General features: G+C 37.4%; 86 protein-coding genes and 6 pseudogenes. 37 read left to right on the plus strand and 55 right to left on the minus strand.

Translation table 11 applies throughout. The annotated features are described in order from the left end of the window. The 3 genes from ACFILU_RS05330 to ACFILU_RS05340 form a co-directional block, all read right to left on the minus strand. Window positions 1–724: BA14K family protein (locus ACFILU_RS05330; RefSeq protein WP_375675055.1), on the minus strand; the 724-nt coding region annotated here is incomplete at its 3' end. A 627-nt stretch (window positions 725–1,351) separates the two neighbouring features. Then, window positions 1,352–3,661: an excinuclease ABC subunit UvrB gene (gene uvrB, locus ACFILU_RS05335; protein ID WP_375675056.1), complete on the minus strand. Its 2,310-nt coding sequence runs from the start codon at window positions 3,659–3,661 to the stop codon at window positions 1,352–1,354. Between the two features lie 258 nt (window positions 3,662–3,919). Next, on the minus strand, window positions 3,920–4,234 hold the full coding sequence (locus ACFILU_RS05340) for an SH3 domain-containing protein (RefSeq protein ID WP_375675057.1): 315 nt from the start codon (window positions 4,232–4,234) through the stop codon (window positions 3,920–3,922). Between the two features lie 339 nt (window positions 4,235–4,573). On the opposite strand from ACFILU_RS05340, the gene greA reads away from it, so the two are divergent. Both greA and ACFILU_RS05350 read left to right on the plus strand, forming a co-directional pair. Beyond that, the gene (gene greA / locus ACFILU_RS05345) at window positions 4,574–5,047 is read left to right on the plus strand and encodes a transcription elongation factor GreA (protein WP_007347010.1); all 474 of its coding nucleotides are present in this window, start codon (window positions 4,574–4,576) and stop codon (window positions 5,045–5,047) included. Window positions 5,048–5,064: 17 nt separating this feature from the next. After that, complete coding sequence (locus tag ACFILU_RS05350) at window positions 5,065–6,123, plus strand: glycosyltransferase family 4 protein (RefSeq protein WP_375675058.1); 1,059 nt, start codon at window positions 5,065–5,067, stop codon at window positions 6,121–6,123. 1,212 nt (window positions 6,124–7,335) lie between these two features. On the opposite strand, the gene ACFILU_RS05355 is transcribed toward ACFILU_RS05350, so the two are convergent. Beyond that, on the minus strand, window positions 7,336–8,730 hold the full coding sequence (locus ACFILU_RS05355; RefSeq protein WP_273791219.1) for a TrkH family potassium uptake protein: 1,395 nt from the start codon (window positions 8,728–8,730) through the stop codon (window positions 7,336–7,338). Window positions 8,731–9,040: 310 nt separating this feature from the next. Here ACFILU_RS05355 and trxB point away from each other — a divergent pair, with 310 nt between their 5' ends. Continuing rightward, the gene (gene trxB, locus ACFILU_RS05360) at window positions 9,041–9,997 is read left to right on the plus strand and encodes a thioredoxin-disulfide reductase (protein ID WP_375675059.1); all 957 of its coding nucleotides are present in this window, start codon (window positions 9,041–9,043) and stop codon (window positions 9,995–9,997) included. A gap of 42 nt (window positions 9,998–10,039) precedes the next feature. After that, on the plus strand, window positions 10,040–10,945 hold the full coding sequence (locus tag ACFILU_RS05365) for a LysR family transcriptional regulator (protein WP_273791217.1): 906 nt from the start codon (window positions 10,040–10,042) through the stop codon (window positions 10,943–10,945). A gap of 1,156 nt (window positions 10,946–12,101) precedes the next feature. Here the strand turns inward: ACFILU_RS05365 and ACFILU_RS05370 are convergent. The 3 genes from ACFILU_RS05370 to carB form a co-directional block, all read right to left on the minus strand. After that, the gene (locus ACFILU_RS05370) at window positions 12,102–13,304 is read right to left on the minus strand and encodes a pyridoxal phosphate-dependent aminotransferase (RefSeq protein ID WP_375675060.1); all 1,203 of its coding nucleotides are present in this window, start codon (window positions 13,302–13,304) and stop codon (window positions 12,102–12,104) included. 320 nt (window positions 13,305–13,624) lie between these two features. Further along, window positions 13,625–13,834, minus strand: coding sequence for a cold-shock protein (locus tag ACFILU_RS05375; protein ID WP_012754908.1), 210 nt, complete (start codon window positions 13,832–13,834; stop codon window positions 13,625–13,627). Between the two features lie 245 nt (window positions 13,835–14,079). Then, complete coding sequence (gene carB / locus ACFILU_RS05380; RefSeq protein WP_375675062.1) at window positions 14,080–17,565, minus strand: carbamoyl-phosphate synthase large subunit; 3,486 nt, start codon at window positions 17,563–17,565, stop codon at window positions 14,080–14,082. Window positions 17,566–18,382: 817 nt separating this feature from the next. Here carB and ACFILU_RS05385 point away from each other — a divergent pair. Continuing rightward, window positions 18,383–18,907 carry a methylated-DNA--[protein]-cysteine S-methyltransferase gene (locus tag ACFILU_RS05385; protein ID WP_273791214.1) on the plus strand — a complete coding sequence of 175 codons (525 nt, stop codon included), beginning with the start codon at window positions 18,383–18,385 and terminating at the stop codon, window positions 18,905–18,907. Here the strand turns inward: ACFILU_RS05385 and ACFILU_RS05390 are convergent. The 9 genes from ACFILU_RS05390 to thiC form a co-directional block, all read right to left on the minus strand. After that, window positions 18,904–21,225 carry an ATP-binding protein gene (locus tag ACFILU_RS05390; RefSeq protein ID WP_375630809.1) on the minus strand — a complete coding sequence of 774 codons (2,322 nt, stop codon included), beginning with the start codon at window positions 21,223–21,225 and terminating at the stop codon, window positions 18,904–18,906. The two genes, ACFILU_RS05385 and ACFILU_RS05390, sit on opposite strands and share 4 nt — an antisense overlap. 285 nt (window positions 21,226–21,510) lie before the next feature. Next, on the minus strand, window positions 21,511–24,138 hold the full coding sequence (gene pepN / locus ACFILU_RS05395) for an aminopeptidase N (RefSeq protein WP_375675063.1): 2,628 nt from the start codon (window positions 24,136–24,138) through the stop codon (window positions 21,511–21,513). Between the two features lie 73 nt (window positions 24,139–24,211). Beyond that, window positions 24,212–25,051, minus strand: a complete 840-nt coding sequence (locus tag ACFILU_RS05400; RefSeq protein WP_273791211.1) for a uracil-DNA glycosylase family protein — start codon at window positions 25,049–25,051, stop codon at window positions 24,212–24,214. Between the two features lie 445 nt (window positions 25,052–25,496). Further along, complete coding sequence (locus ACFILU_RS05405) at window positions 25,497–26,255, minus strand: hydroxymethylpyrimidine/phosphomethylpyrimidine kinase (RefSeq protein ID WP_375675129.1); 759 nt, start codon at window positions 26,253–26,255, stop codon at window positions 25,497–25,499. Further along, window positions 26,246–26,851 carry a thiamine phosphate synthase gene (locus ACFILU_RS05410; protein ID WP_375675065.1) on the minus strand — a complete coding sequence of 202 codons (606 nt, stop codon included), beginning with the start codon at window positions 26,849–26,851 and terminating at the stop codon, window positions 26,246–26,248. Before ACFILU_RS05410 ends, ACFILU_RS05405 begins: the two co-directional genes overlap by 10 nt. Continuing rightward, window positions 26,848–27,621 carry a thiazole synthase gene (locus tag ACFILU_RS05415; RefSeq protein WP_375675066.1) on the minus strand — a complete coding sequence of 258 codons (774 nt, stop codon included), beginning with the start codon at window positions 27,619–27,621 and terminating at the stop codon, window positions 26,848–26,850. Before ACFILU_RS05415 ends, ACFILU_RS05410 begins: the two co-directional genes overlap by 4 nt. A 4-nt stretch (window positions 27,622–27,625) precedes the next feature. Further along, a complete protein-coding gene (thiS, locus tag ACFILU_RS05420) occupies window positions 27,626–27,823 on the minus strand; it encodes a sulfur carrier protein ThiS (protein WP_375675068.1) in 198 nt (65 codons plus the stop codon). 3 nt (window positions 27,824–27,826) lie between these two features. Beyond that, window positions 27,827–28,777 carry a glycine oxidase ThiO gene (thiO, locus tag ACFILU_RS05425; protein ID WP_375675069.1) on the minus strand — a complete coding sequence of 317 codons (951 nt, stop codon included), beginning with the start codon at window positions 28,775–28,777 and terminating at the stop codon, window positions 27,827–27,829. After that, window positions 28,774–30,609, minus strand: a complete 1,836-nt coding sequence (thiC, locus tag ACFILU_RS05430) for a phosphomethylpyrimidine synthase ThiC (RefSeq protein ID WP_375675071.1) — start codon at window positions 30,607–30,609, stop codon at window positions 28,774–28,776. Before thiC ends, thiO begins: the two co-directional genes overlap by 4 nt. Before the next feature lie 3,339 nt (window positions 30,610–33,948). Here thiC and ACFILU_RS05435 point away from each other — a divergent pair. Further along, window positions 33,949–34,923, plus strand: a complete 975-nt coding sequence (locus ACFILU_RS05435) for a tail fiber protein (RefSeq protein WP_375675073.1) — start codon at window positions 33,949–33,951, stop codon at window positions 34,921–34,923. Window positions 34,924–36,050: 1,127 nt separating this feature from the next. Here the strand turns inward: ACFILU_RS05435 and ACFILU_RS05440 are convergent. The 5 genes from ACFILU_RS05440 to ACFILU_RS05460 all read right to left on the minus strand — a co-directional run bounded on the left by ACFILU_RS05440 (window position 36,051) and on the right by ACFILU_RS05460 (window position 42,396). Continuing rightward, window positions 36,051–36,884, minus strand: coding sequence for a heme ABC transporter ATP-binding protein (locus ACFILU_RS05440; RefSeq protein ID WP_375675074.1), 834 nt, complete (start codon window positions 36,882–36,884; stop codon window positions 36,051–36,053). Then, window positions 36,881–37,978 carry a FecCD family ABC transporter permease gene (locus ACFILU_RS05445; protein ID WP_375630798.1) on the minus strand — a complete coding sequence of 366 codons (1,098 nt, stop codon included), beginning with the start codon at window positions 37,976–37,978 and terminating at the stop codon, window positions 36,881–36,883. Before ACFILU_RS05445 ends, ACFILU_RS05440 begins: the two co-directional genes overlap by 4 nt. A 5-nt stretch (window positions 37,979–37,983) precedes the next feature. Further along, complete coding sequence (locus ACFILU_RS05450; RefSeq protein ID WP_273791109.1) at window positions 37,984–38,886, minus strand: hemin ABC transporter substrate-binding protein; 903 nt, start codon at window positions 38,884–38,886, stop codon at window positions 37,984–37,986. A gap of 18 nt (window positions 38,887–38,904) precedes the next feature. After that, a complete protein-coding gene (locus ACFILU_RS05455; protein ID WP_375675076.1) occupies window positions 38,905–39,948 on the minus strand; it encodes a hemin-degrading factor in 1,044 nt (347 codons plus the stop codon). Between the two features lie 270 nt (window positions 39,949–40,218). Beyond that, on the minus strand, window positions 40,219–42,396 hold the full coding sequence (locus ACFILU_RS05460) for a TonB-dependent hemoglobin/transferrin/lactoferrin family receptor (RefSeq protein ID WP_375675078.1): 2,178 nt from the start codon (window positions 42,394–42,396) through the stop codon (window positions 40,219–40,221). A gap of 245 nt (window positions 42,397–42,641) precedes the next feature. Here ACFILU_RS05460 and ACFILU_RS05465 point away from each other — a divergent pair, with 245 nt between their 5' ends. After that, a complete protein-coding gene (locus tag ACFILU_RS05465) occupies window positions 42,642–43,412 on the plus strand; it encodes an energy transducer TonB (RefSeq protein WP_375675080.1) in 771 nt (256 codons plus the stop codon). A gap of 1,039 nt (window positions 43,413–44,451) precedes the next feature. Here ACFILU_RS05465 and ACFILU_RS05470 read toward each other — a convergent pair. Next, window positions 44,452–46,542 (minus strand): lytic transglycosylase domain-containing protein, encoded by a 2,091-nt coding sequence (locus ACFILU_RS05470; protein WP_375675082.1) that lies wholly within the window; start codon window positions 46,540–46,542, stop codon window positions 44,452–44,454. A gap of 250 nt (window positions 46,543–46,792) precedes the next feature. Here ACFILU_RS05470 and dapA point away from each other — a divergent pair, with 250 nt between their 5' ends. Next, window positions 46,793–47,677 carry a 4-hydroxy-tetrahydrodipicolinate synthase gene (gene dapA, locus ACFILU_RS05475; RefSeq protein WP_375630790.1) on the plus strand — a complete coding sequence of 295 codons (885 nt, stop codon included), beginning with the start codon at window positions 46,793–46,795 and terminating at the stop codon, window positions 47,675–47,677. An 18-nt stretch (window positions 47,678–47,695) separates the two neighbouring features. Beyond that, window positions 47,696–48,172, plus strand: a complete 477-nt coding sequence (gene smpB, locus ACFILU_RS05480; RefSeq protein WP_012231306.1) for an SsrA-binding protein SmpB — start codon at window positions 47,696–47,698, stop codon at window positions 48,170–48,172. Window positions 48,173–48,220: 48 nt separating this feature from the next. Here the strand turns inward: smpB and ACFILU_RS05485 are convergent, their stop codons facing one another. Continuing rightward, a complete protein-coding gene (locus ACFILU_RS05485; RefSeq protein WP_375675131.1) occupies window positions 48,221–48,889 on the minus strand; it encodes a uracil-DNA glycosylase in 669 nt (222 codons plus the stop codon). 568 nt (window positions 48,890–49,457) lie between these two features. Between ACFILU_RS05485 and rpoZ the strand changes: the two genes are divergently transcribed. The 11 genes from rpoZ (at window position 49,458) to panB (ending at window position 58,883) form a co-directional block, all read left to right on the plus strand. Further along, window positions 49,458–49,856 carry a DNA-directed RNA polymerase subunit omega gene (gene rpoZ / locus ACFILU_RS05490; protein WP_375675084.1) on the plus strand — a complete coding sequence of 133 codons (399 nt, stop codon included), beginning with the start codon at window positions 49,458–49,460 and terminating at the stop codon, window positions 49,854–49,856. A 128-nt stretch (window positions 49,857–49,984) separates the two neighbouring features. Further along, on the plus strand, window positions 49,985–52,210 hold the full coding sequence (locus tag ACFILU_RS05495; RefSeq protein ID WP_273791103.1) for a bifunctional (p)ppGpp synthetase/guanosine-3',5'-bis(diphosphate) 3'-pyrophosphohydrolase: 2,226 nt from the start codon (window positions 49,985–49,987) through the stop codon (window positions 52,208–52,210). A 16-nt stretch (window positions 52,211–52,226) separates the two neighbouring features. Further along, entirely contained in the window at window positions 52,227–52,805 is a 579-nt protein-coding gene (pyrE, locus tag ACFILU_RS05500; protein WP_273791120.1) for an orotate phosphoribosyltransferase, read from the plus strand. 94 nt (window positions 52,806–52,899) lie between these two features. Further along, window positions 52,900–53,508, plus strand: a complete 609-nt coding sequence (locus ACFILU_RS05505) for a DUF2062 domain-containing protein (protein ID WP_375630786.1) — start codon at window positions 52,900–52,902, stop codon at window positions 53,506–53,508. A 27-nt stretch (window positions 53,509–53,535) separates the two neighbouring features. Further along, window positions 53,536–53,937, plus strand: a complete 402-nt coding sequence (gene acpS / locus ACFILU_RS05510; protein ID WP_273791101.1) for a holo-ACP synthase — start codon at window positions 53,536–53,538, stop codon at window positions 53,935–53,937. 79 nt (window positions 53,938–54,016) lie between these two features. Continuing rightward, entirely contained in the window at window positions 54,017–54,829 is an 813-nt protein-coding gene (lepB, locus tag ACFILU_RS05515) for a signal peptidase I (protein ID WP_273791100.1), read from the plus strand. Continuing rightward, the gene (gene rnc, locus ACFILU_RS05520) at window positions 54,810–55,517 is read left to right on the plus strand and encodes a ribonuclease III (protein WP_273791099.1); all 708 of its coding nucleotides are present in this window, start codon (window positions 54,810–54,812) and stop codon (window positions 55,515–55,517) included. Before lepB ends, rnc begins: the two co-directional genes overlap by 20 nt. Then, window positions 55,510–56,409, plus strand: a complete 900-nt coding sequence (era, locus tag ACFILU_RS05525) for a GTPase Era (RefSeq protein ID WP_375675086.1) — start codon at window positions 55,510–55,512, stop codon at window positions 56,407–56,409. The genes rnc and era overlap by 8 nt, the downstream gene beginning before the upstream one ends. A gap of 31 nt (window positions 56,410–56,440) precedes the next feature. Then, window positions 56,441–57,187, plus strand: a complete 747-nt coding sequence (recO, locus tag ACFILU_RS05530; RefSeq protein ID WP_273791097.1) for a DNA repair protein RecO — start codon at window positions 56,441–56,443, stop codon at window positions 57,185–57,187. Between the two features lie 23 nt (window positions 57,188–57,210). Then, the gene (gene panC / locus ACFILU_RS05535; RefSeq protein ID WP_375675088.1) at window positions 57,211–58,071 is read left to right on the plus strand and encodes a pantoate--beta-alanine ligase; all 861 of its coding nucleotides are present in this window, start codon (window positions 57,211–57,213) and stop codon (window positions 58,069–58,071) included. Further along, the gene (panB, locus tag ACFILU_RS05540) at window positions 58,068–58,883 is read left to right on the plus strand and encodes a 3-methyl-2-oxobutanoate hydroxymethyltransferase (protein ID WP_375670748.1); all 816 of its coding nucleotides are present in this window, start codon (window positions 58,068–58,070) and stop codon (window positions 58,881–58,883) included. Before panC ends, panB begins: the two co-directional genes overlap by 4 nt. Before the next feature lie 98 nt (window positions 58,884–58,981). Here the strand turns inward: panB and ACFILU_RS05545 are convergent. From ACFILU_RS05545 to ACFILU_RS05555, 3 genes and pseudogenes are all read right to left on the minus strand, one after another. Next, window positions 58,982–59,265: pseudogene (locus tag ACFILU_RS05545) on the minus strand (integrase arm-type DNA-binding domain-containing protein); the annotation flags it as partial. 210 nt (window positions 59,266–59,475) lie between these two features. Beyond that, entirely contained in the window at window positions 59,476–60,093 is a 618-nt protein-coding gene (locus tag ACFILU_RS05550) for a YfbR-like 5'-deoxynucleotidase (RefSeq protein WP_375675090.1), read from the minus strand. Further along, on the minus strand, window positions 60,086–60,958 hold the full coding sequence (locus ACFILU_RS05555) for a YgfZ/GcvT domain-containing protein (protein ID WP_375675092.1): 873 nt from the start codon (window positions 60,956–60,958) through the stop codon (window positions 60,086–60,088). The genes ACFILU_RS05550 and ACFILU_RS05555 overlap by 8 nt, the downstream gene beginning before the upstream one ends. A 64-nt stretch (window positions 60,959–61,022) precedes the next feature. Here ACFILU_RS05555 and ACFILU_RS05560 point away from each other — a divergent pair, with 64 nt between their 5' ends. Further along, window positions 61,023–62,351 carry a dihydroorotase gene (locus tag ACFILU_RS05560; RefSeq protein WP_375675094.1) on the plus strand — a complete coding sequence of 443 codons (1,329 nt, stop codon included), beginning with the start codon at window positions 61,023–61,025 and terminating at the stop codon, window positions 62,349–62,351. Window positions 62,352–62,768: 417 nt separating this feature from the next. Here the strand turns inward: ACFILU_RS05560 and ACFILU_RS05565 are convergent, their stop codons facing one another. Beyond that, window positions 62,769–63,137: a TIGR02301 family protein gene (locus tag ACFILU_RS05565; RefSeq protein ID WP_375675133.1), complete on the minus strand. Its 369-nt coding sequence runs from the start codon at window positions 63,135–63,137 to the stop codon at window positions 62,769–62,771. Window positions 63,138–63,634: 497 nt separating this feature from the next. Here ACFILU_RS05565 and cysS point away from each other — a divergent pair, with 497 nt between their 5' ends. From cysS to pssA, 5 genes are all read left to right on the plus strand, one after another. Further along, window positions 63,635–65,143, plus strand: coding sequence for a cysteine--tRNA ligase (cysS, locus tag ACFILU_RS05570; RefSeq protein ID WP_375675096.1), 1,509 nt, complete (start codon window positions 63,635–63,637; stop codon window positions 65,141–65,143). 39 nt (window positions 65,144–65,182) lie between these two features. Then, window positions 65,183–65,854 carry a DUF421 domain-containing protein gene (locus ACFILU_RS05575; protein ID WP_375675098.1) on the plus strand — a complete coding sequence of 224 codons (672 nt, stop codon included), beginning with the start codon at window positions 65,183–65,185 and terminating at the stop codon, window positions 65,852–65,854. Between the two features lie 114 nt (window positions 65,855–65,968). After that, complete coding sequence (locus ACFILU_RS05580) at window positions 65,969–67,852, plus strand: ABCB family ABC transporter ATP-binding protein/permease (protein WP_375675099.1); 1,884 nt, start codon at window positions 65,969–65,971, stop codon at window positions 67,850–67,852. A gap of 117 nt (window positions 67,853–67,969) precedes the next feature. After that, a complete protein-coding gene (locus ACFILU_RS05585; RefSeq protein ID WP_273791087.1) occupies window positions 67,970–68,668 on the plus strand; it encodes a phosphatidylserine decarboxylase in 699 nt (232 codons plus the stop codon). Between the two features lie 8 nt (window positions 68,669–68,676). After that, window positions 68,677–69,516, plus strand: coding sequence for a CDP-diacylglycerol--serine O-phosphatidyltransferase (gene pssA, locus ACFILU_RS05590; RefSeq protein ID WP_375657719.1), 840 nt, complete (start codon window positions 68,677–68,679; stop codon window positions 69,514–69,516). 70 nt (window positions 69,517–69,586) lie between these two features. Here the strand turns inward: pssA and ACFILU_RS05595 are convergent, their stop codons facing one another. The 11 genes and pseudogenes from ACFILU_RS05595 to rpsF all read right to left on the minus strand — a co-directional run bounded on the left by ACFILU_RS05595 (window position 69,587) and on the right by rpsF (window position 80,078). Then, complete coding sequence (locus tag ACFILU_RS05595; protein WP_273791085.1) at window positions 69,587–70,336, minus strand: SDR family NAD(P)-dependent oxidoreductase; 750 nt, start codon at window positions 70,334–70,336, stop codon at window positions 69,587–69,589. A 2-nt stretch (window positions 70,337–70,338) separates the two neighbouring features. After that, window positions 70,339–71,832 (minus strand): amidophosphoribosyltransferase, encoded by a 1,494-nt coding sequence (purF, locus tag ACFILU_RS05600; RefSeq protein WP_375630765.1) that lies wholly within the window; start codon window positions 71,830–71,832, stop codon window positions 70,339–70,341. Between the two features lie 75 nt (window positions 71,833–71,907). Then, window positions 71,908–72,489, minus strand: coding sequence for a CvpA family protein (locus tag ACFILU_RS05605; protein WP_273791083.1), 582 nt, complete (start codon window positions 72,487–72,489; stop codon window positions 71,908–71,910). A gap of 142 nt (window positions 72,490–72,631) precedes the next feature. Then, window positions 72,632–74,008: a DNA repair protein RadA gene (radA, locus tag ACFILU_RS05610; RefSeq protein WP_375630763.1), complete on the minus strand. Its 1,377-nt coding sequence runs from the start codon at window positions 74,006–74,008 to the stop codon at window positions 72,632–72,634. A gap of 6 nt (window positions 74,009–74,014) precedes the next feature. Beyond that, a pseudogene (locus ACFILU_RS05615) lies at window positions 74,015–74,959 on the minus strand (DnaB-like helicase C-terminal domain-containing protein); the annotation flags it as partial. 516 nt (window positions 74,960–75,475) lie between these two features. Beyond that, window positions 75,476–75,580 (minus strand): annotated as a pseudogene (locus tag ACFILU_RS05620) (hypothetical protein); the annotation flags it as partial. A gap of 6 nt (window positions 75,581–75,586) precedes the next feature. Then, the gene (locus ACFILU_RS05625) at window positions 75,587–77,077 is read right to left on the minus strand and encodes a replicative DNA helicase (RefSeq protein ID WP_273791081.1); all 1,491 of its coding nucleotides are present in this window, start codon (window positions 77,075–77,077) and stop codon (window positions 75,587–75,589) included. A 594-nt stretch (window positions 77,078–77,671) separates the two neighbouring features. Further along, on the minus strand, window positions 77,672–78,268 hold the full coding sequence (gene rplI / locus ACFILU_RS05630; protein WP_273791080.1) for a 50S ribosomal protein L9: 597 nt from the start codon (window positions 78,266–78,268) through the stop codon (window positions 77,672–77,674). A 25-nt stretch (window positions 78,269–78,293) separates the two neighbouring features. Continuing rightward, window positions 78,294–79,274, minus strand: a complete 981-nt coding sequence (locus tag ACFILU_RS05635; RefSeq protein ID WP_375675101.1) for a hypothetical protein — start codon at window positions 79,272–79,274, stop codon at window positions 78,294–78,296. 148 nt (window positions 79,275–79,422) lie between these two features. Continuing rightward, window positions 79,423–79,671 carry a 30S ribosomal protein S18 gene (gene rpsR / locus ACFILU_RS05640; protein ID WP_375675135.1) on the minus strand — a complete coding sequence of 83 codons (249 nt, stop codon included), beginning with the start codon at window positions 79,669–79,671 and terminating at the stop codon, window positions 79,423–79,425. Continuing rightward, window positions 79,671–80,078 (minus strand): 30S ribosomal protein S6, encoded by a 408-nt coding sequence (gene rpsF, locus ACFILU_RS05645; RefSeq protein WP_375675102.1) that lies wholly within the window; start codon window positions 80,076–80,078, stop codon window positions 79,671–79,673. The genes rpsR and rpsF overlap by 1 nt, the downstream gene beginning before the upstream one ends. A gap of 336 nt (window positions 80,079–80,414) precedes the next feature. Here rpsF and ACFILU_RS05650 point away from each other — a divergent pair, with 336 nt between their 5' ends. The 7 genes and pseudogenes from ACFILU_RS05650 (at window position 80,415) to gmk (ending at window position 86,824) form a co-directional block, all read left to right on the plus strand. Further along, window positions 80,415–81,002, plus strand: a complete 588-nt coding sequence (locus tag ACFILU_RS05650; RefSeq protein WP_273791077.1) for an undecaprenyl-diphosphatase — start codon at window positions 80,415–80,417, stop codon at window positions 81,000–81,002. A gap of 77 nt (window positions 81,003–81,079) precedes the next feature. Further along, window positions 81,080–82,024, plus strand: coding sequence for an ACP S-malonyltransferase (gene fabD / locus ACFILU_RS05655; RefSeq protein ID WP_273791076.1), 945 nt, complete (start codon window positions 81,080–81,082; stop codon window positions 82,022–82,024). 18 nt (window positions 82,025–82,042) lie between these two features. Then, on the plus strand, window positions 82,043–82,780 hold the full coding sequence (gene fabG, locus ACFILU_RS05660) for a 3-oxoacyl-[acyl-carrier-protein] reductase (protein WP_375675104.1): 738 nt from the start codon (window positions 82,043–82,045) through the stop codon (window positions 82,778–82,780). 261 nt (window positions 82,781–83,041) lie between these two features. Next, window positions 83,042–83,278: an acyl carrier protein gene (locus ACFILU_RS05665; protein ID WP_004860281.1), complete on the plus strand. Its 237-nt coding sequence runs from the start codon at window positions 83,042–83,044 to the stop codon at window positions 83,276–83,278. A gap of 101 nt (window positions 83,279–83,379) precedes the next feature. Next, entirely contained in the window at window positions 83,380–84,642 is a 1,263-nt protein-coding gene (fabF, locus tag ACFILU_RS05670) for a beta-ketoacyl-ACP synthase II (RefSeq protein ID WP_375622331.1), read from the plus strand. A gap of 96 nt (window positions 84,643–84,738) precedes the next feature. Then, window positions 84,739–85,847: pseudogene (gene mltG, locus ACFILU_RS05675) on the plus strand (endolytic transglycosylase MltG). A 299-nt stretch (window positions 85,848–86,146) separates the two neighbouring features. Then, complete coding sequence (gmk, locus tag ACFILU_RS05680) at window positions 86,147–86,824, plus strand: guanylate kinase (RefSeq protein WP_375657717.1); 678 nt, start codon at window positions 86,147–86,149, stop codon at window positions 86,822–86,824. Between the two features lie 28 nt (window positions 86,825–86,852). On the opposite strand, the gene rsmA is transcribed toward gmk, so the two are convergent. From rsmA to lptF, 6 genes are all read right to left on the minus strand, one after another. Further along, window positions 86,853–87,683, minus strand: coding sequence for a 16S rRNA (adenine(1518)-N(6)/adenine(1519)-N(6))-dimethyltransferase RsmA (gene rsmA, locus ACFILU_RS05685; protein WP_375675106.1), 831 nt, complete (start codon window positions 87,681–87,683; stop codon window positions 86,853–86,855). Continuing rightward, window positions 87,674–88,687, minus strand: a complete 1,014-nt coding sequence (pdxA, locus tag ACFILU_RS05690; protein WP_273791070.1) for a 4-hydroxythreonine-4-phosphate dehydrogenase PdxA — start codon at window positions 88,685–88,687, stop codon at window positions 87,674–87,676. Before pdxA ends, rsmA begins: the two co-directional genes overlap by 10 nt. Beyond that, window positions 88,687–89,643 (minus strand): SurA N-terminal domain-containing protein, encoded by a 957-nt coding sequence (locus tag ACFILU_RS05695; RefSeq protein WP_375675108.1) that lies wholly within the window; start codon window positions 89,641–89,643, stop codon window positions 88,687–88,689. Before ACFILU_RS05695 ends, pdxA begins: the two co-directional genes overlap by 1 nt. A 109-nt stretch (window positions 89,644–89,752) precedes the next feature. Beyond that, complete coding sequence (locus ACFILU_RS05700; RefSeq protein ID WP_375675110.1) at window positions 89,753–92,113, minus strand: LPS-assembly protein LptD; 2,361 nt, start codon at window positions 92,111–92,113, stop codon at window positions 89,753–89,755. Beyond that, window positions 92,114–93,205, minus strand: coding sequence for an LPS export ABC transporter permease LptG (lptG, locus tag ACFILU_RS05705; protein ID WP_375675111.1), 1,092 nt, complete (start codon window positions 93,203–93,205; stop codon window positions 92,114–92,116). Further along, window positions 93,202–94,392: an LPS export ABC transporter permease LptF gene (gene lptF, locus ACFILU_RS05710; protein WP_375675113.1), complete on the minus strand. Its 1,191-nt coding sequence runs from the start codon at window positions 94,390–94,392 to the stop codon at window positions 93,202–93,204. The genes lptG and lptF overlap by 4 nt, the downstream gene beginning before the upstream one ends. 397 nt (window positions 94,393–94,789) lie before the next feature. Here lptF and ACFILU_RS05715 point away from each other — a divergent pair, with 397 nt between their 5' ends. From ACFILU_RS05715 to ACFILU_RS05725, 3 genes are read left to right on the plus strand one after another with little or no spacing between them, the layout of a single operon-like run. After that, complete coding sequence (locus tag ACFILU_RS05715; protein WP_273791065.1) at window positions 94,790–95,236, plus strand: DNA polymerase III subunit chi; 447 nt, start codon at window positions 94,790–94,792, stop codon at window positions 95,234–95,236. Further along, entirely contained in the window at window positions 95,236–95,415 is a 180-nt protein-coding gene (locus ACFILU_RS05720) for a hypothetical protein (RefSeq protein WP_375675114.1), read from the plus strand. Before ACFILU_RS05715 ends, ACFILU_RS05720 begins: the two co-directional genes overlap by 1 nt. Then, complete coding sequence (locus tag ACFILU_RS05725) at window positions 95,405–95,668, plus strand: hypothetical protein (protein WP_273791119.1); 264 nt, start codon at window positions 95,405–95,407, stop codon at window positions 95,666–95,668. Before ACFILU_RS05720 ends, ACFILU_RS05725 begins: the two co-directional genes overlap by 11 nt. Here ACFILU_RS05725 and ACFILU_RS05730 read toward each other — a convergent pair. Next, window positions 95,665–96,954, minus strand: coding sequence for an MFS transporter (locus ACFILU_RS05730; protein ID WP_273791063.1), 1,290 nt, complete (start codon window positions 96,952–96,954; stop codon window positions 95,665–95,667). The genes ACFILU_RS05725 and ACFILU_RS05730 overlap by 4 nt on opposite strands. A gap of 572 nt (window positions 96,955–97,526) precedes the next feature. On the opposite strand from ACFILU_RS05730, the gene ACFILU_RS05735 reads away from it, so the two are divergent. Then, window positions 97,527–99,608, plus strand: coding sequence for a pertactin-like passenger domain-containing protein (locus ACFILU_RS05735; protein ID WP_375675116.1), 2,082 nt, complete (start codon window positions 97,527–97,529; stop codon window positions 99,606–99,608). A 135-nt stretch (window positions 99,609–99,743) separates the two neighbouring features. On the opposite strand, the gene ACFILU_RS05740 is transcribed toward ACFILU_RS05735, so the two are convergent. The 10 genes and pseudogenes from ACFILU_RS05740 to ACFILU_RS05785 form a co-directional block, all read right to left on the minus strand. Further along, complete coding sequence (locus tag ACFILU_RS05740) at window positions 99,744–100,067, minus strand: helix-turn-helix domain-containing protein (RefSeq protein WP_015856199.1); 324 nt, start codon at window positions 100,065–100,067, stop codon at window positions 99,744–99,746. Between the two features lies 1 nt (window position 100,068). Then, entirely contained in the window at window positions 100,069–100,419 is a 351-nt protein-coding gene (locus tag ACFILU_RS05745) for a type II toxin-antitoxin system RelE/ParE family toxin (RefSeq protein WP_375675118.1), read from the minus strand. A 538-nt stretch (window positions 100,420–100,957) separates the two neighbouring features. Next, window positions 100,958–101,737: a hypothetical protein gene (locus ACFILU_RS05750; protein ID WP_375675120.1), complete on the minus strand. Its 780-nt coding sequence runs from the start codon at window positions 101,735–101,737 to the stop codon at window positions 100,958–100,960. 91 nt (window positions 101,738–101,828) lie between these two features. Beyond that, window positions 101,829–102,431, minus strand: a complete 603-nt coding sequence (locus tag ACFILU_RS05755; RefSeq protein ID WP_375675122.1) for a hypothetical protein — start codon at window positions 102,429–102,431, stop codon at window positions 101,829–101,831. Window positions 102,432–102,513: 82 nt separating this feature from the next. Then, window positions 102,514–103,347, minus strand: a complete 834-nt coding sequence (locus ACFILU_RS05760; RefSeq protein WP_375675124.1) for a hypothetical protein — start codon at window positions 103,345–103,347, stop codon at window positions 102,514–102,516. A 1,276-nt stretch (window positions 103,348–104,623) separates the two neighbouring features. Beyond that, a pseudogene (locus ACFILU_RS05765) lies at window positions 104,624–109,589 on the minus strand (DEAD/DEAH box helicase). Between the two features lie 409 nt (window positions 109,590–109,998). Next, window positions 109,999–110,514: pseudogene (locus ACFILU_RS05770) on the minus strand (DUF3987 domain-containing protein); the annotation flags it as partial. Window positions 110,515–111,028: 514 nt separating this feature from the next. After that, complete coding sequence (locus ACFILU_RS05775) at window positions 111,029–111,166, minus strand: hypothetical protein (protein WP_375675126.1); 138 nt, start codon at window positions 111,164–111,166, stop codon at window positions 111,029–111,031. A 303-nt stretch (window positions 111,167–111,469) separates the two neighbouring features. Next, entirely contained in the window at window positions 111,470–111,973 is a 504-nt protein-coding gene (locus tag ACFILU_RS05780; protein ID WP_074380593.1) for a DUF6622 family protein, read from the minus strand. Between the two features lies 1 nt (window position 111,974). Then, on the minus strand, window positions 111,975–112,475 hold a 501-nt coding region (locus ACFILU_RS05785), incomplete at its 5' end, for a hypothetical protein (protein WP_375675127.1).

The raw sequence follows: 112,475 nt of genomic DNA on the forward strand, positions 1-112,475 counted from the left end.
TTTTAGGGTTGAAAGAACGGTATTTTTTCTTGCAATAGTTAAGCCAATCAGATTCCCATGATTGTTGTACTGGCTCATATTTCACCGTTTGCGGAGCTTCATAAATTATCTGTTCTTGTGGAACCTGTTGATATACAATTTGATTTTGTGGTACTATTTGATAAACAACTTGTGGCTGTTCTGGTTTTTTTAAAACTGTACCAAGAATCGTACCTGTTGCAAGACCAAGAATACCCATTACTACAGCATCTCCTGAGTTTTCTATATGAACATTACGGTGTTTTGTTTTTTTGCGCTCGACGTAATGATACGTTTTGTTTTCAATATAATGATAATGGTGGTGGTGGTGATGATGGTGTTGTTGTTCCGTCTTACTATGTTTGGCTACAAACCTTTCATGTTCGGCTTTAAATCTTCTTTTGCCGTCTTCAAAACTCTTGTGGAAATCATCAACAAACTTTTGGAAATCATCAGAAAAAAAGCCACGTTTTCTATCAGAACAATGGGAGCGAGAAAAACCGCAAGGCGGGATATCAGCTTTCTTCCTTATTTCCCTTATCGCATCATCTGTTTCTTTACGCATCTTCCTCATCATATCATCTATTTCTCTCGAGATAGAGTCACTACGATTCCATGCTATATTCGCAAGCGTTGCATTTAGCGGCATCAAAACGGTCACAGTTGACATTGCTGATAATACCGCTAACCTGATCACTTTTTTCATAATGATGCTCCTTGTGTAAATTCGTATTTTTCACATCCTACACGTTTCAAACTGAATAGAGCCTGAACAATTTTGGACTTTATTGTGACAAAAAAATAAAAATTCATTTAGTTAAATCTACCACGGAGACAGTACAATAAAATCATAACAGAATTTTGATTTCAATTAATGTACTCTGCTTGAGGTTAATTAATAAATTTGTATTGAGAGTACCCGATTTTTTACTATGGGATATAAAATCTTTATTTATTGGTACTTTTTTATTGTTTGGTACAATATGAATTGAACAATAGGTGTATGAATACAAAGTTATCATTTTTTATCATAGTCTTATGGTTCTATGAGAAAGTCTTATTTTACTTTATTTGTGTTATAGAACCGTGACCTATTTGAATATTTTTTTGTAAGGATCGATAATATTGAGTTAAATATCAGAGTATAACTGTATAAAATAATATATTTTGGAATTTTTTGTAAAATGTTCTTTCTTATGTTGTTTTAGACAAATTGGAGCACCCTTGATGTTGGAGGTTGTCTATTTTTCGGATAATGCTGTTTGCTTTTGAACCTTAGTCTTTTTTAGAAGAGCTGAAGATTATTTTATGCGGTTTGAAATTTCTTACTCCTTCATTGATTGCGTTTTTTTCGTTTTATTGTTGCTTGATTAGGGGTGTTTTTACGAGATTTTCCTTTTTGATTTTCCAAAATACCAGTGTCCATGGTTGGTCCCATGTGTGCAAGGTCTGGTTTGGAGAAAAGACTTTGTTGTAACACGGGCTCATGGGTGGATTGTTCGCTATGATGTGTTAAGGGATTTTCTGCGAGTTCTAGTTCTATCTTTTGTAATTGTTTGATTTCATCGCGAAGTCGCGCTGCTTCTTCAAAATTAAGATCAGCAGCTGCTTCATGCATTAATTTTTCAAGGTGTTTAATATGAGATGCTAAATTGTTGCCAACTATATTTTTTTTCTCGATAACATCAGGGATATTTGTACGAACATGGTTGTTTTCATCGCCTAAATTGAGAATATCTCCGATATTTTTTTTGATACTTTTCGGTGTGATATGGTGTTCTTCATTATAGGCTATTTGTTTTTGTCGACGTCTTTGTGTCTCCTGTAAGGCTCGTTCTATGGAACCAGTGATCGTATCTGCATAGAGGATAACACGGCCATCTACGTTACGTGCAGCACGTCCGATTGTTTGTATGAGGGAAGTTTCAGAGCGCAAAAAGCCCTCTTTATCGGCATCTAGAATGGCAACAAAACCACATTCTGGAATATCTAAGCCTTCTCGGAGCAAGTTGATACCGATGAGGACATCAAAGGTGCCAAGCCGAAGATCGCGTAGAATTTCAATGCGTTCTAATGTATCAATGTCAGAATGCATGTAGCGTACACGAATGTCTTGTTCGTGGAGATATTCAGTTAAGTCCTCAGCCATACGCTTTGTGAGAACTGTCACCAATGTACGGTAGCCTTTTTGAATTGTTTTACGAATTTCATTCACAACATCATCGACTTGATTTTTGGCTGGACGAACCTCTGTTGGTGGGTCAACAAGCCCTGTTGGGCGAATAACTTGTTCCGCAAAAGTGCCGTGAGATTGTTCTATTTCCCAGCGTCCAGGTGTTGCGGAGACAGCAATCGTTTGTGGGCGCATAGCATCCCATTCTTCAAAGCGCAAAGGACGGTTATCCATACAAGAAGGGAGGCGAAAACCATATTCTGCTAGTGTTGCTTTTCTACGAAAGTCACCTCGGTACATGCCCCCAATTTGGGGAATGGTTACGTGGCTTTCATCGATAAAAACAAGAGCATTATTTGGAATGTATTCGAACAAGGTTGGTGGTGGTTCTCCGGGTTTTCGTCCTGTTAAATAACGTGAATAATTTTCTATTCCGGCGCATGAACCGGTGGTTTCTAACATTTCTAAATCAAAAATTGTACGTTGTTCTAAACGTTGTGCTTCTAAAAGACGTCCAGCTGCGTTCAACTCATCGAGGCGTTGAACGAGTTCCATTTTGATGGCTTTCATTGCTTGATTGAGTGTTGGTCGCGGTATTACATAGTGTGAATTGGCATAAATTTTAATCGATTGAAGATCGCCTGTTTTTTGTCCGGTGAGAGGATCGAATTCCGTAATTGTTTCCACTTCATCGCCAAAGAGCGAAATACGCCAAGCACGATCTTCGAGGTGGGCAGGGAAAATTTCGATTGTATCCCCTCGTACACGAAAGGAACCACGAATGAAATTGATATCTTGTCGATAATACTGTTGAGAGACTAAATCAGCCAAGAGTGTTCGTTGATTGAGTTTGTCCCCTTTTGCTATTTGGAAGGTCATGGCCGTATAGGTTTCTACGGAACCAATTCCGTAGATGCAGGAGACAGAGGCGACGATAATAACGTCATCACGCTCTAAGACGGCGCGTGTTGCAGCATGACGCATCCGGTCGATTTGTTCATTAATTGAGGATTCTTTTTCAATATAGGTATCAGAGCGTGCAACGTAGGCTTCTGGTTGATAATAGTCATAATAAGAAACAAAATATTCGACAGCATTATGGGGAAAAAAACTTTTAAATTCCCCATAAAGCTGCGCTGCTAGAGTTTTATTTGGTGCTAAGATTAAAGCTGGACGCTGTGTTTTTTCAATGATATTGGCCATTGTATAGGTTTTTCCTGAGCCGGTAACACCCAAAAGCACTTGTGTACGTTCATCTTTTTGAATTCCCTCAACCAGAGTTTTTATGGCTTGAGGTTGATCTCCCGCGGGTTTAAAAGATGTTTCGAGTTGAAATGGAATACCACCTTCAGACTTTTCAGGACGAACAGGGCGGTGAGGTGTCCATAACGCGCCATTCTTAAAAAGAGGATTACCTGAAGCAATAAGAGCAGAAAGAGCTTCTACTGTTGCAGTAACACAATTTTTCATTGTTGTATCCTTTGATAGAAAAGTGTTGGTGATTTTAAAGAAAATACTAATTTTTACAAATTTATTACGACAACAGCAAAACGTTATTGAACAGATTTATTTTGGTTTATTAGAGCTTTCATTAGGATATTGATCAAGTTTTTTATGAGACGAGTTCTTTGAAGTATTTCTTTGGAGGGGGTATATTTGTGGTTGTTCGTGGACACTATTGCATTTTTGCCATGATGATATTCAAGAGGGCATAAGTTATTATGGCTGTTATGGAGAATAATCGGTATGTTTGGGCACTAAAGACATTGTATATGTGTGATAAAGATCGTTTCCATCTTTAAATGAAAGATAACGAGATGACACCCAACCTATTTGAGTGTTATATCGGATATGGCACCAATTTCCTTTACAGTTTTTAACAAAAACCAATTCTCCAGCAGAGATTAAGCCGCAAAGCGCATACTGAGTGCTGGGACCTGTTCTAAAATTAAGATTTCTCGTAACAAAAGCATCTGCTGCCTCTGATATTGTTGTGGCTAAAAAGAAAGAGCCAAACATAAAAAAAATGACGATTTTTTTCATTTTTCTGTAAAGAATTTCTTTAGAGATTTTCTATCCTTCTCTCTTCATATCCCATATGATTTCTTTTACTAGATTATGATAAAACAGAAAAAAACACAATTCTTTCTTCTTTAGGACACTTTTAAAGAGAAGAGTGAAGTTTAACGTTTTAAACACCAAAATGAGATGTTTTAATCACTATTTGTGCATGTTTTGTTTCCTTTATTTATTTTTGTATGGAAAACAGCGATACTGTACTATATAATAAAAAAGATCGTAGTTTTCGGATTCCAAAAGTAATTTTGGAAGCCGTTTTTTGTATTTTTATTAAACCTTCCGTGTAATAGAAAGGGACGGATTATGGAAAAAGTTCCGATGACTACAGCTGGTTTTGAGAGTCTTAAAGAAGAGTTGCGTTGGCGTCAACAACAGGAGCGTCCGCGAATTATTGAAGCAATTTCTGAAGCGCGTGCGCATGGTGATTTATCCGAAAATGCTGAGTATCACGCAGCTAAAGAAGCGCAAAGTCATAATGAGGGGCGTATAAATGAGCTTGAAGATTATATCGCGCGAGCAGAAGTTATAGATGTCTCGCGTCTTTCAGGTGACAAAATAAAATTTGGCGCAACCATTAAACTCTTGGATGAGGACACTGAAGAAAAAAAAGTGTATCAGATCGTAGGAGATCAAGAAGCTGATGTAAAGGTTGGTAAAATCTCTATTTCTTCGCCTATCGCACGTGCACTTATTGGCAAGCAAGAAGGTGATGTGATTGAGGTGAATGCACCAGGTGGTGCGCATAATTATGAGATCATTAAGGTTCAGTACATCTAAATAACATATGGATTATTATGCGTGTATCTTTGGACGAAACTGAGGTTATTGCGCCTCACTTTAAAAGGCGTTTGTCGGGAGTAACATCTACGATTATTCAGCTTATTCCAATGCAACGCGAACAGGGTATGCGTATATCCACTTTGGGGTTTGGTTTACCACAAACTTTACCGGCTCTTGCCTTTAGGGACCTTTTCGGACTTTGGAAAAGTCCGAAAGGGAAGCCATTTCGTATTTGGCATGCACGACGCAATATTGAGATGCTTTGTGGGATCTTTTTACGCGATGTTTTGCGAATGAAGCTTAAACTCATCTTTACTTCGGCTTCACAACGTCATCATAAGCCTTTTACCAAATGGTTGATTCGCTGTATGGATAGGGTTATAGCTACCAGTACACGTACGGGCGCTTATCTAGAAGTGCCTCATAAGGTTATTATGCATGGGGTGGATGTGAGGCGTTTTACTCCACCACAGACTGTTGATGATTGCTTTTCTTCGACAGGATTTCCAGGAAAATATGCGGTAGGATGTTTTGGGCGTCTGCGCTACTCAAAGGGAACAGATTTATTTGTTGATGCCATGATAGCATTATTGCCTGATTACCCCGAATGGACAGCACTTATCGCTGGTCGTACGACAGAGCAATATTATCATTTTGAAAAAGAGTTACGCCAAAAGATTGCTAAAGCTGGTCTGGATGATCGCATTATTTTTCTTGGTGAGATTCTGGACATCCCTTTGTGGTATCGTCGTTTAACACTTTATGTTGCACCTTCTCGTACAGAAGGTTTCGGTTTAACGCCATTAGAAGCAATGGCATCACAGGTTGCGGTTGTAACGAGTGATGCAGGAGCTTATAAAGAATTGGTTGTAGAAGCGACAGGAACAGTTGTAAAAGCAGGAGATGGTTCGGCTTTAACCGCAGCAATTGAACCTTATTTTTCTGATGTGGAAAAAACATTGGCAGCCGGAAAGAAAGCTTTAACCCATGTTCGTACTCACTTTCCTTTGGAAAAAGAGGCAAGCAAGATTGAAAGTGTTTACAAAGAACTGTTTGCGGAAAAAACACTTTGATATGATATCAAAAATCTTCTTGAGGGATGATAAAAAGTATTTTCCTTAAAGGTTTTTCATAGTCATCAAGAAAACAGCTCAATGATATAAATGTTATTTTACAAAATTTATATTGTCTTTAGTAGAACACTATAAAAAGTTCCCAAAATTTTGGATAAAAGATTAAAAATGTATACGCTTGAGAGCGATATGTAGTTTATGATAAAGCATACTAGGAGAGAGGAAAGCTACTTTTATTCATTGATATTTTAGAATAAGAAAATAATGCTTTAACTCAAGTCTGGGGATTTATGCACTATCTTATACGGTGTCGTACTGATATTGTTCGTTTTGTAAGACTTAAATAGATAGCAAAAAAACGTTTTCTTGTCTTAAAAAGATAATGATGCTATCTCCATGGATAAAATAGTCGTACATATTTTCAATAAATTCATGATAAGATGGATTTAAGATTGATATATATATATATGATTTTTATAGATAATTTACCTTTTCAATTTGAATAAGAGCTTTGAGTAGCGTAAGATTTTCTTATGTCAAATCGGTTGATATTAAATCAAGGAGAGCTATCCTCTAGCACATCACAATCGGAAGAAGGCATGTGGTGGATAAAAACTATTGAAGACAAGGTGTAAAGAGATTTCTTATAAATTGTCTGAAATGCAGGCTGTTACGACATTAACAGAAAAAAAATAATATGGTGGTACTAATTTATATCTTATTTTGTAGTACCGACTTGCACCTTATTATTATTTAAGTAAAAATGATGGTGCCCATTTTATATCTTTCATGAAGGCTGTCGTGGAATGGGGGTGATGAGTACTGTGAGATGTTTTTTTATAAGCTTGTGAGTTCGTAATATAATAGCATTTTTTTCTATAAGGAGGTAACTCTATTAAAGAGAAAAAACACTTTTATCAGCAAATATTCATATTTTTTGCATGAGAGATTATTCGTAAAAAAGAATGTTCTATGCGTCCACTTTATTTGATAAAGAAGATCAATAAAGTGAAGTTTTATATGTTATGGCTTTGAAAATATTGGTATTTGATTGTTTTTGTTGAATTATTTTTATATCATTGATATGATGATTTGTATGAAATTTTAGAAAATCTTCAGTGGATTGAGTAAGGGGTGAATATTATGATGCATACTGTTCACACCTTTTTATCTTGTAAATTTTTATCATGGTAGAATAAAATACTCTCTGCATTAGAATTGTTCACGCCAGAAAGCGGGAATAAAAAGGACGAATATTGTTATGATTTCAAGGCGTCCAGCTAACATTAGAAAACTTAAAATCCATAAAGCATGGTCGTTGATTGTAGAGAAATTACCAGTGGGGCCAATAATATCTCCAAAGCCTGGACCAACATTTGAAAGTGCGGTTAAGACCCCCGTAAAGGCAGAGGTAAAGTCAAGACCGGTTGTAAGCAAAAGTGCAGTGCCGATAACAAGGCAAAACATATAAAGACAGACAAAAAACAAAACGGCTTGAGCAACATCATTTGATATATTTGAGTGATCGTAGCGCGCTTTTACAACGACATTAGGAGAAAGAAGTTTTTCTATATTTGTTTGTGTAATACGCCAAAGAATAATGAGGCGATTGATTTTCATGCCACCAGAAGTAGAACCAGCACATCCGCCTGTAAAAGAAACAATGAAGAAAATTCCAAGCGCAAACGGTCCCCAAAGTTGATAATCTTCAGCGCTATAACCTGTGGTGCTAATAATGGATGAAAGGTGAAAAATGACATCAAGGAAAATCAAGTGGAACGCGCGATGATCATAAAACCGTAGCCATGCCGCTAAAGCAAAGCTGAAAAGGAGAACGATATGGAGAAAAACAATCACTTGTGGGTCAAGGAAGCGTTTGGAGTGTCCAGGAAGGACTAATTTAACATAAAGTACGAAGGGTAAAGCAGAAAGCAACATGAAGATTGTTGAAATAATTAAGATGGCTGGTTTATCAGAAAAATAGCCAAAAGAAGCATCATGCGTTGAAAAACCAGCTGTTGCTACTGTACTCATTGCATGGTTAATGGCATCAAATAAATTCATGCCTGCAGCAAAATAAGAAAGCATACAAGCCAATGTTAACCCAACATAAGCGATGATAATTCCGTTAGCAATTTGGTTGATGCGAGGCAATATTTTTTCAGATTTATCAGATGATTCCATATGAAAAAGTCGCACGCCACCCACACGCAGTGAAGGCAAAATTAAGAGGGCTAAACCGATAAAACCAATGCCCCCAATCCAGCATATAAGAGAACGCCATAATAAAATACTTCGCGATAAATTATCAAGATCAGAAAGGACTGTGGAGCCTGTTGTTGTAATTCCAGAAACAGATTCAAAAATGGCTCCTGCTAGAGAAATGGGAAGAGGAGAAAGATAAAGAGGTAAGGCACCTACGATGCTTCCTGTAAGCCAAAGACAAACAGTGAGCATAAAGCCAAGCCGTGCTGAAAAGCGACAAGTAGCTCCCTTAGTTGCTAAAAGAATCAGCGTTGCTAACATGGTGGTTATGGCACAAGAATAGAGAAAGCTTATCCAATTACGATTGTTGTCGTGCAAATCCACAAAAATTGGCAAAAGCATTGCTCCTCCCATGATTAAGGCAAAACGTGCACAGACATTGATAATAAATTGAAAAATGATCGTTCCCTATCTTTGTATCTCTTTTTATTATGGTTTTGTGCTCATAAGAAGTTACATTTTTCTCTTTATAGGATAAGGATTAATTCTTAACATTAGCGTGCCTTGATGAATTAGTAATCAGACCTTTTCATAAAACTTGAAAAGAAGTATACATAACATAATTAGGGCTCTTGAAAAATATTTTTTTAAAAGGCTGCATTCCGTTATCATTTATAGAATAATTAATTTATAATAAAGTGAAGGGGATTTAATGGTGCAATCGCATATTCGTCTGCTGATTATTGGCTCAGGTCCGGCTGGTTATACAGCGGCGATCTATGCAGCAAGAGCAATGCTTAAGCCGGTTTTGGTGACGGGCTTGCAGCAGGGTGGACAATTAACAATTACAACTGATGTTGAGAATTATCCAGGTTTTTCAGATCCCATTCAAGGACCATGGTTGATGGAACAAATGGCAAAACAAGCTGAGAATATGGGGACAAAAATTGTCTATGATACAATTATAAAGGCTGATTTGTTGAAGTATCCTTTTGTCTTATATGGGGATTCAGGAACACAATATTCTTGTGATGCACTGATTATTGCAACAGGAGCTCAAGCACGCTGGCTTGGTTTAGAAAGTGAACAGACCTTTATGGGCGGAGGTGTTTCCGCTTGTGCTACATGTGATGGCTTTTTTTATCGTGATAAGGACGTTATTGTCGTGGGAGGAGGAAATACGGCTGTTGAAGAAGCACTTTATTTATCGCATTTGGCTAAGAGTGTAAGCGTGGTTCACAGGCGGGGGCAGTTTCGGGCAGAAAAAATTTTGCAAGATAGGTTGCTGTCTTGTAATAATGTGCGTGTTTTTTGGGATCATGTGGTTGAAGAAATTCTGGGGCTGCCAGCTCAAGATTCAATGGGCGCTGTTGTAACAGGGGCACGTCTGAAAAATGTTAAGACAGGTCATGAGATGAAAGTGAATGCAGAGGGCATATTTATTGCCATTGGGCATGATCCTGCTGTTTCTCTGTTTGAAGGACAGCTGAAACAAAAACGAGGCGGCTATTTATGGACAGCACCGGACTCAACAGCAACAAGCATTGCTGGTGTTTTTGCTGCTGGGGATGTGACAGATGAAACATTCCGCCAAGCTGTAACAGCTGCGGGAAGAGGATGTATGGCAGCGTTGGAAGCAGAACGGTTTTTGGATATATCCAAGCGTTAGTAACTCATTGAGAAAATAGAGAATATAGAGGTAGAATTAATTGTGGCGCCACCGTTGGATTGGGATAAGTTAAGAGTTTTTCACGCTGCAGCAGAAGCGGGATCTTTTACGCATGCTGCTCAAAAACTTCATTTATCTCAATCAGCCGTTTCACGACAGGTTTCGGCTTTAGAACAAGAGGTTGGGGTATCCTTATTTCAACGTCATGCGCGTGGTTTGATTCTTACAGAACAGGGAGAAACTCTTTATCGTACAGCTCATGATGTTTTGATGAAGCTTGAAAGTGTGCGTTTGCAATTAAGTGAAAGCTATGCAAAACCAACGGGGCACTTGCGTGTGACCTCGACCTTTGGAATGGGGGCAGGGTGGATTGCAGAGCGTATGCCAGAATTTCTTAGTCTTTATCCTGATATGCAGGTTCAGCTTTTGCTTTCCGATGAAGAGCTTGATTTGACAATGTGTCATGCGGATTGTGCTGTTCGCTTACATCAACCCAAACAACCTGATCTTATACAAAGAAAACTCTTTACAATTCATATGCATGTTTATGCTTCGGAAAAGTATATTGCAAATTATGGAAAGCCGGAAAAATTATCTGATCTCGATGAGCATCGTATTATTTCGTTCGGTGAACCTGTTCCACCTTATTTGTCTGGTTTAAATTGGTTGGAAAAGGCTGGTAGAAGTGATGGATCATTGCGCGTTTCAGTTCTACAAATCAACAATATCATCTCAATAAAGAATGCGCTTATGCGTGATCTTGGGATTGCTGTGCTTCCTGATTATATCGTCAATAATGATGAGCATTTGGTGCGTCTTTTTCCTGATATGGTTGATATTCCTTCTTTTGATACTTTTTTTTGTTATCCTTATAATTTAAAGAATTTGGCAAGGTTAAATGCTTTTCGAGATTATATTTTTTTAAAAGCTCGTCAGTGGTCTTTTTAATATTAATGTCTTAATTTATAAGGAACAATTAGCTGTTTTGCAACTTGAGACTCCCGTAATATTCTTTCGTTTCAAATTTGCTCATATTGAATCAATTAAAATTATTCGTTGCACATTAAAAGTGGAGGGAGTCTGCGCGGGTAAATATTTTTGAAAAAAGGGATAAATGTTTTTTTACAAATGCTAGCAAACGTGAGAGCTATTATATAATGGACAATCGTGTGATGGTGTAGCTTACATTTTTATATTTAATTAAAGAGAGTGCTACATAATGGAGACAAATTTAAAGCTATGTGTTTATTGCATAGCAGATACGCTTAAGTCTTTATTGTGCTTTTTCTTATAAAATGACATAGAATGCTATCTCTTGATTATGTTGCCTCCCAGTGCGTTTTCTTGAGTGTTCCCTTACGAAGATCTATCAGATTGATTTTATCTCTGAAGATTTTCCAAATTTGCCGGACAATATGTCCGGCTTTTTTTTATTATTTTTGAAAGAGTCCTTAGAAATTGCAATATATGGGAAGATGATAAGGAAAAAATTTCGAAACTTGTGGATATCCAACAATTTTTTAAGAATACTAAAATTCAATGAGGAGTTTAAGAGAGATTTATCCTGTTATACCATAAAAGTCTGTCTTTTAGGGGTGTGATATAAAATATTTAAAACCTTATACATGAAGTGCTTTTTATTAGAGTGTGAGGTGAATATTTAAGGCAGGTCTTGTTCATAAAGCCTATGAAGTAAATCAAGTAGTTATTAGATAGAACTTAAAGGAAACTGGATTGCTTACACAACGATGTGAGGTGGCTTCTTCTTCATTTTAGGACGAAGAAGAAGCCGAGAAATAGAAGAGATTTTATTGTAAGGGCCTTTGATTATAAGGGCAATTGTGTTTAAAAGTGCTCGGTCTTTTTTAGAGTTATAAATTGAATGGAGAAAGCAGAATAGGTTTTTCATCTCTTATGATAATAGACCGATTCATTTATTTGATAGCTAGATTTTTTTGATCTTTATCTACAGCCTCTATTTTTGTGTTTATTCATAGATATTTTTGCTGAATCGATAGATTTAGACCATGACACAATTTCCGATATTTTCTCGGATATACTGACATTCGGTAAAAACAATCACAAGAGATGATATTTAAAAATTTTAAATTAGACTGTTGCAAAAGCGCTGTATACGTATACAAGCTTCTTCAAGTAATTCTTCTGATGTTGCATAAGAAATACGAAAAGCTGATCCAAGTCCAAAAGCAGATCCTTGGACGACAGCAACAGCTTCTGTTTCTAGAAGCGCTATGGCAAAGTCCTCATCATTGGTAATACATTGGCCGTTAGGTGTTTTCTTTCCAATAATTCCGGAGCAAGAAGGATAAACATAAAAAGCACCCTCAGGCGTTGGACAGTGAATGCCAGGAGCTTGATTTAGCATGGAGACAACGAGATCACGGCGTGTTTGAAAAATACTTTTATTTTTAGCAATAAAGTCTTGTGGCCCGTTGAGTGCTTCAACCGCAGCCCATTGTGAAATGACACTTGTTCCAGATGTTTGCTGGCCTTGAATGGTATCCATGGCTTTAATTAATTCTTGTGGTCCGCCTGCATAGCCGATTCTCCATCCCGTCATCGCATAGGCTTTAGAAACACCATTCATTGTGAGTGTACGCTCATAAAGCGCTGGTTCTACTTGAGCTGGAGTAACAAAGGTAAAACCCTCATATGTGAGATGTTCATATATATCATCGGAAAGGATATAAACATGAGGATATTTTACTAAAACATCTGTGAGTTTTTTCAATTCATTATGTGTATAAGCGGCACCTGATGGATTTGAAGGAGAGTTAAAGATGACCCATTTGGTTTTGGGGGTAATGGCAGCTTCTAGCTCTTGGGGTTGGAGTTTATAAGAAAATTCGGCTTTCGTTTCTAAAAAGACAGGCTTACCATCGTTGAGTGAGACCATTTCTGGATAACTAACCCAATAAGGGGATGGAATGATGACCTCATCTCCTTTATTCAAAGTTGCCATGAATGCATTAAAGAGAATTTGTTTTCCACCGGTACCAACAATAATTTGTTCTGGTTGGTAAAGAAGGTTATTTTCTCTTTTAAACTTTGCAGAAATTGCTTGGCGCAATTCTGGAATTCCAGATATGGGAGGGTATTTTGTTTCTCCTCTTCGAATAGCTTCAATAGCCGCGTTTTTGATGTTGTCTGGGGTATCAAAGTCTGGCTCTCCAGCACTTAAAGCAATAACATTGCGCCCTAATGCTTTTAAATGGCGGGCCTTTTGAGAAGCAGCTATTGTTGCAGAAGGTTTGATAAGAGACAGTTTGTCGGCAATAAAAGCCATAATTTTAAATCCTTATATTATATCAACAAATGGTTATTGCTTTAAGGATATTCTATAAGAGATTATATTGTATGCAATAAAAAACTTCCAAAATACTCTTACACGGGCTTTATATTCTTCTTTTTTGAGATTTCACAAGATAATCTCTTCGTAGATTTTATGAAAGTTTTGAGGAAGTATAAGGGGGGGGTGATAAATTGTGCAAAGGAGATAAGTAGTCTTTTATGTTAACAAGGTAAAATGATGCTTTATACAAAATAAAAAAAATCTTCGTCATTACAGACGAAGATTTTTAAATAAAATATTGCAAAATTTAAACTTTAAAGGGCTGCAAGGTTACCAGCGGCAAATTTTCCTGAACGACGATCTTGAAGAACATCATAAGAAATTTTTTGCCCTTCATTAAGACTGTTTAGACCAGAACGCTCGACAGCAGAAATGTGTACAAATACATCTGCACTACCATCACTAGGTTGAATGAATCCGAAACCTTTTGTTGTATTAAACCACTTAACTGTTCCTGTAGACATAGGAAACTCCTTAGAATATATAATTATATTGAGTATTGAAGCTTTCATTTCTTCAATACGGTTGTAGATCGAAATTAGGTGGGAGAAGTTTCGTCGAAAGTGCAGATTGCACAGGAAAGAAAGTCACGTAACCGAAAATTCGATGAAACCTCTATAAAAGTTTTTGGAACAAAAAGCAAGTCTTAATCAATTTTTATATAAAGAAAAAATAAGAAAACAGTGTACATTTTGTTAAGTAGAAAAATTCAACTGAAATAACTTTGTAGTGAACGTACTTCAAGGCGCCTTTTTTTGAGTGCTTTGATCGCTTCTACAACGGCTTCGGCTCCAGCTAGTGTTGTATAATAGGGAACATTTTGCATGAGGGCTGCATAACGTAATGATTTTGAATCTGAGATGGCACTGGCCGTGCTAGTTGTATTAAAAATCAATTGAATTTTGCGATTACGAATAGCGTCTTCAATATGGGGGTGTCCCTCTAGAACTTTGTTAATTTTTTTTGCTTCAACGTGGTGTTCGGTGAGAAATTTTTGTGTTCCACTTGTGGCGACAACAGAAAAGCCAAGCTCAGTTAAACGTTTTACAGGATTTAAGATGCGTTTTTTATCTTCATCTCTTACAGAAACGAACAAAGTTCCCTCTTTAGGGAGTTTTACACCAGCTCCAAGTTGGGCTTTAGCAAAAGCAAGCGAAAATTCATAGTCAAGTCCCATAACTTCACCGGTTGAGCGCATTTCTGGACCAAGAAGTGTATCAACACCTGAAAAACGAGCAAAAGGAAATACGGCTTCCTTGACGGCAATATGTTGTTTTTTTTGCAAAGAAGGTAATCCACCATAAGCTTGAAGAGCATCATGAAGCGTTTCTCCTGCCATAATACGTGCAGCCATTTTAGCAATAGGGCGACCAATCGTTTTTGCAACAAATGGGACAGTACGTGAAGCACGGGGATTGACTTCTAAGACATAAATGGTGTCATCTTTTATAGCATATTGTACATTCATTAAGCCGCGAACATGAAGTGCTTGTGCTAATGCTTTGGTTTGGCGCTCTAATTCAGTAACTATTTTATTTGAGAGCGTATGGACTGGTAGAGAACATGCTGAATCACCAGAGTGGATACCAGCTTCTTCAATATGTTCCATAATACCAACGATTAGTGTTTCGTTACCATCACATAGACAATCAACATCTACTTCAATTGCTTCTGTTAAATAGGTATCAAAGAGAAGCGGATTTTTACCAAGCAATATATTGATTTGTCCTGTTGTGTCGTTAGGATAACGGACTTTGATATCTTCTGAAATTAATTCAGGGACACTCTCAAGTAAATAATTTTGTAAGCTACGTTCATCACGAATAATTTGCATAGCACGTCCTCCTAAAACATAAGAGGGACGTACAACCAAAGGGAAGCCTAGTTCGTGGGCAATGAGGCGTGCTTGTTCAATGGAGTGGGCAATACCATTTTGAGGTTGTGTTAAATTAAGTTTAAATAACAGTTTTTGAAAGCGGTCTCTATCTTCTGCTAAGTCGATAGCGTCAGGTGAAGTACCTAGGATGGGGATATTGTGTTTTTCTAGAGCGCTTGCCAATTTTAAGGGTGTTTGTCCGCCAAATTGGACGATGACTCCAACCAAATCTCCTTTTTCCTGTTCTGCTTCTAAAATAGCGATAACGTCTTCTGTTGTTAAAGATTCAAAGTAAAGGCGATCAGAGGTATCATAGTCGGTTGAAACTGTTTCAGGATTACAGTTAATCATAATCGCTTCAAATCCTGCATCACGCAGTGCAAAAGCAGCGTGGCAGCAACAGTAATCAAATTCAATACCTTGCCCAATGCGGTTTGGTCCACCGCCTAAAATAGCAATTTTTTTGCGTTCAGAAACGTGTGCTTCCGAGTGCTCTACACCCGCAAAGGGAACTTCATATGTTGAATACATATAGGCTGTAGGAGAAGAAAATTCAGCGGCACAAGTATCAATCCGTTTGAAGACGTGTTTAACATTCAGTGATTTACGTAAAGCAGCGATATAATCGGGTTCTTTCCCTGTAAGGGAGGCTAATCGCGCATCTGAAAAGCCCATAGCTTTTAACATACGTAAATTATCTGCGTCTTGGGGTAATCCATGAATGCGGATACGCTGCTCCATTTCAATGATGGAGGCTATTTGTTCTAAAAACCACGGATCAATTTTGCTAATTTGGTGAATCTCATTTAAGGGTAAGCCTGTGCGCATGGCTTGAGCAATATAGCGTAGACGATCAGGGCTTGGTATGGCAATGGCTGAGCGTATAGAACTTTTTTCATCACCTTCAGCATGCTCTGGAATCACAATTTCATCAAGACCCGTAAGCCCTGTTTCAAGTCCACGGAGTGCTTTTTGTAACGATTCTTGAAAAGTGCGTCCAATTGCCATGACTTCTCCTACAGATTTCATCGCAGTTGTGAGGACAGGTGATGAACCGGGAAATTTTTCGAACGCAAAACGAGGAATTTTTGTCACAATATAGTCAATAGAAGGTTCAAATGATGCTGGTGTTGCACCATCCGTGATATCATTTTTTAATTCATCAAGTGTATAACCAACAGCCAGTTTAGCCGCTACTTTGGCAATGGGAAACCCCGTTGCTTTTGAGGCAAGCGCTGAAGAGCGAGAAACACGCGGATTCATTTCAATAACAATGAGGCGCCCATTTTCAGGATTGACAGCAAACTGTACATTGGATCCCCCCGTTTCAACACCAATTTCGCGCAAAACAGCAATCGAAGCATTACGCATACATTGATATTCTTTATCGGTTAAGGTGAGAGCAGGTGCTACAGTGATCGAATCACCGGTATGAATCCCCATTGGATCAATGTTTTCAATAGAACAAACGATGATACAGTTGTCGTTCTTATCACGAACAACTTCCATCTCATATTCTTTCCACCCTAAAACACTTTCTTCAATTAATACTTCTGTTGTTGGTGAAGCTTCAAGCCCACGTTCAATAATTTCATAGAATTCAGAGCGGTTATAAGCGATTCCACCACCAGTTCCACCAAGGGTGAATGAAGGACGAATAATAGCTGGAAGCCCAACAACATCAAGAGCTTGAACTGCTTTTGCTGTTGCATGAGCGATATAATGTTGTTTGCGATCAGCTTCGGTATGTCGCCAGTTGCGCTCAAGTTCTTCGAGTGCTTTGTCAAGCGCAGCACCAGAAAGCTTTGCTTTAAGTTCAGCACACGTTTTTGCGTGTTGTTGGCGATTTTCTTCTTTCAGTTCTGTTGCATTGGCTAACATAGAGCGTGGCGTTTCCAAACCGATTTTTGCCATCGCTTGGCGGAATAAAGCACGATCTTCAGCTTTATCAATAGCATCAGCATTGGCTCCTATCATTTCAACATGGTAGCGGTCTAAAATACCCATACGCTTTAATGATAAAGTAGTATTGAGGGCTGTTTGTCCTCCCATAGTGGGCAAAAGGGCATCGGGACGCTCGTGAGCAATAATTTTGGCAACTATTTCAGGAGTAATGGGCTCTATATAAGTTGCATCAGCTAGATCTGGATCTGTCATAATCGTGGCAGGATTAGAATTTACCAAAATAATTCGGTAACCTTCTTCTTTTAATGCTTTACAGGCTTGAGTGCCTGAATAATCAAATTCACATGCCTGACCAATGATAATAGGTCCTGCTCCGATGATAAGAATAGATTTTATATCTGTGCGTTTGGGCATGACTTTTTCCTATGACAAATATCTGTGTGCGATTGTTGTGGGCAAAATATTTTAGTTCTGAGGCTACCGTCATTTTATAAGTTAAGTGACAAAGAAAGTAAGCATTAAAATACCTTTTCCATGCTTTTTTTCATAAAATTGAAGATAAATTTCTTTTTTGAGTTGAGTCATCTCGTCAGTTTATCAAAAGTATGACCTTTGATAAAAAATAATAACAGTGCTCCAACAAATTAGAATATTCAAGCATACTGTGGAGCATAAAAAGCCGGAACATCTTTCCAATTCATTGCCGGCATACTTTCTTTGTGTTTTATGACGTTTTTTGCTTAAGAGAGCACGCGCTTTTTCTGTTGCTTGTAAAACATAAGCTATTATTTATGGTTCGATGGGATTTCGTAAAATAAAATGGGAAGCTTATCGTGTTGTTCCGTAAAATACTGCCGTTTAGAGTTGTGATATAAGGTATGAAAATTTACCACATTAAGGTGTTTTTGTTAGAGTGTATGATAGAATTCAGAGCAGGATTTGTCTGTAGAGAGCTTATGAAATAAACCATATCAAATGGGTTCAGTTGGAATCTGTTATATAAAAAGCAAGATTGTTGATAGATCAGCTCTGGTCGAAGTTTCCGTCTTAGGGTAGGAAGAAAGTCAATCTATGTATCTTTCCATTTCATAAAAAGGTGAGAGTGTATTTTAATACAATGGCTAAGGAGATAATTTCAGAATGATTTTGTTTGTTTTTAAAAGATAGTGAATACTCTCCCTTTACTTTATGGATGAAGTTCAAAACTTTTTAAAATATAAAGAAGGCTAAAATGCTGAACATTTCCCAAACGAGAGTATTCTGTCTGAAAGATGTATCAATAGGAAAGCTTTTGGTGGCTAGGTCTCAAAAAGGGATTTGTCATATAGCGTTAGGAGACACTATAGAGCAATTATTACAGGAGTTTACGATACGCTTTGGTGATGCACAACAAGTTGTAGGTGACAATACATTTAAGAGAGAAGTTGCTCATATTATAGCCATGATAGAAACACCTAAGCTGGTAAAAAAATATAATTTTCCCTTAGATATAAATGGTACAGTTTTTCAACGACAAGTATGGGCAGTATTATGTGATATACCATGTGGTGAAACAATTTCATATGAGATCTTAGCATGCCGTATTGGTATGCCGAAAGCTTTTCGTGCCGTTGCTCATGCCTGTGCACGTAACGAATTGGCTATTATCATTCCGTGTCATCGTGTTGTGCGTAAAAATGGTTTTATTTCAGGGTATCGTTGGGGGGAAAAACGGAAACAGATTTTACTACAACGGGAACAAAATGGAAAAATTTAACTTTGTGTGATGGGCATTATAATCGTTACAGTTGTTCCTTTCATTTCTTTTGAAGTAATTTCAAGTTTTCCTTTGTGGAGTTCTAGCAAGGAGCGTGAAATGGCTAATCCAAGACCTGAGCCCGTATGAGATTTAGTGAGCTGATTTTCGACTTGTTCAAAAGGTTGCCCAAGTTTTTTAATTGCTGATTGGGGAATACCAACGCCTGTATCTGTAATTTTAAAAATAAGGTTATTTTTTTTCTTGAAAGCGCAGACATCAATATTTCCGCCAGAAGGCGTAAATTTAACGGCATTAGAGATGAGATTAAGGAAAATCTGTTTCATTGCACGACCATCAACTTCAGCATGAAGTTCTGGGGTAATGTTTGTTGTAACAACAATATTTTTTTCTTGAGCTTGAGGTGTTAGTGTTCGTACTGCTTCACTAATGATGGGCTCAAGATCGGTATTTTTACAATCAAGGGTAAATCTTCCTGCTTCGATTTTTGACATATCAAGGATGTCATTGATAAGGGTTAGAAGATGGGTTCCTGAATTGTAAATATCATGCATATATTCCTTATAGCGTTGTGAACCAAGAGGACCAAAAGTCGATTGCAACATGATATCTGAAAAACCAAGAATAGCATTCAGAGGCGTGCGCAATTCATGAGACATATTGGCTAAAAATTCTGATTTAGCCTTATTAGCACTTTCGGCGCGTTCTTTTTCTGCTTTCAAACTTTTATTAAGTTTTTCAACTTCTGTTGCGCGTTGTTGAGCACTCCCTCGCGCGCGCTTGAGTTCTTGAATGAAAGAAAAAAGACGCCTTTCACTGTCTTCAAATTTTTCCTGTTGTTGTTTAAGCTCAGAAATGTCAGTACCAATACAAACCAATCCTCCATCTTGGGTTCGTCGTTCGTTAATTTTGAGCCAACAACCATCTGCCGTTTGGCGAATACTGGTTAAGTTACCAGTACCATCATCTTTAAGGGGATATTCACTGAGTGCAGGGCGTGCCATGGCTTCGACCGTTGCACGTTGGATACCTGATTGGAGAATTTGTTTAGGAATAGCGGCATATTCGCAAAATTTGCTGTTGGACATGACTAAACGTCCTTCAGCATCCCACAAGACGAAAGATTCTGAAATGTTTTCAATCGCATCACGGATACGAAGGTCGGCTTGCGCTGTTTGTTCAGCCAATTGTTGCTGTTCACTAATATCGAAGGAAATACCAACCAAATGGGGTTCTTCTTCTTCAGTAACTTCGGCACGAATGCGCATCCATACATAATGACCATCAGCATGACGCATAGGAACGTTAATATCGATATGCTTTTTTTTACCGCTCATTAATTCTTGAGCAAGATCAAAAAAATTCGCATCATTTGGATTGATAATGGCGCTAATTTGGGAAATTGAGAGCAGTGCATCTTGAGGGACATAGCCGAGCATTTCGTACATTGCTCGTGACCAGTAGACACGTCCACTTGCCATATTCCAATCCCATAGTCCACAGCGTCCACGCATCATTGCCATATCAATACGGTTTTGAATTTTTTCTGAAACAAGATCTGTTTTGCGTGCTCGTACAATTTGGTTGTAATAAGCATAAAGAAGAGCGAGGATAACGCCACTAGTTCCAATAAACATGGTTATATTTAACGAGAGAGCTTTCCGCCATTCCATGTAAATATGTTGCATTTTTTCACTGATGAATACCCCATATTGTCCATTTTCTGTTTGCTGAAAGGAAGCGAGAGCAGGAATATCTTTTCCTATTGTAATTTTCATGATTCCAGCATGTTTTCCTAGAGCTTGTAAAGCAATGCTTTCAGAGGTAAAATCCTGTAAGGGTTTTCCTAAGACAATCTCGGAACTTGATGAAGCTAGGACATTGCCTTTTTGATCGACAATAGCAATAACAGCGCTGGTTTTTATAAGACCTTTGTTACGAAAATTAGTCAGGATATTTTGTAAATGATTATGAGAAAGAACAGCAGTTTTTCCTTGTCGAGTGGCTGCAAGTAAGTCACGGTCAATCGTATTGGTAATATGAGAAGCTAAGAGAGTGATGGTAGAATGCGTGTTTTTATCAATTGTGTTGCGCCAATCATAGATTGATAGGAAACGGATCGCTGCTAGCGTAACAAGAAATGCAAGAATTACAAATGGGAGTGAACGTCGCAGCCAAGGTTCAATAAAAAGAAGTTTTTGATAGGCAGGACCAGAAAACAGATTGGTACGCTCTGTCCGCTCCTTGCGACTTTGAGCGCTTGATTTTGAATCAGCATACACCTCCCTTGGCGCATTATATGCGTCCAATTTAGCCATCTCGCGTTCCTTTAATTCTGGAATAATGTGATTTAAAAGCTGCTTCGATATTCATAGTAACCCCATCGAGTGCAATGAATCAAAACAGGAGTCTTCTGTCCAGTCTTTTTTTTAAAAAAATAATTTTACTTTTATAATTTTGGAATATGAAAAGAAAAAAGCACTTTAAACGTGACCTATAAACAGGCTTAGATTACCTGTTTATAGGTTTAATGATGATCGAATAGTTTATAGAATTTATTTTAAAAAATATTATAGCATATTGATTTAAAATAATTTTTTGTTTTAAGTGAGCAGACGATTAATGATATCAGCAACATCGCTTGATAATTTTGGCGCAACAGCAATCATTTTTAATTCAGTTTCAAGTTTTTGTTGTCGAATAGGTTCTAATTGTCGCCAAGAGCCCATCATTGTTAATAATCGTGAAGCAAGCTGTGGATTTTTTTTGTCAATTTCCAAAATGACTTGGCAAAGAAAATGATAAGACGCTCCATCCATCCTATTAAAGCCCGTGAGATTGTTAGAGGCAAAAACACCGATTAGGGAACGTACACGATTAGGATTATCTTGTGAAAAAAGCGGATGTTGCATGAGCTTTTGAACATTCTCGAGTGTTGATGTGCCAGCAACCATTGCTTGAATAGAAAACCATTTATCCATGACCAAAGGGTCATGCCGATAGCGGTTTTCAAAATCATTTAAGGCATTTTGTGCCTGCTCACTTTCATTAAAACGCTTCACGAGAACAGCGATACTAGCCATACGGTCAGTCATATTATCAGCTGTTGCATATTGTATAGCAGCTCGATTTGGATTGGCTTCAGCAATGGAAAGGTAATCCAGTATGATATTCTTTAATGCTCGTTTTCCAGCTTGTGCAGTGTTTGGTGAATAGGGCTCTTGGGTTTGCATTTGTCCATAGAATTTTGTTAAGAGCTCTTGATGAGTTTGTGCAAGTGAAGCTAAAAACTGATTGCGGACATAATGAATACGATCTGGGTCAATATTTTTACCGATTGTATGAGCAAGCTCAACTTCACTAGGTAAATTTAAACAGAAGGCACGAAATTCAGGCTCTAAGGTTTCATCTGTTATGATCGTTTCAATCAGCTTTAGCAAAGCAGAAGGGAGTGTTGCTTTTTCTTGTGTTTTATCTTGAATGCTTTGAATCAAAGCTTGCGTCATTAAATGATTAAGAGATTGCCAGCGATTGATGTGATTGTCATCATGTTGTGCAAGAAAAATAAGTTCTCTTTCATTGAATGGAGTGTGTAGAATGATTGGTGCTGAAAAGTCCCGCAGCAGTGATAAAACGGGTTTTTCACGCAGTCCCTTTAATGTAAACGTTTGGCTTTCCTTGGATAAAAGCATAACATCTGATTGAATATCTGTATCTGCTTCATAGGTGAGGTTTTCTCCGTTAGGTCCTAACAAGCCAAATACGATAGGGATAAGCATGGGCTTTTTTGTATTTTGTTGTGGGGTTGCGGGAATATGTTGCTTTGCATGAATTGTTAAAACACCATCGCTATAATGACTATCGATTTCTACATTGGGTGTTCCTGCCTGTTCATACCATAGCATGAATTGGGAGAAGTCTTGACCAGACACTTCAGCAAAACAGGTAATAAAATCTTCAATTGTACAAGCTTGTCCATCATGACGTTGAAAATAAAGATCAGTGCCTTTACGAAACAGAGTAGGACCTAAAATAGTTCGTATCATGCGAACAACTTCAGCACCTTTTTCATAAACAGTTGTGGTGTAAAAATTATTAATTTGGCTATATTGACGAGGACGTACAGGATGCGCAAGAGGTCCTGCGTCTTCTGCAAATTGCGTTGCTTTTAATGCTTTTACATTTTCAATTCTCTGTAGGCTGCGTACATTTTGATCTGATGAAAATTCCTGATCACGATAAACAGTGAATCCTTCTTTTAAACAGAGTTGAAACCAATCGCGACAGGTAACACGATTACCGCTCCAATTATGGAAATATTCATGTGCAATGACACGTTCAACATTTCTATAATCCTGATCGGTTGCTGTTTCAGGATCGACAAGAACATATTTATCATTAAAAACGTTAAGGCCTTTGTTTTCCATTGCTCCCATGTTAAAGTCGGACACAGCAACAATATTGAAAATATCAAGATCATATTCGCGTCCGAAACATTGTTCATCCCAACGCATGGAACGTTTAAGAGCATCCATTGCATAGGTGGCGCGTTCGGTTTTTCCTTTTTCTACATAGATACCAAGCTCGATACGTCGTCCAGATACAGTTGTAAAATGGTCTTCTAACTTATCAAGATCTCCACCTACTAAAGCAAAGAGATAAGATGGTTTGGGATAAGGATCTTCCCAAATGGCAAAATGGCGATTATTCTCTAAAGTTCCTGTTTCCACCAGATTACCATTGGAAAGCAAGATTGGGATTGTTTGGGAATCTGCTTCAATTTTCACTCTATAGGTAGAAAGAACATCTGGGCGGTCGTAAAAATAAGTAATACGACGAAAACCTTCCGATTCGCATTGTGAGCAATAAACACCATTTGAAAGGTAAAGCCCCATAAGTTGGCGGTTGCTTTCAGGATTCAGTTCTGTAACCAATTTCAATGTAAAAGGAGCCGTTGGTGGCGTTGTAATTTCTAAACGTGAAGGCGTCACTTTATAAGTGTTTGGGGCTAATATCTCATCATTAATAGAAACGGAAATTAAAGTAAGATCATCACCAGAAAGAACAAGAGGTGTTAATTCTTTTGTATCGTGACGGGATTCAATAGACAATATGGCTGTAACATAGGTTTTTGTCGGTGCCAATTGGAAAGAAAGTTGTGTTTTAGGGATAACGTAAGGGGTTGTTTGGTAGTCTTCCAAACGATAAATAGATGTTATTGGCTGTTTCATAGTTTTTTCCCATTTGTATTTTAAGAGTTAAAGAAGGGTGTGTTAATTTTAGAAGCAAGATAGGATTAAAGAATTACAAAAGGCTGTCGAGGCGATTTTTTACTTCTAAGAAGTCTATCCATGTAAGCTTCTTTTGACTAGGGGTTCTAAGAAGGTAAGCTGGGTGGAAAGTTGGCATAACAGGTATTTTTATATTATCCTCGCTTTCATAGATATGCCATTTCCCTCTTGTTCGGATAATCCCATTTTGAGATCCAGTAAGAAACTGTGCAGCAACACCTCCCAGTGCTATAAGAACACGAGGACGCGCTAAATAAATGTGCCGTTCAATAAAAGGGCGGCACAAGGCAACTTCTCTTGGTGTTGGTGTACGATTTCCTGGTGGACGCCAAGGAATAGTGTTGGCAATGTAAACATTATTTCTTGTTAAGCCAATTGATGCGAGGATTTTATTAAGCAACATCCCGGCTTTTCCCACAAAAGGAATTCCTTGTATATCCTCGTCTCGTCCTGGTGCTTCGCCTATAAGCATCAGGGGGCTTCCTGCTGTTCCATCTGAAAAACAGGTATTTTTTGCTGTCAATTTTAATGAACAGCCATTAAATGCAAGGAGAGCAGATTTTAATTCATCAAGTGTCTTGGCACTTTTTGCACTCTCTATAGCTGTGGATTCATTTTGTATAGTCCTAGAGTTATGCAGCTGATGATGATCTAATTTTACGGTTGGAGATGTTTTGGGAGATGCTTGTTGATTATGAGAAATGTTCACGACAGATATTAATTTTCTCTCTGAACAAGCAGACTGCTTAAAACGATCAATAGGGAAATCCGTCAGAACGGCATCCGCACCACTTTCTTTATAAAAGTTTAAGAGTTCTTCATAGGAAATTGAGCACGGCGTTTGATTTAACATTTTACTTTTTCTAATGATCTAGCGATTATAGATCAAACAAAATTATCCTTCAAGTTTTATTAAATGTATTCGCTAGCCATTAATGTATAAGAACGCTGATAGGATTCTCTCTTTTCACAAAAAAGGCAAATCGTAAAATGCGAGTGTTCGCGATTATATACATCTTTAAATGTACAATTTGTTTAAATTACGCTATTTCAACTTTTTAAACAGACTAAACTCATTCATAATAAAAGATTTTTTTATTGAATGCAAGTGGTGTTATAATATTTGTTATCATTGTATTATATATTTAATACTTAATTAAAGTTACTTTTGTAGTATTTTATTTATAAAATAAAGTATAAATTTTTTATTATTATATTTTTTAAATAATTTTTATTAAAAAATAAATATATTAATGAATATATAAATATTAATTTTATATGAGAAAAATACTAAGACGTTATAAACTATTTTTACAATGGGTTAAAAGCAATGTGTGGATATATTCTTTTGCTTTTTTTACCGCTGAAATGAGAGGTTCATTTAATGCTAAATGCGCTGCAATAGCGCTTGAGAGAATGCAACCTGTTCCTCGCATTGTTCCTTTTAAACGTGGAGTAGAGATATTTATGACTTCAGTTTTGTCAATGAAGCTATCAATTGCAAGAGGCCCCTCCGCATGTCCCCCTTTTACTAAAATAGAGCGAGCTCCCAATGACAAAAGTTTTTTTGCTTGTTGTATTGCTTGCTTATCATGAGATGCCAATGGACTTTGGCTAAGAAGAGCGAGTTCTTCTCTATTCGGTGTTAAAAGATCAACATGAGGAAGCAGTTTATCGATCATAGTGTCGATGATTGTTTCCGTTATTAGTTTTCCTCCTGATGAAGCGACAAGTACAGGGTCCAAAATAACTGGAACATGGGGATAGTCTTTGAGTACGTTACAGATTGCTGCTATAATTGCTTTTGTCCCCGTCATACCGATTTTTATTGCGCTTATTGGATTTGCTTCTAGGGCAGCACGCATTTGCGCAGCGACGAGGTCTCCGCGCATTGGGGTGATTTCGACAACGCGATTATCATCTTGTACGTTAACACAAGTGATTGCTAAATTTGCTTTTATTTGAAAATGTGCAGCGGTTTCTATATCACGAACAATACCGGCACCTCCTGTTGGATCAGTGCCCGCAACAATAAGAACGGAAGGTATCAACGCCATGTTTGTGTCACTTTTATCCACTGCTGTACACGCTCTTCAGGTTTTTTATGAAGGATAATATCAGTTACGACAGCAGCACTATTTGCTCCTGCTTTTAAAACACCAACTGCGCGTTCTGGTGTTAAACCTCCAATACCCACCAAAGGTAAAGCACCAATCCGCTTTCTCCATTGTTTGATTTTTTCTAGTCCTTGTGGCATCCATTTCATTTTTTTTAAGATTGTCGGATAAATAGGACCAAGTGCAATATACTCAGGATTAACAGAGAGTGCGATATCCAATTCATGTTCATCATGTGTACTAAGGCCAACTTTTATACCACTTTTACGAATTGCGTGAAGATCAGCATTTCTTAGGTCTTCTTGTCCCAGATGAATAAAATTACACTTTTCATCAATTGCTATTTCCCAATGATCATTAATAATTAATTGCGCTCCCAATTTATTGCATATGTTTTTCGCGCGCTTGATATGTTGACGGATTATTTGTTGATTTTCATGTTTCATACGTAATTGTACGAGCTTGATACCAAGAGGAAGCAAACGTTCAATCCAATCAGCGTTATCGACGATGAGGTAAAATGGATCCATTTTCATGAAAATACTGGTTTTCCAATGACTGGCGTTGAAGGAACTGCTACATTGCGTGCTTCGATCATGCCAGCTTTATATCCCATACGTCCTGCTTGAACAGCTTTAGAAAATGCTTCGGCCATTAAGACAGGATCATCTGCTTTAGCAACTGCGGTATTAAGCAGTACTGCATCATAACCGAGTTCCATCGCAATGGTAGCATGTGATGGGCGTCCAATGCCGGCATCAATAACAAGAGTAGCATCAGGAAGGTAAGCACGGATAGAACGCAATCCATCAGTATTATGAGGTCCTTTGGCAGAACCAATAGGAGCACACCAAGGCATAATAACACGGCAACCAATGTCAAAAAGTTTTTCAGCAACAATAAGATCATCCGTTGTATAGGCAAAAATTTTGAAATCTTCATTGTTTAAAATTTGCGCTGCTTCGATTAAAGAAAAAACATTTGGCTGTAAGGTGTCTGGATTTCCTATGACTTCGAGTTTAATCCAAGCTGTTTTAAAGAGATCTCTTGCTAATTGTGCTGTGGTTATGGCCTCTTTAACAGTATAACAACCAGCAGTATTAGGAAGCACTGTTACTCCAAGTTCTTGAAGAAATTGCCAAAATTGTCCACCTTGTTTTCCACCTGCAGTTTCACGGCGCAAGGAAACAGTCACAATTTCCGTATTCGATTTATGAATAGCATCACAAAGGATTGCTGGTGAAGGATATTGCGCTGTACCTAATAGAAGACGGGAAGAGAATTGTCGTCCATAAAGATTCAGCATAATTTTAGCCTCCTTGCATTGGGCTTAAAATTTCAATTTTATCTCCTTCATGCAAGACAAATTGGCTTCGTGCATCTATGGGAACAACTTCAGCGTTAACAGCAGTTGCAAGCCAATTTCCTTCATACCCCAATTCTTCAAGTAAGAGACCGAGAGTCATAATTTCTGTTTGGACTGTTTCACCATTAACAAATATTTGCATGCTTTATTCCAATGCCAATTTCATTGCTCGTTTTGCCATTTCTGGAGACAAAAGAAAACCATGTCTATAAAATCCATTAATAAAAATACAGTTACCATCTTTATGCACAGAAGGGAAGTTGTTAGGATAACATGGACGAACACCAACGCCAGATTCAATAATTTCTGCTTCAGCAAAAGCAGGATGTAAAGTATAAGCCGCGTTAAGCAGTTCCATCATTGATCTCACAGAGATTGCACCATCAAAGTCACTTTCAATCATTGTTGCGCCAATCATAAAAATATTATCTTGTCGAGGTACAATGTAGAGAGGAAACCGTGGATGAAGAAGACGAATTGGACGCGAAATTTTAATATCGGTGCAGCGCACAAGAAGCATTTCGCCGCGCACACCCCGTATATTTTTGTCTTTTCCTATACGTGCTATTCCTGTCGCATCAATAACAATATCAAAATTTGTTTCAGCTGTCTCTACATCAACAAAACACGCTCGATTGTTGAGAAGCTTTTCTTTTAAAGCCATAAGTGCTTTGCGAGGATCAATATGGGCTTCATTTTCATAAAAGAGCGCACAGTTAAAACGCTCCGCAAGATCTGGTTCAAGACGAGCTATTTCTGTATTATCTACGGTTTTGTGATTATGCGTACGCACAGAAAATCGTTCAAGCTCTCCTCTATCTCGTGTAGGTGCAACCACTAAAGTGCCTTTTTGTATGACAAGGTTTGGGAGCGTTTTACGCCACCATTGTATAGCTTGTACACCAAGATCTTCAACAATTTGTTCTGCACTTTCCCTTTCACAGTAAGGTGCAAGCATTCCTCCTGCATACCAACTAGCACTTCCTATAGGTGAATGAGGGGGGGCCGATACAGTAACAGAAGCACCTTTTTGCTGTAACATAAAGGCAACTGTTAAGCCGCCTACACCTGCACCTTTGATAAGAATGTTCTTCAACTGTTTACTTTCTTTTTTTGAGGAGGAACAGTTTCCATATAAAGGTCACCATTTTTCTGATATTTTTCGGCCATGGCGATCATACCTTCCCCTTTTGTTTTTCTTATTGCTGCTGCCTCACGAATATCATGGGAAATACGCATAGAACAGAATTTTGGTCCACACATGGAACAAAAATGCACTAATTTATGGGCTTCTTTAGGCATTGTCTCATCATGAAAGGCACAGGCTGTTTCTGGATCAAGAGAAAGGTTAAATTGATCGTGCCATCTAAAATCAAATCGTGCACGCGAAAGAGCATTGTCGCGCAATTGTGCTCTAGGCAAACCTTTAGCAAGGTCAGCGGCATGAGCAGCAATTTTATAAGTGATCACACCAGTTTTTACATCATTCCTATCGGGGAGTCCTAGGTGTTCTTTAGGTGTTACATAACACAACATAGCAGTTCCAAACCATCCAATCATAGCGGCACCAATTGCTGATGTAATATGGTCATAACCAGGAGCAATGTCCGTTGTAAGAGGTCCCAAAGTATAAAAAGGCGCCTCATGACAAAGATCTAATTGTTGCTCCATATTTTCTTTAATTTTGTGCATTGGGACATGCCCAGGACCTTCAATCATAACCTGTACATCTTTTTTCCAAGCAATTTTTGTCAATTCTCCCAAAGTTTTAAGCTCTGCAAATTGGGCTTCATCATTGGCATCGGCAATAGAGCCAGGGCGCAATCCATCCCCCAATGAAAGAGAGATATCATATGTTTTTGCAACATCACAAATTTCATCAAAATGTTCATAGAGAAAGCTTTCTTTGTGATGATGGAGACACCATTTTGCCATAATAGAACCGCCTCGTGAAACAATACCTGTTACACGATCAATGGTCATAGGAATAAATGGTAATCTTAATCCTGCATGAATGGTAAAATAATCAACACCTTGCTCTGCTTGCTCAATAAGGGTATCACGGAAAATATCCCATGTTAAGTTTTCGGCAATACCCTGTACTTTTTCGAGTGCTTGATAAAGAGGGACTGTTCCGATGGGCACAGGAGAATTTCGGATAATCCATTCACGAATATTGTGAATATTTCGTCCTGTAGAGAGATCCATAACTGTATCTGCTCCCCAGCGAATGGCCCAAACCATTTTATCAACTTCTTCTTCCATAGATGACGTTACTGCTGAATTGCCAATATTGGCATTAATTTTAACACGGAAATTACGCCCAATAATCATGGGTTCGCACTCTGGATGATTAATGTTTTGTGGAATAATGGCGCGTCCACAAGCAATTTCATTGCGAACAAATTCGGCAGTATAAATTTCTGGTATTGATCCAGAAAATGTTTCATTTGATGGTACATTCTGCCGTTCTTTTACTGCTAATCCTTCATTTTCTCGTATAGCCACATATTCCATTTCTTCGGTAATAATGCCTGCGCGTGCGTAAGCCATTTGTGTAATTGCTTTGCCATTTTTTGCTCGTAAAATAGGACGTTTTTGTTTAAAGGCTGGTGTAAGATTTTTATCAGAAGTCAATCCATTATCTTCAGGTTTAACTAATCGTGCAGGATAAGTTTCAGTATCATCCCGCTTAGAGAGCCAAGGTAAGCTAATTGCTGGCAAGCCTTTTGTAATATCAATGATCATATCTTTATCTGTATAGGGGCCAGAAGTATCGTAGACGTTTAAAGGTTTTTCACCACTGCCATCAGTCAGTGAAATTTCACGCAATGGTACGCGCACATCAGAAAAGAGAAGGCTCTGTTGATAAATTTTGCGTGAAGAGGGAAAGGGGCTACAACTGATTGATGGAGTATTTTTCTGCACAAACTTTTTCCTTATAGACACAGAGTTCAAAAATAGGTTGCGATGTTAATGGAGTTACGATGTTAATGGAGATGTATTCAAATTATCAATCACGAGCATTCGGGTGAATAGGAATAATATTGCTTTGTAGCAAAGAAAATCCAATACAGCTCAAGAAAAGTTATTTTGAAAATTGATACAATATCTATTCTAATATTTGCATGCCTCCTCCCACTTGAAGTATTTTTGTTAATACGAATATGGTTGGCTTAAATATCTATATTGTCAATCATAAAAATATATTTTAAACGATTTTGGTGTGTTTTTAAGAGTGTAAATAGATATTATGAAGTGATAAACTATGATATTGAAGCTTTTATAAACCAGAATAAAGTTAAAAACGGATTATCAGGGAAAAAGTAGATAGTTTATGGCTCTGATTGAGATTTTTTTCATATTAAAATAATAACTCAGAATACCATAAGATTCTCTCATCATACATCTTTTCATATAAAATCACTTCCTTGCACGTCATAAGTGGGGGCGTATGGGGCAAAACACTTGAAGAAAGGAAGCCAAATGTCATTTAATGAACATTCTAAGATGTGAGGACTGTCAAAACGTGGGGGACAGTAAAATGTATAATGGGTTCCAGCTTGTATCTTCAAAAGCTTAATGCTGATGATCTATAATGGCTTACTATTTTATTATTGACGTGCGCTGTCGTAAAATAAAAGGAGTATATTTTGAGCAATATTTCTTAAAAAAGTGCGTAATATGCAATATCATTATATTTTGTTTGGGGCATTATATTCTTCATGAGGGGGGATGTTCCCATTAAGAATGCGATAAACAAAAGCGTGAAACAATACCTAATCTTTATTATTAAAAATAATATTGTTTTGAATGTTTTGAAAATCGTAAGCTGAATTAAAAAATGATGATGAAAATGAACAAAGGCTTTTTATCTTGAAATTTCATCAACAATTTTAAATAGTTGGAAGAGAGAGGAAAGCAAAAGGATGTATCTCAGCACAAAAGTATACGTAAATTCATTTAAGAGCCATATGATATCGTGCAACAATATTTACATATAAAAAATAACTAATTATGTTTTATATGCAATAAAAAATACTACTTATAATGTAATTCTATTATAATTATTATAATGAAACAAGATAAAAATTGAATAAATTTACGGAAAAACAATTTTTAAACAATAAAGAGGAACTAAACAAAATAGAATATTTTTATAGACAATAAATTCCATATGAAACGCTACAGTATTTTTTTATAAATGGTTATTAATAATTAAAATAAACGCAAACAAATAATTATTATGATGATGATTAATAAAGCCGAAAACCAATTTTTGAATAAGTAGGGAATTATGAGGAAGAGTAACCAAATTCCCACCAATATTACTATTATTAACAGTATTATAAATGGTAGCCATATAAAAGCTGCAGCTATACAGCCAGTGATGATTGGTGCACCCCAAAGATAGACAAATGTGTTAACAAGAGATTCATAAATAAATTCGTTAGTGAATTCTTTATCTGCAGTATCATAGCATTCTATAATCGCTTTGCATTACCCCACTCACATCATAAAACTCGTTATGCACCTTATGAAGGATATAAAAACAGCTTATCTTTTAAATCTTGTTAAAAAGATCATATTTAAGTAGTGCAATTATACTAAATAGTGAGGTAAATGCTGGAAGGAATAGAAAAGGACACCTAAAATATTCTTTTTTTAATTCTACTGTAACGATTTTAAGCATCCCCCCCCCAATGAAAAGATTGTAAACAAAAATCCTAATATACTGCATACGATAAGATCTCCAAAACTCATATTCCCATCTTTCTTTTTGAGTGTTGGTTTTGTTGATTCATCAATACGTATTATATTTTTGTAGAATAGATCACATTTTATTCATGTATTGTAAGGTTATATATTAGCGTTATGTATGTAAAAAGTCTGGAATTTCTGAGTTTTTTATTACCTAAAGAAAATGTTTCTGACATTAGAAAATATAGCAATAACTTCAAAAACAGTAAAAATAACCCCATCGAGAGCTGGTAAAGGGTGTAGCTAATAAATGATGTATATTTTAAAGGGAAGATAGAAGTTCAAGGTGCAGAGAACACTGAAAATAAAGTCGGTAATGAGTGGAGGGGATATTTTATTTGGAAAAAACAAGCCATGGATAGTCCAATTGTCTGGCTACTTATGCAAGATTTTGTAAGGTGTTTTCTTTGATAGTTAAGGGTATAGCAAGTGTTAAATCGATGGAGCGTATTTTTTGTTTGGATTGATGAAGCAGATGAGTTAGAAAAACAGTTTAGAGAATGCTTTTTGATATTGCCATGAATTAAGAAGAACACCAATAATTGCAAGATGTTGTTTAGAATGATTTATTGTTCTTGCAAAAAAGATATACATATAATAATATATAGAGGTAGATGTGCTAAGTGTGGGAGGGGAAAAGTTGGTTATGGGGCGTTTAAAAAACAAGGATATTGTTCATAAAAATTGGGGGAGGGCGCTAGGTTATGCTTTTTAATTTTTTCCGGATCGGATACAACCTTCAAATTTTGTGAAGGTGTGTAGTGTTTCTTTAGTATTTCAAAGTATTTCATTTTCACTTCAATGAAAGCGTGAGGAAATAGCCATATTGAATATATTCTCTATGATGTATTTAGATTGAACAAAAGCTTGTTCAAAAAAACATTGGTGATAATCCTGTAACACAATTTCAGGAATAAATTGAATAAAATAGAACAAAGTATCTGCATGTGAATAAAAACATAATGAAGCATGCAAAAAATTTGAAGCTAATTTTAAAATTTTAATACAAATGATAGCTAAAAGATAGAATTTCTTTGTTTAAAATATATGGTATAAAATATCGACGAGATAGATTTAAACTATTGAAAAAATAAAAAAAGATAATGTTTAAGTCAGAAACTTTCTATGTGGGTGATAAGTTATTACATTCAGTAATGGTTATATGAAATCCATAATAAGAAAAATTTTGAACAGTATTATAAATTTTGCAACAAGATGCAAGATTTGAGAAATAATTATATAACAACAGCAAAGCAACAAAACAAGATACTGAGTAACCTCAAATGAGGTGGTTACATTACACATTAGAAGAGAAAGCATTAATACTAATGTTATGAAAAGCGTCTGGTGAATTTAGGTTATAAAATTGGAAGGAGTGAAGAGAGATAAAATGCGTAAATACGGATGGTGCAGTGGTTATGATGTACCAATCAACAGTGGCAGCACATTTTAGTGCACAGAACGAGAAATTGTTAGAAAAACTATGAAAATAATGGGGGATTTAAAATGTCTAATATTTACGATTGGTCTCTAAAGGCTGATGAAAATGCTTATTCAGATAGTATCATTAATTGGGCAGAAGGTCAGCCTCCTAGTTCTGTTAATGATAGTGCACGGGCGATGATGCAGCGCGTACGTGAATATCTTGCAGATAATGGAGGATCTATTAATTCAAGCTTTACAGTAAATGTGGATGATAAAACAACATTAATTACTTTAAAGACAGTTTCGCCTATAAAGAAATACAACAATGATATCGTCATACGTTTTAAAGCTTGTGGTGTAAATATTGGCGCGACAACCATAACTGTTAATAATATAGGAGAAAAGCTTATCTATAAAGCCACTGACGTGGGGGTTATACCATTAGAAGGTGGAGAATTTCAAACAGATGGCATTTATGAAATGGTATACAATAATGGTGTTTTAATAAAAGAGCATGAGGGTTGGTATTTATTAAATCCTACACCACCAAAGATAGAAAGTTTTCCCGCTGGATTCATTGCAACATTTGCTATGCAAAATGTGCCAAATGGTTGGCTTTTATGTGATGGTAAGGCCTATAAGCGTGAAGATTATCCGCTGTTATTCAAGGCAATAGGTGATAAATGGGGAAAAGACAGCAATAAAACTTTTAAAGTTCCTGATTTTAGAGGCATGTTTTTACGCGGCTTTGATAATGGTCGGGGTTTAGATGGTGGTAGAAAGTTTGCAGATGAACAACAAGATAGCATAAAATCGCATACGCATATTGGAAGCATTGAAAACGCAGGCGAGCATGCACACAATTTTGAGTATCAAGGGGTAGGCTGGCCCGTTGGTGATATTGGGAGACTCCCGAATCATTATACTTATAATACGACCCTGAAAGGGAGAACAGCTTCTGCTGGTGCACATACACACAAGGTAACTCTTTCCCATACGGGTGAGGCAGAAACGCGCCCTGTTAATACAACCGTTGTCTATGCTATAAAATCATGAGTATGGTCGGGTCCATAAATAATCTATAGACCTTGATAATTTTGTTAACGCGGAGCAATTCCGCGTTATTTTCTATGCATATGAAGAGGAAATCTATATTGTTAATAGGATACTTGAGAGAGTCAAAAAACAATTTAAAAATGATTGAAAGAAAGAGTTAAGGATATAATTTATTTTATAATTGTATGATAACATAGGGAAAATATGTAAAAATCATTTAAACTGTACCGTGAAGTGATCTAGAGATACATTTTTTCATAAGGTGTTTTGATAGGGGGTAAGGTGATAAAATTATTCAACCTGAGGCATAAATAAAGTACAATATTTTAACGTTTTTTTGTGCAAAAACAGCATACCCCCGTATGAGTTAATTCATCTTATAAAGATATCTCTCACCTTGTTGTCGATTTCATTTCTTTGCATTGCCATGGTGGAGGCTTTATCTGTAAATGATAGTACTCCTTGAGTGGAATCATCATTATGCTTGTGAAGAAGAAGACAAACGCTATTTCTATACTCTCTCCTCATCCCTATATTCCGCATTGTTTTTGCATTAGGGGGGCTTACAAGAAGCGTTATTGAGTTTATTTTAAAGTTTTTATTCAATAGGTTAATTCTTTGTGATATGCCAATAAAGAATTTTTTAATAGAAAGAGAAAAGTAAAAAATATTAAGTATAAATTAATATTTATTTATAAAAAAAGCTAAATTATATGTGTTATAAAGAAGATGTTACTATTAAAGCTACAAACAAATCTTTTGTGGAGGGGAGAAAAGTACTTGATTTCTATATGTTCCTTAGAAGATATAAATAATACACCCGTTATTATAACAAAGGCATTTGTACGCATTTCTTGAATCATTTTTATAAAGATAAAAGTGATAGAAAGAGTGGGAAAACGCATATTTATGTTGTATAAATTCGTATTATCTAACAGTTTGATAGCAAAATAAAACTTCACATGTTTTTAGTTACGTAAAATCTTGAAAGATTTTAAACTGGTAGTTTTTCAAAAAATATCTTTAGGGTGCTTGGTCTTCTTTTTTAATGATAGATGACAAAAAGGAGTTCATATAAAAATAAAAAAGATTCTTGAATATTTGCGTGTTTTATTTTGCTATGGACTTTAGTTTTTAGATTGAAGCCGACAGCTTAAAGATCTAATTTCATAGGAGGAAGCCGTTTGAGGGAGTATAAAAGGGATATCTTCTTTAGGTAATTCAGAAACGTTTAAAGAACAATGATAAACATTGCGGAGATTTTGTGTTGTCAAAACATTAGTTGCATTTCCTTCGCAATAAATCTCACCTTCCTTGAGCAAGATCATGTTATCTGCATAATGTGCCGCGAGATTGAGGTCATGAAGAACAGCAAGAACGCCGCCACCAGAATAGGAAAATTGTTTAGCAATATCCATAACGATGATTTGATGTTGAATATCGAGGCTAGCAATAGGTTCATCTAATATCATCCAGCGAGGAATCCCATTATGAACAGGTTTCCAGACTTGGCAAAGTACACGGGCAAGTTGTACTCTAGCTTGTTCTCCGCCTGATAATTGGTGATAATACAGGTTGCCATAATCAGAAAGGTCAACGCACTCTAAAGCTTTCTGGATAAGATTTTGCAATTCGGCTGTGGTAAAGGTAAATTGGTTTACAGAAAGACCAAGTCCTACAACTTCATGAACTAAGAATGGAAATACGAGCGTTGTTGATTGTGGTAGTACAGCGCGCATTTTTGCCATTACATGAGTTTTTGTTTGGCATACATTATAACCATTTAAGGTTATTTTTCCACTGTAAGGAATTTCACCACTTAGAGCTTTGATAAAAGTACTTTTTCCTGATCCATTAGGACCAATAATAATGGTAAAAGCGCCACTTTTAGCTTGAAGATTAATGTGTTTAAGAATCTTCTTCTTTCCGCGCTGAACACAAATATTTGTCGCTTCAATCATGAAAAGTCTGTTCCTCGTTTGCATATAAGGATCCATAGAAAGAAAGGTGCACCAAAAAGTGCTGTTACAATCCCAATCGGCAATTCTGCGGGGGCAACAATTAAGCGTGCAAACATATCAGCAAAAATAAGTAATGCTGCTCCCAGGAGAGCAGAGCAAGGAATGAGATAGCGATGATCAGGACCTATGAGCTGACGTAAAATATGAGGAACAATAATACCAATAAAACCAATACCACCACTGACAGCAACAGCACTACCACACATAAGAGCAACAAGGGGAATAGCAATATTTTTGACGCGTTGAATATGGAAACCAATATGGCCAGCAACAGCTTCTCCAAGAGCAAGGGCATTAAGTGCTCGTGATAAAAAGGGAGAGAAAAGAAGACCAATAACGATAAAAGGAAGAACGAGCCATACTTTTAACCATGTAGCGCCCGCAAGAGAGCCAAGACTCCAAAAAGTGATATCACGCAGTTGTTGGTCATTTGCGACAAAAATCAATGTTCCGACAACTGCACTGCTTAATGCACCAAGAGCAATACCAGCAAGCAGCATGGTTGCAATAGAGGTAAAGCTATTATGCGTTGCTATTATGTAGAGAATAATCGTTGATAAAAGTCCACCAAAAAAAGCACCTATGATAACTTTATAAGGCTCTAGAAAAGGTGCAAATGAAACAGGAAAAGCAATGCCGACAACAATTGCTAAGACTGCTCCAAGTCCAGCACCTGCTGATACACCTACAATTCCGGGATCTGCAAGAGGATTACGAAAAAGCCCTTGCATAAGAACACCGGAGACAGCTAAAGCTGCTCCAATCAATAATCCCAAGATAACACGGGGAAGCCTTATGTCTATGAGCACGAGGTAATCACGCGTTTTACTACTTACCGAAAAATCTTGTGTAAGCATCACATGGAGGAGATCAACGAAAGAAACTTTTGCAGCACCATTCAAGAGCCCACCAAAAATACTGAAGATAAGGAAGATTATTAAGCTTAATAATAAAATCTTCCCCTGCTTTGAACGGCTTATTTTTTTACCTTCTTTTGCTTCAGGTAAATGCATCATGGATGTACCGTCTACCATTTTTATCAGCTCTTACCGTTTTGATTTGCACCATAAAGTATCTCAATAAGCTCTCTTGATGCGTCTGCAGTGCGTGGACCAAATCCCAAAAAATACATGGCATCCATCTGTTTTATGGCATGATTTTTTGCTGCAGTTGTTGCTTGAACTGCCGGTATGGCTAAAATCTTATCAATGCTGGTTGATCTTGCACCATGTTTTACAAGTAAGATAACATCGGGATCTGATTTCAATAACGCTTCGCCGTTGAGAAGTTTATATCCTTTATAATCGGTGATAGCATTGATAGCGCCTGAAAGTTTTATCATACTATCAGCTGCAGTACCTGTTCCAGATGCCATGACGCGTCCATTTTGCACAGAGAAAACAAAAAGAACACGCTTTGGTCTTGTTACTTTCGCCAAAAGCGCATCGTTGTCTAAAAAATTACGCTTCAATTTCTCAATTAACGCCGCGGCTTGCACTTCCCGATGAATGGCTTGACCAACGAGGCGAATCTTTTCTATCACATTTTCACGGGAGTAGTCTTCTGGTATGATCACCAGAGGTATCGATGTTTTTTTGAGAATATCAATTGTTGAAGCGGGACCGCTTCCTTCAACAAGCAATATACCCTCTGGAGCAAGTGATAAAACACCCTCAGGTGAAAGAGCACGCATATATCCAAGTACAGGAAGCTTGAGCGCTTCTTGTGGGTAGACACTTGTACTATCACGGGCGACAAGTTGATCTTGGGCTCCTAATGCATAGACAATTTCTGTAAGTGCTCCGCCGATAGAAACAATTCGAGCATTTTCAGGAAAACGCGTTGCAGGTTCAGCAATTACTTGTTTAGAAAAACAAGTAAGAGAGAGCAGTAAACACATAAGAAAAAGGTTTGATAACCTATGTAAAAGAGATATGAACATGTCCAACCTTACCTTATCTTAGTTACTGCTGTTTTCTTGGCATGATGGCAAACTATTCAATAAAGAGCGCCAATCGTCACGTTCTTTTTGTCCCTCCTTGCGTACGCCAAAGAATTGAATAACCATCTCATCAGCTTTATCGAAAACTTCAAGTGAGCTGACATACCCATCAATCGTAGGCTTGCGAACACGCCATACCTTATAAAATCCAGAAACGAGTAAATGGAGGTGAAATTTCTGATCGAGAACATTAAGCCAAGGTCCCATTTGCTTAATGTTCTTTACTTGCCCAGTGAAAATTTGGATACATCCTTTATTACCAACAAAACACATAATTGGTAACTCTTGTTGTGCAACTTGTCTGAGCATCATCTCAACAGTTTCTATTTTTAACTCATCGGCAAATTCATTGCCAGCATGTTTCACAGCATCATGTCGATTAATTTTCAGTTCAGAAATAATCCCATGAAGCTGATGTACATCAGTCATCTGACGCCAACAATCTCGAAATTTTTCAACATCCAGCTTTGCCGTATCACATGGTACTGGAGTAGGAACTGGAGAAATATCAAGTACAGGTGACTGATCGTCATGAAGCAATTTTTCAACAAGTGCAGACCATTCTTCCATATTTGTTGCGTCTTTAGAATAGAGTTTGAAAATAGCCATGCCAGATTGATCAAAGAATTGCAAACTTTTCATAGGTGTTCCGAGAATAATCACGTCATGCTCGAAACCAAACTTCCATTGTTTTGAAAAAATACGCAAGTCAATTTCACCGAGTGTTATCGGGATATGCTGGCTTTGAACAATCTTCTCAAAACATCCTGTTATTTCATGGACAGCATTATCATTCCGTGTCAATGCCATAACTGTTCCAAGTTTAGGAGCATTTTCCAAGAAAGTAGCGACATCAGCGCGTAGTTTTTTTGCTTTTCCAACTGTACAATAAGCCGCAATGAGTTCTGCTTCGGATATACCAATAGAGTCCGCGAAATCGCGGTTACGCATCTCTTTTTTTTCTTCACGCAAGCGAATAATCATTTCGGCTGTGTATGACATGGGCTTATCCTTATGTTACCTGTTTGAGGGTTAATTGTTTAATTTTTCAACTCAAAGACAGTAAGTCGAACCACTATCAACTAATGGTTCAACCTACTACCAAATAAGCCCTTTTTTATTAACAGTAGAACAATAAAAACCGATAAATTACAAAAAGTTAAAGCGTAAATCTCAAAATCTGTTGTTCAGAGAACAAGAAGAACAGAAACACAATGACTTATTCTTTATCGATATAACTTTTTTAATTGATCTAATGGTTAACAAAAGTAACTAAAATTTTTGCACGAACGAAACTTTAAAGTTGCGACCAGGCTGAGTATAATAATCCTTCGGCGTTGAGCTTTCACCGGAAGGAAGATCTGATACATTCCAATATTTTTGATTGAACAGATTATAAACACCAGCCCTTATAACAGGACCCTTTTCACCAAATGGCTTCAACCAACCTGACACATCAATAATATTATAACCTGGAATTTTTTGATAGTCCGATTCCTTAGCAACTTTATCGCGTTTGGCAGATGAGGTAAGAACAACGTCTGCTCCCCAGATTTCTTTTGCATATCCGATCCCAACAATCGCTTTTAAAGCTGGAATTGAGTTAAGATATTCATCTTTATCAAGATCTTTTCCTTGCGAATAGGCAAGAGCAAAATTGCTATGGAATCCACCATTAAGAGCCAAATGTATTTTGGCTTCAGCACCATAAATACGCACATTCGCACGATTTATGTAATGGCGACGCGCAAATTTGAATTCCTCGGATGGCCCTTTATCTATAGTATCTATGAAGTCCTTGTATTGATTAAAAAAGGCACTGACTGAACCGCCGAAATTTCCATTTCCATACCTTATACCAACATCATATCCATTGCTTGTTTCTGCTTTCAGATCAGGGTTTCCCTTCACATAATAAGCAGAGGGTTTTATATAAGAGACATAAAGTTCTGGAATACGTGGTGCACGAAAAGCTTGCGCCCATTGAGCATAAAGTGTTACTTGATTACGAACATCCAGCTCCATACGTAATTTGGGAGAAAAACGTGAACCATTTCTTTCTGGAGGAAATTTGTCAGAAATCAGAGCTTTCTCATAAGAGGACGTTTTTTGAGGGATATATTTAAACCAATCATAACGAACTCCAGGTGTTATACGGAAATGGTTATCAGCAAAGCCAATTTCATCTTCGAAAACAAAACCCAAATTATAGCCATTCGCATCTGGTGAATCTGACCGATTAGCGGGTACAAAGAGACAGCCCCGTGCATTTTCCGCCAAATGACAATTATCTTTCCCTAACAAATAATGATGAAATTTAGATGATAAAACATTAGTGGCAATCTTTAACGTATGATCTACAGTGCCAATATGAACTTTCTTGAGAGCGTTAGCATTGATACCATAATTAGTATTACGCAAAAAATTATCTCTCAAAAAATCCCCTTTGGGGGCCCTAACACGAAATCCGGTCAGAATATGACGATTTGACTGTCTTTGCCAATAAATCTGCCCACGAAATGCATCAAAAAGTGCTTCTTCATTGCCGTTATAGTCATAAGAAAGAGAAAGGCGTTCACGAAGTTTGTCGTCCTTATCATAAACGGAACCTGGAGCATATCTTTTAGATGCATCCAATGAATGTGTATCAATGGTGTGACCAAAACGCTCGGCGGTAAAACCAAGTCGGTGATTATCATCAAGGTATTGGTGAATTTTAAAGAGCAAATTATTTTGATCAAAATGAGCAGGGTTTTTACGTGTGCGCTCTCCATAGCCCTCTAAGGTTCCCATATTTTTGCGCTCATGACCTTCCGCATAAGAACCTTGGAAAAGCAAAAACGTTTGTTGAGCACGCATTGCAACAGCTTGATCTACGTGCCAACTATTATCAACAGAATGATAACCACCTTTTATAAGACCACCCCAATTTTTTCCTTCTGTGATAAGATCTTCAGGATCAAGGGTACGCAAAGCAACAATTCCTCCTAGCGCACCAGATCCATAAAGGCTAGAATCCGATCCTTGAATAATATCAAGTGTGGAAAGTGCACCAAAATCAAACGTTGTGTTACCACTATTTCCGCGGAATATATCGTCCAACCATGGAAGAACGATACCATCCATTGTTGTAAGAATACGGCTTGCCTCTAAACCACGAATGACAAAACTGTTATTCCCTGGGTTATAGGATACGGATGGATCAAGGCGATTAATATCATAGGCATCAGTTATTTGTTTTTCACTAATATCTTTCGCGGTTTTTCGACTCGTCAGAATAGTGACCGAATCCAAGGCCACCCCTATTTTTTTCTCTTTAATAACAATTGGTTTGAGTTCAGTGACAGAAGCTCCATCATTACTTCGTGCGAAAACAAATGAAGGTATACAGACCGATAATGCACTTAAAATCACACAGCTTTTATAGATATTTTTTCGTCTTATTTGCATAACACATCACAACCCTTATTAACGTCCCCTCTCTGTTTTGAAATTTTATTTACATACAAAAAGGCTGGACCCGCTGATTAAAACTTGCCAGCCAAGTAGAAATGATTTTGAAAACAACACAAAATCACTGGAAAACCATATTAAACATGACAAAATCAGTCAAGAAAAAAGTTGCAATTTCAAAATAGCCTGTTTTAATGAGATTGAACACCAATATTAAGCTTAAAATAGTGGCAGAAAAAACGATGAATTTTGCAAATACGAAGCAATTATTAACTCTTTGGATTGGTGCATTTGTTGGAGCTTTCTTTTTGCATGTATTATTGGGAGCGCAGTTTTATTTTCAAAGTATTGGTGTAAGTAATGGCTTGCTCTCGTCGGAGATTATGCTGACTTTTGCGCAAGAAACTGTATATCCGGATGTTGATACAGACTTGCCAGATATTCATACAGAGTCGGATATTAATACAGAGCCAGAAGTATTACAGTCTGGTCTCCTAGAGCAGGAGTTAGAAGGATTGCAATCCGTGGATGAAGTTCAATCGCAAGAACCTCAGCATATAGTAGAACAGGATGACTTAAAGTCTTTGGAAGACCCCCTTCCTCAAAAAGTGGAGCATAAAGCGTTTATCAAAAAAACAATACCGATGCCAAAGGCTGTAGTAAAGCGCTCCAATACAAAGGCGGTACGTTCTTCTTCCACCAATAAGGGCGGTGGTACAGCAGGGACTGAAGATATGTTGTTAATGGAGTGGTTAGCAAAGGTACAGTCACAATTAGAAAGGCAAAAAAATTATATTGTGGGACAGCGTACCAGTCATACAAAAGGAACGGTGAAGTTAGAATTTATGGTACATGAGCAGGGGAGTATTTTTTCTAGTCGTGTAGCAGTCTCTGCTGGTGATCCGGAACTTGATCGATTAGCGATGGCGGCACTTCAACGCATTGGTTCTTTTCCACCACCACCACCATCAAAAGTGAATAAAACAATCAGAGTATCCCTAATATTTAGCTGATTTCTTATGCGGGGCGCTTTTCATATAATATATTGATTTATAATGATTGTTTATAATTTTAATGAAAGTTAAAATATAGTTTGTTCTAATTTTTTTGACGTTGAATTAATCAAAACCATTCGCTTACTTATGATATAAGTTGAGGGGGGAGCATGAATAAAAACTTCTGAAAAGCAGCGAATATACTTCTTATGAATGCTCTAAATGAAAGGGTTGTTGCAACATTGGGAGTTATGGGATGATAGAGCTATAGCTTTTATTAAGTAATTAAGTAAAGGTTAATCGTGTCTAATCGATTTTTATACCGTTCGTGAGAGGATTTTCGTAAGTACTTTCCAGATACACCGTTGTGAAATAGACTTAGAAACATTAAAATAAAACAAGAATATCAATAAGAAAAACATACTATTTTGGGATGCTCTGTTTTTGTGTGAAGGATGTGAACTTATATGTAAAAATGAGAAAAACAAAAAGCAAAGCTTCATCTTCATCATTAAAAGATATTGACATATTTAAAAGTCGTAAAACCGAATGAAAGGGAAGGGGTAGAAGAAAATTGTTTGTCTTTAAGGCTTTCTAACTCAATGAGTCTGTCTTTCTGTTATCAGAGATAATCCAAACGATATATATAACAACCTATTCTCTATTTGGTATAGAAATGTTATAAGCAGAAAAAAATAGTTTTAAAATATGCTGTTTCACAAGATTTGAATATTGACTAATAAGCAACAGTAAAAGGATGAGCTATTTGTTTCACTCTTCTCTTATATTTGTAATCTCTATGATATTGTCGTTTATGTTGAGAAGAAATGAACTATTTGTATGACATGTTGATTTATAATGATAATTCATCATTTTGTATTTAGAATAAAAGACCCGAATAGCGCAGGGTTTTCTTATTTTGAATTTATTGATACTGAATCAATTAAAATTACTTGCTTATACATCATAAGAAGGCTGGTATGTAGGTACTATTTAAAAAGGAATAAAAACACTTCTTATGAATGCTTTCAAATGCTATTTGGGAAGTTAAGGCATATTATTTCCGTCGACCAGAAAGCAGGTCGGTTTTTATATCTATTTTCCCAGTGAGTCTTGCTTTGTAGACACCATAATTTTCCATGACACGCATCACGTAATTACGTGTTTCTGTATAAGGAATACGTTCAATCCAATCAATGACGTTATCGAGAGATTGTCCTCGAGGATCGCCATAACGTTTTATCCATTCATTGACTCGACGGGGACCCGCATTATAGCCAATAAGAGTTAGTATATAGGATCCATTAAAACGTTCTAATTGTTCATTGAGAAAATGGGCACCTAATGTTGCATTATAATGAGCATCACTGCTAAATTTTTTAGGAGACCATGCGATTGAGTATTTTTTTGCCAGTGCTTTTGCTGTTGTAGGAAGCAATTGGAGTATACCTTGTGCACCTGCTTTTGATATGGCTGTTGGATTAAATTCGCTTTCTTGGCGTGCAATGGCATAGATAAGCGATTTTTCTTCTACAGAAATATTAGCAGAAGCTGGTATAGCTCCCAGAGGATGAGAGAGTGCACCAACATTTTTTCCCTGAAAAGCAGCCATTTTTCCAATTTTGAGGCTGGTATAATAGTCTCCATTTTTTTCTGCCATAACAGCCAGAAGAGCTAATTCACCGGGGCTTTCTATTCTTTTTCCGAGCTCTCTATAAAAAATTTTAGCAAAATCAGCATAGCCGGCTGCTTCAAGACGTTGAATTGCTTTGATCGCTTTTCGTGCACTAAAATGTTGTCGCTCAGCGGTTGTTGGTTTGGGAAAGAAAACTTTAAGCTTTTTTTGGTTGAGTCGTTCAGCGGCTAATTGACCATAGTAAGTTGCACCAAAATGAGCTGCACGATGAAAGTATTGCTGGGCATTTTGATGTTCTTTTAGCGCTTCTGCTGTTCGTCCCATCCAGTAATATCCACGTGATGCATAAAAAGGTAAAGAAGAGAGTTGAGGAATACGTGAAAAATGCTGCATTGCTAATTTAGGGTTATGAAGAAACCGTAGTGCATACCATCCTGCATGAAACTCAGCATCGACGGCTAATGCAGATGTTATACCAGTGTGCATTGCAACGAGTTGATAAGCAATTTTTGGTTTGTTTAAATCGAGCATTTCACGAGAAAGGGCGCGTTGTTCTTTCCACAATGAATGAGGGTTCATAAGGCGAAATGCATCGTTTGATGTTTTCATCATGAGTGCTGCGGCTGCATCATATTGCTCTGTTCGTCGAAGATGGCGTATTCGAGCAAACTGAAAAAGAGGATCTTTTTGCCATGATCTCTCTACAGCTTTTAATTTTTGTGTAGCTCTAGGATCATTTTTTTCAACGGCCACAAAAGCATTAAAAAGAGATTGAGCATGGGCTAATTTTGCAACGCGTGCTGCTGAATCAAAACGATGTGCATACAGCATAAACTGCATGCGTTTCAAATGATCAATAGGTTTTAATGCAGCGCTTGCATTTTTAAGAACAAATACTTCTTCTTTTGCACTGAGTTGTGTTTTATGCCACCATGGAGCAATAATGTGTTGAGCACGAGTGGTTTGTCTGGTTTCGATAAGTGCTTTAGCGAAGAGAGCCATCCCTTGTGCTGTTTGGGGCGGGTGATGAGAAAATTTTTGGATGATTGCGCGTGTAACGTTGGTTTCGTTAAGAAAAGCACGTTCAGCATTGCGTTGCATCGTTTCTATACCTGGCCATCCTTTTAGCATGTTGATTGCATTAAATATTTCAGAACTTGGTATATTCGCTTGGTTTGATACCCCCAGCGCCCATGTCAAAATATGACGATCAAGGCTATGTTTTTCCATTGAATTACGAAGATTTATTGTTTTTGCAATATTGTTGTTTGCTAGTGCATCTAGCCCAGCTTTCAGTTGCTGAAGTGTAGCAGTATTGTGTGATGTCGTGTGTATCTGTTGAAGAGAGTCTTGAGCTTCTTTTGTGGTAAAGGGAGTAGGGCGAACCAAAGGGATTGGCGCTTTCCCTTGCAAAAGGGGTGTTTGCGCGTATGCACTTGAAAATAAAATTCTTATTGCCAGTATAAGTGCAGTAAAGGTTGATACGAAAAGAGAGGTGGAGAATACACGCATAGAGAAAAGACCTTGAGACCTTGCTTTTTGTAAAAACTTAAGGATTTATAGAACACAAGCGTGAAAAACGCGTTAATATAGACGGCTTATTTTAAAGAACTGTTCAACATTTAAGGAGGGGCATTTTCATCTTATGAGGGCTTTTTTTGAAATTCATCTTGCTTCAATGATAGAGCAAGATTATGCTCTATTTAAAATTTATAAAAGGCGATTATAAAAAAATAAAAGCAAACATTATAGGGAGTTTATCATGCTCAAGGGAGCTATAACTGCGCTTATCACACCGTTTGATAACAAGGGCGCAATTGATGAGAAGGCGTTTTGTGATTTTGTTGAATGGCAGATCACACAAGGGATTAACGGTGTAAGCCCTGTTGGGACAACAGGTGAATCAGCAACGTTAAGTCATGAAGAACATAAGCGGATTATAGAATTGTGTGTTGAGCAGGTTGCAAAGCGTGTTCCTGTTGTTGCTGGAGCGGGATCAAATAGCACAAGCGAGGCTGTAGAGCTTGCACAATACGCGCAAAAAGCTGGTGCAGATGCAGTTTTGGTTGTCACTCCCTATTATAATAAACCAAATCAATCTGGTTTATACAAGCATTTTTCTTCCATTGCCAAAGCTGTTTCTATTCCGATTATAATTTATAATATTCCTGGTCGTTCTATTATCGATATGGCTGTAGAAACGATGAAAGACCTTTATCAAGATTTTAACAATATCATTGGTGTTAAGGATGCAACGAGCAGAATTGAGCGCGTTAGTGAACAAAGTGAAAAGTGTGGAAAAGATTTTGTGCAGCTTTCTGGTGATGATTGTACGGCGTTAGGTTTTAATGCACATGGAGGTATGGGGTGTATTTCAGTTTCCTCCAATGTTGCTCCGAAGCTTTGTGCAGAACTTCAAGCAGCTTGTTTTCGTGGTGATTATAAAACAGCACGAGAATTAAATGATCGCTTGATGCCTCTTAATCGTGCTGTGTTTATTGAACCTAGTCCAGCAGGTATTAAATATGCTGCTGCAAAATTAGGATTTTGTGGTGATACTGTGCGTTCTCCTATTGTACCATTAACAGAAAGAACAAAGAAGATTATTGATGAAGCCCTCAGTCATGCTGGTCTTTTAAAAGCATAAAATGATATTGACAAAGCCATGAATAAAAAAAAGAACGCGCCCGTACGGAAAATAATTGCTGACAATCGTAAAGCACGTTTTAATTTTGAAATCCTTAATAATCTCGAGGCTGGTCTTGTCCTTCAGGGAGCGGAAGTGAAGTCCTTACGTTCTAATCATGCCAATATTGCTGAAAGCTATGCGAGTTTTGAGAATGGGGAATTATGGTTAGTAAACAGCTATATTCCTGAATATACGCAGGCTAATCGTTTTAATCATGAACCACGACGTTTGCGCAAATTATTACTTTCAAAACGTGAGATGGCACGTTTTTTTAATGCAACGTCTCGTGAAGGAATGACGCTTGTTCCTCTCAAACTTTATTTTAATGAACGAGGGCGCGTTAAGTTGGAGATCGCTCTAGCGCGGGGGAAAAAGCTTCATGATAAGCGCGAAACGGAAAAAAAACGTGATTGGGGACGTGAAAAAGCAAGACTTTTAAAAAGATATGGATGATGGATGCAATTTCGATATTCTTTATTTATAGCACTTTTTAAAACAGTTTTAGCATTGATCTAAGTATGTTTTTGCTGCTTGAAAGATTTGGTGAAACATGGCGTCTGTCAAGCGCCCAGTATTTGTATTATAACGAGAACAGTGATAGCTCGAAAAGATGCGTAATCTGCCGATGTTATTGATTTCACCATGTCCAAAAGGGTGAGATAAAACTTTTGCATTAAGGGCACGTATCGTTGAATGGTGCGCAATGGTGCCTAAGGTAATAACGGCTTTAAGTTTGGGAAGATTTGTTAAAAGAGGTGAGAAGAAATAGCGGCACGTGTTAATTTCTGCACCGGTGGGTTTATTTTCTGGTGGAACGCAACGAACAGAGTTAACGATTGCTGCATCAATAAGTTCAAGAGTATCGTCTGCTCTTTCTTCAAAGGTTCCTTGGGCAAAACCAAACTTTTTTAAAGTTGAATAAAGTAAGTGCCCAGCATAATCACCAGTAAATGGACGTCCAGTTCGATTTGCTCCGCGCAATCCAGGAGCAAGCCCAACAATAAGAAGGCGTGTTGTGTCGGGCCCTTTATGAGGAAAGAATGGGCGCACCGGTGCGTTATACCAACTTGGTTCTTTTACACGCCAGCCAGCGAGAAATTGATGAAGCCTAGGACATAAATTGCAATTTTGGGGTGGTTCTGGGCAAAGTGATGTTAATTGGCTATTCATGGTGTTAGGCATCAATCGTTTTTCTATTTTTTTGAGTCTTTTATAGCGTATATGACGGGTTATGTTTTGATAAACAATCTATAATGAATATAAATAAACTTTTTTAGAAGAAAGTTTAATATAAACTTATTGCTAATTATTGTGTAAGAGGTCATCTTTCAGTAATTTATTCGATGAATAAGAGTACAATACACATGATGTTCAAAGAAAAAAAGTTTTCTCTTTAGATAAAGATATTATCATAAAAAGTATGCGTAAGGCTGCCGTTATTGCAAAGGATTTTAAATAGCTGGTATTCCTTTTAAAAGGATGAATACTCCAGACAAATATTTTGTCAAGAAAGACCGTCCTTTGTTTGAAGTCAATCTATTGGAATGCTTTTAAGAGAAACTTTGATAACGAGCATGAATAGGTTATACATTTTTATAAATTTTCCAAGAATTTTCTTAAATAAGTTCTTTAATCAAAAAATATAAAAGTTTGTGTTGTTTTTCTTGTGTTTTATTTTGATTATTGTATATACTCCTTTATCCGCTATTAAATTTTTTTATTTGAGAAAGAGGCATAAATGGCCCGCGTAACGGTAGAAGATTGTATTGATAAAGTTGACAACCGCTTTGAGTTGGTACTTTTAGCAGGTCATCGGGCGCGTCAGATTTCACAAGGAGCGCAGATTACGGTTGATCGCGATAATGATAAAAATCCAGTTGTTGCTTTGCGTGAAATAGCAGAAGAAACATTGTCGCCTGCTGATTTAAAGGAAGACCTTATTCATTCGCTGCAAAAGCATGTGGAAATAGATGAGCCAGAAATGGCAAGTGAATTTATTACCCATTCAGGTGAAGCTGAAAGTGTTTTTAATACGTCATCGCAAGAAGAAGGTACTTCATTTGATCATATGTCAGAAGAAGAGCTTTTAGCGGGTATTGAAGGTTTGGTTGTTCCAGAAAAAAGTGACGATTATTAATTGCAGCAATTTATGTTACAGGAGTAAAGATACTTTGTCATGTGAGGAGCAATTATTTTTCGTGTCTTTTATTAATAGGACGTGTTCAATAAAGATTAGGGGTGTGAAAAGATAAAGGATATGCTCGTATGATGCGTCAGTGTGAGCTTGTTGGACGTGTTCAACGTTACAAGTCTGACGTAGATGAGGCTCTTTTAAACAGGGCCTATGATTATGCAATGAAAAAGCATGCGCATCAAAAGCGTGCGTCAGGTGATCTTTATTTTTCTCATCCTTTAGAAGTTGCTGCTATTTTGACAGATATGCGGTTGGACGAGGCAACGATTGCTGTTGCTCTTTTGCATGATACAATTGAAGATACAAGCGCTACACGAGCAGAAATTGATCAGCTTTTTGGTTCTGAAATTGGGAAGTTGGTTGAAGGGCTTACAAAGCTTAATAAGCTTGATCTTGTATCAAAGAAAGCCGTACAGGCAGAAAATCTTCGTAAACTTCTTATTGCTATTTCTGATGATGTTCGTGTTCTTTTAGTCAAACTTGCTGACCGTCTTCATAATATGCGTACCCTTGGTGTTATGCGTGATGATAAACGTCGGCGAATTGCTGAAGAGACGATGGATATCTATGCGCCACTTGCAGGCCGTATGGGTATGCAGGATATGCGTGAGGAATTAGAGGATCTCTCTTTCTTTTATTTAAATCCAGAAGGTTATCGTACGATTACCAATCGACTTTCTGAATTATTGAAACACAACCGTGATTTGCTTTCCACAATTGAAAATGAATTGACAAAACTTTTTTTGGAGCATGGCATTAAAGCAGATGTTAAAAGCCGTCAGAAAAAATCTTATTCAGTCTTTCGCAAAATGGAAAGTAAAGCATTATCTTTTGAACAATTATCGGATATTTTTGGATTTCGTGTGATTGTTGAGTCCGTGAATGATTGTTATCGTGCTCTTGGTGTCATTCATACGACATGGCCAATGGTTCCTGGTCGTTTCAAAGATTATATCTCTATACCAAAGCAAAATGATTATCGTTCTATTCATACAACAATTGTTGGCCCTTCAAGACAACGTGTTGAGTTGCAAATTAGAACGGCTGCTATGGATGAAGTTGCTGAATATGGGGTTGCTGCTCATTCCATATATAAAGAGCGCGGTTCCAATTATTCGACTGTGAAGTTATCAAGTGAAACGAATGCCTATGCATGGTTGCGTCAAACGATACAATCTTTGTCTGATGGAGATAATCCAGAAGAGTTTTTAGAACATACAAAACTTGAGCTTTTTCAAGACCAAGTTTTTTGTTTTACGCCGAAAGGTCGATTAATTGCTTTTCCTAAAGGAGCTACGCCTATTGATTTTGCTTATGCCGTCCATACAGACATCGGTGATTCTTGTGTGGGTGTAAAAATCAATGGTCGTATTATGCCTTTAATGACCAAATTAAAAAATGGTGATGAGGTTGATATTATTCGCTCACACGCTCAAATTCCGCCAGCAGCATGGGAATTTCTTGTTGTCACAGGTAAAGCACGTTCAGCTATTCGACGAGCAAGTCGTGCAGCGGTACGTAAACAATATTCGGGTTTAGGATATCGTATTCTCGAGCGTTCATTTGAATATATGGGAAAGCAATTTTCAAAAGACCTTTTGAAGAAAGTTTTGCCACGTTTAGCACGTAAAGATGTAGAGGATGTATTGGCTGCTGTTGGGCGTGGAGAGCTGTTTTCCGCTGATGTGATTAAAGCGGTTTATCCTGATTATCAAGATCACCGTGTGGTACAAAAGTCATCTTTTAGGCCTGGGGAAGAAGGTTGGTTTAATATTGAAAATGCTCAAGGTATGATTTTTAAAGTTCCAGAAAATGAAAAGAATGCAAAGGTCGAGAATCATCAATCTAAAGCATTGCCTATTAGAGGAACCCATGGAGATATACCCGTACGTTTTTCACCGGAAGGAGCAGTACCTGGAGATCGGATTGTTGGTATTATGCAGCCAGGAGCTGGGATCGTTATTTATCCAATACAGTCTTCAGCTTTGATGGCGTATGATGATCAGCCAGAACGATGGATTGATGTTCGCTGGGATATTGATGCCCAAATGAATGAACGTTTTCCTGCACGGATGAATATTTTGGTTGTAAATAGTCCTGGTTCTTTAGCTGAAATTACACAAATAATTTCTGCTAACGATGCCAATATCCAAAATTTATCTTTTATCCGTACAGCACCAGATTTTACAGAAATTATGATTGATTTGGAAGTGTGGGATTTAAAACATTTGAATCGTATTTTTTCTCAATTAAAAAAGGCAGGTTCAGTAAGTACAGTACGGCGGGTTCATGGATAAAAAGAAAGATTTAGCAATGAATACACAAGATGTCATTGATATTTTTAAACAAGCAGATGCTATTCTAGAAGGGCATTTTATTTTAACATCGGGGCGCCATAGTGCGACTTATATGCAAAAAGCGAAAGTATTCATGCATGCTGACTTGACAGAAAAGTTATGTCGTGGATTGGCTGAAAAAATCAAAAAATCTATCGAGGAAAAAATTGATTATGTTGTTGGGCCCGCAATTGGCGGTCTTATTCCTTCCTATGAAACTTCACGTCACCTTGGTGTTCCTTCTCTTTGGGTAGAGCGTGTAAATGGCATCTTTGAATTGCGTCGTTTTGAAATCAAGAAGGGTGCACGGGTTGTTATTGTTGAAGATATTGTGACAACGGGTCTTTCCATTCGTGAGACTGTTGAAGCGCTTGTTGCAGCAGGAGCAGAGGTATTGGCCAGTGCATGTATTCTTGATCGTTCTGGTGGTAAGGTCAATGTTGGAGTTCCATTGATTGCGCTTGCTGAATACGAGATAACCTCTTATGCTAGTGATGCTCTTCCTGCAGAGCTTTCTGTTCTTCCAGCGATTAAACCAGGCAGTCGAAATATTTAATTGTCTTTCTATTTTTTTTTGTGCAAAAGCTTAAAAAGATTAATTTGGATGATATAGGTTATTTCATTATCAAAAGATGTATATTGAGAGTCATATGCTTTTTCGTCGTCGAGAACCAATAGATTTTGTAACGCGTATTCGACTTTGGTTATGGCCACGTCGTTCATTTTCTCGCTCATTTTGCTACATATATAAACGTATTTTGCGTATATCAGCAACACCGCATGAAGTAGCATTAGGGGTTGCTGTTGGCATTTTTTTAGCTTGTTCCCCTTTCTTTGGGCTGCATATTATTTTGGCAATATTTTTTTCTTGGCTTTTGCGTGCAAACTTTGCTGCCGCAATCATTGGGACGATTTTTTCTAATCCACTCACATTTTTATTGATTATCATGGCTGATTATAAAGTAGGGTACTTTTGTTTATCACTTTTTAGCGATGTCAAAGAGATTTCTCTTTCGCAAATTCGTGCTCTATTTAATGGTTTGACATTGTCAAATCTCTCTCTCCTCTTTAAAGGCGCATGGGACACAATTATGAGTCCTATGATTTTAGGTGGAACTCTTTTAGGTATTGTTTTTGGTGGTTTATCTTATATAGGTGTTTACAGAGCAACGGTTCGTTTTAAACAAAAGCGATATCAAAAGATTATAAAAAAAAGGCGTTTAAAGAAGCGTTCATCGCCTGTATTAAAACAGAAATAAATTTGAGAAAGATCGGGTTAATATCTTATGATTATTGGTCTTGGAAATGATCTGGTTGATATACGACGTATTGAGAAAATGTTGGTTCGTTATGGTGAGCGTTTTATCCAACGTATTTTTACGGATATTGAAAAAAATAGATCTGAAAATCTCAAAAAAAGCTCCTCTTCCTATGCAAAAAGATTTGCTGCTAAAGAAGCATGTGCTAAAGCCTTAGGAACGGGAATCGCTTGTGGTATCAATTGGAAAGACATGGGGGTAGTTAATTTGCCATCTGGTAAACCAATAATGCAATTAACAAATCGTGCGCAAATGCAACTTCAAAAGTTATTACCTCCTCATCATGATGCAGTTATTCATCTTAGCATAACAGATGATTTTCCTTGGGCACAGGCATTTATTATTATCGAAGCACTTCCACGTGGATAGATGGCGTGAGAGATTGTGCTTTTGTTATTTGAATATTATGATGAAAAAAATTATATCTGTGATGAGAAGGCAGTTGGTGATGATCCAAAAAGATAAAGTGCATAAAAAAGAAAAAAAAGGTGGGATTCGTGAATTTATTTCTGTTTTAGTACAGGCTCTGCTTTTAGCAGCGTTTATTCGGACACTTTTTTTCCAGCCGTTTAGTATTCCTTCCGGTTCAATGCGTCCTACTTTGTTGGTGGGAGATTATCTGTTTGTTTCTAAGTATGCATATGGGTATTCTCATTTTTCCATCCCCTTTTCTCCCCCTCTTTTTTCTGGACGGATTTGGGCATCTCAACCTCAACGTGGAGATGTGGTCGTTTTTCGCTTACCAAGTAATCCGAAGATTGATTATATAAAACGCGTTGTTGGGCTACCAGGTGATCGTATACAAGTCCGTCAAAGTGTTCTTTATATTAATGATGAGGCTGTTTCACGTCACTTTATGGGGGAGATTAATAATTCTGATATAACAGAGGTTAACTATCCTGTTGAGGTTTATCGCGAGACAATGCCTAACGGTGTCAGTTATGATACACTTGATTTAGCTTTCATCCCGAAAGTTGATGATACAAAAGTTTTTGAAGTTCCTCAAGGACATTACTTTATGATGGGAGATAACCGCGACAATTCAGATGATAGTCGTTTAGATGTAGGCTATGTTCCAGAAGAAAATCTTATTGGTCGCGCGAGCGTGATTTTCTTTTCTATCAGTAACGGTTCAAGTGCTTGGCAGATTTGGCGCTGGCCATTTGATGTGCGTTGGAAACGTTTGTTTTCTTTCATAAATACGGTTCATGATTTGCCGCTTATCAAGCAAGGAAACAACGATGAAACGTCTCATGATTGATCAGCTTTTCAAGCTGACGGGGCATCGTTTTAAAGATGAAGAGAGGTTAACGAAGGCATTAACACATTCGAGTGTACAAGATTCGGAACAGGGAAATTATGAACGACTAGAGTTTTTAGGGGATCGGGTTTTAGGGCTTTTGATTGCGGAAATGCTGTATCAACTTTTTCCTCAGGCAAGTGAAGGTGAATTATCAGTCCGTTTGAATCATCTTGTCAATGCGCAGACATGTGCTGATATTGCGCGTGAAATGAGGCTTCCTGATATGATCCGTGTTGGTTTTGAGATGAAAAATTTCGAGGGGCGTCGACTTATCAATATGCATGCAGATGTCGTGGAAGCTTTGATTGCCGTGATATATCTCGATGGAGGATTGGAAAGTGTTCGCCCTTTTATTCAAAAATATTGGCAAAGTCGGGCAAAGAAAATGGATGCTGGTCGACGTGATGCCAAGACAGAATTACAAGAATGGGCGCATATCCAAGGCAATGCACAACCACATTATCAGGTTATCAAACGTTCAGGTCCCGATCACGATCCTGTTTTTATGGTAGAGGTCAGTATTTCTGGGTTTGCTTCAGAGATTGGGCAGGGAAGCTCCAAAAGATATGCCGAAAGAATGGCAGCTGAAAAAATTTTGCGACGAGAGGGTGTATGGAAAACAGTGGGAAAAAATGATCATGAGTGACGTTATGAAAACGCGTTCTGGGTTTGTTGTGCTTATTGGGATGCCTAATGCCGGTAAATCGACACTGGTTAATCAATTGGTTGGAACAAAGGTTTCAATTGTAACGCATAAGGTACAAACAACACGAACTTTAATCCGCGGTATTGTCATTCATGATGATGTGCAAATTGTGTTGGTCGATACACCGGGTGTTTTTCGTCCCCATAAGCGCTTAGAACGAGCCATGGTCTCTGCTGCTTGGGGAGGGGCTAAGAGCGCTGATGTTCTACTCGTTTTAATCGACGCTCAAAATGGTCTTTCGGATGAAGTTGATATGATGTTAGATATTGTAAACAATCTGAAACAAGAAAAAGTTCTTGTTCTTAATAAGGTTGATACAGTTGTTAAATCATCTCTTCTAGCGTTAACCACTAAAATAAATGAACGTGTAAAGTTTGCGCAAACATTTATGATTTCTGCTCTAAACGGTTCTGGTTGCAAGGATTTACTTCATGCGTTGAGTAATATGATGCAGGAGGGGCCATGGTATTATCCGGAAGATCAAATTTCTGATATGCCCATGCGTCATCTTGCTGCTGAAATTACGCGTGAAAAACTTTTTCTTCGTCTTCATGATGAACTTCCTTATTCCTCAACGGTTGAAACAGAAAGCTGGGAAGAGCGTTCAGATGGTTCCGTTAAAATTAATCAAGTTATTTATGTCGAGCGTGAGAGTCAGAAAAAAATTGTCTTAGGAGCAAAAGGCGATACAATTAAAGCGATTGGACAAGCAGCACGTAAAGAACTCATGGAAATTATGGATCAAAAGGTTCATCTTTTTCTCTTTGTGAAAGTGCGCGATAATTGGGATACCGATCCAGAACGTTATCGCGAAATGGGATTGGATTTTTAAAATAAGATTTTTAAAAAATAATTAAAGTAAAATGAAGTGGAAAGAACAAGCCGTTATTCTTGGTACGCGCCAATATGGTGAAACAAGTGTTATTCTTGAGATTATGACACGTGAACATGGTCGTTATATGGGAGTGGTAAAAGGGGGGCGGTCGCGTCGTATGGCAGCTCTTCTTCAACCTGGAAATTTTGTGGAGGCTGAATGGTGGGCTCGTTTAGACGAACATTTGGGACTTTTTCGGCTTGAAGCTCTTGATTTACATGCGGCACGATTAATCTGTCTACCAGAAGCACTTTATGCTTTGCAATTGATAGCTTTTCATTTGCGGCTTCTTCCCGAACGTGATCCGCACCCCATTTTATATGATATTTTACACCTTTTTATGCAGAATTTTGATGAACCATTTGTAAATGCAGAATTGCTTGTACGTTTTGAAATGCGGCTTCTTGAAGAACTTGGTTTTGGTCTTGATTTATCTTGTTGTGCTGCAACAGGTCGTCAGGAAAGGCTTCATTACGTATCACCAAAATCTGGACGGGCTGTCTGTGAAGAAGCAGGGGAACCTTGGAAAAAAAAGCTTCTCATTCTACCACAGTTTCTTGTACAAAGAACGACTCGTCCTGCTGATTTTAGTGACATAATAAATGGTTTTATACTGACGGGTTTTTTTCTTATGCGTCATGTCTGGGAGCCACGAGATATAAAGCAGCCGTCAGTGCGCATGAATATGATACAATTGTTTGAGCGCCAATTTGGTGTACAGGCATTAATTGGTTGATCTGATGATAATTGAATGGGAAAATGAGAATTTTAAAGACAATTGCTGAAGTCCGCCAATATACTTCAGAGGAACGACGTTTAGGTTTTTCGATTGGTTGTGTTCCAACAATGGGGGCATTGCATGATGGACATCTTGCATTAGTACAGTATGCAAGAGCAATGTGTGATCGCGTAGTGGTTTCTATTTTTGTCAATCCAAAGCAATTTGCACCTCATGAAGATTTTTCTCAATATCCAAGAGATTTGAAGGGCGATTGTGCTTTGTTAAAAGAAGCAGGTGTTGAATGTGTTTTTGCTCCTTCTGTAGATGAAATGTGGCCACTGGGGAATGATACAATTGTACAAGTGAAAAAATTATCACGTATTTTGATGGGAAAATTACGTCCGGGGCATTTTTGTGGTGTAACAAGCGTTGTTGCTAAACTTTTTAACATTGTCCAACCAGATAAGGCTTTTTTTGGGGAAAAGGATTTTCAACAAATTTTAATTATTCGGCGTATGGTTGAAGATTTGGCTTTTCCTATTGAAATCGTTGGAGTTCCTATTCTACGGGAGTCAGATGGTGTAGCGTGTTCTTCACGCAATCAGCTTTTAACATTAGAAGATCGTAAAGCTGCCAAAATTATTCCTGAAAGTGGAAAAGCTGCTGAAAAGCTTTATCATGAAGGTGAACGGTCGGTTGATAAATTATGCAAAACTGTTCGTGATATTTTACAACAAGAAACGCGTGCAATCATTGAAGCGATAGATTTACGGGATATGGAAACTTTATGCGTGGTTAAAGGAACATTGAATAAACCAGCAGTTTTACTTCTTACTGTCCGCTTTGGTGAGATAAGGCTGATTGATCAATATATATTGCAAGAGAAGAGTGGAAAATGAGTGTACATAAAACCGTAAAGCGTATAACATCTTCCGAAATACGTGCAAGAAAGGGACAACAGCCAATTGTTTCTTTAACAGCTTATCAAGCTTATACTGCGCGGATTGCTGATCCATATTGCGATATCCTTTTGGTTGGTGATAGCGTTGGGATGGTTGTGTATGGGTTTGAGACAACGCTTCCTGTTAATTTAGATATGATGATTTCACACGGGAAAGCCGTGGTGCGTGGATCTCAAAAAGCTCTTGTTGTTATTGATATGCCTTTTGGTTCTTATGAGGAAAGTCCAGAGCAAGCTTTTTTAAATGCATCGCGCATTCTTGCACAAACGGGGTGTGGTGCAGTTAAGCTTGAAGGGGGCGTTTATATAGCCGAAACAATAGATTTTTTGTGTAAACGTGGCATTCCAGTGATGGGGCATATCGGTCTTACACCCCAAGCAATGAATCGTTTTGGTGGTTTTAAAACACAAGGACGCAAGGAGAATGATTGGCAAAGAATTGAAGCAGATGGAGCAGCGATTGAAGAGGCAGGTGCTTTTGCTGTTGTTTTAGAAGCAATGGTCGAACCTTTAGCGGTGAAACTGACAGATAAGCTTTCTATCCCTACGATCGGTATAGGGGCGTCCAATCAATGTGATGGGCAAGTATTGGTTATGGAAGATATGTTGGGCTATGGTTCTCATGTGCCAAAATTTGTACGCCGTTATGGAGACCTTGAACAAGCCATGGAAACTGCAATAAAGAATTATGCAGAGGATGTCACATCTCGTGCTTTCCCAGCGGATAATGAAGTTTATAAACTAAAATAAACTTCAGTTTAAGATGAAAGGTTTGACAAGAGAACATTTGTTATTTTGATAATGAATGTGCATTTTTAATATATTTTGTATGCAATTTGAACTGTGATTTTTTCCATTTCTTTAATGAAGTCACGCCTCTCATGCAAAACAGAACGCCATTGGGTCGCTAATTCACGTGCTTTTTTAAAGAAAGCTTTCTTAAGGTACCCAATCCTATTTCGCGACGGCGTTCGTGAATAGTATAGTGGTAAGTCCCTTATGAAGTGTATAAAATTTATAGAGCACTCCCGTCTTTACGCTTCATAAGAGAGCAAGCCGGCATCATCACGCACTTTGCCAATTTTCAATGTTGCGACAGCGCTTAGCACTTGAGATGGTTCATAAGAGGCATTTTAATTCTTTCTTTAAAAAGTTTTATCTACACGCCAGCCCCACTTGTGGTGTGCAAGAGAATGATTTTGATTGATTCAATATAAACAGATTTGAAATGAGTGAAGCTTACGATATTAGGATCCCTCATTCAAAATGAAAAAACAATGAATTATTATTATAAGTCAGTGTGATGATTCTGTAATGACAAGGAATCAACAATGCGAAGAGTCTATAATCTTTGGGCATCCAAGTCATTAAAGCGAGTTAAAAATGCGTTTTCAATTTGTTGGGTAGAATAGGGGGATAAATTAAGATCATCGGGTAAAATATTATTGGGAGAGCCAAAATAGCGAAGAGCTTCTTCTGTATTAAATCCAGCAAGCGTAATCGCTTCATAATATGCAGCGATACGGTCAGCTTGTTTGATTTTTTTGAAAAGTTTTTGAGAAAGATCAACGGGAAGAGAAAAACGCATGTGGATAGCATCTTGGATGCGCTTTTCAATGCGTTCATATTGCCTTCCTATGACAGCTTTAAAGGGGGAAATCATATCGCCGATAACATATTCTGGCGCATCATGAAGAAGAGCATAAAGACCTTCGTTTCTTCCTGATTTTGGAAAAAGTTTTTGAAATATTTGTTCAACCAAAAGTGAATGTTGTGCAACAGAATAAGCATGCTCTCCTCGTGTTTGACCGTTCCAACGTGCCACGCGAGAAAGTCCATGGGCAATATCTTCAATTTCAACATCAAAAGGAGAAGGGTTGAGAAGATCAAGTCTGCGTCCAGAGAGCATTCTTTGCCAAGCGCGTGCTTCTCCATTTTTTAATAATTCAGCTTTAGCCATGCGTATTTTCTATAGTATTTTCAGGAAAGGTAAAATTCATATTTTCAGCAATGCTTATAGTGACAGGAATGTTTTTTACAGTAAAGGGAATGTTATGATCCATTGCATCTTTGACGTGGTCAATACGCATTAAAGCAAGAGCCTCATTTTCTACACATGTTCCCAAGTAGCCAAGCACTTTTGTTCCTGCTTCAATGCTAGATTGAGGGGTTAATTTACACTGGCCTTTTACAATAAAAATACGGCGACGTGCTGCACGGCGGTGGTGCATTCGTGAAACAATTTCTTGCCCAATATAACATCCTTTATTGAATGCAAGTCCATTGATTTGATCGTAATTAATATCATGAGGAAAGACTTTGCCAACTTCATAGTCTTGACCACTTTCCGCAATTGCATAACGGATACGCAATTGATTCCATGTGTCATGATATTCTGAAGTCAAAAAAGTTTTTTTGCCATAGATTCGTATTATTTTTTCTTGTTGTGGGAAGCGTTTATCAACAAAACTTGAATCAAAATTTAAAGTATTTGATTCCTTATTCAAAGAAACTGTAACAAGTTCTTGTAATGGTTGTGTAATTTCTACTTTTTTACGCAGCTTATAGAGCAACAGACGTTGGTGAAGCATATCAGCTAAAGGCATTCTGATATCAATCAGGTAACCATCTTCTTTTTTTCCGATAAGAAAATCAGCAAAAACCTTTCCTTGTGGGGATAAAAGGGCTCCAGGGAAAAGTTCCTGTGGGCTGATTTTTTTTACATCTGTCGTGATCAGGGATTGTAGAAAATCTGTTGCTTCTTCGCCTGTGATTCGAATAAGCCCGCGGTTTTTTAAGCAAATGGCATTTTGTTTTTCAATCATGGCTCTTGCCTTTCTGCTCAAAGTTACATAATCGATAAGTGAGCAATATGTAAGGAGCGTGGCTATGTTTAAAACATTTGATACAATTTTTAAAGGTGCAACACTTGTGAATCATGATGGAAGAAGCAAGCGTGATATTGGTATTACAAATGGTCGTATTGCTGAAATAGGCGACCTTACATGTGCATCGGCTAGTGAGGTCATTAATTGTACAGGACTTCATATTTTACCAGGAATTATTGATAGCCAAGTGCATTTTCGTGAGCCAGGCAATGAATATAAGGAGGATTTGGAAAGTGGCTCGTATTCTGCTGTGTTAGGGGGTGTTACGGCAGTTTTTGAAATGCCTAATACCAATCCATTGACAACATCAGAAGAAACATTAAGCGATAAGGTTAAACGCGGATTTCATCGAATGCATTGTGATTTTGCATTTTGGGTTGGAGGAACGCGTGAAAATGCCCATGAAATCTCTGAGTTAGAAAGACTTCCTGGGGCAGCTGGAATTAAAGTCTTTATGGGGTCTTCTACCGGTGATCTTTTGGTTGATGATGATGAAAGTGTACGCCTTATTTTGAAAAATACACGACGTCGTGCAGCTTTTCATTCTGAAGATGAGGCGAGGCTCCAAGAGCGTAAAATATTGCGTATTGAAGGGGATGCATCGTCACATCCGATTTGGCGTGATGAAGTTGCGGCATTAAAATGTACGCAGCGTTTGGTAAAAATTGCCCATGAGACGAAGGCACGGATTCATGTGTTACATCTTTCGACAGAAGAAGAAATTGATTTTCTAAAAAAACATAAGGATGTTGCAACAATTGAAGTGACACAACATCATTTGACTCTCACGGCTGATGATTATAAGAAGTTCGGTACATTAATTCAGATGAATCCGCCTATTCGTGAGTTGCGCCACCGTGAAGCTCTTTGGTACGGTGTTCAGCAAGGAATTATTGATGTCTTAGGCTCAGATCATGCGCCTCATACTCTTGAAGAAAAACTTCAACCTTATCCCTCTTCACCTTCAGGAATGACAGGGGTGCAAACAACAGCAGCAATTATGTTAACACATGTGAATGCAGGGAAAATATCTCTTGAACGTTTTGTTGATCTCACTTCACATGGCCCTAGTCGTATTTTTGGTATAAGCTGTAAAGGGCGCATTGCTGTTGGGTACGATGCTGATTTAACCATTGTTGATCTTAAGAGAGAAGAAATTATTACCAATAGCTTAATTGGTTCGCGTGCTGGTTGGACACCTTATGATGGTCAAAAAGTTAAAGGTTGGCCTGTTGGGACTATTATCCGTGGTATGCGCGTTATGTGGGAAGGTGAAATTGTCACACCTTCACAAGGAGAGCCTGTTAAATTTATAGAAACTTTTGTGTAAACAGATTAAAATTATAAGTATGCTGTAAAATACCATTTTTTAGAGTGATGATATAGGGTATGTCAGCCTCTTTGGCACATAAGTGTTTTTTTATGCGTGGTGAATATTCTTAGGCTTGTTTTTAGAAACTATGAAGCAAATTACATGTGTGGGAAGCCAAGAGGAACCTTTTTCAACAAGAACCTAGATTATTTACGAGCAAATTTAGTTAAAAATTTTCGTCCTTTGAGGTGTGGGGAGGAAGCCAAAGAACGTTTTTGTGTGGGGAAAAAGGCGCTCATACGAATAAAAGCGTATCGAGACATTATTCTTTAAAAGTCTCTCTATTTTCAGAATTGGTTTATTGCTCCCCGCATTTGTGAAAGGAGTATCATTGATACCGTTAAAATTGAGAGAGATACTTTTTGTATAGATTAATTATTTATAATACATGAGGAGGTTTTCAGATAAAATTCTTCCTTCCTCAATGTATCTTTGATTGGCTTCAATGGCTGCTTGTGTACAATGATGATAATTTTCTGAGAAAGCACGATACGCTTCATTAAACGCTTCATAAAAATAAACACGTTTTTGTGGAATGGGGTGCTCTGCTTCAATCAGTGCATTCATATAATCATACCATTGGTTTGTTGGAGGCTCGCAAAGATTTTGGAGAGAATGCAGCGATCCCAAAATTTCTGCTAGTCGGAGTAATTTTTTTTCATAAGGTGGAGATTGTTGCGCAAAGGTTGGCATTGAAATGACAAGAAATATTAAAATAATGATGTTCATCAATCTATTACGCATTATTTTCATTGCTTTCTTTGAACAAAACTCTGTACAGATAAAATAAATTTGTCATGAGAACGATGTAAAAATAGAGTGAATTGCTACAATTGTTCTCAATTGTTGATTATAAAATATAGGGCGTAAGAGGTAGTAAGGAACCCATTGTTGAATATTGAAAAATACTGACGAAGTTTTGTGTGGTTAAAAATTTAAGATTTGCTTTCTGCAAGCTATCTATTTTTCACATAGATTTATATTGTATTGCCTATAGAATTTTTTCTAAGCTGGTTTTCTTTAAGGAGGGAAAGCATCTTTAATGATAGAATGCTTTTGTTCAATCAAATAAAATAGATTGTTTTTATGATAAATGATGTATACAGCCGTGAATACAATGGGAAAATGGTAAGAAGAATTTACTATAAGATAAAAGTTTTTAGCCTAACCGTGCAATACGATAAGTTGAGATAAGATACATCTAAAAGGAGCGGTGCATAATATCGTCTATGGAGTTAATAATGAAAGAGTTGCGATTTTATAATACGCTAACACGTAAAAAAGAAAATTTTACACCAATAGATGCGACAAGAGTACGTCTTTATGTTTGTGGACCGACCGTTTATGATTATGCCCATATAGGAAATGCACGTCCTGTTATTGTTTTTGATATTTTATTTCGTTTATTGCGTCATGTTTATGGCAATGAGCATGTTCTATATGCGCGTAATATTACAGATGTTGATGATAAAATTAATGCACGAGCAGCTTGCGAATATCCAAACTTGTCATTGAATGATGCTATTCGTCAATTAACAGAACGTACATATTTCCAGTTTCAACAAGATACAATGGCACTTGGTTGTCTATTACCAACCAGCCAACCGCGCGCAACCGAGCATTTAGAGGAAATGCGCTCTTTAATTGAAAGATTGCTTGAAAAGGGGCACGCTTATAAAGCGGAAAATCATATATTATTTTCTGTAAGTAGCATAAAGAATCCTCCCCATTATGGGGCATTTGCAAATCGTTCTTTAGATGAAATGAGGGCGGGGGCGCGTATCGATGTTGCTGCTTATAAAAGGGAAGAGATGGATTTTGTTTTATGGAAGCCTTCTGTGGAAGGAGAGCCAGGTTGGGAATCACCGGGAGGAATTCCTGTTTTAGGTCGTCCAGGTTGGCATATTGAATGTTCTGCGATGTCAATGGCAAAGTTATTAGCACCCTATGGCGGTGGTTTAACCTGTGATGATCCGACCGCGAATGTTTTTGATATCCATGGTGGTGGACTGGATTTAATTTTTCCTCATCATGAAAATGAGATTGCACAAAGTTGTTCAGCTTTTGGGACAGAGCGAATGGCAAATTTTTGGATGCATAATGGTTTTTTACAAGTTGAAGGCAAAAAGATGTCGAAAAGCTTTGGCAATTTCATAACTATACGTTCTGTTTTAGAAAATAATTTTTTGGAGTTTAATGGTATTTTAACCGATGAAATGAAGCAAAATTGGGCTGGTTTGTCTACGCGTTTTTCGATGTTGCAAACGCATTATCGTGAACCATTAAACTGGACTGCGCAGCGTTTAATGCAATCAAGCAGTGAACTGTATCGTTGGTATGAATGGCTTCGCAGTAAAAAGAGTGAGATGAAAAACAATGAAGCAATTGATGATACTTTGATAGATGCACTTAGTGATGATCTTAATACTCCAAAAGCACTGACTCTTTTGCGAAAATTTTATAAAGAAGGAAATGCTTTGGCTCTTGTGAATGGGATGAATTTATTAGGACTGTTACGACAAGAATGGATTAAAGAAATAGACTGCCCATTATTTATGAGAAAAACTTTCCTTGATAAAAAATTTATTGATCAGCGCATTGTCGAAAGACTAAGACTTATCCATAATAAAGAGTGGGAAGCTGCGGATACAATTCGTGATGAGCTTGCAGCCGAGGGGATTCTTTTAAAAGACAGTAAGGATCCGCAGAGTGGTGAGCGCATAACTGTGTGGGAAATAAAGCGACACTAATGTCTCTATTCCAGCAGCTCCATAAAAAAGGAGAATATGATGGAATTTTTATATCATTATGGATATGTCGCACTAAAATTAGTTGTAGGTCTTATCGCTTTCCTCTTGATTTTAAGAACCACAGGTCGTGGTAGTCTTAGTCAAATGACCCCAGTTGATTTGGTAAGTAATTTTGTGATGGGAAGTATCATTGGAGGCGTTATTTATAGTCCGGATGTTAGCAGTATTCAATTGTTGATCGTCTTATTTATTTGGCAGACTTTAGTCACATCTCTTAATTTTCTGATGCGCTATTCAGTTTTTTTTCGTCGTCTCATTGCAGGACGACATATTGCATTGGTTTTAGATGGAGTATTTCAAGTGGATAAGATTAAAAAATTAGGTATTAGTGTGAATGATCTGATTACAATGTTGCGCATTAAAGGCTGTAGTTTACACGAAGCTGCTTTCGTTCGTTTAGAAACCAATGGCGATTGTTCCGTTATTAAAAAGGAAGAAGGAAAGAAGTCTATCATTTTAATACAAAATGGTGAAATTCTTGATAAGGAGCTGAAAGAGATTGGTAAAACAAAAAAGTGGCTTCATGCAGAACTGAAAAAAAAGCGTGTAAAGTCTGAGAATTTATTTGCGGCAGAATGGTATGAGAATACAGATCAAAATAATAAATTGTGTAGTGGATTATTTCTTGTCCCTTTTTCAAAAACAGTCTAACTTCAAACAACGGGTAGGTATAGCTTATTGGAAGCGTAATGAAGAGATGAATCTATAAACAACCACAGAGGGTATTTTGCCTGTTTGTGTGGATGATAAAGAAGTAAGGACTTTATGAAAAGCAATGAAATGACAAAAACTGTATCATCAGATACAGGAAAGACTCTGCACACACTTTACAATTTATGGCCCTATATGTGGCCGGTAGGTCGGCGTGATCTAAAAATGCGTGTGCTATGGGCAATATTTTATCTTGTTTTGGCTAAGCTCGTCCTCATATCTGTACCGTATTTATTTAAATATTCTACGAATGTGCTTGATTCAAGCTTTCAGCTACCTGAATGGTTCCCATCCAGTTGGATTATTCCCATCATGCTCGTTTTGGCATACAATGTCGCGCGTATTATGCAGGCTGGATTAAATCAATTACGCGATTCCCTGTTTGCCACTGTTGGTCAATACGCTGTTCGTCAATTAGCTTATAAAACCTTTGTACATATGCATGAGTTATCCTTGCGATTTCATTTGGAACGCCGAACAGGTGGGCTTTCTCGTGTGATTGAGCGTGGAACAAAAGGAATTGAAGCGATTGTAAGATTTTCAATTCTTAGTACAGTACCGACAGTTTTAGAATTTATATTAACGGCACTGGTATTTTACATAAGTTATGGATGGCATTATCTTCTCATCGTTGTTGCAACGGTTGGATTATATATCTTATTTACCATTAAGGCGAGTGATTGGCGTATTCGCATTCGACAAAAAATGAATACAGCGGATACTGAGGCGAATACTCGCGCTGTTGATTCTCTTTTGAATTTTGAAACGGTCAAATATTTTGGTAATGAAACTCTAGAAGCCGATCGATTTGATGCTTCTATGGTAGGTTATGAAAAAGCCGCAACGAAGATTTGGACATCGTTAAGCTGGCTTAATTTTGGTCAGACTCTTATCTTTGGTATTGGAATGACGATCATGATGCTGATGTCAGCTTATGAAGTTTTTTATAAGACACAAACTTTAGGAGATTTTGTTTTTATTAATGCGCTTTTAATGCAACTTTCTATTCCACTAAATTTTATTGGTTCAATGTATCGTGATATTCGACAAGGTTTAACGGATATTGAAGCAATGTTTGATCTTTTAGATGTTCAGAAGGAGATCGTTGATAAATCGGATGCTAAACCGTTAGAGATAAGCGATGGGACCATTTGTTTTCATCAGGTAAAGTTTTCCTACGATTCGAGACGTCAGATTCTCAGAGATATTGATTTTGAAGTTCCGGGAGGAAAAACAGTCGCCATTGTTGGTCCATCTGGTGCCGGTAAATCCACTATTTCTCGGTTGCTTTTTCGGTTTTATGATGTTGATGCGGGCTCTATCACAATTGACGGGCAGGATATTCGTGACGTAACACAAAAGAGTTTGCGTGAAGCGATTGGCATGGTCCCACAAGATACGGTGTTATTTAATGATACAATTGCCTATAATATTTGCTATGGGCGTCCAAGTGCTACAGATGAAGAGATGCGCAAAGCTGCTGAAATGGCACAAATATCAAAATTTATTGAAATTTTACCGGAAGGTTTTCAGTCTATGGTAGGAGAGCGAGGTCTCAAATTATCAGGTGGTGAAAAACAACGCGTGGCTATTGCCCGGACACTTTTAAAAGCTCCCCCACTTCTTATTCTAGATGAAGCAACGGCGGCTCTTGATACGGCGACGGAACAGGAAATTCAACAAGCATTAGATATTGTAAGCCGTGGACGTACAACATTGATTATTGCTCACCGTCTTTCTACTGTTATCAATGCTGATGAAATTTTAGTTCTTAAAAGTGGTCGTATTATTGAAAATGGGACGCATACAGAGCTTTTACGCAAGAAAGGTCTCTATGCTTCAATGTGGAATAAGCAGCTTGAAGCAACGAAAGCTGAAGAAAAGTTACGTAAAATGCGTGAAGAAGATGAGATGAGTGTTGTTAATCGTAAAAAATAAATAGAGCAAAATGTAATCTATATCTTTATATGGAGTGATTGATTAAATACATAAAAAGACACAAGAGGAACAAAAAGATTTGTTGCTTGTTTAAGTTTACGATGAATAGGAAATTATATGAGTATTCTGCAATCTTTCCATAATAGCTTTGTATCGGTTCATAAAGAAGGCTATCCTTTTATTGTAGCGTTTTTTGTTATTTCGCTCATTCTTGGTTGGATATGGAGTCCGTTGTTTTGGTTTGGTCTCATTCTCACGGTGTGGTGTGTATACTTTTTCCGTGATCCAGATCGTGTGATCCCTTTGAATTCAAATTGGGTTATGTCGCCTGCAGATGGGCGTATTTCATTTGTGGAATCATGTGTTCCACCTGAAGAATTAGGATTAGGGAAAGATGAAATGATCCGTATTTCCATTTTTATGGATGTTTTTTCATGCCATATTAATCGTATTCCTATCAGTGGTACAGTAGAGTCTATCGTTTATCAGCCAGGTCGATTTACTAATGCTGACTTTGATAAAGCTAGTCAGTTTAATGAGCGTAATGGGATGGTAATTGATAGCAAACATGGTAAAATCGGTATCGTACAAATAGCGGGAATGGTTGCACGCCGGATTGTTTGCTGGTCAAAAGAAAATGATGCCGTTATGACTGGTGAGCGATTTGGATTGATTCGTTTTGGTTCTCGCCTTGATATTTATATACCAACTGAAATGAAAGTGCGTGTTGCAGTTGGACAGACAGCAATTGCTGGAGAAACAGTTTTGGGTTCTTTTGATGATAAGAGTGCCACAACGGATTTCAGATACGATTAGGACTCACAATGAAAAATTTTTCGCCATTTTCTTCATTCAATCCTGAGGGGCAGCATGATGAAGGTGCAAATCGGCGGCGTTCACCTACATCGATGCGGTATGTCATTCCTAATATCATTACTATTTTAGCAATTTGTGCAGGGATGAGCAGTATTCGTTTGGCTTTTGAACATCGCTATGAAGCTGCTATTTTAATGGTGCTTTTGGCCGCAGTTTTAGATGGTGCTGATGGTCGCATTGCCCGTTTAATAGATGGTAGTTCATCTTTTGGGGCACAGATGGATTCTCTTGCTGATGTTATAAATTTTGGTGTTACCCCTGCACTCATTGTTTATTCTTTTATCTTGAATCAAGCAAATCACATTGGTTGGGTTGCTGCTCTTGTTTATTGTGTTGCTTGTTGTTTGCGATTAGCACGTTTTAATGTGATGTTAGATAACCCCAATATACCTAAGTGGCAGAAAAGTTATTTTGTTGGTGTTCCAGCACCAGCAGGAGCATTATTACTTTTATTGCCTACCTATTTAGGCACTCTTGGTTTGGTTCCCAATTGGGGGTGGGCATTATTTTTTAGTCTTTATACTGTAATTATTGCTTTTCTTTTGATTAGTCGTTTACCGGTATGGAATGCAAAAACAATTGATCAAAATTTAAGGCGCGATATCGTTATACCGTGCATGTTGGTCATTGTTATTTATGTCGGTTTTCTTGCGACTTACACATGGGAAACTTTATTGATTACAGCTGTTAGCTATATTATTTTTCTCCCCTGTAGTTTTATCGCTTATAATAAACGTGCTACTTTAGAAGAGAAAAAGGCTGATGCTAAAGCTATCCAAGAATCATAAAGTGCTTCATGCTTCTGTCGAAGAGCACAGAAAAAAGAGAGAGTCAAACGATTTACTTCTCGTATGATGATCAATCAGGTATGTGATAATTTACAAACCGATTTTTATGGACATTAAAGAGTTTTCCAGTTTCCTTTAAATCAGGTGATAACAAATGTACGATCTTTTTTGCGACCTCTTGTGGTGAAGGCAGAGTTTGTGGATCTTCACCGGGCATAGCTTCAGCGCGCATGGCAGTGCGTGTGGCACCAGGGTTGACACAATTAATCTTAATAGGGGTTTGTTTGAGTTCTTCTGCCCAACAGCGGGCAATCACCTCTAAAGCCGCTTTAGAGGCTGCATAAGCTCCCCAGAAAGGGCGCGCAGCATGCGCAACGCTTGAGGATAACAGGATGGCTCGTCCTGCATCAGATTCACGTAATAAAGGCTCAACGGCTTTCATTAAGCGCCATTGGCTGAAAAGATTTATTTGAAAAACATCTTCAAATACCGTGTTTTCTATATGCGCTATTGGTGAGAGTGTTCCAAGAATTCCTGCGTTTGCAACGATAATATCAAGTTTTTTCCAGCGTTTGGCAATTGAGATAGCAAGAGTATCGATGTTTTCCATATGATGCAAGTCAAGGGGAACAAGGGTTGCATGAGCTCCTTTTTCTCGGATTTGATTATCTAATTCAGTAAGTCCACTGACTGTTCGTGCAAGAGCAATAATATGAGCCCCGCGTGCAGCAAGCTCGAGTGCCAAATAATAGCCAATCCCTCTTGATGCGCCAGTAACAAGTGCCACACGCCCATGGAGACTAAAATCACATTTTGCCATCATTAATCTCTTGTTTTAAGAACAGATGATTGATGAATTTTGGAGAGATTTTCTTGATCAACCAGATGCGTAGGATAATATCCAGTAAAATAATGGTCAGTAAATTGTGGATCGGCGTTATTCCGTTTTTCCCCTGCTACAGCAAGATATAATCCATCCGTTGAAAGAAATTCTAATGAATCCGCTCCAATAAAATCACACATAGATTTTAAATCTGGATATTGATTTGCTAAAAGATTTTCAGCTTTAGGTGTATCAATACCATAAAAGTCAGGATAAAAAATCATAGGGCTAGAAATGCGCATATGAACTTCTTTTGCTCCTGCATCGCGAAGCATTCGTACAATTTTAAGGGATGTTGTTCCACGTACAATAGAGTCATCAACCAGAATAACACGTTTTCCTTCAATCACAGGACGGTTTGCCGAATGTTTTAACTTGACGCCAAAAGCGCGAATTTGTTGTGTTGGTTCGATAAAAGTGCGGCCAACATAGTGATTACGAATAATACCAAGCTCGAAGGGAATTCCAATTTCTTGTGCATAGCCAATTGCGGCAGGCGTTCCTCCATCAGGAACAGGAACCACAACATCACCCTCACAAGGGGCTTCCTGTGCTAAATGGATTCCCATATTTTTGCGTGTTGTATAAACACTACGTCCTCCAACGATTGAGTCTGGGCGGGCAAAATAAACATATTCAAACAAGCAAAGTTTTTCTGGTTTTGTATTTTCTGGTTTTATAATTTTTTTCGTAATTTCCCCATTTTTTTGTATTTCACATATGATGATCTCTCCATTTTTAACATCACGGACATATTTTGCTCCAATAATATCAAGAGCACAAGTTTCAGAACAAAAGATAGGCTTACCATCAAGTTCCCCCATCACGAGAGGTCTAATTCCTGTTGGATCGCGTGCCGCAATAAGCTTTGTACGTGTGAGCGCTAACATAGCATACCCACCTTCTACTTGCCGAATCGCATCAACAAAACGATCAGAGGACGATTCATAACGTGAGCGGGCAATAAGATGGAGAAAAACTTCTGAATCTGACGTTGATTGACAGATAGCACCAGAAGCGATGAGTTCACGGCGTAATGTGAGACCATTGGTAAGATTACCATTATGTGCAATAGCAATACCTCCAACTTTCAATTCAGCAAAAAGGGGTTGAACATTGCGTAATGCCACTTCTCCAGTTGTTGAATAACGGGTATGTCCAATAGCACGATTTCCTGGTAAGCGCGCAAGTGTTGCAGGGTTTGTATAGTGATCACCAACAAGACCTAAATGCTTTTCTTGATGAAATATTTTATTGTGGTAAGAAACAATCCCAGCTGCTTCTTGCCCACGATGCTGAAGTGCGTGGAGTCCAAGAGCTGTTAATGTTGCGGCATCTTCATGCCCAAGAATACCAAAAACTCCACATTCTTCATGAAGGGTATCATCATCTAATGAAAACTCTTGACAGAAAACATCGCTTTTTATCATCATATTCTTTCAGTTGTGATATGGAGGAATCATTAATATCACATTTTACATCATTTAGTTCTCTTTCCTCATGAAAAACTATTCTCTATTTTTTAAAATTATCTTTTCATGAGAGTGTTGCTCATACGTATGTTTATTGCTGTCTTTAAACAAATTTTCAGCCTTTTCGAGAACAGATCCAATATCTTTTGGGAGTATTTCCCAAACTTTTTGTCCCAATGAATCTAAAATGGGCCTTGTTTTTGCATTTTTTAACCAATTCGCTTGAAGCTCGGGTTTAATCAGTGCATTAATCAGCAACATACCGATGACCATGATAAGTAAACCACGAAGTGCTCCAAAAATAAAACCAATAGCACGGTCAAGGATACCAATTCGACTATCAATAATAAAATCAGAGATCTTCATTGTAATAATTGAAGTAATAATGAGAACAATAATAAAAATTGTGACCAATGTTGTGATCAATGCAATCATTTTATTAGAGAGATATTGTTCAAAGAAAGGTAAGACAGGTTTGAATAAAAACAGTGTCGTAACAGCTGCAACTGCCCAAGAAATCAACGATAACACTTCACGTGAAAATCCTCGAAGCATAGCAAGAAAAGCGGACAACAGGATGATTACTACGACAATTCCATCAAGGATTGTTATGATCATTTGTTTGTTCCTTATACATAAAGTTGCGTTCTTTTAAGTCTGTGTGCAAATATATTTTTTGTTATGCCATTTTTTGTTCTTATAGCAAGGATCTTTTGTATGTTATAGAGTTTTTTCTATATTATCATATCTGTGGTGCAGATCATTTTTTACTTACGGTAAGAGTAGCAACGAGTTCGGGAAGGTCGGAGAAAGTTTTTTGTTTAAAGTTGAGCGACTTCATCATTTCGGTTGTTGTTGTGGGATGAAAGGCTCCTTGAAAGCCGAGTTTTTTGGCTTCATTTATGCGCTGTGCTGAATGTGCAACAGCGCGGGTAGCTCCTGAAAGACTGACTTCACCAAAATAGACATAATCCGTTGGCAATGCGATATTGGCAAGAGAAGATACCAAAGCAGCGGCTACAGCTAAATCAGCAGCGGGTTCTGATATGCGATAGCCACCTGCCACGTTCAGATAGACATCATGCTGTCCAAAACGAATGCCACAATGGGCTTCTAAAACGGCAAGAATCATAGAAAGACGATTTCCATCCCATCCGACAACCGCACGTCTTGGTGTCCCAAGGGAAGAAGGAGCAACAAGCGCTTGAATTTCTACGAGTATCGGGCGTGTTCCTTCCATACCGGCGAAAACAGCAGCGCCTGGGGCTTTTTCATTACGTTCTCCTAAAAACAATTCGGATGGATTTATCACTTCGCGTAATCCTTTATCAGACATTTCAAAGACACCAATTTCATCTGTTGGTCCGAAGCGATTTTTTACAGTTCTAAGAATGCGATAATGATGTCCTCCTTCACCCTCAAAATAGAGAACGCCATCAACCATATGTTCAACGACCCGAGGACCAGCAATTTGTCCATCTTTTGTAACATGCCCAACAAGAACAACGGCGGCTCCTGTTTTCTTGGCAAAGCGGATCATTGCCTGAGCACCGATACGTACTTGTGTGACAGTGCCAGGTGCTGAATCTGCTGTATCTGACCATAGGGTTTGAATCGAATCGATAATCACCATATCAAGGTTTTTATGTTCGCTTAAGGTTGCCAGAATATCTTCAACATTGGTTTCAGCAGCAAGTTTCACCTCTGTATTGTTAGCTTCAAGCCTTTGTGCGCGCAGACAAATTTGCGCAATAGCCTCTTCACCTGAAACATAGATGACATTATATCCTTTACGTGATAAAGCAGCAGCTGTTTGTGTCAGCAATGTTGATTTACCAATACCCGGATCACCTCCAACAAGGAGTGCCGATCCACGGACAAAGCCCCCACCGGTAACACGATCAAGTTCCGCAATACCAGAATAAATACGTGGAGCATCTTGGATATCTCCAGAAAGAGATGTAAGGGCAACGATGCGTCCTTTACGCGTATTCTGCTTAGGACCACTTCCTATGCCGCCATTTATATTTTCTTCGATAAGGGAATTCCATTCTCCACAAGCACTACATTTTCCCGCCCAACGAGAATGGACAGTTCCACAATTTTGACAGATAAATTGAATACGATTACGCACCATGTTGATTTAACCAATTTGCTCTGGAAGATAATCAATATCTTCTAGGTTACTGAATCGTGTGAAAGAAGACTGAAAGGCAAGGGGCACGATTCCTGTCGGTCCATGACGTTGTTTTGCAACAATAACATCAGCTTTTCCAAAAGCTTTGTCCATTATTTCTTGCCATTTTGTATGTTCCAAGCTACCTAACTTTGGTTCTTCATTTTTGAGGTAATATTCTTCACGATAGACAAATAAAACGATGTCGGCATCTTGCTCAATAGAACCAAATCCACCTAAATCTAAAAGTTTTGGGCGTTTATCTGTTCTGTTTTCAACTTGATGTGAAAGTTGTGAAAGAGCAATAATAGGGATATTTAATTCTTTAGCTAAGGCTTTTAATTCTGCAGTGATTTCTTGAATACGATATTCAGATGTGTATTTTAAATCACTTGTCATGAGTTGGATATAATCAATAATTAAGACGTTCAAACCATGTTTTTGCTTGAGACGCCGAGCACGGGCAGCCAGTTGTGAAACTGATATTCCTCCATTTTGATCAATATAAAGGGGTGCCTTTTGGAGCTGATTTACCGTACGAATAATTTTTGAAAATTGTTCATCTGAGATATGACCACGTCGAATATCAGAAGAAGAGACTTCCGTTTGTTCAGAAATAATACGTGTTGCAAGCTGCTCTGAGGACATTTCAAGTGAGAAGAATCCTACAACACCGCCTTCATTTTCTTGGATATTACCATTATGATTATAAGCATTGGCAATATTAAAGGCAATATTGGTAGCAAGTGAAGTTTTACCCATACCAGGGCGCCCCGCAAGGATAATTAAGTCGGATGGTTGTAATCCTCCCATTTTTTCATCAAGTGTTTGAATATGAGTCGCTATCCCTGATATTTGCGAAGAGCGCTTTTTTGCAGCACTTGCTATATCAACAACTCTTTTGATAGCTTCATCAAGACTGTCAAATCTACTATTGCAGTCGTCTTTTTTTTCTAGCATAATTATACACTTTCCTTTTGTTAGATATCAGTTTTTATGCAATTTTATATCAAGAATATTTTGCATGTTGTAGAATTTTCTCTGTGCTGTAGTATTTAAAACACTGCTTGTTTTTTTATATTGCGGTGATTAGGGTAATTTTTCAGATAGATTAGAAAATATTTTTGTTAAAAGGTTAGAGATTGTCCAATAAAGAGGAAATTTTCTGATATTCTACATAATAGTCAGCCTTGCACAACAGCAGCAATTACTTTTGGATTTAAAAACAAGAAAATGAGTATCTTGTGAGAAGGAGTTTTTTTTAAAAAGGAACAATATAGAAAGATTTAGATTAGCTATAGATTTTGGATATATGTATCCTACTTGCAACACTAAAAGATGTATTATCTTCTCATATTATTAAGATTAATATTGTTCAAGAGCTTTTTAGATAGCAAATAATGACGGCCAAAATCATCGAAAAATAACTTTTATAAAAAAATTCCATTCTTCACAGGCGCTACATTTCCCAGCCCAACGAGAATGGACAGTTCCACAATTTTGACAGATAAATTGAATACGATTACGTACCATGTTGATTTAACCAATTTGCTCTGGAAGATAATTGCTATCGGCAAGATCACTGAATCGTGTGAAATCAGATTGAAAGGCAAGGGGCACGATTCCTGTCGGCCCATGGCGCTGTTTTGCAATAATAACATCAGCTTTTCCAAAAGCTTTGTCCATTATTTCTTGCCATTTTGTATGTTCCAAGCTACCTAACTTTGGTTCTTCATTTTTGAGATAGTATTCTTCGCGATAGACAAAAAGAACGATGTCTGCATCTTGCTCAATTGAACCAGATTCACGTAAATCTGAGAGCTGTGGACGTTTATCTGTTCTATTTTCTACTTGACGTGAAAGTTGAGAGAGAGCGATAATAGGAATATTCAATTCTTTCGCTAATGCTTTTAATCCTGTGGTAATTTCTGTGATCTCTTGGACACGATTTTCTGATGAACGCTTTGAACTGCTTGTCATGAGTTGGATATAGTCAATAAACAAGATATCTAAACCATGTTGCCGCTTGAGACGCCGCGCACGAGCAGCTAATTGCGTAATTGATATTCCCCCAGTTTGATCAATATAAAGTGGTGCCTTTTGTAGTTGGTTCACCGCACGAATAATTTTTGAAAATTGTTCATCTGAAATATTACCACGCCGAATATCAGAAGAAGAGACTTCTGTTTGTTCAGAAATAATACGGGTTGCAAGCTGTTCGGATGACATCTCAAGTGAGAAGAAACCAACAATGCCGCCTTCATTTTCTTGGATATTGGCATTACGATTATAAGCATTAGCAATATTAAAGGCAATATTGGTAGCCAGTGAGGTTTTACCCATACCAGGGCGCCCCGCAAGGATAATTAAGTCAGATGCTTGTAATCCTCCCATTTTTTCATCAAGTGTTTTAATATGGGTGGCTATCCCTGATAATTGTGAAGAGCGCTTTTTCGCAGCACTTGCCATATCGATAGCTTTTTTAATAGCCTCATTAAAATTTTCAAATCCACCTCCATATTTCCCTTTTTCTGCTAGCTCAAATAACTGATTTTCAACAGTTTCAATTTGTTGGGTAGGCGTGAGTTCTACAGGAGCATCAAAGGCTGTATTGACAACTTGAGTTCCAAGGTTAATCAAAGATCGTCGGATAAAAAGATCGTAAATGACGCGTCCATAATCTTCAGCGTTAATAATAGTGACTGCCTCTGTGGCTAAGCGAACAACATATTGGTATACAGTAATATCTCCAATTTTTTCTTCCATTTGGATATAGGGCTTGATTGTAACTGGATCTACACGTTTTCCTGTTTTAATAAGGTGAGATAAAACATGATAAATTTTTTGATGCAATGGTTCAAAAAAATGTTCTGGTTTTAGAAAATCTGAAACGCGGTCAAGAGAATCATTGTTGATAAAGATGGCACCAAGCAATGCCTGTTCAGCTTCAATATTATGCGGAAGTTGCCGAAAAGAAGGAGAATCCTCTTTCTTTGAAGAGCTGACATTAACAACGTTAGTTTCTTCCATAATATTTTTCCACTAAAATTCTAAGTCTAGCTACTTTAGGCGATAAATTGAAAATCGTATAATTAAAAGAATAGAGCGACAAATCTTCATTTTAAGTTAAAATTATATAATTTTTTAAAACTCTCTTTTCGTTCCTCATTTATCATTTGTGTATTATTTATATAACGTCTATCTATTTTATTTTATAATATGTGATTTTAAAGTGGAAGTTTTGCTACTCTAAATTTAAGTATTTTTAAGTTACTTAACCTTAAAATTCCAATATCTGTGTAAGTAGAATTATTTTTTTATAACTGAAATTATTTCAGATCATGTGAGGATATAATCAATTTAACGCTCATACAAACTTTAGCCTTAAGGGTAGGACTTTAAATTATTTTTGCTTTATATGCTGGAAGACAAAAGACATTTCCTCTTAGTGATATTATCATTCTCGGCATATAATGCCTTTAAATAATATATTTCCAATTCTTTCATAAAAATTAGATTATTTATGTACGATAGCCATAAAATACTCACTTTTAAAGTGTGAGTATTTTATGAACAATATTTAAAATGGAATAAAAAATATAAAACACAAAGCAAAAATAGCAGTTAAGCTTCTTGATGAGAACTGTTTATATCGTTGTCATTAATTTCTTCTGCCAATAATTCTTCCTGACTTTCTTCTAATAATTCTTCTTGAATATTATATATTTCTTTAGCCGAAGTGAGAGTTTCACCTTCTGCTTGGCGTTGTGCTTCACTGGTAGAACGCGCAACGTTAATAATCACAGAAATTTGAACCTCTGGATGTAAGCTAAGAGTGATAGTGTGAAGACCGATCATTTTTATTGGATGATTAAGTTCGATTTGATTTCTTCCAATAGAAAAGCCTTCATCTGTTATGATTTCAGCAATATCACGTGTTGACACAGAACCATAAAGTTGTCCCGTTTCACCAGCAGAACGAACAACAATGAATGATTGTCCATCAAGTTTTTCAGCAATTTTTTGCGCTTCACTTTTGCGTTCAAGATTACGTGCTTCAAGTTGTGCACGTTGTACCTCAAAATGTTTTTTATTAGCTTCATTTGCGCGTAAAGCTTTACCTTGAGGCAAGAGAAAATTACGCGCATAACCATCTTTAACTGAGACAATATCACCCATCTGACCAAGACGAGGAATGCGCTCAAGTAAAATAATATCCATAGTTTTTCCTTTCGAACAAATAAATTTAGTGGAGTTTTTTGCGTGATTGAAAATTGTATTGAATAGCAGCCCAAATTCCCATCAAAAGCATCATGAAAACAATAGGTGGAGTAAAAACGACTGTAAAAATAGCAATATAAACAAGAGAAAGTATAATAATTCGACCGTTTACCCCTTTTGTAATATTGTGAAGATATGCTAGACCGCTAATTAATATAATGACAATGTATGCAGTGCTAAAGACACGGGTACTCAAGTTAAGAGAAGCGCTCAGCTCAATCATCGATGCTATGCAAACAATAATGAAAATAATAATTCCAGAAATTGGAAGGCGGAGAGTTTGGCTCCAATCATCACGGGGTCTTTTCAGCCATTTCATATGTTGTGCTGCTATCATGGAAAAGTAAAGGTTACCAATGAGAAAAACCAAACTATAAATAGTCAAAGAAAAAGCAGTAAAAGTTGCTGTATGCGTCATTAAAAGCTCACTAAAAGCGCGTATATCGGCTTCTTTTATTGACTGTGATTGTTGCAGAGTTTGTGCTATGTTTTCGGTGATTTTTTTTGCAATGACGGGTGTGGATGGACGGGTTTGAACATAGAGCCCAATGAAAGTTGCTATAAGAGCGATAAAATTAGTTAAATGAAAAATAACCGATGATAATGGATACCATATCAGTTCGTTTTCTTTTTGCGCTAGTCGTGCAAGCCCAAGAAGCCAAGAAGCATAGACAGCAGGAAGGAAAAATAAGAACATAGAGCCAAGAGCAATATAGGTATTAGTGGTTATGATAAGAACAACAGTGGCACTTATGAGGGCGATGAGACTGGCTAATGTTCCTTGACCGAACGCAACAATAAAAATTGGCAATGAAAGAAAGCAGCCAAGAAGAAGAGAAAAAAAGGGCGCGATATTTGCAACACTGATGATTGCCATTCCTATCACAACAGCAAATAATCCTGCCAAAATACCGGTTAATATCTCATAAGTACGATTTTTTTTCATTTGTTGCTGTCCTGCTTTCTGCAGTTAGAGGCGTGTCAATACCCCAACTTTGACATTTAATAGCTTAACATAGGATACAACAAGCTATTTTTAACCATATAAGAAAAGCAACTGGAGAAACTCTCCAGTTGCATAGCGTATTGATCGCTTACTTTATAACGTACGGAAGTAAGCCTAAAAAGCGAGCACGTTTGATAGCATTAGCTAATTCACGCTGTTTTTTCTGACTAACAGCAGTAATCCGTGAAGGAACAATTTTCCCACGTTCGGAAATATAACGTTGTAACAACTTGATGTCTTTATAATCAATTTGGGGAGCATTGGTCCCTGAAAAAGGACATGTTTTACGACGACGATGAAAGGGGCGACGTGCAGAGTTTTGATTAGTATCAGTCATCATTCTACCTCTTCTATAGCATTTTCACGTTGACGACGCGGAAAACGAGGACGCTCTTCATCGTGTCCAATGTGACTATTGCGATTAAGGTGTGAGAGCATAGCAGATTTTTCTTTTTCGTGTTTTTCTACGCGAATGGTCATATAACGCAAAATATCTTCATTGATGCGCATCTGACGCTCCACTTCAGCAATTGCTGAAGCTGGTGCATCAATATTGACCAAGACATAATAAGCTTTACGGTTTTTACGAATACGGTAAGCAAGAGGACGAAGTCCCCAATTTTCTATACGCCCAACTTTTCCACCATACGCTTCAATGACACCTTTGTAGAGACTCAAAAGTTCATCAACTTGCTGCGGTGCGATGTCTTGTCGGGCAAGGAACATATGTTCATAAAGAGCCATTGTTTTGCCTTTCTTCAATTAAATTTCACCGGCTTTAGCGCAAAGCCTCTGCGACTTGTCTTTTTTGGAAATCCAAAGAAGAAAGGACGCGTTTACAATTCGAGACATCTCAGAGCGGAGACACGGGAGGCCGGAAACATTGTATTTCCTACTGATATTTTACAGCCCTCCGTTCAACCTCCAGCTAAAGTGCCGGCAACGAACATTTCACATTTACAGGTTATCTTTTAAAATAGCAAGTTTATGCACATAAAAAAAATTGATTTGTTAAATCTTGATATATTTCCTTCTTCTACAAAAAGATAATACTGTAATATAAAGGTAAAGGAGGGAAAAATGGACTTTTTAAACCAGATTGATGTTACACTTTTTGAAATGTTTGTCGGCAATCATCACGCTTGGTCGATTGTAGTTTTGTTTAGTATTTTTTGTGCAAAGTTTTTAATTTATATTATTCCTCTCCATCTTTGTGCGTTGTGGTTTTGTGGTGGGGAGAGGGAACGATGTGTCGTGCTAAGCATTTGCATGAGTATTTGTGCGGCTCTTTTCATAGGTTATCTCATTTCTCTTTTTTATTTTCATCCTCGCCCATTCGTGGTAGGGCTGACGACACCGCTTATTCAACATCGTGCGACAGCTTCTTTTCCTAGTAATCATGCCTTGACCATTGCATCTTATGCAGCTAACTTTTATTTTTACCGATACAAAGTTGCTTTTAAATTTGCTTCGGTATTTTTATGTTTGATCTGTTGGGCGCGCATCTTTGTGGGTGTACATTATCCCTTTGATATTTTAGCAGGTGCAATTTTAGGAAGTCTCATAAGTTTGGGTGTTATTCAGTTTATAGCACCCTATTTCCCTAAGTTTTTATATCAAATTCCGCCCTTAAAATATAATTTTAAGTGTGGTATTCGTTTTAAATAAAGGGCTTTATCTTGATTTGTGCGGATGAATAAGGTCAAAAGAAAATAATTTAATTGTACAGTTTTAGGAGTTGATAAATGGGTGCAGCTTTTATTTTTCCAGGGCAGGGGAGTCAACTTGTTGGTATGGGAAAGGCGCTTACAGAGCAATTTATTGCCGCACGGATGGTTTTCGAGGAAGTTGATGATGCTTTGGGTGAGAAATTATCAAAGATCATTTTTGAAGGACCAGCAGATGTTTTAACGTTAACAGCAAATGCACAACCGGCATTAATGGCTGTATCTATGGCTGTCATTCGTGTGATGAAACAATTAGGGCTTCGTATAGAAGAAAAGGTAAGATTTGTTGCTGGTCATTCTTTAGGCGAATACTCGGCTCTTTGTGCTGCTGGTACATTTACTCTCACAGATACGGCAAGACTTTTGCGTATTCGTGGCAATGCTATGCAGGCTGCTGTTGCGGTTGGTGAAGGTTCTATGGCTGCATTAATTGGTTTAGAAGAGCACATTGTGGAAGAAATTTGTGAAACTGTTTCTGGAGAAGGATTATGTCAGATTGCTAATGATAATGGTGGTGGGCAAATTGTTATTTCCGGTAAAGCAAAAGCAGTTGAGGCAGCGGTAGAGATTGCATCAACAAAAGGTGCAAAACGTGCACTTCTTCTTCCTGTTTCTGCACCTTTTCATTCATCTTTAATGCAACCTGCTGCTGATGCCATGAAGAAAGCACTTTTGACTGTTAACAAAATGTCCCCTATTGTTCCTTTGATTGCCAATGTTTCTGTTGCACCTGAGAGCAATCCAGAGCGTATTACTACTCTTCTTGTCCAACAAGTGACTGGGAGGGTGCGATGGCGTGAAACAATAGAATGGATCGCCGCTAATGGAGTTGATACGCTTTTTGAAGTTGGTTCTGGAAAAGTATTAACAGGTTTAACGCGTCGTATTAACAAAGATATAAAGGGGGTAACCATTGGAACAGTTGATGAAATAGAATCAGCGCTAGGTATGCTCGGCGTTTAATCTATAAGGAGTTAAAAGATGTTTAGATTAACAGGACGTAAAGCTCTTGTAACGGGGGCTTCGGGAGGAATTGGTGAGGCAATTGCACGCTGCTTTCATGCACAAGGAGCCATTGTTGGACTTCATGGAACACGCGAAGAAAAGCTTAGAGAAGTGGCGGCAGAATTAGGGCAGAATGTTTTTGTATTTCCCGCTAATCTTTCTGAACGCCAATCGATTAAACAATTGGCTGAAGTTGCAGAAAGAGAAATGGATGGCGTCGATATTTTGGTTAACAATGCGGGAATCACTAGGGATGGTCTTTTTGTGCGTATGCAAGATAAAGACTGGGATGATGTTTTAGAAATTAACCTAACAGCTGCTTCTCTTTTGACGCGTGAATTAATACATTCTATGATGCGCCGCCGTTATGGAAGGATTATTAACATTACATCTGTTGTTGGTGTTGTGGGAAACCCTGGACAAACGAATTATTGTGCTGCAAAAGCAGGCTTGATAGGTTTTTCTAAAGCATTGGCACAAGAAATTGCTTCGCGAAACATCACTGTCAATTGTATTGCTCCAGGATTTATTAAATCCGCAATGACAGACAAGCTTAATGAAAAGCAAAAAGAAGCCATTATGGCTGCGATTCCGATGAAGCGTATGGGAAATGGGCAAGAAATAGCCGCTGCTGCTGTTTATTTAGCAAGCGATGAAGCTGCCTATACGACAGGTCAAACACTCCATATCAATGGTGGAATGGCAATGATTTGAGTATTTATTTTATTCCACATTGATTTATGAGTTGTATTATTTTAGATAGTAACGATTGAAATGGATAGATGCATCTATTTCTTTAATATGGTCGTTGATCAATTGATGTCGGAATGTCAGATTGGTTCATTTTGTAGGGGATATCCACAGGATATTTTAAATCATTACTAAAATCTTTTAAAGTAATGCATCTATTGCTTGATTAGATGAACCGATATAGTTAACCAAATTATAGTAAAATATAAATTCGAGGATTTCAACATGAGTGATACAGTAGAGCGCGTTAAGAAAATTATCGTGGAACATCTTGGGGTTAATGCTGATAAAGTTGTAGAAAATGCAAGCTTTATCGATGATCTAGGGGCTGATAGCCTTGATACGGTTGAACTCGTTATGGCTTTTGAAGAAGAGTTTGGGGTAGAAATTCCAGATGAAGCTGCTGAAACGATTTTCACAGTTGGCGATGCAGTCAAGTTCATTGATAAAGCTTCTGCGTGATTACTAAAGGGCAAAGGCATGAATTGCTTTTGCCTATATTCTTCGGAGCTCTTTTGAAAAGAGAGCTTTGAGAGGTGAAGTTTAGTTCAAGGTTAGAAGTTATGAGACGTGTTGTTGTTACTGGTTTAGGGTTGGTATCTCCATTAGCTGGTAATACTGAATATAGTTGGAAACGACTTCTTGAAGGAAGAAGTGGTGTCCGACGTATCACAGAGTTTGATGTGTCAGATTTGCCATGCCAGATTGCTGCGCGTATCCCCTTAGGCGATGGAACAGAGGGGACTTATAATGCTGATTTGTATATGGAACCTAAAGAGCAACGTAAAGTTGATGCATTTATTGTTTATGCAATGGCTGCTGCTAACCAAGCGCTTGCAGATGCCGAATGGTTTCCTAAGAGTGATGAAGATCAGATTTGTACAGGTGTGTTAATTGGTTCGGGAATTGGGGGAGTTGAGGGTATTGTTGAAGCTGGTTATACGCTTCGTGATAAGGGCCCACGTCGTGTTTCTCCTTTTTTTATTCCAGGTCGTTTGATTAATCTTGCTTCTGGTTATGTGTCTATTCAATATGGTTTACGGGGGCCTAATCATTCTGTTGTAACGGCTTGTTCAACAGGGGCGCATGCGATTGGTGATGCGGCACGTTTGATTATGTTTGGTGATGCAGATGTCATGGTGGCAGGGGGAACCGAATCTCCAATAAATCGGATATCTCTTGCAGGTTTTGCAGCTTGTAGAGCTCTTTCCACTTGTCGCAATGATGATCCTGAACGGGCGTCACGTCCTTATGATACTGATCGTGATGGTTTTGTGATGGGGGAAGGAGCGGCAGTTGTTGTTTTAGAAGAGCTGGAACATGCCAAAAAACGAGGAGCGCGTATTTATGCTGAGGTTATTGGCTATGGTTTATCTGGTGACGCTTACCACATTACAGCGCCTTCAGAAAGTGGTGAAGGGGCTCAGCGTAGTATGATAGCTGCTCTTAAGCGTGCACAAGTGAATGTGAGTGAACTTGATTATATTAATGCTCATGGTACATCTACGATGGCTGATTCCATAGAGCTAGCGGCTGTTGAGCGTGTTTTAGGGAGTTATGCACCACAAGTTTCTATGTCATCAACGAAATCATCTATCGGGCATTTACTTGGTGCAGCCGGTGCTGCTGAGGCTATTTTTTCTATTTTAGCTATACGGGATAATATAGCCCCAGCGACACTTAATCTTGACAATCCATCGATTGAAACGAAAATCGATCTTGTACCACACAAACCGCGTGAACGAAAGATTGATACGATTCTTTCTAATTCTTTTGGATTTGGTGGGACAAATGCATCGTTGGTGATGCGACGTTTTAGGGGATAATAAGTATTTTTATTTAATTTTTGCTTTTGAGTTTTCTACTTTATTATAAGGTGAATGAGAAATTATAATATTATCCTTAATCGCTATTGAGGGGTTATGTCCGATGTGAAAAATGGAAATCATTAAAGGACGTAAGTGATTCCTCTTCGAATCATTTAGCAGATAGTTATGACATGTTAATACATAAAAAACGAAAGAAATCATCTATCGTCCGTAATCCGTTGGTCATTCTCGGTCATTTTTTTCTTATGCTGATTGTGATTATTCTTTTTGCCATAAGTATTCCTCTTTATATTGGAAAAAGTATTTTTGAAGAAAAGGGAAAAATTGAGGAAGAACAAATTGTTCTTATCCATCCTGGTACCGGAATTCGTGAAATTGCTTCATTGCTAGAAAAACGTGGTTTCATTCGATCATCAGATATTTTTGTTTATGGGGTTGGTTATCACCAAAAAACAACGCATCTGAAGGCTGGTGAATATTTAATTCCAGCTCATGCTTCGATGCAGGATATTATGGATATTCTTGTGAAAGGAAAATCTATAGAGTATACATTTACAGTACCTGAAGGTTTAACGGTTCAGCAAGTTTTTGATCGATTAGCTGCGAATGAAATTTTGATTGGAGACCTTCCAAAAATTTTGCCTCCAGAAGGTTATTTAATGACGGATACTGTTCGTTTTATTCGGGGAACAACGCGTAAAGAGATTGTAAACAGGTTGCGTGAAGGACAGACAAAATTAATTCATGCTATATGGGCTACGCGTTCACCTGATTTACCCATTAAATCAATTGATGAATTTGTTATATTAGCCTCAATTGTTGAGAAAGAAACGGGAATTGCAGCAGAAAGACCAATGGTTGCTGCGGTATTTTATAACCGCCTTACAAAGCATATGCGTCTTCAATCGGATCCAACAGTAATTTATGGTCTCTTCGGAGGAAAAGGAAAACCATCCGGTCGTGCAATTTATCGTTCAGATCTTGAGAAGGAAACACCATATAATACTTATAAAATTAATGGTTTGCCCCCAACGGCTATTGCAAATCCAGGTCGGGATTCTTTAAAAGCGGTGGCACATCCACCAAGCAGTGATGCACTTTATTTTGTTGCTGATGGTTCAGGAGGGCATGTTTTTTCTCGAACTTTAGAGGAACATAATATGAATGTTCGCAAGTGGCGAGAATTAAAGGCAAAACATTGAATTTATAGTGATAACACATCTTTTTGCATCGTAAATGAGAATCCCATATATAGTAAAATTTTTCTATTTAAACTTTTTATGAGAATGATAAAAAATCATTTTCTTGTCTGTCACAAGTGGGATTGGCGTATGGATAAAAATATTTAAGAAAGAAGTGAATATACTGCTAATACCTTATCTCAAAAAAGAGCAAAATAACATTGAGAATTGCTAAGAAAACACATTGATTAGGGGAGAGGTTGAGATAATGTATAATTCAAATTTTGGAGAAACATTTATGAACAAAGTAGAGTGATGTAATGACAGTCTTTGAAAGTAAATTGAGTGCTATAAAAATAAATCAACGCCGCGGTTTTTTATTTATTCTCTCTTCACCTTCAGGTGCTGGTAAATCAACAATTTCTCGATTACTTCTAAAAGATGGACAATTAGAGCTTTCCGTAAGTATGACCACAAGGAAAAGGCGTCCTAGTGAAGTAGATGGGCTACATTATCACTTTATTTCAAAGGAAGAGTTTGAATATAAGCGTGATAGAGATGAATTTATTGAATGGGCAGAAGTTCACGGAAATTATTATGGCACTTTGCGTGAAACTGTTGAAAACGCATTGAATGCTGGCCATGATATGTTATTTGATATTGATTATCAAGGTACCGAGCAGCTGCAAAAAAAGATGCTAGGAGACACTGTATCTGTTTTTATCCTTCCACCATCAATGAAAGAGCTTGTTTCGCGTTTACATCGTCGAGCAGAAGATAGTCAAGATATCATCAATTTGCGATTGGAAAATGCACGAACGGAGTTAAAGCATTGGCGTTCTTATGATTATGTTGTGATTAACAAAGATTTAGATCAGTCTTTATCTTTTATTAAATCAATTTATTTAGCTGAAACCGTAAAACGTGAGCGTTGTTCTTATCTTGGCTCTTTTGTTGATGGGCTTATTGCTGAAAAAATCGATAAATGTTGTGATTAAAAAGGTTTCATAACACAAAGTGCATTTTTTAGAGCACTAGATGCGCTAAAGTTACAAATTCAGAAACCGAGAGCGTTTCAGCACGGCGCATTCCATCAATTCCAGCGTTTTCTAATAGCACTTCACCTCCAAGTGTTTTGAGATTTTGACGAAGCATTTTTCGTCTTTGCCCAAAGGCGGTTTTTGTGACAAGGCTTAGTTTTTGTGCAGAGCAGGCAAGAGGTTGTGTTCGTGGAATAATATGAACAACGGAAGACGTTACTTTAGGTATTGGTATGAAGGCTTGAGGGGGTACATCGAAAGCAATTTTAGCAGTAGTACGCCAGCCAGTTAAGACACTAAGACGTCCATAATGAGTAGATTGAGGTTTAGCTGTAATCCGTTTGGCAACTTCACGTTGAAACATCAATGTCATTGATTCATAAAAAGGAGGCCATGGTTCAGTCAAAAGCCAATTTAATAAGAGTTTTGTCCCAATATTATAGGGAAGATTTGCAATAATACGAGGTTTTTCTGGGCTTGTTTCAAAGAGTTTTGAGAAGTCTTGCTTTAGTGCATCATTACAAATAACTTTTAATTTTTTAGGGTAGTGTTTTTCTATTTCTAAGAGAGCCGGTATGCAGCGCTCATCGCGTTCTATTGCTGTTACAATGGCACCCTTTGCTAGCAAGGCACGTGTGAGACCTCCAGGACCAGGACCAATTTCAAGAACAGGTTTTCCTTCTATATTGCCTGCTTGATGAGCAATTTTAGATGTTAAATTAAGATCAAAAAGAAAATTCTGCCCCAAAGATTTATGCGCTTGCAATCCATATATATCAATAACCTCACGCAGAGGAGGGAGATTATCTATTGGCATGGTATTAAACTATTTTTTGCAAGTTGATTTGCAAGTTTAAGAGCAGCAATAAAGCTTTCGGGAGAGGCTATCCCTTTATCAGCAATGTCAAAAGCAGTTCCGTGATCTGGAGACGTGCGAATAAAAGGTAGACCTAACGTGACATTAACAGTGCTGTCAAAGTCTAATGTCTTAACAGGGATAAGGGCTTGATCATGATACATACAAATGGCAACGTCATATGCCTTTCTTGCACATTCATGGAACATTGTGTCGGCAGGTAGCGGGCCTGCAATATTGAGTCCTTTCTTTTTAAGATATTCAATAGCAGGAGTGATAACTTCAATATCTTCTTTGCCCATTGCACCTCCTTCTCCAGCATGAGGATTAAGACCAGCAACAGCTAGTCGGGGTGACGTTATTTTAAACCGTGTTTTTAAGTCACATTCAGTAATAAGTACCGTTTGAATAATTAAATCACGGGTAAGCTGTGAAGGAACATTTTTAAATGGAATATGAACAGTTATTGGTACTGTTTTTAATCGAGGTCCTGCTAACATCATAACTGGATGATAGTATTTATGAAAAGCTTTATGGGCTAAATCAGCTAAAAATTCTGTATGACCTGGAAATTGAAAACCGGCATCATAAAGATTCTTTTTTGCAATAGGACAAGTGATAAGTGCACATGCATGGCCATTTTGAATCAATTGAACACAGCGTTTAATTGCTTCAATAATTCCAGCGGCATTATTCGATGAAGGTATACCTAATTGATCACTTTGTTTGTTTTTTAACGGTATGATAGGAAGAGCGTTTTGAAAATTTTTTGCAGGATTATTGCTTAAAACAGATTGCACCTCAACATCAATCTGTAAAAAACGAGCGCGCGAACGAATAACATCTGGATCAGCAAGAAGTACAAAAGGTGGAATTTGGCGCGTAACACGCAAATTCCACGCTTTTAATACTATTTCAGGACCAATACCGGCAGGATCACCACCACTAACAATAAGAGCAGCCATTATGAATTTTGAATGCGTGCCACTCGCCGCAGTTCTCCTAAATATTTGTCGCTTAATTCTTCAAGTTTTTGCGGGCTTCTTTTTTTACTATCTTGAAGAGAAAATATCAGTCGAGCGACATAATCATCAGAAACTCTTTTTATTTTGCAGACAGCAATTGCTTCAATTCCATCAGATGTTTCTTGTAATTTTGTCATTTTTCCAGCAGGCGTTTCAAGAATAGCTTGTTCCCATGCATTAGGAAGTTGTGGCTCCAGAAACTTTCCTAAGTGGCGGATAGTAACGTCTAAAATACCTCTTGCTTGATTGTGAGCATTGGCACATCCACGGAAATGTGCGCGAAAATTACTTGCTTCTCTTTGACGTCTTTCAAAGATCTCTGAACGACGATGCGCAGGAATGACAAAAACAATTCGCTGTAATGTATATTCGTTGGTTGAAGGTTTTACACCACCATTTTTTAATATTCTGCGTACAGCTTCTTGTTCGCTAATCATACCTGTTTCAGCTTGATAGCGTGCGCTAACAAGACGCCCCCATCCTATTTGTCCACGGATGTAATCTTTAAAGTGTTGCACTGTGATCTCAGTTTGGATCAGAATCTGGTTGAGCTGATCAATCGTCATATTATTTTGTGTCGCAAAATTCCCAAAAGCTCTATCAACTTCATCATTGCTTACTTCAATATTAAGACGTTTTATTTCAATATTTTTTAGCTTTTCGTCAATAAGCTCTTTTTTAGTCTGTGCCACCAAATTGCCTTGCTTTTGTTGTAATCTGAGAAAAGCAAGGCGTCTTTGTATATCATAATTTGTGATGGGGTTGCCATTAACTGTAACAACAATAGAAGTCTGCGCAAAGACTGTCGGAATCAAAAATCCATTTATTAACAGGCTACTTACGCTCAAAGACGCAATATAAAATAAAGCAAGAAAACGTTTTTTCAATTTATTCATGTAAATAGGCTTTCGCATTGTTTATTAATTCTCATCAACAACTTAAAATACACGCTTTCTTTCATAAAAACAATGATAAGTTAAATGACTGATACATTCCCTTTATAAATTAATCTATCTTTTTTCCGATATCTGCAATCGTACGCAATGAAAGAGAGAAATTAAAGTTTTGCAAGGGTGCTTTCCTGCCTGGATTCGTTACCTGTTGATAACCGAATGTTAACCCGAAACATTCATCCATATAACTCAAGCTAATTCCTCGCTTTATAAATGTACCAGATACTAAATCATAACCGGCGTTGCTATTAATGGACCAATAATCTGCCAATTTAAGTCCTGTTTGAAAAGAAATTTCTTGGCGCTCTTGAGAATATTCATAATCTGGTTGCTTTGCGATATAGGCATATTGTAGAGCTGCCCAAAAATTTTGCCATTTTTGTGATGCTTCGATTTCACTACGGCGGATTTTTCCTGTTTTTTTGTCAAAGCGTCCACGCGTTTCTAAGGAAAAACCACTTTTATGGGTTGTACCAAACATTGCAACATAGTCTGAACGTTTTGCCTCTAAGCTAGAATGAGTACCGACATTGATAAAGTCCTTTTCTGCAAAAGAATTCTTTCCTGCTAGATGAAAGGATTGTCCAATGAGACCATAAAGAGACCAATTATCATTAAGGCTTCCAGAATATCTTATACCTATATTGGCTCTTGTACCACCTTCTACACGATCATAACCAGAAAATTTGTCTCGTTGAAAGAGAGTGGTTGCATCAAAGACAAAGCTTTGAGCATCTTCATTAGGAATTTGTCCAATATATTGTTCATTATTGCGTATAAAAATTTGTGCAGTTGGTTCTATAATATGTGTAGAATGATCAGCTGTAATGAGGAAGGGATAGCGTAGTTCCAACCCTGCTGTTGCCATGCCACGAATTGCTGAACCATGAATTGCGGATAAGGCATTGTTTTCTATAGAATCTGTGTGATTTTCTCTTGCATTGGTTGTAATGATATCAGCTCGTAGAGAGAGAAGAGGGGTTAAGATGAGTCCGTTGTGCGTGTTGAAGCGCTTTTTCCACTGAAGCTCGTTTGTTAAACGCAAACTATTTCCAGCCATACCAGAAAGTTTTACTGTGTTGAGAGGGTTTCCGTTCTGGTCGGGTGAACTGAAGTCAGCATGGCGACGATAAACTGATTGCATATTACTATGGAAGGTAAGCTCTCCATTATAAATGGGTTCATCTGGTGTGAAAAAATAATCGATGCGTGGTAAGACCCACGCTTGCCGAGAGTGACGTTCATAATGAGGATCATTCAATATTGAATCTTGAACTTTAAAATGATAAAAACGCATATCAAAATAATTTTTTCCTGCAAGACCATTCAGATAGATCTGAGAAAGTTGTGTAGGATTGTTATAGTTTTCAAGTTTATAGGCACGACTAAAATGCCGATCTGATTGTGCAAGAATATCCCATCCATAAGTCCAGTGTGAATTAATACGAAAATCCCCCTTTGTCGCCAGCATATAACGGTTTTTATGTTGGGCATCAATCGTATCATTATCAAATCTATGCGGTTTCATTTGATATATATGAGCAAAGCGAATGTTATAACGTCCCGTTTTTAAACGCTGACGCCATTCCCCTTCGGTTAAAAGCCCTTGTTGGGTATAAACCGTAGAAGAAAGGGTAAAATCATAATGGGGGGCGAGATTCCAGAAATAAGAATTCTTTATCCCCATACCGAGATAATCAGTATAAAAAAAATGAGGAGTAAGCAGACCGCTAGCACGCCTAACAGTTGGATCATAGATCTCAAAATTTGGAAATTTTATAATCGGTACACCAAAAACTTCAAAACTGCTATTTTCAAACCGAATTTTTTTGATGTTATTATTCCATATGATCTTTCTTGCTTTAATTTTCCATAGGACTTCTCGATCTGGTTTATAAGAGCAAGGTTCACAGGCTGTATAGGTTGCATTTTCAAAGACTGTTATGTGGTTGTGTTTGCGTGTAGCATTTTGGGCTGAAAAGTGAACATTGTTGGCTGTATCAATACGTAAGGCGTTTACAAAACCCTCGCCAAGATCTTTGGTCATATCAATTTGGTTGGAATAAATTTTATTACCATCCTTTTGAGTAATTTCAACGTTCCCTTGTGCTATAAGCCGTCCTGTTTTTTGATTGTAAATAATTTTTTGAGCGACAACTTTATTGCCATCATATTCGATTTGAACATTACCGTGTGCAGAAACAGTGTTTTCATCACGATTGTAGATGAGTTCATCCGCAGAGAGCAAAAGAGGAGGTTCCGGATTTTGAATGCGACTTTGAGAAGGAGATAGAAGGCTTTGAGCGTGCGCACAATAAGACAAAGCACTTCCTAAAATAACCCCTATAACACTTTTAAAAGCGAGAGCACTTAATTTTGTTAAAATAGTTTTTTTAAGTGTTAATGCTTTCACTTAGCCATCCTCTTTATGAAGTAAAAAAGAGATTCCTAAGAATAACGCAATAACAACGGGTGTCCAAGCTGCAATAATTGGTGGAATATATCCAGCATTACCAAAAGCTTGAACAAGTACGGAAATAACATAAAGCATAAACCCAGCTATTACGCCACCAAGAATCAACATTCTAGATTGCTCAAAACGTGTAAAATTTAAAGATACAGTTGCTGCAATGAGGGTCATTGCCACAAGCAATGCCGGTAATGCAATCAAAGATTGAAAATACATATCAAAATTATTAGCAGAATAGCCAAATGAACGTGCAATCATAATTTTTTTTGGCAATTGGTAAAATGGAATAGTTGCGGGATTCACTAAACGTTCCGTTAAAAATTCAGGTTTTAGATTGGTTTTTATTTGCAACACGGTAAATTTTTCAGGAGGATGCCCTATTTTATAGATTGTTCCATTTGTTAATAGCCAAAATCCATTAGTCAAGGTTGCTTTTGGGGCGTTAATCCAATTTTTGACGGTTGCGTTGTCATTGTATTGTACAAAGGTTGCATCGAGAAGAGAAAGTCCTTGATCGGTGATAGATTTGGCACCAATGGTTGTTCTGCCTAAATTTGTACGTTGTGTTAACCAGTGGATACTTGTATTGTGAAGAGGTGTTAGTACATTGTGATTGCGCCATTCAGTCATCTTTTTTTCTGCTTGAGAAAATCCCCATGCAGCAAGTGGATTAATGAGAAGAATTGAAAATAATCCCAAAAGAAAAGCTCCAAAACAAGCTGGCATAAGAAATTGCCATGCAGAAACACCGATTGAACGAGTCACTACAAGTTCAAGTTTTTTGTTGAGCGAGATAAGCGTTGCCATTGCAGAAAAGAGTGCAATGAAAGGGATAAGTTGTTGCATGATAAAAGGGATGCGTAAAGCAGAGAGGAAAAATGCATCTTTTGCTGTATAATGCGGAAGGGAAGATAGCCTACCGGAATTCTCTGTGAAATCGATTAAAAGAGCAAGAACAAAAATGCTTCCCCAGAAATAACAAGTTATTTTAAGATACCGTATAAAAAAATATCGTCCAAGTGTCCACCCAATCATGATATTTTATCCGAGGAATCTTGAGATTTTCGCGGTTCAAATTTGTTCATTATTTTTTGAAAAGCGATTTGAAGTATCTCATTAACTTTTGTGGGAAGCCCAATTTTATGATTCGTTAAAAGCATAAAAAAGACAAATGCACTTGTTCCTATGGGTATAATATAAAGGAGAGGAACGTATGCAAGATCGCTTTTTGATTTTTCTGCGAAAAAATATCCTATCCAATACACCAGAAAAGAAAGGGCAATTGCCGAGAGATTTGCGGAATGACGAGCTTGTCGATGGGAGCGTACATCTCCTGCCGCTGCTAATGCAATAAGTGAAAAAACAATAGGGTAGAGCCATTGTGTTAATCTGCGGTGAAATTCAGCTTTATATTGGAGTGGTTTTCGTTGATAGTAGGGATCTTTTGGGTCAGGGTTTTGTAAATAAGAAAGAGACCGATCTTTTGGATAAAGAGTAGGTGTTTTATCACTGGGGATAAACTCTCCTAGGCTAAAAGTATATGAGCTAAATTGCACGATTGAAACACTGTTATTTTGATGATTGACTCTTTCTATTTCACCGTTATTGAGAACCAGAAAACTGCCGTTTTTATTGCTCACAATGGATGCGTCTGTTGCATAATAAAAAAGATCAGTCTTAGGATCACGCTGGTCGGCAATGAAAAGGCGTTCAAGTGTTCCGTTTGGATTTCGTTCGCCAATTTCTATGTAAAGGTTATTGGCGAGTTTTTGAAAGCTCCCTTCACTAATGAATAGATTAATAAGATCAAAATGAACGCTTGCTAGCATTTGTCGCATATGAAGACGCGCTTGAGGAACAACAAAATTAGCTATAGAAAAGGAGATACAGGATGCAACAATAGCAAGAAGAAGGATAGGTTTCCAAACAGTACTTTTAGGAAAACCAGAGGCATTGATGACAGCAAATTCTGAGTCTTGATGCATTGCTGAGAGGATGGTTGTAACTGCGATCACTAATGCAAATGGAATGACAAGAAAAATAACAGAAGGAACCAATGAAAGTGAAAATTGTAAGACTGTGAGGAGTGTTTGTTTACTTGTTGTGAGAAAGTTTATCCGTGCAAGAATTTGTATAGTCCAACTAACGCCCACTGCTGCAATCATGACAGAACTAAACAAAACAAGGACACGTTTCAGGATGTAGAACTCAATAATACGCATAAATTGGGGAAAATCCTCAGTCTTTAATTCGATAGCAAATATTTTTACTGCTTTCGGTTAAAATGTAATAAAGTTTGAAAAAATATCCTTTCATGAATTGGATATTTTTACCAAATAAATAATATAAAATTGCCTATGAGGTCCTCTTTAAATTTTCCGTACATTATATTTTATTTTCAACTATAGTCTACAAAGAATCTAGAAAATAACTTAAAAAACTTTTTTATTAACGTTGAAAATAAAAATTATTGTCTTTTAAAGACACGTGCAAAAAGATGATGCATCTCCATCAAAAAAGAGGGTTTATATCTTGAACCGTTTCCTTTGTATTAGAGATATAGAAGTTTTTTTAAAAAGATGTTAGCTTTTTTATAAAGAATGATGAAGGCTTAAGAGATTGGATATTTTATTCTATCATTTGACGCAGTCAACGCTGAAGGATATTTTGCCGACGCTTGTGGAGCGTGCATTGGCTCGTTTTGGTAAAGTAACAATACAATGTGTGAGTAAAGAACAACGCGATTCTATAGATATACATTTATGGGTTTATGCTGATGAATCATTTATTGGACATGGAACGGAGTGTGATCAATATTCAAACTTTCAGCCTGTATTTCTGACGACAGGACAAGAAAATCCGAATGATTCAAAGGTTCGTTTTCTCATAGAGGGAGCTGTTTGTTCGGATATTGATGCTTATCAACGGCTTGTCGTGATATTTGATGGTAGAAGTGAAGAGCAGTTGAATCTCGTTCGTGCACAATGGAAAAAATATAAAATGGAAAATCATAATTTAACGTATTGGCAACAGACTGAAGATCGTCGCTGGGAAAAACAGGTTTAATGCGTCTCGTATCTATTGTTCTGATTTTTATAGGATTACTGGGAATAGTAAATCCAGCACTTTTTGTTACGGAAGGCTCAGGGGGAGGGCGTTGGGTTTTTATTGTGATTTTTCTTTTAGGCATGCTAAAGATATGGCCTATAATTAAAAAAACGAAACGCCATGATGATGATTATTGATCGAATTTTGCTTATTTTATGGGCTGTGATGTTGTCCTTCTTTTGCGTGTCGTGGTTGGGGACAACGCATATCTTATCAAAAATGTTTGCTGTTGCTTATATGAGTAATATTGCAGATTTTTTATTTTTCTTTTTGAGTGCATTGTTTGCGGGAATATTGTGGTGGAAAATACCTCAACCCCTGTCTTTAAAAACAAAACTGGCAGCATTTTTGCCGCCAGTCCTTATTTTATTCTTCGTTATTATATTTTAGTTGGATATTTCATCATCTGTAAATCCGACGAAGCAAATCAGTGAAATAAAAGAAGCAAGAAGCAAATAATAACCGATATAAGATGTATCGAAATGTTGCACCAGATATTCTGCAATATAAGGCGCGAGAGAAGCTCCTATGATAGCAGATAAATTGAAAGTGATAGAAGAACCGGTATATCGAATTGCTGTTGGGTATGGTGAAGCCAAAACAGCACCAAGAGGACTGTATATCATTCCCATGAGAGACAAACCGATGACAGACATTGCAAGGACTCCTATAACTCCAGAATTTAAGAAATAAGGAATTGCGAAAGAATAAATACCGGTGATGATCGTAATCCAAATCATCAAAGTTCTACGTCTAATACGGTCAGCGAGTTTTCCAGTGATGACAGTAAAAATCCCACAAAAAATAGCACCGACAATTTCGATTTGAAGAGCTTGATGAAATGGCAATTGCAGATGGTTTGTTGAATAGCTTAACAAATATGTAGTAACCAAGTAAAACAAAACAAAAGTTGCCATACCAGAAAATACTCCAAGAAATAGGATTCGTGGACATTTTAAAAAGACATCTATGATAGGAACTTTGACATGTTCTTTACTTTCAAGAGTTTTTTTGAATTGAACAGTTTCATTAATTGAAAGACGGACCCATAATCCTATAATCATAAAAACAACTGAAGCAATAAAAGGAATACGCCATCCCCAAGCTAAAAGTTCCGCACGATCAAGGAAATGCAACAGAGCTAAATAAACAGCAATAGATAAAAACAAACCTATTGAAACGCCTAATTGGGGGAACATCGCATACCAGCCGCGCTTTTCTGGAGGGGCATTTTCTGTTGCGAGCAAAACAGCGCCTCCCCATTCTCCTCCTAATCCCATTCCCTGTCCAATACGGCACAAGGTTAAGAGGAAAGGGGCAAACCACCCTGCTATTTCATAAGTAGGAAGAAAACCAATAATGACTGTTGAAAGACCCATTGTGAGAAGAGAAGCAATAAGTGTTGCTTTTCTTCCAATTTTATCCCCAAAATGTCCAAAAACAACTGATCCAAAAGGGCGGGCAAAAAAGGCTGCTCCAAATATTAGGAAAGATTGTAAAATGGCAGTCTGATCATTTTGTGTTGGAAAAAACACATGAGGAAATATAAGAGCTGCGGCAGTGCCAAAGACATAGAAATCGAAGAATTCAATTGTTGGTCCAATAAGGCTTGCAAATAAAATTCGACGAGGGGAGTTTCTGTTGCTTGTAGCTTTCATTTCTGAGTTTATAGACATGAATAGAATGTCCCTTTCAGTATATGACAAATCAAATAACGAGTTAACTGACTATAACTATAGAAATTTCAAATCAGTGTCGAGTCAATATTATGACACTTCGTTATATATTAGAACAATGATTATGGACTGATGAGTATGAATAAGTGCTCTATATATTATCCAAAATGAATAAAATAAAGACGCTGCTTTAAATGCTGTAGAAGATGGCAATAGGTGGCTATAAACGCAGCTCTCATTCACATTGCTGTTTCCTTTAAAGTTTAATGCCATTTTTATCTATTAAGGGATCAATCTTATTCGTAGATCAGTATTTAGTGTCTCAAAATATTAAAAATATTTTTTATGGATGCAATTGCAACACTTTTAAAGTGTATCTAAAATAAATTAAATCTTTTAGTTGTGTATGCATTTTAAAACACAAGGTGTATATTTGATCTGTCAGAGCTTAATCCATCGTATGCTTTGCTATCTTAAAAGATATGAGGTTGAGCAATTACGTTGTGTTGTTTTGGTCTATGCACTTTTTTCTAAATGGGAGAATTTAAATTTGAAATTATGGAGTGTGAATAATGCACCGCAAAATGAAATTAAGTTTTTATGCATTAATGACCAGTGGTTTTTTTGTCAAGATTGCGAGTGCAGATGAAGTAGCTACACCAAGAGAAAAGTTATTAACACCAGTAAGTATCAGTGAACATCTAGAAGAGACAAGAAAGTTGTTATCGGAAGTGAGAGGATTAAAAGAAAAAAAGGGGGAATCAAAAAGGATAGAGAATAAACAGAGAGCAGAAGGAAGTAATCTTTCAGAAGAGGAAAGGAAGAGATTAGAAAAGCTATTCTTTGAAGTATTCACAAATTCAATAATAAGCGATGGTGCTGCGATCTATATTACTAACCGTGACTCTGAAGGTTCTGAAATAAATAGCTTTAACTATAAAGATGCAGCTTATTCCATTAATAATACGGTTCAGGAGGGTGGAAAACTTTACATTGATGCAGCAAGTGTTAGCAGGGATACGACAATTGAGCATGGTGGGATTGAGTTTGTCCAAAACTTGAGCATTTCAGAATATGCCGCTGTTAAAAAAGGTGGTACACAAATTGTTGAGAGTGGTGCAAATGCAGAAGGTACTAGAATTTATGGTGGCGAGCAGATTATTTTTGGTAAGGGAAGTCTTGGATCTGGTTTGTTGCGTAAAGATAAGGCAAGTAGTGCTTATAACACCGAAATTTATGCTGAAGATGGAATACTAGGACTACAAAGTGTCTATAGTGGGGGGATGGCTGTTGACACAAAGATTATGAGAGGCGGTGTCCAGAATCTTGATGGTGAAGAGAATTTTCATAACGGCTTCTCAGAAGATGCTGATACAGCCGATACAGAAGATGAAGATTTTACAATTAATGAGGGGGCTTTTGCACTGAGTAGCGAACTTTTTAAAAATGGTATGCAGAATATCTTTGCAGGAGGGAATGCGAGTGAAGTTACTTTATACGATAGAGCTATTCAGAATATATATGATTCTGGATATGCGGATAATCTAACTATTAATCATCAAGCAAGGTCATGGGGTTTTGCTGGTGCGATATTAGGTGAAAATACAAATGTTCATGATTTTGGTAGTCTTTATCTTTATGCTGGGAATGGTGAAGCTGTTACGGAAGTAGAAAATCTTAATTTAAATGGAGAAGATAGCAAACTATACATTATTGCGTCTGAAGATAACGGCAAAAAACCTGAGATTAATGTTAAGAATTTAAAAGGAAGTGGCAGAGTTATTTTTACGTCTTTAGGGACGAATAAGCTCTATTCTCAACTTAATATTGATGATCTTTCAGGTTCTTTACATTTCGATTTTAATGTCAATTTTGCCAAGCAGCTTAGTGATTATCTTGTGATTAAAAAAAGGGGCTCTGGTTCTCACACAATAAGTGTGGCTGATTCTGGGCGTGAAATTACAAATTCTTCTTACAAAAAGCTTAAATTAATTACTGATCGCAGCGGAAATGCCCATTTTACTCTGACAAACACTTTTGGTGAAAAAATCGGAACTGTTGATGCCGGAACCTATCGGTACAGTTTGAGACATAGAAACAATAAGGGTACTGGTAAAATTTGGTACTTAGATGCAAACCACACCATTGATGAGACAACTTCTCAAGTTTTTGATAGTGTATTGAAACCATATACTGGTTCATCAAGTGATTTACTTACAGAACTCACAATTGATCAAGGAACAACTGTTTCTATTGCAGATCCTAGCTTTGACACGAGTAGCAAGGAAGTTGATAGCAATGGAGAAACTTCAATTAGTAATACAGTTAAAGATGGTGGAAAGCTTTCCGTTTATAGCGGTGGTTTTAGCTTGTATACGACAATTCAAAGAGGTGGCACTGAGCTTATTAAAACACAGGGTCTTTCACAGGATACTATTGTTCATAAAGGTGGGCAACAAAAGGTTGAAGATGGGGGAAAAGCTGAAGGGGTTAAAATTTACGGTGGTGAGCAGTTTATTTCAGGAAAGTCTGATATCAAAGGTGAGATGGTAAAAAGCAGTGCCTATGACACTATCGTTTCTGGTAAAAATGGAGTGCTAGGATACCAGAATGTGTACGATGATAATAACGCATTATATATAAAAATACAATAAAGTCAATGGTTTGAGTGAAATTCTTTTATAAGAATCCACTTAAGAATCCACACTTTTATGCATGATTCATTTGACCATTTTTTATATAAGATTGCCATGTATGAATAGACTATAAAAAGCAAATCATAAAGAAGTTTAAGAAGAAAAAACAACTTCAAAATGTCCTTCAAGCGTTTTAACTTCTTTCGGATTAACAATAATCTTGATATCGTTTCCCAATTTTGCCAAACACTCAAGCATTTTCATTTCACTAATTCCTCGAAATTCTCCACTTAAGAGTTTAGACAATTTGGGTTGAGTCATTTTCAAAAGTTGACTAGCCTGTTTTTGTGTTAAGTTCTTTTCTTTAAGAATTTGACTAATCTTATGAGCAAGTTGCGCTTTGATAAGCATCTCTCTGGAATCTGAAAAGCCAAGATCCGCATAAACATTGGAACTACCGTGAAAAACATTGATCATTTTAATTCCCTTCTAATTGTTCTGCTAACTTGAGACGTTCTTTGATCAGATTAATGTTTGGTTTTGGTGTTGCAATGCCACGGGTCGATTTTTTCTGAAAACAATGCAACACATAAAGAGATTTTTTATATTGTATCGTATAAACAGCGCGATAAGTTCCTTGAATATCGCGTTCAATAATTTCTAGAACATTGGCAGATTCAAACCCCTTGAGAACCTTAACATTTTCTCCTCTATCTCCTATCTGAGCAAGATAAAGAGCATAACCAATCCTTTGTTGAATAAGATCAGGAAGACTTTTTATATCTTTGAGTGAAGAACCAAGCCATATGATACGTTTTATTTTACTCATGATTACTAATATACCCATATGGATATATTTTCAAATATTTATTTTAATTTTGTGATTTTTTAATAACTATTATTAATAAAATTGACTTGATAAAAATGGTAACAAAAAACCATAATTGTTTATTTGTTTTATGAAAAGCTGCTTTGTAAAAACCAATGCTCGTAAATGTAAAAAACCGTTTTGTTATAAGATATTCACTTAATATGCATGTTCTTTTGATTGGATTGTTAAAGCTACCGAGCGTTTATAGGCTCTCTCATTCAAATGAGTGAGTAAAAAACATACGCACCATTTACGTTTCTTTTGATAAGTTTTTATATCTCTCATAGAGCGCTTGCAATATGATACGTTTTGTATATATGCATTCATTACTCCATGTGGATGATTCATTTTAATCATTAGAATAGACATTTGAAAGCCGCGCCATATCACTTGGCACGGCTTTTTTTTTATTTTACTCTCTCTTTTATGATATGTTTATAGCAATGCATTTTATATGCGTTTATAACCAAAAGAAGGCACGCCCCCATGTCTCTTTTTATTCTGTTTTATCAGTTATATTGACAACATTATCCCTTTCATAAACCTCACAATTTTTTGGAACCAACCTTACTTTGCTTTTTTTGTTGATTTTTGCATTGCCATAAACACGCCCCCAGATCGTTGCACAATATGAGATTTTAGCATTGCCATAAACAGAGCCATAAATCTCACAAGAGCCACTCACACAAGCATTTCCATAAACCTTGCCATAAATTTTAGCACGACCATTAATAACAGCATAATTATAAACTTTTGCATGGCTATAAATGCAAGCAGAGCCACAAACCTTGGCATGACCATAGACGCGTGCATAACTAAAAACCGTAGCATCATAAGAAACATGCGCATGGTCATAAATATGAGCATCAGCAAGAATGCGGGCACTACCATTCACATGAGCATTACCATAAATATTGCCATAAACATGAGCATTGCCATAGACAAAAGCATGGTCATAAACTTTAGCATATTGAGAGATAAAAGCTTTTCCATAGACTTCAGCATTGCCATAAACTTGACCACAGACTTGAGAAAAATGGCGTATTTTTGCATCATCATACACCCTTGCATGACCGTAGACACAAGCCTCATCATACACCCAGCAATTGCCCTCATGGGATAGGTTAACTTCCTTTTCAATAAAGCCGCCTAAAGACCCCGCCTTTATATCATCAAAATCTTTTAAAGCTTTAATGCGATAAAGGTTTATAATATTTCGAGTAAGAGCATGTTTGATTTTTTTGATTTCACTGGTTAATTCATATTTTTTGCACATAGAAGACCCTCACAATCTAATGTGATAAACATTTGCTAAAATTTGGAATGGAAAAATTTGAAAGAGAGGCGCTCCCGGCGCGCCCACGCGTTTATTTATGCTGCTTTATTTTTGGAGAGACATAGACAATCTCTAATTCACCATAAGGAGAGAGACGTTCAGTATAGGTTTTTATTTTAGTAGACCCGCCGACATTTTCACGAATAACAGCAATGCCATGAATATTGGCATTTTCAAAAACATGCACGTTATTTGCTATACGAGCGTTTTCATAAACCCTAGCATTATCATAAACATAGGCATTATCATAAATAATAGCCTTGCCATAAACACGCGCATTACCATAGACATGGGAATTATCAGAAATAACGGCATTGCCATAAACATGGGCATTATTATAGACATAGCCAGCAACGATAGCATTGTCATAAACCCGCGCATGACCATAGATATGACCACAAGTGACAGCCTTGCCAAAAACCCTTGCATGTTCATAAACGTGACCATTTTTAAACACAAGAGCCTCATCATACACCCAGCAATTCCCATCATGAGAGAGGTTGCTTTCCTTTTCAATAAAGCCACCCAGATCGCCAGCCTTAACATCAGAAAAGTCTTTTAATGCTTTAATACGGTAGAGAACATGTTTACCAAATACACGCGTTTCATTTGTGAGTGCAAACTTCTTTTGCATGAGCACAATTCCTTTATAAAGAGATTTAAATTTTTAAATGAGATGTTTAAAGGAGGGCGCCCCCGCCGCGCCCACGCGTTATTTAAGCAGCGTCTTTTAGTGACTGATTATCATCACAGATATCATTACGAATTTTTGCACGGCTATTGACAACAGCATTGCCATAAATTTGCACATGATGATCAATATTTGATTTGCCATAGACCTTGGCATGATCATAAATTCTTACAAAGCAACCAACACGAGCCGAGCCAGAAACCTTGGCATGACCATAGATACTTGAATAATCCTTAATCCAAGCATTACAAAAAACATGGGCATTATCATAAACCCGCGCCCATACATAAACCCGTGACTTGCCATATACACGAGCATTGCCAAAAATATAGCCACAAACATAGGCACTTTCATAGACACGGGCATTGTCATAAACCTTGGCACCATTAGAAATAGTAGCATTATCACTAATTACGGCATTACCATAAACATGCCCACAGACCTTAGCGTTATCATGAATTTTTGCATTATCATAAATATGAGCGGTTGTATCAAAAACCAATGCCTTGCCATTAACGATAGCATTGCCACACACCTTGGCACCTCTAAAGATTTTAGCATCATTATAGATTTTAGCATTTTCATAAACAGTTGCATTGAAAAGAACCGCGGCATTATCATAGACCCAGCAATTGCCATCATGGGATAAGTTACTTTCATTTTCAATAAAACCGCCGAGGTCTCCCGCCTTAACATCATCAAAATCTCTTAGAGCACGTATACGGTGTAAAGTAAGACCATCAAAAGTGAAGTTTTCATTGGTAAATTCGTATTTTTTTGCAGACTCTTGCTGATTAACAGGCGCAGTTTCATTTGCAATATTAGAGATAACGGGAGTGTTTTTTACTGTAGTATTCATTATATACCTATTCGTTAAATTGTTTTCAATCTGACAACCCTATAAGGGCGCCGGGCGTTGAAAACACGGCGAATAGTCCGTTGTTATACCTTTCCCTCGTGGAGGGTATTGTATAGTATAACCACACCCGACAGAATCTTCATATACTAACAAGAGTATAAAAGACAGTCAGTATTTTAAAAGCAGAGGAAAAACCTTATCGTGGTTTATCCGCTATTCGCAAGTGTTTTCATCACTTGATCATTTATATAACAAAATACGTATTTATTGTCAATTATATTTTGTTATTTTTTTGTATTTTTTATGATTATTTTTAAATTCATTATGTATAAATATGCGTCATATCTCTATCAATATTTTCTCTTTTATTGCCTCTATTTGACTCTATATTACGCAATTGCATTGTTTTTCTATTTTTAACTTTAAAAAGCATGACTATTTTTATTGAATGCCTTGTGAATATTTTTTGTGAATTTTGTTATCATTTATGAGAAGTTTCTAATTTATACATCCTTAATAGAGATCGCATCCTTATAAACCAACCCTTTTATTTGAATCTGTTGTTTTGATTCATTCTCTAGAGCCACCGCATCATTTTTATAAAACAAAGGATAATAAGATAATGCGGTTTTTATCTGTTATAAAAAGATCTAAAGATACCTATCGAATTCTTATAGCATTATCAAAATACCTTTTTATGGGCTTTTATCTCTGTTATTTTACCCCCTCATTTTAAAAAAAATTGAGATAAAAAATAAAAACATTATATTACAATAGGTTGGTTTTTTCAAAATTTTGAAACATCACGTATAAAAGCCATGTGAGTAAATCAGTGACATGAGTTTTGTATGTTTTTGTTAGTTTTGCCAGTAAATTTAACAGACAATTCTTTTATGATTTTAGTGAGTGTTTAAACCATGTCTTATGAGAGGGCATATGGCTCTTTAATGCCTTTCAAAAGAGAGTGTGTAATTATGAAAGGTGCTATCAAGATTATTATCGTTATCAGTTTTGAGGATTTTGAAGGTTTCTATCTTATAATTTTTTTCATTTCATAAAATGAGTGATTAAAATACCTCTTATAACAGCTATAATGCTATCATCTTAAATTGCGCGTTAATCTTTTAAAGGCAATGTAAAAAATCTACTTCTCTTTTTAGAATAGCGCATGATAAGCTGTCATTTTAAAATTTTATATAAAGAGAGGTATAGATTATGGTTATAAGCTCTATACCCCTTATGAGTTTATCATACCCATTATGTGAGTATGCCAAATCTATTCAGTTTCTCTAATTTCTAATTTTGGTAAGTTCTTAACAATTTTCATTGTTTCTAAACTTACAGTGATAACCCTTTGAAACAACTCTAATGGATAAGCAGGGTTGCCAATGGTTTCAACAGCATAGCAATTGGCATCATTAACAATGCCACTCTTTTTATCAGTCTTAACGCATTGACGCCCCATAACCCATTCAAGAGCGGCTTTACCATTAACGATATACTCATAAGCTTCAAGAGGAATATCTGTTATTGTGATATTGCTGTTATAAAAAACAATCGATTTATCTTTCTCTTTACCTGCTTTTGCGAATTTCATTTCAGTCACATAATAGAATTTTTCGAGATTAGAGATTTCTGTCTGTTTTGGATTACCCTTTTTAAAGATCACGGGATAAGGCTCTACATCTTCATAATTCACGTGCAAATGACCTAGTTCACGTCCTGCTGTTACAAACTTCCAAAAATCTTCAGCAGTTTTTACACAAGGGATACGAGGCAATTCTTTAGAGAGGTTATCAGCATAACGAGCACGATAATCTTCCGAATGAAGTAGACCATAAACATAATAGAATAGATCATCTTTTGTTATGGTTTCATTAGGATAAGCGGCTTTAAAATGTTCTAGCCCCTTCATCAGTAATAGCATCACGCCTCTGTAAATCAGCTGTTGTGTTTTTCTCTGTAGAATTCGTAAACAAATGGGATTGTTTCTCACTTTTGCTTTTTGAAATCGTAGTATCATCATAAAGATATCTTGGAAAGCATTGACCTGTATCTATTGCGTGAAGGTTAGGTAAATCCTTACTCATCAAAACAGAAAAACCACTTCTTGCTCCTACACCTGTAATTTGTATTACTTGATTTTCGACTATTTGCTCCATCGAGAATATCCGAGGCATTTGAGAAACCGCTTCATTAAAGACGCTATTGTAATAAAGCCACTGCTTTGTAAAAGGACGGTAAATACTTTGAACTAAACAATTATTTTCAAATTCGGAAATTTTTCCTCTTACAAACTCTTCTTTTAGACTACTACTCCAACTGATTTTTTTAGCATCAACGTTAACAAAATTGTCTACAGCATTTTTACGTATCCTACGATCAACATGTCCATAAGCATTATTAAAACGTTCTACTTCACTATTATAGAAAGCAATCGTACTAGTCATATTTTTTTCTAAAACTTTACGGCTCGAATTATACGCCCACGCATCACGATTGGTTGAAACTCCAAGAGAAAAAGTTTCAAACAGTTTTTTATCATGTCCTTTCTTATCACCTATAGCTAAGAATGTTGCGAAACTATTATCGCGTTGATTTATCCAATCACCATGTTCATCCGGCGTGATTGTTTGCCATTTTTGTTTACGTGTAATGCCATCAATACTACCAAAGTATTGAAGCTTCTCAAGCTTTTTTTCTCTTGTGAGATTATTACCAATATCATGATAGTAAATTTTACACTCTTCAGACACACTAGGATTTTTGATAAAGAGCGTTATAGCGATACCGGTCATACTACCATTGCCAAAAACATTTTCTCCTTCTTGAGCAGCTCCATTGCTTAACATGTTTTTACGTATATCACCCCGTAAATTAAGTACATAAATACCTGTAAACTCTTTTGCTAAAGATTTTCGTAAACTGTCCATTGTCGACTTTTCTACATAACCAGAGCCAGAAACAAAGCCGATTACCCCAGCATCAGCAATACGGTCACTAGCCCAGCGAATGGCACGAATATAACTGTCATAAAGATTTCGCATAAGGCTTGCTTTAGATTGAGCAGCATAAGTTTCACGGATACGATCATCTAATATGGGATAGGGAGTGTTCTTTGCATTATCATTAGCGCTTTTTTGTCCTACCGAATAAGGAGGATTACCAAAGATAACTTCAATATTGAGGTTTTTCTGGTGTTCTAAATATTCACTGTTTTCTTTAAATAATTTTTGTAGCAGATTTTTCTCTTCAAGCATCCGAAACGTATCAGCCAAACCAATATGCTTGAATGGGATATAATTCCCTTTCATCAAACTATGATAAGTCGATTCAATATTAATGGCTGCTATGTAATAAGCCAGTAAAACAATCTCATTGGCATGGATATCATGACGGAACTTATATTCCATATCCTCTGGTTTGATGAGATTGGATTGTAAAAGCCGCGTGATAAAGGTACCCGTTCCAGTGAAAGGGTCAAGAATAGAGACGCCACGTGATCCCAAGCTTTTTCCAAATTCATTATGCAAGACATCATCAACAGAGTGAATGATAAAATCCACGACCTCAACGGGCGTATAAACAATCCCAAGCCTATCCGTGGTTTTCTTAAATGCCTTGGCAAAAAAGCTTTCATAAAGCGTAATAATAAGATTTTGCCTTGCTTGTGGTGAGGTAATCCCAGAAGCACGAAGCCTTACACTGTTATAAAATTCTTGTAATTCCTTGGATTCTTCCTCGATATTGGTTTTATCCAGTTCTGTTAAGATCCTTTCCATTGCTTGTGAAATGGCATTGTTTTGTACAAATTCATTGCCTTCAAACAAGGCTTCAAACACAGGACGCGTGACAAGATGTTGCGCCAACATCTCAATGGCTTCCTCTTGTTTGATTTCACTGTTTAAGTTGTTCTTTAATTCCTTATGAAATGCATCAAAAGCATGAAAGGCTTCACTGTTTTCATCAGCAAGCAGGTTTTGAAGATGCGTGATATGATTTTGAGCAATCTCAGCAACATTGCCTGCCCAATTTTCCCAATAATCCGCAATAGCAAATTTCTTTGCAATAAGGGTTTTCAGAGCATTGGGAAACTCTTTATAAAAAGGTAATCTTCCTGTTACGCTATGAATAATTTGTGGTTCATGAGCGGCTTTTCCAATCTCAAGTCCCATATGTTCTGATTTTTCATGGATATGAAGTTTATCCTCAACCGCGGTCATGCTCTTTAAGGCGACAATCTCCAAAGAATCACTAACATCTTGCCCCAAAATCATCTGGTTAAGGGTGATTTCAAAATTCTCGTCATGAGCAAGCAAAGCATTGATGACTTGCCAGACCACCTTGTATCTCTTATTGTAGCGTAAAGCATGTTCAGCAGAAACCCCAGCAGGGATCCCAACGGGTAAAATGATGTAGCCTCTTTTCTTGCCCTTTGCACGGCGCATGATACGCCCCACCGCCTGTATCACATCCACATGACTTTTACGCGGGTGTAAAAACATGATGGCATCAAGAGCGGGTACATCCACCCCTTCAGACAGACATCTTACATTGGTGAGCACACGGCAACTATTTTCCCCCGCATCTTCCTTAAGCCAATCAAGGGCTTTATTGCGCATTTTGGCACTTTGTGTTCCATCAATATGATCAAAGGTACACTGAAGAGGCGGAGTATCTTTATAGAGTTGATGAAGATTAAATAATTCTTCCTGTATTTCTTCAGAATTGAAGGTTTTACGAATGCGTTTAGACGTCTTGATATCTTTACAAAATGCTAAAGCCCGCCGCATAGGGTTAGGGTCATCACTTAAATCAACCTTTAGATCTATTTTGGCAAGGGCTTGATAACAGCCTATGATCTTGGTTTTATCATCAAGAATAAGTTCATAATTCTCATCGGTCATCAGATGTTGAATGGATTGACTTACTTCCTCTTCATTAACACCCAAGATAATAATCTTATAAGGTGCTAAAAGTTCATTCTGAACGGCTTTTGAGAAAGTATAGGTATAAAGCTCTTTTCCATAGAGCTCTTCATTATCCATAGAAGCTAGAACGGCATTGATCTCATCGGCTTTCTTTTTGGCATCATCGGTAAAGATCTTGGGCGTTGCTGTCATATAGAGACGTTTTTTACCTCGAATGATGCCGTTATCATGAACCTTGATAAATTCAGATTCATTGTCTTCAGTTCCCAATGAAGCCCCAGTGGTTCTATGCGCTTCATCACAGATGATCAAATCAAATTCGGGTAAACCATGGTCTTTTTGTGCATCCGAAATCACTTGGATTGAATGATAAGTTGAAAACACTACAGTCATCAGATCATGTGAAACCTTACCCGCTTTACTAGCCAGTTCTTTTGCATCCGTGGTAGCAGGCAAGGCAAGATCAGAGCTATCAAATTCAAGAGCATCATTTTTATTATTCTTACGACGTTTTCCTACTTGTGTATCCGAACACACGGCAAAGGAGCGCAAGGGTACTTCTGTATCTTCTGTCCATTCACGGATTGTTTGTGACATCAAAGCAAGGGAAGGCACCAGAAACAAAACACGCTTGCCTTTTCCTGCTATGGTCTCTGCTATCTTAAGGCTTGTGAACGTCTTGCCCGTTCCACATGCCATAATCAGCTTGCCACGGTCTGCTTCTTGTAAACCTTCACAGACTTTCTCAAGGGCTTCTTTTTGATGATCTAAAAGCTTTTTTTTCGGTTGCTCTTTAAGGGTCGCTTCACCTTTTTCTTTATACGCCCCCCAATCGATTTGACTGTTCTCTAAATCAAAAAGGTTTATGCGTTGAATACAAACCTCTTGCCCTTCACAAGTCAGTTCGACATTATCACTCCAATCTGTTTCGGTGCTATCAACCAGAATACGACGCGTGAAGATCTTTTTGCCAGAAGCTGCTATAAAACTATCAATATCTTCTTTTTTAATGATGTGAGAAGCATCATAGCATTTACATTGAATAGCCGCATAGCCTCCTTCATCACGGATTGTAGCCACCAGATCAATGCCAATATCAGTTCCATCTTCATTACGCTCCTTAGCCCATTCCAAATAAGTTTGAACCTTTTCGTATTCTTGCTTTTGAAGCGGGTCGTTTGTCAAATAAGCCATGACAAGGTTTTCAAACATGGTTCCTAATTCACGGGGTGATTTAGCTCGTTGACGATAATATTCTAAGAGAGAGCGTAAAGAGACATGTTCATGATCAGAATGATGAGGGCGAAGCATAAAGAATAAACTCCATGACAATATATTCTATTGATTAATTCTCTTCAAAAGAATCAAAACGAAGCCTATTAAATCCATTTTGAATGAATAGTGAGAAAACTGGAAAAAATGCTAAAAAGCGGATAATTTTTTTCAAAAAGTTTTTTAAATGCGGTTTATCCACAGCCCATGATACCGGGTCAGATCAGCAAAATAAGTGAAATTTGCTGTTTATTTGACGTGTTAATCAAGACAAATGAAGCATGTGCTTTAAAATATCATAATGAGTATTTTGATAGGTTTTATGAGACATTTTATAGAGAGGTTTTGTAGGTTCCTAAAACCCCCAACCCCCCCAAAACTAATGATGGGGAGTGCTTTGAAGGTTCACTGTTATATTGTTTAATGTTTATAAGATTTCTAGATTGTCTTAGTGTGGTGTCTTATAACTTTTTGCTAAAGGATGCCATTCATAGCGTATGGTAGGTCGACCACCTTGGGAGCTATTGTCTCTAGAGATTTCACGAATATAATTACAACGACATAAAAGCTCTAAAGCTTGCTTAATGGCTCTATTATCTGTTAAACCGATCCAACTTCTTTGATGAATATCGCGTAAAGTAAAAACATCAGATAAATGATCACAGCGCTCGACAATCAATTTTGCCCCCTCTGTTGCTAAGTTATCCGCCGCCGCATAAAGCCTTTTGACATAACTTAACAAATATTTTTCCCATCGCAAGGCTGTTTGAAGGGCATCTTTATTGATTTCAAAACGCCCCCCTTCGGTTAATTCAAAAATCAATGCAAGACTTACTATGGTCTTAGGCATTTTCAAAAGATGCGCTTGTAAGCTTTCAGAAAGGTTATTCTCTTTGGCTTCTTTAAAAATCTTTTGCATCCATTCACGAAAGATCTCTTGAGCATCAGCAGAAAAACGCATGACAAGCGGGTGTTCAGGAGAACTAAGGGTTTATATCATAATGAGAACGTATTAAGCTAAGAGGAGATGCCAAATTCTCAAAGGAGAAGTGCAATGCACCTTTACGAGTTTTTTGGACTTCATGATTTTTTGTACAACATTATGCCCCCCAAGATTATGTGCCCTTAAGCAGCTACAGTCGTTGATACAATATCCTCAGCAAGCATTTGTTCATCTTGCACATATATTTTTAGTATTTTTAATAATTTTTTTTTGGAAGATTTCTTGGTACGGCACGCGATACATCAGTGCTAACGTTCTCTTAAAAAACACAGAGATAATTAATCAGCTTCAAAAAACAACCTTACCAATGAAGTACTAGCTAGAGGGTTGCATGCACAACGCAATAATGGCACACTGATTCCCACAAGCGTGCTTCACATATTGCACGCATAGCCTGTACAGAGTCTACTGCTCCTAAATACTCAAACGTAAAAACGTAATGCTACTGGATCGTATAGTGACCGCAGTTGCACCCTTAAACACCGGTTCCTCCCCATATCATAATGCTTGACAAAAGCATCATGCCATCATAGCAACCGCTTTGCGTATGAGTTCCACAACATAGTTCTACAAATTGTTGACGCATTGCCAAGCTAACAGTTTTCTTGCCCACCTACGCCAATGAGACCACCACTATCCTCTTTTTGAATCGTAAAACAAAATGATTTCCCATGAGCGATAAACCATCTGCTCAAAGTCCAGCTAGCTCAAACTCATAGCATTCTAAACCTTTAGGCTCGCTCTTCCCCCAAGGGGGCATAGTCAGATATATCACTTTCCTCACCTCTTCACGCGCTGGGATAAAAAAATCTGAAACTACGAGGCAACGCTGCATTTGTATGCAGCGTTGTTGTTAGGAATAAGCTTCTATTGAGATAGTTCTAATGGGAAGCACCCACAGCTAATGGTATAGGGATTAATTTGGATTCTTTCGAAATGCTATATATAAATTTAATGTGCCGCCCCACAACACACCACCAGTAAACCCACTTAAAAGACCAAAAAGAAGGTTAAAATCAAATGCATATTTCAAATCAGGTACAACCTTGAGAAAAACAATCAATGTGAATTTGATGACAAAAGCGATAAGAATAAATGTCAGCGTCAACGGCGTACCAGGCAGAATAATGAAATCCGTTCCCTCTTTGATTTTTAAACGCGCAGTAGCACGCCAGAGCAACCAGCCAACGCCAAAGCCGATCATCAGCCCTGCCAACATTGCGATTGCTCCCCAGCGTGGGAAAGCCAGCTGGTTAATCACATCGCTTGCGCCCAAAAAAAGAAAGACTAACGGCAAGAGAAAAAGGCGGTAAACCTTCGTTTCCCTATCTTTCAATGCGATTATTCCCCTCGCAATGAGAAAAATAAGCAAAATCCAAGCCCATAAAGGGGTTCCAGTCAGAATGTTAAACAACGACATATTATGCTCCATGATGTTTGATGCGATAAAAATATTGCATGATGTTAGGAAGATATTTAGAAAAAAGAATACCAGTACAAATTAAACCCATAGTGATTAACCAAATCTGGGGGGGCCATGTAAAAAAAGCCACTAGAAGACCATTGGCAAAAAAGATGATTACCCAAATCCATGTAATATATTTATTGATGAGATAAAATAGGATATGTTTGCGTTTTTCTTCAGAAACACTAGCTCTGGCATAAAAAATGGTAAAGGGTTTCTTTACCAGCAAGCTCATCAATGAAACCAGAGCAAGTGACAGATAGCAAAAAACTGTGGGGTAGTTCAGCAAAAGTGTAGACCATCCAGCGAAATAATTAACAAACAGGACAATAAATGTCAGAATGTTCGTAATCATCACGGGTTCTCCCTGTCGGATAATTTTAATATTCACAGCAATAATGAACAATAAAATCACAGTTAAGATGAGAGAGCGTTCGACCAGAGTTAAAACGTTTCC

Source organism: Bartonella sp. CL100XZDX (genome assembly GCF_042195375.1).
Classification (GTDB): Bacteria; Pseudomonadota; Alphaproteobacteria; order Rhizobiales; family Rhizobiaceae; genus Bartonella.

Excerpts from the sequence above, each read along its gene's own strand:
- uvrB (WP_375675056.1), bottom strand. The coding sequence starts at position 3,661 with ATGAAAAATTGTGTTACTGCAACAGTAGAAGCTCTTTCTGCTCTTATT.
- ACFILU_RS05340 (WP_375675057.1), bottom strand. The coding sequence starts at position 4,234 with ATGAAAAAAATCGTCATTTTTTTTATGTTTGGCTCTTTCTTTTTAGCC.
- greA (WP_007347010.1), top strand. The coding sequence starts at position 4,574 with ATGGAAAAAGTTCCGATGACTACAGCTGGTTTTGAGAGTCTTAAAGAA.
- ACFILU_RS05350 (WP_375675058.1), top strand. The coding sequence starts at position 5,065 with ATGCGTGTATCTTTGGACGAAACTGAGGTTATTGCGCCTCACTTTAAA.
- ACFILU_RS05355 (WP_273791219.1), bottom strand. The coding sequence starts at position 8,730 with ATGCTTTTGCCAATTTTTGTGGATTTGCACGACAACAATCGTAATTGG.
- trxB (WP_375675059.1), top strand. The coding sequence starts at position 9,041 with ATGGTGCAATCGCATATTCGTCTGCTGATTATTGGCTCAGGTCCGGCT.
- ACFILU_RS05370 (WP_375675060.1), bottom strand. The coding sequence starts at position 13,304 with ATGGCTTTTATTGCCGACAAACTGTCTCTTATCAAACCTTCTGCAACA.
- ACFILU_RS05375 (WP_012754908.1), bottom strand. The coding sequence starts at position 13,834 with ATGTCTACAGGAACAGTTAAGTGGTTTAATACAACAAAAGGTTTCGGA.
- carB (WP_375675062.1), bottom strand. The coding sequence starts at position 17,565 with ATGCCCAAACGCACAGATATAAAATCTATTCTTATCATCGGAGCAGGA.
- ACFILU_RS05385 (WP_273791214.1), top strand. The coding sequence starts at position 18,383 with ATGCTGAACATTTCCCAAACGAGAGTATTCTGTCTGAAAGATGTATCA.
- ACFILU_RS05390 (WP_375630809.1), bottom strand. The coding sequence starts at position 21,225 with ATGGCTAAATTGGACGCATATAATGCGCCAAGGGAGGTGTATGCTGAT.
- pepN (WP_375675063.1), bottom strand. The coding sequence starts at position 24,138 with ATGAAACAGCCAATAACATCTATTTATCGTTTGGAAGACTACCAAACA.
- ACFILU_RS05400 (WP_273791211.1), bottom strand. The coding sequence starts at position 25,051 with ATGTTAAATCAAACGCCGTGCTCAATTTCCTATGAAGAACTCTTAAAC.
- ACFILU_RS05405 (WP_375675129.1), bottom strand. The coding sequence starts at position 26,255 with ATGGCGTTGATACCTTCCGTTCTTATTGTTGCGGGCACTGATCCAACA.
- ACFILU_RS05410 (WP_375675065.1), bottom strand. The coding sequence starts at position 26,851 with ATGAAAATGGATCCATTTTACCTCATCGTCGATAACGCTGATTGGATT.
- ACFILU_RS05415 (WP_375675066.1), bottom strand. The coding sequence starts at position 27,621 with ATGCTGAATCTTTATGGACGACAATTCTCTTCCCGTCTTCTATTAGGT.
- thiS (WP_375675068.1), bottom strand. The coding sequence starts at position 27,823 with ATGCAAATATTTGTTAATGGTGAAACAGTCCAAACAGAAATTATGACT.
- ACFILU_RS05435 (WP_375675073.1), top strand. The coding sequence starts at position 33,949 with ATGTCTAATATTTACGATTGGTCTCTAAAGGCTGATGAAAATGCTTAT.
- ACFILU_RS05440 (WP_375675074.1), bottom strand. The coding sequence starts at position 36,884 with ATGATTGAAGCGACAAATATTTGTGTTCAGCGCGGAAAGAAGAAGATT.
- ACFILU_RS05445 (WP_375630798.1), bottom strand. The coding sequence starts at position 37,978 with ATGGTAGACGGTACATCCATGATGCATTTACCTGAAGCAAAAGAAGGT.
- ACFILU_RS05450 (WP_273791109.1), bottom strand. The coding sequence starts at position 38,886 with ATGTTCATATCTCTTTTACATAGGTTATCAAACCTTTTTCTTATGTGT.
- ACFILU_RS05455 (WP_375675076.1), bottom strand. The coding sequence starts at position 39,948 with ATGTCATACACAGCCGAAATGATTATTCGCTTGCGTGAAGAAAAAAAA.
- ACFILU_RS05460 (WP_375675078.1), bottom strand. The coding sequence starts at position 42,396 with ATGCAAATAAGACGAAAAAATATCTATAAAAGCTGTGTGATTTTAAGT.
- ACFILU_RS05465 (WP_375675080.1), top strand. The coding sequence starts at position 42,642 with ATGAATTTTGCAAATACGAAGCAATTATTAACTCTTTGGATTGGTGCA.
- ACFILU_RS05470 (WP_375675082.1), bottom strand. The coding sequence starts at position 46,542 with ATGCGTGTATTCTCCACCTCTCTTTTCGTATCAACCTTTACTGCACTT.
- dapA (WP_375630790.1), top strand. The coding sequence starts at position 46,793 with ATGCTCAAGGGAGCTATAACTGCGCTTATCACACCGTTTGATAACAAG.
- smpB (WP_012231306.1), top strand. The coding sequence starts at position 47,696 with ATGAATAAAAAAAAGAACGCGCCCGTACGGAAAATAATTGCTGACAAT.
- ACFILU_RS05485 (WP_375675131.1), bottom strand. The coding sequence starts at position 48,889 with ATGAATAGCCAATTAACATCACTTTGCCCAGAACCACCCCAAAATTGC.
- rpoZ (WP_375675084.1), top strand. The coding sequence starts at position 49,458 with ATGGCCCGCGTAACGGTAGAAGATTGTATTGATAAAGTTGACAACCGC.
- ACFILU_RS05495 (WP_273791103.1), top strand. The coding sequence starts at position 49,985 with ATGATGCGTCAGTGTGAGCTTGTTGGACGTGTTCAACGTTACAAGTCT.
- pyrE (WP_273791120.1), top strand. The coding sequence starts at position 52,227 with ATGAATACACAAGATGTCATTGATATTTTTAAACAAGCAGATGCTATT.
- ACFILU_RS05505 (WP_375630786.1), top strand. The coding sequence starts at position 52,900 with ATGCTTTTTCGTCGTCGAGAACCAATAGATTTTGTAACGCGTATTCGA.
- acpS (WP_273791101.1), top strand. The coding sequence starts at position 53,536 with ATGATTATTGGTCTTGGAAATGATCTGGTTGATATACGACGTATTGAG.
- lepB (WP_273791100.1), top strand. The coding sequence starts at position 54,017 with ATGATCCAAAAAGATAAAGTGCATAAAAAAGAAAAAAAAGGTGGGATT.
- rnc (WP_273791099.1), top strand. The coding sequence starts at position 54,810 with ATGAAACGTCTCATGATTGATCAGCTTTTCAAGCTGACGGGGCATCGT.
- era (WP_375675086.1), top strand. The coding sequence starts at position 55,510 with ATGAGTGACGTTATGAAAACGCGTTCTGGGTTTGTTGTGCTTATTGGG.
- recO (WP_273791097.1), top strand. The coding sequence starts at position 56,441 with ATGAAGTGGAAAGAACAAGCCGTTATTCTTGGTACGCGCCAATATGGT.
- panC (WP_375675088.1), top strand. The coding sequence starts at position 57,211 with ATGAGAATTTTAAAGACAATTGCTGAAGTCCGCCAATATACTTCAGAG.
- panB (WP_375670748.1), top strand. The coding sequence starts at position 58,068 with ATGAGTGTACATAAAACCGTAAAGCGTATAACATCTTCCGAAATACGT.
- ACFILU_RS05550 (WP_375675090.1), bottom strand. The coding sequence starts at position 60,093 with ATGGCTAAAGCTGAATTATTAAAAAATGGAGAAGCACGCGCTTGGCAA.
- ACFILU_RS05555 (WP_375675092.1), bottom strand. The coding sequence starts at position 60,958 with ATGATTGAAAAACAAAATGCCATTTGCTTAAAAAACCGCGGGCTTATT.
- ACFILU_RS05560 (WP_375675094.1), top strand. The coding sequence starts at position 61,023 with ATGTTTAAAACATTTGATACAATTTTTAAAGGTGCAACACTTGTGAAT.
- ACFILU_RS05565 (WP_375675133.1), bottom strand. The coding sequence starts at position 63,137 with ATGCGTAATAGATTGATGAACATCATTATTTTAATATTTCTTGTCATT.
- cysS (WP_375675096.1), top strand. The coding sequence starts at position 63,635 with ATGAAAGAGTTGCGATTTTATAATACGCTAACACGTAAAAAAGAAAAT.
- ACFILU_RS05575 (WP_375675098.1), top strand. The coding sequence starts at position 65,183 with ATGGAATTTTTATATCATTATGGATATGTCGCACTAAAATTAGTTGTA.
- ACFILU_RS05580 (WP_375675099.1), top strand. The coding sequence starts at position 65,969 with ATGAAAAGCAATGAAATGACAAAAACTGTATCATCAGATACAGGAAAG.
- ACFILU_RS05585 (WP_273791087.1), top strand. The coding sequence starts at position 67,970 with ATGAGTATTCTGCAATCTTTCCATAATAGCTTTGTATCGGTTCATAAA.
- pssA (WP_375657719.1), top strand. The coding sequence starts at position 68,677 with ATGAAAAATTTTTCGCCATTTTCTTCATTCAATCCTGAGGGGCAGCAT.
- ACFILU_RS05595 (WP_273791085.1), bottom strand. The coding sequence starts at position 70,336 with ATGGCAAAATGTGATTTTAGTCTCCATGGGCGTGTGGCACTTGTTACT.
- purF (WP_375630765.1), bottom strand. The coding sequence starts at position 71,832 with ATGATGATAAAAAGCGATGTTTTCTGTCAAGAGTTTTCATTAGATGAT.
- ACFILU_RS05605 (WP_273791083.1), bottom strand. The coding sequence starts at position 72,489 with ATGATCATAACAATCCTTGATGGAATTGTCGTAGTAATCATCCTGTTG.
- radA (WP_375630763.1), bottom strand. The coding sequence starts at position 74,008 with ATGGTGCGTAATCGTATTCAATTTATCTGTCAAAATTGTGGAACTGTC.
- ACFILU_RS05625 (WP_273791081.1), bottom strand. The coding sequence starts at position 77,077 with ATGGAAGAAACTAACGTTGTTAATGTCAGCTCTTCAAAGAAAGAGGAT.
- rplI (WP_273791080.1), bottom strand. The coding sequence starts at position 78,268 with ATGGATATTATTTTACTTGAGCGCATTCCTCGTCTTGGTCAGATGGGT.
- ACFILU_RS05635 (WP_375675101.1), bottom strand. The coding sequence starts at position 79,274 with ATGAAAAAAAATCGTACTTATGAGATATTAACCGGTATTTTGGCAGGA.
- rpsR (WP_375675135.1), bottom strand. The coding sequence starts at position 79,671 with ATGACTGATACTAATCAAAACTCTGCACGTCGCCCCTTTCATCGTCGT.
- rpsF (WP_375675102.1), bottom strand. The coding sequence starts at position 80,078 with ATGGCTCTTTATGAACATATGTTCCTTGCCCGACAAGACATCGCACCG.
- ACFILU_RS05650 (WP_273791077.1), top strand. The coding sequence starts at position 80,415 with ATGGACTTTTTAAACCAGATTGATGTTACACTTTTTGAAATGTTTGTC.
- fabD (WP_273791076.1), top strand. The coding sequence starts at position 81,080 with ATGGGTGCAGCTTTTATTTTTCCAGGGCAGGGGAGTCAACTTGTTGGT.
- fabG (WP_375675104.1), top strand. The coding sequence starts at position 82,043 with ATGTTTAGATTAACAGGACGTAAAGCTCTTGTAACGGGGGCTTCGGGA.
- ACFILU_RS05665 (WP_004860281.1), top strand. The coding sequence starts at position 83,042 with ATGAGTGATACAGTAGAGCGCGTTAAGAAAATTATCGTGGAACATCTT.
- fabF (WP_375622331.1), top strand. The coding sequence starts at position 83,380 with ATGAGACGTGTTGTTGTTACTGGTTTAGGGTTGGTATCTCCATTAGCT.
- gmk (WP_375657717.1), top strand. The coding sequence starts at position 86,147 with ATGACAGTCTTTGAAAGTAAATTGAGTGCTATAAAAATAAATCAACGC.
- rsmA (WP_375675106.1), bottom strand. The coding sequence starts at position 87,683 with ATGCCAATAGATAATCTCCCTCCTCTGCGTGAGGTTATTGATATATAT.
- pdxA (WP_273791070.1), bottom strand. The coding sequence starts at position 88,687 with ATGGCTGCTCTTATTGTTAGTGGTGGTGATCCTGCCGGTATTGGTCCT.
- ACFILU_RS05695 (WP_375675108.1), bottom strand. The coding sequence starts at position 89,643 with ATGAATAAATTGAAAAAACGTTTTCTTGCTTTATTTTATATTGCGTCT.
- lptG (WP_375675111.1), bottom strand. The coding sequence starts at position 93,205 with ATGATTGGGTGGACACTTGGACGATATTTTTTTATACGGTATCTTAAA.
- lptF (WP_375675113.1), bottom strand. The coding sequence starts at position 94,392 with ATGCGTATTATTGAGTTCTACATCCTGAAACGTGTCCTTGTTTTGTTT.
- ACFILU_RS05720 (WP_375675114.1), top strand. The coding sequence starts at position 95,236 with ATGCGTCTCGTATCTATTGTTCTGATTTTTATAGGATTACTGGGAATA.
- ACFILU_RS05725 (WP_273791119.1), top strand. The coding sequence starts at position 95,405 with ATGATTATTGATCGAATTTTGCTTATTTTATGGGCTGTGATGTTGTCC.
- ACFILU_RS05730 (WP_273791063.1), bottom strand. The coding sequence starts at position 96,954 with ATGTCTATAAACTCAGAAATGAAAGCTACAAGCAACAGAAACTCCCCT.
- ACFILU_RS05735 (WP_375675116.1), top strand. The coding sequence starts at position 97,527 with ATGCACCGCAAAATGAAATTAAGTTTTTATGCATTAATGACCAGTGGT.
- ACFILU_RS05740 (WP_015856199.1), bottom strand. The coding sequence starts at position 100,067 with ATGATCAATGTTTTTCACGGTAGTTCCAATGTTTATGCGGATCTTGGC.
- ACFILU_RS05745 (WP_375675118.1), bottom strand. The coding sequence starts at position 100,419 with ATGAGTAAAATAAAACGTATCATATGGCTTGGTTCTTCACTCAAAGAT.
- ACFILU_RS05750 (WP_375675120.1), bottom strand. The coding sequence starts at position 101,737 with ATGTGCAAAAAATATGAATTAACCAGTGAAATCAAAAAAATCAAACAT.
- ACFILU_RS05755 (WP_375675122.1), bottom strand. The coding sequence starts at position 102,431 with ATGCAAAAGAAGTTTGCACTCACAAATGAAACGCGTGTATTTGGTAAA.
- ACFILU_RS05760 (WP_375675124.1), bottom strand. The coding sequence starts at position 103,347 with ATGAATACTACAGTAAAAAACACTCCCGTTATCTCTAATATTGCAAAT.
- ACFILU_RS05780 (WP_074380593.1), bottom strand. The coding sequence starts at position 111,973 with ATGTCGTTGTTTAACATTCTGACTGGAACCCCTTTATGGGCTTGGATT.